Annotated in this window: 85 protein-coding genes, 1 tRNA gene and 5 pseudogenes; 49 read left to right on the top strand and 42 right to left on the bottom strand. The window is 73.3% G+C overall.

Annotated features, from left to right (window positions below; translation table 11 throughout):
* Nucleotides 1-378: 378 nt before the first annotated feature.
* A complete protein-coding gene (gene glmS, locus ABT112_RS17375; RefSeq protein WP_351510400.1) occupies nt 379-2,193 on the bottom strand; it encodes a glutamine--fructose-6-phosphate transaminase (isomerizing) in 1,815 nt (604 codons plus the stop codon).
* A gap of 180 nt (nt 2,194-2,373) precedes the next feature.
* On the bottom strand, nt 2,374-2,649 hold the full coding sequence (locus tag ABT112_RS17370; RefSeq protein WP_351510398.1) for a hypothetical protein: 276 nt from the start codon (nt 2,647-2,649) through the stop codon (nt 2,374-2,376).
* A 291-nt stretch (nt 2,650-2,940) separates the two neighbouring features.
* On the opposite strand from ABT112_RS17370, the gene ABT112_RS17365 reads away from it, so the two are divergent.
* The gene (locus tag ABT112_RS17365; protein WP_351510396.1) at nt 2,941-4,686 is read left to right on the top strand and encodes a beta-N-acetylhexosaminidase; all 1,746 of its coding nucleotides are present in this window, start codon (nt 2,941-2,943) and stop codon (nt 4,684-4,686) included.
* A gap of 237 nt (nt 4,687-4,923) precedes the next feature.
* On the opposite strand, the gene ABT112_RS17360 is transcribed toward ABT112_RS17365, so the two are convergent.
* From ABT112_RS17360 to ABT112_RS17345, 4 genes are read right to left on the bottom strand one after another with little or no spacing between them, the layout of a single operon-like run.
* Complete coding sequence (locus tag ABT112_RS17360; protein ID WP_351510393.1) at nt 4,924-6,090, bottom strand: acyl-CoA dehydrogenase family protein; 1,167 nt, start codon at nt 6,088-6,090, stop codon at nt 4,924-4,926.
* A 4-nt stretch (nt 6,091-6,094) separates the two neighbouring features.
* Nucleotides 6,095-7,045: a hydroxymethylglutaryl-CoA lyase gene (locus tag ABT112_RS17355; protein ID WP_351510391.1), complete on the bottom strand. Its 951-nt coding sequence runs from the start codon at nt 7,043-7,045 to the stop codon at nt 6,095-6,097.
* On the bottom strand, nt 7,042-9,183 hold the full coding sequence (locus ABT112_RS17350) for an acetyl/propionyl/methylcrotonyl-CoA carboxylase subunit alpha (RefSeq protein WP_351510415.1): 2,142 nt from the start codon (nt 9,181-9,183) through the stop codon (nt 7,042-7,044). Before ABT112_RS17350 ends, ABT112_RS17355 begins: the two co-directional genes overlap by 4 nt.
* 14 nt (nt 9,184-9,197) lie before the next feature.
* A complete protein-coding gene (locus ABT112_RS17345; protein WP_351510388.1) occupies nt 9,198-10,829 on the bottom strand; it encodes a carboxyl transferase domain-containing protein in 1,632 nt (543 codons plus the stop codon).
* A gap of 90 nt (nt 10,830-10,919) precedes the next feature.
* Here ABT112_RS17345 and ABT112_RS17340 point away from each other — a divergent pair, with 90 nt between their 5' ends.
* The 4 genes from ABT112_RS17340 to ABT112_RS17325 all read left to right on the top strand — a co-directional run bounded on the left by ABT112_RS17340 (nt 10,920) and on the right by ABT112_RS17325 (nt 15,180).
* Entirely contained in the window at nt 10,920-11,525 is a 606-nt protein-coding gene (locus ABT112_RS17340) for an SACE_7040 family transcriptional regulator (protein ID WP_351510386.1), read from the top strand.
* Nucleotides 11,526-11,752: 227 nt separating this feature from the next.
* A complete protein-coding gene (locus ABT112_RS17335) occupies nt 11,753-12,910 on the top strand; it encodes an acyl-CoA dehydrogenase family protein (protein WP_351510384.1) in 1,158 nt (385 codons plus the stop codon).
* 108 nt (nt 12,911-13,018) lie between these two features.
* Nucleotides 13,019-13,924, top strand: a complete 906-nt coding sequence (locus ABT112_RS17330) for an acyl-CoA thioesterase (protein WP_351510382.1) — start codon at nt 13,019-13,021, stop codon at nt 13,922-13,924.
* A 185-nt stretch (nt 13,925-14,109) separates the two neighbouring features.
* Nucleotides 14,110-15,180 (top strand): cation efflux transmembrane domain-containing protein, encoded by a 1,071-nt coding sequence (locus tag ABT112_RS17325; protein ID WP_351510381.1) that lies wholly within the window; start codon nt 14,110-14,112, stop codon nt 15,178-15,180.
* Between the two features lie 102 nt (nt 15,181-15,282).
* Here ABT112_RS17325 and ABT112_RS17320 read toward each other — a convergent pair whose 3' ends face one another.
* Complete coding sequence (locus tag ABT112_RS17320) at nt 15,283-16,071, bottom strand: phosphatase (RefSeq protein ID WP_351510378.1); 789 nt, start codon at nt 16,069-16,071, stop codon at nt 15,283-15,285.
* Nucleotides 16,072-16,223: 152 nt separating this feature from the next.
* On the opposite strand from ABT112_RS17320, the gene speB reads away from it, so the two are divergent.
* From speB to ABT112_RS17300, 4 genes are all read left to right on the top strand, one after another.
* Nucleotides 16,224-17,192, top strand: coding sequence for an agmatinase (gene speB / locus ABT112_RS17315; protein WP_351510376.1), 969 nt, complete (start codon nt 16,224-16,226; stop codon nt 17,190-17,192).
* A gap of 267 nt (nt 17,193-17,459) precedes the next feature.
* Nucleotides 17,460-21,368, top strand: coding sequence for an ABC transporter ATP-binding protein (locus ABT112_RS17310; RefSeq protein ID WP_351510374.1), 3,909 nt, complete (start codon nt 17,460-17,462; stop codon nt 21,366-21,368).
* Nucleotides 21,369-21,540: 172 nt separating this feature from the next.
* Nucleotides 21,541-21,927, top strand: a complete 387-nt coding sequence (locus tag ABT112_RS17305; protein ID WP_502975374.1) for a hypothetical protein — start codon at nt 21,541-21,543, stop codon at nt 21,925-21,927.
* A gap of 123 nt (nt 21,928-22,050) precedes the next feature.
* On the top strand, nt 22,051-23,475 hold the full coding sequence (locus ABT112_RS17300; RefSeq protein ID WP_351510372.1) for a S28 family serine protease: 1,425 nt from the start codon (nt 22,051-22,053) through the stop codon (nt 23,473-23,475).
* A gap of 18 nt (nt 23,476-23,493) precedes the next feature.
* On the opposite strand, the gene ABT112_RS17295 is transcribed toward ABT112_RS17300, so the two are convergent.
* Nucleotides 23,494-24,135, bottom strand: coding sequence for a hypothetical protein (locus tag ABT112_RS17295; protein ID WP_351510370.1), 642 nt, complete (start codon nt 24,133-24,135; stop codon nt 23,494-23,496).
* 224 nt (nt 24,136-24,359) lie between these two features.
* The gene (locus ABT112_RS17290; RefSeq protein ID WP_351510368.1) at nt 24,360-26,234 is read right to left on the bottom strand and encodes a glycoside hydrolase family 3 protein; all 1,875 of its coding nucleotides are present in this window, start codon (nt 26,232-26,234) and stop codon (nt 24,360-24,362) included.
* A 288-nt stretch (nt 26,235-26,522) separates the two neighbouring features.
* Here ABT112_RS17290 and ABT112_RS17285 point away from each other — a divergent pair, with 288 nt between their 5' ends.
* Nucleotides 26,523-26,945 carry an NUDIX domain-containing protein gene (locus tag ABT112_RS17285; RefSeq protein WP_351510410.1) on the top strand — a complete coding sequence of 141 codons (423 nt, stop codon included), beginning with the start codon at nt 26,523-26,525 and terminating at the stop codon, nt 26,943-26,945.
* An 18-nt stretch (nt 26,946-26,963) separates the two neighbouring features.
* On the opposite strand, the gene ABT112_RS17280 is transcribed toward ABT112_RS17285, so the two are convergent.
* Nucleotides 26,964-28,256: a helix-turn-helix domain-containing protein gene (locus ABT112_RS17280; protein ID WP_351510366.1), complete on the bottom strand. Its 1,293-nt coding sequence runs from the start codon at nt 28,254-28,256 to the stop codon at nt 26,964-26,966.
* 181 nt (nt 28,257-28,437) lie between these two features.
* Between ABT112_RS17280 and ABT112_RS17275 the strand changes: the two genes are divergently transcribed.
* The 5 genes from ABT112_RS17275 (at nt 28,438) to ABT112_RS17255 (ending at nt 33,402) form a co-directional block, all read left to right on the top strand.
* Nucleotides 28,438-28,992 (top strand): NUDIX hydrolase, encoded by a 555-nt coding sequence (locus tag ABT112_RS17275; protein WP_351510364.1) that lies wholly within the window; start codon nt 28,438-28,440, stop codon nt 28,990-28,992.
* Between the two features lie 18 nt (nt 28,993-29,010).
* Nucleotides 29,011-30,246: a hypothetical protein gene (locus ABT112_RS17270; RefSeq protein WP_351510362.1), complete on the top strand. Its 1,236-nt coding sequence runs from the start codon at nt 29,011-29,013 to the stop codon at nt 30,244-30,246.
* Between the two features lie 101 nt (nt 30,247-30,347).
* Nucleotides 30,348-31,685: a UDP-glucose dehydrogenase family protein gene (locus tag ABT112_RS17265; protein WP_351510360.1), complete on the top strand. Its 1,338-nt coding sequence runs from the start codon at nt 30,348-30,350 to the stop codon at nt 31,683-31,685.
* 56 nt (nt 31,686-31,741) lie between these two features.
* The gene (locus tag ABT112_RS17260) at nt 31,742-32,092 is read left to right on the top strand and encodes a hypothetical protein (RefSeq protein WP_351510358.1); all 351 of its coding nucleotides are present in this window, start codon (nt 31,742-31,744) and stop codon (nt 32,090-32,092) included.
* 266 nt (nt 32,093-32,358) lie between these two features.
* Nucleotides 32,359-33,402, top strand: a complete 1,044-nt coding sequence (locus ABT112_RS17255) for an FAD-dependent oxidoreductase (RefSeq protein WP_351510355.1) — start codon at nt 32,359-32,361, stop codon at nt 33,400-33,402.
* 119 nt (nt 33,403-33,521) lie between these two features.
* Here ABT112_RS17255 and ABT112_RS17250 read toward each other — a convergent pair whose 3' ends face one another.
* Entirely contained in the window at nt 33,522-34,142 is a 621-nt protein-coding gene (locus ABT112_RS17250; RefSeq protein ID WP_351510353.1) for a TetR/AcrR family transcriptional regulator, read from the bottom strand.
* Nucleotides 34,143-34,268: 126 nt separating this feature from the next.
* Here ABT112_RS17250 and ABT112_RS17245 point away from each other — a divergent pair, with 126 nt between their 5' ends.
* Both ABT112_RS17245 and ABT112_RS17240 read left to right on the top strand, forming a co-directional pair.
* On the top strand, nt 34,269-35,249 hold the full coding sequence (locus tag ABT112_RS17245; RefSeq protein ID WP_351510350.1) for a hypothetical protein: 981 nt from the start codon (nt 34,269-34,271) through the stop codon (nt 35,247-35,249).
* The gene (locus ABT112_RS17240) at nt 35,236-36,558 is read left to right on the top strand and encodes a methyltransferase family protein (RefSeq protein WP_351510348.1); all 1,323 of its coding nucleotides are present in this window, start codon (nt 35,236-35,238) and stop codon (nt 36,556-36,558) included. Before ABT112_RS17245 ends, ABT112_RS17240 begins: the two co-directional genes overlap by 14 nt.
* Here ABT112_RS17240 and ABT112_RS17235 read toward each other — a convergent pair.
* The gene (locus tag ABT112_RS17235; RefSeq protein WP_351510346.1) at nt 36,508-37,713 is read right to left on the bottom strand and encodes a methyltransferase domain-containing protein; all 1,206 of its coding nucleotides are present in this window, start codon (nt 37,711-37,713) and stop codon (nt 36,508-36,510) included. The two genes, ABT112_RS17240 and ABT112_RS17235, sit on opposite strands and share 51 nt — an antisense overlap.
* Nucleotides 37,714-38,359: 646 nt before the next feature.
* On the opposite strand from ABT112_RS17235, the gene ABT112_RS17230 reads away from it, so the two are divergent.
* The 4 genes and pseudogenes from ABT112_RS17230 to ABT112_RS17215 all read left to right on the top strand — a co-directional run bounded on the left by ABT112_RS17230 (nt 38,360) and on the right by ABT112_RS17215 (nt 40,626).
* On the top strand, nt 38,360-38,620 hold the full coding sequence (locus ABT112_RS17230; RefSeq protein WP_351510408.1) for a hypothetical protein: 261 nt from the start codon (nt 38,360-38,362) through the stop codon (nt 38,618-38,620).
* Nucleotides 38,592-39,119, top strand: coding sequence for a DUF6879 family protein (locus ABT112_RS17225; protein WP_351510344.1), 528 nt, complete (start codon nt 38,592-38,594; stop codon nt 39,117-39,119). Before ABT112_RS17230 ends, ABT112_RS17225 begins: the two co-directional genes overlap by 29 nt.
* 23 nt (nt 39,120-39,142) lie before the next feature.
* Nucleotides 39,143-39,994 (top strand): helix-turn-helix domain-containing protein, encoded by an 852-nt coding sequence (locus ABT112_RS17220; protein WP_351510342.1) that lies wholly within the window; start codon nt 39,143-39,145, stop codon nt 39,992-39,994.
* A gap of 115 nt (nt 39,995-40,109) precedes the next feature.
* Nucleotides 40,110-40,626 (top strand): annotated as a pseudogene (locus ABT112_RS17215) (DUF6879 family protein).
* A 110-nt stretch (nt 40,627-40,736) separates the two neighbouring features.
* Here the strand turns inward: ABT112_RS17215 and ABT112_RS17210 are convergent.
* A complete protein-coding gene (locus tag ABT112_RS17210; protein ID WP_351510340.1) occupies nt 40,737-41,642 on the bottom strand; it encodes a LysR family transcriptional regulator in 906 nt (301 codons plus the stop codon).
* Nucleotides 41,643-41,993: 351 nt separating this feature from the next.
* Here ABT112_RS17210 and ABT112_RS17205 point away from each other — a divergent pair, with 351 nt between their 5' ends.
* Nucleotides 41,994-42,998, top strand: coding sequence for an EamA family transporter (locus ABT112_RS17205; protein ID WP_502975373.1), 1,005 nt, complete (start codon nt 41,994-41,996; stop codon nt 42,996-42,998).
* Here ABT112_RS17205 and ABT112_RS17200 read toward each other — a convergent pair.
* The 3 genes and pseudogenes from ABT112_RS17200 to ABT112_RS17190 form a co-directional block, all read right to left on the bottom strand.
* Nucleotides 42,946-43,626 (bottom strand): annotated as a pseudogene (locus tag ABT112_RS17200) (sugar phosphate isomerase/epimerase family protein); the annotation flags it as partial. The gene ABT112_RS17205 and the pseudogene ABT112_RS17200 overlap by 53 nt on opposite strands.
* Nucleotides 43,627-43,850: 224 nt before the next feature.
* Nucleotides 43,851-44,330, bottom strand: a pseudogene (locus tag ABT112_RS17195) (GNAT family N-acetyltransferase); the annotation flags it as partial.
* Between the two features lie 433 nt (nt 44,331-44,763).
* The gene (locus tag ABT112_RS17190; RefSeq protein ID WP_351510335.1) at nt 44,764-45,858 is read right to left on the bottom strand and encodes a LacI family DNA-binding transcriptional regulator; all 1,095 of its coding nucleotides are present in this window, start codon (nt 45,856-45,858) and stop codon (nt 44,764-44,766) included.
* A gap of 211 nt (nt 45,859-46,069) precedes the next feature.
* Here ABT112_RS17190 and ABT112_RS17185 point away from each other — a divergent pair, with 211 nt between their 5' ends.
* From ABT112_RS17185 to ABT112_RS17160, 6 genes are all read left to right on the top strand, one after another.
* A complete protein-coding gene (locus ABT112_RS17185; protein WP_351510334.1) occupies nt 46,070-47,194 on the top strand; it encodes a Gfo/Idh/MocA family protein in 1,125 nt (374 codons plus the stop codon).
* 418 nt (nt 47,195-47,612) lie between these two features.
* The gene (locus ABT112_RS17180; protein WP_351510332.1) at nt 47,613-48,767 is read left to right on the top strand and encodes a dihydrodipicolinate synthase family protein; all 1,155 of its coding nucleotides are present in this window, start codon (nt 47,613-47,615) and stop codon (nt 48,765-48,767) included.
* A 117-nt stretch (nt 48,768-48,884) separates the two neighbouring features.
* Nucleotides 48,885-49,715 carry a sugar phosphate isomerase/epimerase family protein gene (locus ABT112_RS17175; protein WP_351510330.1) on the top strand — a complete coding sequence of 277 codons (831 nt, stop codon included), beginning with the start codon at nt 48,885-48,887 and terminating at the stop codon, nt 49,713-49,715.
* 193 nt (nt 49,716-49,908) lie between these two features.
* A complete protein-coding gene (locus ABT112_RS17170; RefSeq protein ID WP_351510327.1) occupies nt 49,909-50,229 on the top strand; it encodes a DMT family transporter in 321 nt (106 codons plus the stop codon).
* The gene (locus ABT112_RS17165) at nt 50,229-50,813 is read left to right on the top strand and encodes a TetR/AcrR family transcriptional regulator (protein WP_351510325.1); all 585 of its coding nucleotides are present in this window, start codon (nt 50,229-50,231) and stop codon (nt 50,811-50,813) included. Before ABT112_RS17170 ends, ABT112_RS17165 begins: the two co-directional genes overlap by 1 nt.
* Nucleotides 50,814-51,228: 415 nt before the next feature.
* A complete protein-coding gene (locus ABT112_RS17160; RefSeq protein ID WP_351510323.1) occupies nt 51,229-51,651 on the top strand; it encodes a hypothetical protein in 423 nt (140 codons plus the stop codon).
* 261 nt (nt 51,652-51,912) lie between these two features.
* Here ABT112_RS17160 and ABT112_RS17155 read toward each other — a convergent pair whose 3' ends face one another.
* The 6 genes and pseudogenes from ABT112_RS17155 to ABT112_RS17130 form a co-directional block, all read right to left on the bottom strand.
* Nucleotides 51,913-52,239 carry a DUF937 domain-containing protein gene (locus ABT112_RS17155; RefSeq protein WP_351510321.1) on the bottom strand — a complete coding sequence of 109 codons (327 nt, stop codon included), beginning with the start codon at nt 52,237-52,239 and terminating at the stop codon, nt 51,913-51,915.
* A 463-nt stretch (nt 52,240-52,702) separates the two neighbouring features.
* A complete protein-coding gene (gene rbsD / locus ABT112_RS17150; RefSeq protein WP_351510319.1) occupies nt 52,703-53,098 on the bottom strand; it encodes a D-ribose pyranase in 396 nt (131 codons plus the stop codon).
* Nucleotides 53,095-54,153 carry a ribokinase gene (locus tag ABT112_RS17145; protein WP_351510317.1) on the bottom strand — a complete coding sequence of 353 codons (1,059 nt, stop codon included), beginning with the start codon at nt 54,151-54,153 and terminating at the stop codon, nt 53,095-53,097. Before ABT112_RS17145 ends, rbsD begins: the two co-directional genes overlap by 4 nt.
* A 77-nt stretch (nt 54,154-54,230) precedes the next feature.
* A pseudogene (locus tag ABT112_RS17140) lies at nt 54,231-56,212 on the bottom strand (ABC transporter permease/substrate-binding protein).
* 481 nt (nt 56,213-56,693) lie between these two features.
* Nucleotides 56,694-58,169 (bottom strand): annotated as a pseudogene (locus ABT112_RS17135) (sugar ABC transporter ATP-binding protein); the annotation flags it as partial.
* 41 nt (nt 58,170-58,210) lie between these two features.
* Nucleotides 58,211-59,224 (bottom strand): LacI family DNA-binding transcriptional regulator, encoded by a 1,014-nt coding sequence (locus tag ABT112_RS17130; protein ID WP_351510315.1) that lies wholly within the window; start codon nt 59,222-59,224, stop codon nt 58,211-58,213.
* A 370-nt stretch (nt 59,225-59,594) separates the two neighbouring features.
* Here ABT112_RS17130 and recD2 point away from each other — a divergent pair, with 370 nt between their 5' ends.
* Nucleotides 59,595-61,835, top strand: coding sequence for an SF1B family DNA helicase RecD2 (gene recD2, locus ABT112_RS17125; protein ID WP_351510313.1), 2,241 nt, complete (start codon nt 59,595-59,597; stop codon nt 61,833-61,835).
* 159 nt (nt 61,836-61,994) lie between these two features.
* A complete protein-coding gene (locus ABT112_RS17120) occupies nt 61,995-63,284 on the top strand; it encodes a citrate synthase (protein ID WP_351510311.1) in 1,290 nt (429 codons plus the stop codon).
* Nucleotides 63,285-64,002: 718 nt separating this feature from the next.
* On the opposite strand, the gene ABT112_RS17115 is transcribed toward ABT112_RS17120, so the two are convergent.
* The 3 genes from ABT112_RS17115 to ABT112_RS17105 form a co-directional block, all read right to left on the bottom strand.
* Nucleotides 64,003-66,342 carry a heavy metal translocating P-type ATPase gene (locus ABT112_RS17115; protein WP_351510309.1) on the bottom strand — a complete coding sequence of 780 codons (2,340 nt, stop codon included), beginning with the start codon at nt 66,340-66,342 and terminating at the stop codon, nt 64,003-64,005.
* 302 nt (nt 66,343-66,644) lie between these two features.
* Nucleotides 66,645-66,881, bottom strand: a complete 237-nt coding sequence (locus tag ABT112_RS17110; protein WP_351510308.1) for a heavy-metal-associated domain-containing protein — start codon at nt 66,879-66,881, stop codon at nt 66,645-66,647.
* A 468-nt stretch (nt 66,882-67,349) separates the two neighbouring features.
* Entirely contained in the window at nt 67,350-67,517 is a 168-nt protein-coding gene (locus ABT112_RS17105) for a hypothetical protein (RefSeq protein ID WP_351510306.1), read from the bottom strand.
* 53 nt (nt 67,518-67,570) lie between these two features.
* Between ABT112_RS17105 and ABT112_RS17100 the strand changes: the two genes are divergently transcribed.
* Nucleotides 67,571-68,587 (top strand): DedA family protein, encoded by a 1,017-nt coding sequence (locus ABT112_RS17100; protein WP_351510303.1) that lies wholly within the window; start codon nt 67,571-67,573, stop codon nt 68,585-68,587.
* Nucleotides 68,588-68,630: 43 nt separating this feature from the next.
* Here the strand turns inward: ABT112_RS17100 and ABT112_RS17095 are convergent, their stop codons facing one another.
* From ABT112_RS17095 to ABT112_RS17080, 4 genes are all read right to left on the bottom strand, one after another.
* The gene (locus ABT112_RS17095; protein ID WP_351510301.1) at nt 68,631-68,828 is read right to left on the bottom strand and encodes a helix-turn-helix transcriptional regulator; all 198 of its coding nucleotides are present in this window, start codon (nt 68,826-68,828) and stop codon (nt 68,631-68,633) included.
* A 314-nt stretch (nt 68,829-69,142) separates the two neighbouring features.
* Entirely contained in the window at nt 69,143-70,162 is a 1,020-nt protein-coding gene (locus ABT112_RS17090) for a Gfo/Idh/MocA family protein (RefSeq protein ID WP_351510298.1), read from the bottom strand.
* A 115-nt stretch (nt 70,163-70,277) separates the two neighbouring features.
* Nucleotides 70,278-71,297 (bottom strand): Gfo/Idh/MocA family protein, encoded by a 1,020-nt coding sequence (locus tag ABT112_RS17085; RefSeq protein WP_351510296.1) that lies wholly within the window; start codon nt 71,295-71,297, stop codon nt 70,278-70,280.
* 251 nt (nt 71,298-71,548) lie between these two features.
* Nucleotides 71,549-72,475 carry a sugar phosphate isomerase/epimerase family protein gene (locus ABT112_RS17080; RefSeq protein ID WP_351510295.1) on the bottom strand — a complete coding sequence of 309 codons (927 nt, stop codon included), beginning with the start codon at nt 72,473-72,475 and terminating at the stop codon, nt 71,549-71,551.
* Between the two features lie 300 nt (nt 72,476-72,775).
* Here ABT112_RS17080 and iolC point away from each other — a divergent pair, with 300 nt between their 5' ends.
* The 9 genes from iolC to ABT112_RS17035 all read left to right on the top strand — a co-directional run bounded on the left by iolC (nt 72,776) and on the right by ABT112_RS17035 (nt 84,414).
* Nucleotides 72,776-73,705 (top strand): 5-dehydro-2-deoxygluconokinase, encoded by a 930-nt coding sequence (gene iolC / locus ABT112_RS17075; RefSeq protein WP_502975377.1) that lies wholly within the window; start codon nt 72,776-72,778, stop codon nt 73,703-73,705.
* Between the two features lie 37 nt (nt 73,706-73,742).
* Nucleotides 73,743-74,630, top strand: coding sequence for a Cgl0159 family (beta/alpha)8-fold protein (locus tag ABT112_RS17070; protein ID WP_351510291.1), 888 nt, complete (start codon nt 73,743-73,745; stop codon nt 74,628-74,630).
* Nucleotides 74,631-74,658: 28 nt separating this feature from the next.
* Nucleotides 74,659-75,567, top strand: a complete 909-nt coding sequence (iolB, locus tag ABT112_RS17065; protein WP_351510289.1) for a 5-deoxy-glucuronate isomerase — start codon at nt 74,659-74,661, stop codon at nt 75,565-75,567.
* Between the two features lie 79 nt (nt 75,568-75,646).
* The gene (gene iolD, locus ABT112_RS17060; RefSeq protein ID WP_351510287.1) at nt 75,647-77,533 is read left to right on the top strand and encodes a 3D-(3,5/4)-trihydroxycyclohexane-1,2-dione acylhydrolase (decyclizing); all 1,887 of its coding nucleotides are present in this window, start codon (nt 75,647-75,649) and stop codon (nt 77,531-77,533) included.
* A gap of 25 nt (nt 77,534-77,558) precedes the next feature.
* The gene (mmsA, locus tag ABT112_RS17055) at nt 77,559-79,052 is read left to right on the top strand and encodes a CoA-acylating methylmalonate-semialdehyde dehydrogenase (RefSeq protein ID WP_351510284.1); all 1,494 of its coding nucleotides are present in this window, start codon (nt 77,559-77,561) and stop codon (nt 79,050-79,052) included.
* 194 nt (nt 79,053-79,246) lie between these two features.
* Complete coding sequence (locus ABT112_RS17050) at nt 79,247-79,987, top strand: flavodoxin family protein (RefSeq protein ID WP_502975376.1); 741 nt, start codon at nt 79,247-79,249, stop codon at nt 79,985-79,987.
* Nucleotides 79,988-80,396: 409 nt separating this feature from the next.
* A complete protein-coding gene (locus tag ABT112_RS17045; protein WP_351510282.1) occupies nt 80,397-83,237 on the top strand; it encodes an alpha/beta fold hydrolase in 2,841 nt (946 codons plus the stop codon).
* Nucleotides 83,234-84,109: an ABC transporter permease gene (locus tag ABT112_RS17040; RefSeq protein WP_351510280.1), complete on the top strand. Its 876-nt coding sequence runs from the start codon at nt 83,234-83,236 to the stop codon at nt 84,107-84,109. The genes ABT112_RS17045 and ABT112_RS17040 overlap by 4 nt, the downstream gene beginning before the upstream one ends.
* A 98-nt stretch (nt 84,110-84,207) precedes the next feature.
* Complete coding sequence (locus tag ABT112_RS17035; protein WP_351510278.1) at nt 84,208-84,414, top strand: hypothetical protein; 207 nt, start codon at nt 84,208-84,210, stop codon at nt 84,412-84,414.
* Here the strand turns inward: ABT112_RS17035 and ABT112_RS17030 are convergent.
* Nucleotides 84,411-84,683 (bottom strand): GlsB/YeaQ/YmgE family stress response membrane protein, encoded by a 273-nt coding sequence (locus ABT112_RS17030; RefSeq protein ID WP_351510276.1) that lies wholly within the window; start codon nt 84,681-84,683, stop codon nt 84,411-84,413. The genes ABT112_RS17035 and ABT112_RS17030 overlap by 4 nt on opposite strands.
* A 293-nt stretch (nt 84,684-84,976) precedes the next feature.
* Here ABT112_RS17030 and ABT112_RS17025 point away from each other — a divergent pair, with 293 nt between their 5' ends.
* Entirely contained in the window at nt 84,977-85,405 is a 429-nt protein-coding gene (locus ABT112_RS17025; protein ID WP_351510274.1) for an ATP-binding protein, read from the top strand.
* Nucleotides 85,406-85,467: 62 nt separating this feature from the next.
* Here the strand turns inward: ABT112_RS17025 and ABT112_RS17020 are convergent, their stop codons facing one another.
* The gene (locus ABT112_RS17020; protein WP_351510272.1) at nt 85,468-86,109 is read right to left on the bottom strand and encodes an HAD family hydrolase; all 642 of its coding nucleotides are present in this window, start codon (nt 86,107-86,109) and stop codon (nt 85,468-85,470) included.
* 244 nt (nt 86,110-86,353) lie between these two features.
* Nucleotides 86,354-86,426, bottom strand: a tRNA-Arg gene (locus ABT112_RS17015).
* Between the two features lie 276 nt (nt 86,427-86,702).
* Here ABT112_RS17015 and ABT112_RS17010 point away from each other — a divergent pair.
* The 7 genes from ABT112_RS17010 (at nt 86,703) to ABT112_RS16980 (ending at nt 97,201) form a co-directional block, all read left to right on the top strand.
* Complete coding sequence (locus ABT112_RS17010) at nt 86,703-88,361, top strand: dynamin family protein (protein WP_351510270.1); 1,659 nt, start codon at nt 86,703-86,705, stop codon at nt 88,359-88,361.
* A 453-nt stretch (nt 88,362-88,814) separates the two neighbouring features.
* A complete protein-coding gene (locus ABT112_RS17005) occupies nt 88,815-90,992 on the top strand; it encodes a GTPase (RefSeq protein WP_351510269.1) in 2,178 nt (725 codons plus the stop codon).
* Between the two features lie 571 nt (nt 90,993-91,563).
* Nucleotides 91,564-91,974, top strand: coding sequence for a single-stranded DNA-binding protein (locus tag ABT112_RS17000; RefSeq protein WP_351510267.1), 411 nt, complete (start codon nt 91,564-91,566; stop codon nt 91,972-91,974).
* 378 nt (nt 91,975-92,352) lie between these two features.
* Nucleotides 92,353-93,762: a Cys-Gln thioester bond-forming surface protein gene (locus ABT112_RS16995; RefSeq protein WP_351510265.1), complete on the top strand. Its 1,410-nt coding sequence runs from the start codon at nt 92,353-92,355 to the stop codon at nt 93,760-93,762.
* Between the two features lie 387 nt (nt 93,763-94,149).
* Nucleotides 94,150-95,814 carry an energy-dependent translational throttle protein EttA gene (gene ettA, locus ABT112_RS16990; RefSeq protein ID WP_351510262.1) on the top strand — a complete coding sequence of 555 codons (1,665 nt, stop codon included), beginning with the start codon at nt 94,150-94,152 and terminating at the stop codon, nt 95,812-95,814.
* Between the two features lie 2 nt (nt 95,815-95,816).
* Entirely contained in the window at nt 95,817-96,245 is a 429-nt protein-coding gene (locus ABT112_RS16985; RefSeq protein ID WP_351510259.1) for an acyl-CoA thioesterase, read from the top strand.
* Complete coding sequence (locus tag ABT112_RS16980) at nt 96,242-97,201, top strand: DUF8185 domain-containing protein (protein ID WP_351510257.1); 960 nt, start codon at nt 96,242-96,244, stop codon at nt 97,199-97,201. Before ABT112_RS16985 ends, ABT112_RS16980 begins: the two co-directional genes overlap by 4 nt.
* Before the next feature lie 54 nt (nt 97,202-97,255).
* On the opposite strand, the gene ABT112_RS16975 is transcribed toward ABT112_RS16980, so the two are convergent.
* Both ABT112_RS16975 and ABT112_RS16970 read right to left on the bottom strand, forming a co-directional pair.
* Entirely contained in the window at nt 97,256-98,884 is a 1,629-nt protein-coding gene (locus ABT112_RS16975) for a cytochrome P450 family protein (RefSeq protein ID WP_351510254.1), read from the bottom strand.
* Nucleotides 98,881-99,285 (bottom strand): globin, encoded by a 405-nt coding sequence (locus ABT112_RS16970; RefSeq protein ID WP_351510252.1) that lies wholly within the window; start codon nt 99,283-99,285, stop codon nt 98,881-98,883. Before ABT112_RS16970 ends, ABT112_RS16975 begins: the two co-directional genes overlap by 4 nt.
* A gap of 125 nt (nt 99,286-99,410) precedes the next feature.
* Here ABT112_RS16970 and ABT112_RS16965 point away from each other — a divergent pair, with 125 nt between their 5' ends.
* Nucleotides 99,411-100,442: a methyltransferase domain-containing protein gene (locus ABT112_RS16965; protein ID WP_351510250.1), complete on the top strand. Its 1,032-nt coding sequence runs from the start codon at nt 99,411-99,413 to the stop codon at nt 100,440-100,442.
* 273 nt (nt 100,443-100,715) lie between these two features.
* Here the strand turns inward: ABT112_RS16965 and ABT112_RS16960 are convergent, their stop codons facing one another.
* The 8 genes from ABT112_RS16960 to ABT112_RS16925 all read right to left on the bottom strand — a co-directional run bounded on the left by ABT112_RS16960 (nt 100,716) and on the right by ABT112_RS16925 (nt 113,732).
* Entirely contained in the window at nt 100,716-102,098 is a 1,383-nt protein-coding gene (locus tag ABT112_RS16960) for an FHA domain-containing protein (RefSeq protein ID WP_351510247.1), read from the bottom strand.
* A 46-nt stretch (nt 102,099-102,144) separates the two neighbouring features.
* On the bottom strand, nt 102,145-103,476 hold the full coding sequence (locus tag ABT112_RS16955) for a vWA domain-containing protein (RefSeq protein WP_351510245.1): 1,332 nt from the start codon (nt 103,474-103,476) through the stop codon (nt 102,145-102,147).
* 231 nt (nt 103,477-103,707) lie between these two features.
* Nucleotides 103,708-105,501 (bottom strand): PP2C family protein-serine/threonine phosphatase, encoded by a 1,794-nt coding sequence (locus tag ABT112_RS16950; RefSeq protein ID WP_351510243.1) that lies wholly within the window; start codon nt 105,499-105,501, stop codon nt 103,708-103,710.
* Nucleotides 105,502-105,512: 11 nt separating this feature from the next.
* The gene (locus tag ABT112_RS16945; protein WP_351510241.1) at nt 105,513-108,293 is read right to left on the bottom strand and encodes a serine/threonine-protein kinase; all 2,781 of its coding nucleotides are present in this window, start codon (nt 108,291-108,293) and stop codon (nt 105,513-105,515) included.
* The gene (locus tag ABT112_RS16940) at nt 108,290-109,627 is read right to left on the bottom strand and encodes a hypothetical protein (RefSeq protein ID WP_351510239.1); all 1,338 of its coding nucleotides are present in this window, start codon (nt 109,625-109,627) and stop codon (nt 108,290-108,292) included. Before ABT112_RS16940 ends, ABT112_RS16945 begins: the two co-directional genes overlap by 4 nt.
* Nucleotides 109,628-109,674: 47 nt before the next feature.
* Nucleotides 109,675-110,610 carry a glutamate ABC transporter substrate-binding protein gene (locus tag ABT112_RS16935; RefSeq protein WP_351510404.1) on the bottom strand — a complete coding sequence of 312 codons (936 nt, stop codon included), beginning with the start codon at nt 110,608-110,610 and terminating at the stop codon, nt 109,675-109,677.
* 92 nt (nt 110,611-110,702) lie between these two features.
* Nucleotides 110,703-112,082 (bottom strand): GlnX family signal transduction membrane protein, encoded by a 1,380-nt coding sequence (locus ABT112_RS16930; protein WP_351510236.1) that lies wholly within the window; start codon nt 112,080-112,082, stop codon nt 110,703-110,705.
* A gap of 534 nt (nt 112,083-112,616) precedes the next feature.
* Nucleotides 112,617-113,732 (bottom strand): N-acetylglucosamine kinase, encoded by a 1,116-nt coding sequence (locus tag ABT112_RS16925; RefSeq protein WP_502975375.1) that lies wholly within the window; start codon nt 113,730-113,732, stop codon nt 112,617-112,619.
* Nucleotides 113,733-113,906: the final 174 nt, after the last annotated feature.

Below are 113,906 nucleotides of genomic sequence, written 5' to 3'. Positions count from 1 at the left end.
GGGGTTCCGGAAGCTTCCGTGTATTTGTGGCCCCCAGGGCCGTAAATATACGTTCCGGAACCCCCACCCCGGAGGCCCCGTCCCCGTACCCACGACGCACCCGGTACCGACCCACGCCGCCCCGCCCTGGCCCGTGTCTACGCGTCTGGGACGTAGCGACACGTCCCCCGCGCGGCCGGTCACGGAGGACGCACAGCGGGGCCCGGCTACGGCAGGCCGGGGAGACGCCGCTGCCGCCCCCGGGCGACGGGAAACCCCTCGGGCGTCCGCGTGCCGGGGAGCGGCGCGCCAGGGAGCGAAACGAAAAGCGGCCTCCGGAGCGTGCCGGACCGGCACATTCCGAAGGCCGCCATGGCCACTACTCGGCCATTCCGGCCGCTACTCGACCGTCACGGACTTGGCGAGGTTCCGCGGCTTGTCGATGTCCCGGCCCAGGGACAACGCCGTGTGGTAGGCGAGCAGTTGGAGCGGGATGCCCATGAGGATCGGGTCCAGCTCGGGCTCGTTCTTCGGCACCAGGATGGTGTGGTCGGCCTTCTCCTGCTCCTGGTGCGCGACGGCCAGGATCCGGCCGCTGCGGGCCTTGATCTCCTCCAGCGCGGCGCGGTTCTTCTCCAGCAGGTCGTCGTCCGGGACGATCGCCACGGTCGGCATCGCGGGCTCGATCAGCGCCAGCGGGCCGTGCTTGAGCTCGGACGCCGGGTAGGCCTCGGCGTGGATGTAGGAGACCTCCTTGAGCTTCAGCGAGGCCTCGCGCGCCACCGGGTAGCCGCGCACCCGGCCGATGAACATCATCGACCTGGCGTCCGCGTACTGCGCCGACAGCTCCTTGATCTGCTCCTCGCCCGCGAGGATCTCGTCGATCTGCGCCGGCAGCTTGCGCAGGCCCTCGATGATCCGCTTGCCGTCCGCGACCGAGAGGTCACGGATCCGGCCCAGGTGCAGGGCGAGCAGCGCGAAGGAGACCACCATGTTGGTGAAGCACTTGGTGGAGACCACGCACACCTCGGGGCCGGCGTGCACGTAGATGCCGCCGTCGGTCTCCCGGGCGATCGCCGAGCCGACCACGTTCACCAGGCCCAGCACCCGCGCGCCCTTGCGCTTGAGCTCCTGGACGGCGGCCAGCACGTCGTAGGTCTCACCGGACTGGGAGACCGCCACGTACAGGGTGTCGGGGTCCACCACGGGGTTGCGGTAGCGGAACTCCGACGCCGGCTCGGCGTCCGAGGGGATCCGGGCCAGCTCCTCGATCATCTGCGCGCCGATCTGGCCCGCGTGGTACGAGGTGCCGCAGCCCAGGATCTTCACCCGGCGCACCCCGCGCGCCTCACGGGCGTCGAGGTTCAGGCCGCCGAGGTGCACGGTGGAGAAGCGGTCGTCGATCCGGCCGCGCAGCGCGCGGTCCACCGCGTCCGCCTGCTCGGAGATCTCCTTGTGCATGTAGGTGTCGTGGCCGCCCAGGTCGTACGACTCGGCCGCGTACTCGACGGTCTCCGGGGCGGACGAGGTGCGCGAGCCCTCGGTGGTGTACGTCCGGTAGTCGTCGGCCTTGAGGGTGGCCATCTCGCCGTCGTCCAGGGTGACGACCTGGCGGGTGTGGCTGACCAGCGCGGCCACGTCGGAGGAGACGAACATCTCGTGCTCGCCGATGCCCAGCACCACCGGCGAGCCGTTGCGGGCGACGACGATCCGGTCGGCGAAGTCGGCGTGCAGCACGGCGATGCCGTAGGTGCCCTCGACCAGGCGCAGCGCCTGGCGGACCTTCTCCTCCAGGGTCTCGGCCTGGGAGCGGCCGATCAGGTGGGCGAGGACCTCGGAGTCGGTCTCCGAGGCGAACTCCACACCGTCGGCGACGAGCTTGGCGCGCAGCTCGGCGGCGTTGTCGATGATGCCGTTGTGGACGATCGCGACCTTGCCCTCGGCGTCGAGGTGCGGGTGGGCGTTCTCGTCGGTGGGGGCGCCGTGGGTGGCCCAGCGGGTGTGGGCGATGCCGGTGGTGCCGGTGAAGCGCTTGGGGAGCTTGGACTCGACCTCGCGGACCCGGCCCTTGGCCTTGGCGGTCTTCAGGGTGCCGTTCTTGCCGCTGACGGCGAGGCCGGCGGAGTCGTAGCCCCGGTACTCCAGCCGCTGCAGGCCCTCCAGCAGCAGCGGAGCCACATCGCGCTTGCCGATGTATCCGACGATCCCGCACATAGGACTGTCCCTCCCACGTTTCTGTGTTCCGGGGCCCGGTGGCCGGGTCGGCCGGTGGGCCCCGTCGGACCCTTCCGGGCCCGTCTGGTCATGTGTTCCTGTGCCGGCCGCGCGCGGGCGGTCCGGTGAGCCGGCCGTTCCCCCGGCCGGACCGGGGTGAGCCGGTGGCTCCGGCCCGCGTCAGCCGTAGACGATGCGACGCAACTGCCGCAGCGAGAGTTCCGGTGGCGCCACCGCGCGGTGCGGCAGCTCCGCCATGATCCGCTCGAAGATCTCCGTGTTGTTCTGCCCTCTGGCCTGGAGTTCGCGGTGGCGGCGGCGGACGAAGGCCTCGATCGTCTCGTCGAAGTACGCCAGCACGTCCAGCACCACCCGGGCGGCCTCGCCGCGCTGGAGCGGCGTGCTGCGGACCAGGTGGTCGACGAGGTCGTCATGGGACGCGGGGCGATCGAGCACCCGTTGATATTGCGGGTGCGGGGGGTTCCTTTGCAAGAAACCTGCCCGATATCGGGCAGAAATGGGGTTCGGTCGGCTCGGGAGGGGCGGGACCCGGTGGGGGAGGTCGGGTCGTGCGGGGTGGGGCCGTGCGGGTGGGGCGGCCGACGCCACGGTGTCTCAAGTGGTCTACACCTTGACCGGTTGTGAGGTGCACGGTACCCATGGTGACCGTTCGGTCACTCCAATCGTTCGGACAGCAGCTCTGATTCGTTCGGACCGCCTTGCCGAAGCCCGCCGAAGGGACCGCTCGTGAGACGACTGCCCACGCTGTTCTGTTCGCTCCTCCTCGTTGCGGCGGGGGTGTCCGCCACCGGGGCCGCCGCTCCGCCGCCCGATCCGGCCGCCGGGGCCGTGACACCGCTGGACCGGGTGCTGCCCGCGCCCGCCTCCGTACGGCCCGGTGGCGCGCCGTTCACGCTCCGGCCCGGGGCCCGGATCCGGGTGCCGGGCTACTCGCCCGCGGCGCGGAAGGCGGGGGAGTACCTGGCGGGTGTGCTCCGCCCGGCCACCGGTTACGCGCTGCCGGTCACCTCCGCCGGGGAGCGGGACGGGGACATCCTGCTGCGGCTGGGCGGCGAGAGCCGCGGCAGCGGCGGCCCGGCGCCCGGCTCCGGCGGCGCGGGCGCCGTCGGCTCCACCGCCGGGGCCGACGGCACCGCCGGCCCGCGCTCCGGCAGCTCCGCTTCCGGTTCCGCTTCCCATCCCGGGGGCGCGAGCGCGGCTGCGGCGGCCGCGCCCGCGGACCTCGGGGACGAGGGCTACCGCCTGGACTCCTCCCGCGCGGCCGTCGCCATCAGCGCCCATACCGCCACCGGCCTCTTCCACGGCATCCAGACCCTGCGGCAACTGCTGCCCGCCGCCGTCGAGCGTCAGGCGCGGCAGCCGGGCCCCTGGAAGGTCGCGGGCGGCACCATCACGGACGCCCCGCGGTTCGCCTACCGCGGCGCGATGCTCGACGTCTCCCGGCACTTCTTCACCGTCGAGCAGGTGAAGCGCTACATCGACCAGATGGCGCTCTACAAGCTCAACACGCTGCACCTCCACCTCTCGGACGACCAGGGCTGGCGGATCGCGATCGACTCCTGGCCGCGGCTGGCGACGTACGGCGGCAGCACCCAGGTGGGCGGGGGCCGGGGCGGCCACTACAGCAAGCGGGACTACCGGGAGATCGTGCGGCACGCCGCCGACCGTCACCTGGAGGTCGTGCCCGAGATCGACATGCCGGGGCACACCAACGCGGCCCTCGCCTCCTACGCCCGGCTGAACTGCGACGGAGTGGCCCCGCCGCTCTACACCGGCACGGAGGTCGGCTTCAGCTCGCTGTGCGTACCCAAGGCCGTCACCTACGACTTCGTGGACGACGTGGTGCGCGAGCTCGCCGCCATGACGCCCGGCCGGTATCTGCACATCGGGGGCGACGAGGCCCACTCGACACCCCACGAGGACTACGTCGCGTTCATGGACCGGGCGCAGCGGACCGTCGCCAAGTACGGCAAGACGGTCGTCGGCTGGCACCAGTTGACCGGGGCGAAGCCGGCCGACGGGGCGGTGGCCCAGTACTGGGGCACCACCGGGACCGAGAAGGAGGTCGTGGACGCGGCCAAGGCCGGCACCCGGATGGTGCTCTCGCCCGCCAACCGCGCCTACCTCGACATGAAGTACACCAAGGACACGCCGCTCGGGCTCAGCTGGGCCGGATACGTCGAGGTCCGGCAGTCCTGGGACTGGGATCCGGGCCGCTACCTGCAGGGCGTCCCGGAGTCGGCGGTGTTCGGGGTGGAGGCGCCGCTCTGGTCCGAGACCCTCACCACCAGCGACCACATCGAGTTCATGGCCTTCCCGCGGCTGCCGGGCATCGCGGAGCTGGGCTGGTCGCCCGCCGCCACGCACGACTGGGAGGCGTACCGGAAGCGGCTGGCCGCGCAGGCGCCGCGCTGGGCGGCGCTGGGCATCGACTACTACCGCTCGCCGCAGGTGCCGTGGCCTGCCGAGTGAACTACCGCCGTTGCGGGGGCTGTTGAGCAGTCCTCGATCCGTTCGCCCGCCGGAGGGTACGGAGCCCCGGCGCAACGCCTTCCGCCCCGGCCGCACGACGCGGCCGGGGCGGAAGCGTGTCTCTCCGGAAGCGTGTCTCTCCGGAAGCGTGTCTCCGGAAGACGTGGCCCTCCGGAAGACCTGGCCCTCCGGAAAAGCGCGGCCGCCGGGGAGGGCGCTCCCTCCGGGGGAGGCCCGTCAGCCGGTGAGCCCCAGCTCACGGGCGATCAGCATGCGCTGCACCTCGCTCGTGCCCTCGCCGATCTCCAGGATCTTGGAGTCCCGCCACATCCGGGCCACCGGGTACTCGTTCATGAAGCCGTAGCCGCCGTGGATCTGGGTCGCCTCGCGGGCGTTGGTCACCGCGATCTCGGAGGAGTAGAGCTTGGCCAGCGCCGCCTCCTTCTTGAACGGCTCGCCGTGCACCAGCCGGGAGGCCGCGTCCCGCCAGGAGATCCGCGCCGTGTGGGCCCGCATCTCCATGTCGGCCAGCTTGAACTGGATCGCCTGGTTCTCGCCGATCGGCTTCCCGAACGCCTGCCGCTCCTTGGCGTACTTCAGCGACTCGTCCACACAGCCCTGGGCGAGGCCTGTGGCCAGCGCGGAGATCGCGATCCGCCCCTCGTCCAGTATCCGCAGGAACTGGGCGTAGCCGCGTCCCTCCTCGCCGAGCAGGTTGGCGGCGGGCACCCGGCAGTCGCTGAAGGACAGTTCGCGGGTGTCCGAGGCGTTCCAGCCGACCTTGGAGTAGGGGGCGGCCACGGTGAAGCCCGGGGTGCCGGAGGGCACGATGATCGAGGAGATCTCGGGGCGGCCGTCGGGCTTGCGGCCGGTGACGGCGGTGACGGTGACCAGCCCGGTGATGTCCGTACCGGAGTTGGTGATGAAGCACTTGGTGCCGTTGATCACCCACTCGTTCGTCGCCTCGTCGAGCCGGGCCGTGGTGCGGGTGCCGCCGGCGTCCGAGCCGCACTCGGGCTCGGTCAGGCCGAACGCGCCCAGGATCTCGCCCGAGCACAGCCGCGGCAGCCACTCCCGCCTCTGCTCCTCGGTGCCGAACCGGAAGACCGGCATCGCGCCCAGGGAGACACCGGCCTCCAGGGTGATCGCCACGGAGGAGTCGACGCGGGCCAGCTCCTCCAGGGCCAGGCCGAGGGCGAGGTAGTCGCCGCCCATGCCGCCGTACTCCTCGGGGAACGGCAGGCCGAACAGGCCCATCCGGCCCATCTCGCGGACGATCTCGTACGGGAACTCGTGGTTCTCGTAGAACTCCCCGATCTTCGGCGCGATGACATCGTGCGCGAACGCCTCGACGGTGCGGCGGAGTTCCTCGTGCTCGGCGGAGAGACGGTGGTCGATCGTCATGACGTCACTGCTCCTGGGGGGAGGTGGTGCCCGACAGGGCACGGACGGTACGGGACGGGCTGGGCCGTCCCAGATGGGCAGCCATCCACACGCTGGTGGCCGTGAGAGCGCCGAGGTCGACCCCGGTCTCGATGCCGAGGCCGTTCAGCATCCAGACGAGGTCCTCGGTGGCGAGGTTTCCGGTGGCGCTCTTGGCGTACGGGCAGCCGCCGAGGCCGCCCGCGGAGGCGTCGACGGTGCTGACGCCGTGCTGCAGCGCCGCCAGGGTGTTGGTCAGGGCCTGGCCGTAGGTGTCGTGGAAGTGCACCGCGATCCGCTCGGTGCCGACGCCCGCCGCGTTGAGCGCGGTGAGCAGCGCCCCGACGTGGCCGGGGGTGGCGACGCCGATGGTGTCGCCGAGGCTCAGTTCGTCGCAGCCGATGTCGATCAGGCTGCGGCTGACCCGGACCACTTGGTCGATCTCCACAGCGCCCTCCCAGGGGTCGCCGAAGCACATCGACAGATAGCCGCGGACCCGCAGCCCGGCCTCCCGGGCCCGCGCGACGACCGGGGCGAACATCGCGATCGACTCGTCCACCGTGCGGTTGAGGTTGGCCTTGGCGAACGACTCGGTCGCGCTGCCGATGACCGCGATCTCCCGCACCCCGAGCGTCAGCGCCCGGTCGAGGCCGCGCTCGTTGGGGACGAGGACCGGCAGCCGGGCGGCGACCGCGTCGAGTCTGGGCATCAGCGCCTCGGCGTCGGCGAGCTGCGGCACCCACTTCGGGTGGACGAAGCTCGTCGCCTCGATCGTGTCCAGACCGGCGTCGGCCAGCCGGGCGATGAAGTCGGCCTTCACCTCGACGGGGACGACCATCTTCTCGTTCTGCAGGCCGTCCCGGGGCCCGACCTCGTGGATCCGGACCCGGGCCGGCAGGCCGGCCGCGGGCACGCTCATCGGCAGTGACGCGGTCATCGTGCGGCCTCCTCCTCGCGCGGCTCCTCGTGCGGGTCGACCACGGCCAGCACCTGGTCCATGGCGACGGTGCTGCCGGGGGTCACGTCGAGCTGGGCGACCGTGCCGGCGTGCGGCGCGGAGATGACGTGCTCCATCTTCATCGCCTCGACGACCAGCAGGCTCTGGCCGGCGACCACCTCGTCGCCCACGGCGGCCTTCACCACGGTGACGGTGCCGGGCATCGGGGCGGTCAGCGCGTCCATGCCGTGCGCGCCCGCCGCGCCGCTGAGGGCCGCGGCGACCGGGTCGTGGTCCTGCACCTGCCAGCCGTCGCCGTCCCGGCCCAGCCACTGGCCGGCGCCGCCGGACGGGGTGAGGAAGGTGTGGGTGACGCCGTCCCACTCCAGCCGGAGCCGCTCGGGCGCGCCGTCCGGACCGCCGAAGGACGGACTGCCGAAGGACGGACTGCCTACGGACGGACCGCCGGCGGACGGGCCGTCGGCAGCCGGACCGGAGGGGAGCAGCCGGGCCGGCACGGCCTCGCCGTCCCCGATCCGGACCTCGGCCGCGGCCGCGGTGCCGCGCACGTGGACGGCCACCGGGTCCTGCCCCGGCACCCGCAGATGGTGCGTGGTCCAGGCCGGTTCGCCACCGAGCCGCCAGCCGCTGCCCGCCGAGAACGGGTCCGTCCAGCCGGTGGCGGGGGCGTTCCGCAGGCCTTCCGGCTGCAGCGCGGCGTGCCGCAGCAGCGCCGCCGTCGCGTAGACCTCGTCCGGCACGCCCGTGGGCACCAGCGACGCCGCGGCGCGGTCGACCAGCCCGGTGTCCAGCGCGCCGGAGACCACGTCCGGGTGGTCCAGCAGCCGCCGCAGGAAACCGGTGTTGGTGTCCAGACCGAGGACGGCCGTCCCGGCCAGCGCGCCGCGCAGCCGGCGCAGCGCCGTCGCCCGGTCCGGGCCGTGGGCGATCACCTTGGCCAGCATCGGGTCGTAGGAGGTGCCCACCTCCGTCCCGGTGTTGAGACCGGAGTCCACCCGGACGCCCTCGCCCGCGGGCTCGTGCAGCGCCCGTACGGTGCCCGCGGAGGGGAGGAAGTCCACCCGGTCCCCGGCGGCCCGCGCGGTCTCCGCGCAGATCCGGGCCTCCACGGCGTGCCCGGTGAGCCGGATGTCCTGCTGTCCGTAGGCCAGGTGCTCGCCGGCCGCGACCCGCACCTGCCACTCCACCAGGTCCAGCCCGGTGACGAGTTCGGTGACCGGGTGCTCGACCTGGAGGCGGGTGTTCATCTCCATGAAGTAGTAGGCCGACGGGTCGTGGCCCGGGACGATGAACTCCACCGTGCCCGCGCCGGTGTAGCCGCAGGAGCGGGCGGCCTGCACCGCGGCGGCTCCCATGGCCTCCCGGGTGGCCGCGTCGAGCAGCGGGCTCGGCGCCTCCTCGATGATCTTCTGGTGGCGGCGCTGGAGGGAGCACTCGCGCTCGCCGAGGTGCACGACCTCACCGTGTCCGTCGGCCATCACCTGGATCTCGATGTGCCGCGGGCTGTCGATCCACCGCTCCACCAGCAGCGTGTCGTCGCCGAAGGAGCCGCGGGCCTCGCGCCGCGCCGCCGCGATCTCGTCGGCCAGCAGGGCTTCGTCACGGACCAGCCGCATGCCCTTGCCGCCGCCGCCCGCCGAGGGCTTGAGCAGCACCGGCATCCCGATCTCCCGGGCCGCCGCGGCCAGTTCGGCGTCGCTCAGGCCGCTGCCGGAGGAGCCGGGGACGACCGGGACGCCGGCCTTCCGCACCGTCTCCTTGGCCCGGATCTTGTCGCCCATCAGCTCGATGGCGGACGCGGGCGGGCCGATGAAGGCCAGGCCGGCGTCCGTGCAGGCGCGGGCGAACGCGGCGTTCTCCGCGAGGAAGCCGTACCCCGGGTGCACCGCCTGGGCGCCCGTCCGCTCCGCCGCGGCCAGCAGCCGCGGCACCGACAGATAGCTCTCCGACGCGGCGGCCGGGCCGATGCGCACCGCGGTGTCCGCCTCCCGGACGTGCCGGGCGTCCGCGTCGGCGTCGCTGAAGACCGCGACGGAGCGGATGCCCATCGCCCGGAGCGTGCGGATGACCCGGACCGCGATCTCGCCGCGGTTGGCCACCAGTACCGTCTCGAACATCGTCATGGTCCCCCTCACATCCGGAAGACGCCGTAGCCGGGTGCGGCAGGGTCCTTGTCGGGCAGCGGAGCGTTGGCGCAGGCGGTCAGGGCCAGCCCCAGCACCGTGCGGGTCTCCAGCGGGTCGATGACGCCGTCGTCCCACAGCCGGGCAGAGGCGTAGTAGGCGTTCCCCTGGGTCTCGTACTGCTCGCGGATCGGGGCGCGGAACGTCTCCTCGTCCTCCGCGCTCCACTCCTCGCCGCGGCCCTCCAGCTGGTCGCGCTTGACGGTCGCGAGGACCGAGGCGGCCTGCTCGCCGCCCATCACCGAGATCTTGGCGTTCGGCCACATCCACAGGAAGCGGGGGGAGTACGCCCGGCCGCACATCGAGTAGTTGCCCGCGCCGTACGAGCCGCCGACCACCACCGTCAGCTTCGGCACCCGGGTGCAGGCCACGGCCGTCACCATCTTCGCGCCGTGCTTGGCGATGCCGCCCGCCTCGTAGCTGCGGCCCACCATGAAGCCCGAGATGTTCTGCAGGAACAGCAGCGGGATGCCGCGCTGGTCGCACAGTTCGATGAAGTGCGCGCCCTTCTGGGCCGATTCGGAGAACAGGATGCCGTTGTTGGCGACGATCCCGACCGGGTGGCCGTGGATCCGGGCGAAGCCGGTGACCAGCGTCGTGCCGTACTCGGCCTTGAACTCGGCGAACCGGGAGCCGTCCACGACCCGGGAGATCACCTCCCGCACGTCGTACGGGGTGCGGGAGTCGACCGGGACCGCGCCGTACAGACCCGCCGGGTCCACCGCCGGCTCCTCGACCGGCTCCACCGGCCACGGCAGCGGCTGCCGGGAGGGCAGGGTGGAGACGATGTTCCGGACGATCCGCAGCGCGTGCGCGTCGTCCTCCGCGAGGTGGTCGGTCACGCCGGAGGTACGGGAGTGCACCTCGCCGCCGCCGAGCTCCTCCGCGGTCACCACCTCGCCGGTGGCCGCCTTCACCAGCGGCGGACCGCCCAGGAAGATCGTGCCCTGGTTGCGCACGATGACGGCCTCGTCGCTCATGGCCGGGACGTACGCGCCGCCCGCCGTGCAGGAGCCCAGCACCGCGGCGATCTGCGGGATGCCCGCGCCGGACATCCGGGCCTGGTTGTAGAAGATCCGGCCGAAGTGCTCGCGGTCCGGGAAGACCTCGTCCTGCATCGGCAGGAAGGCGCCGCCGGAGTCCACCAGGTACAGGCAGGGGAGCCGGTTCTCCAGCGCCACCTCCTGGGCCCGCAGGTGCTTCTTGACCGTCATCGGGTAGTAGGTGCCGCCCTTGACCGTGGCGTCGTTGGCGACGATCACCACCTCGCGGCCGGAGACCCGGCCGATCCCGGCGATCACACCCGCCGCGGGCGCCTGGCCGCCGTACATCCCGTCCGCCGCCAGCGGCGCCAGCTCCAGGAACGGGGAGCCCGGGTCGAGGAGGGCGTCCACCCGGTCCCGGGGGAGCAGCTTGCCGCGCGCGGTGTGCCGCGCCCGTGCCTTCTCGCCGCCGCCCAGCCGCGCTCCGGCGAGCTTCTCGCGCAAGTGCGCCGCGAGCTCCCGGTGCGCCGCCTCGTTGGCCCGCCAGGCGTCGGACGCCGGATCGGCGCCGGACGCCAGCGCTGGTGCCTGCTGCATCTCCTCGAGCCCCCTTGCCCGGTTAATGAGCGTTAACGCATGTGCCTTCAGGTTAACGATCGCTAACGCGGCTGTCTAGAATGAATGCCCATGAGCACCAACGCTGCCGCCGGGACCGCGGCCCCGTCCCGCCGTGACCAGATCCTCGGGGAGGCCGCCCGGCTCTTCGCCGAGCGCGGCTTCCACGGCGTGGGCGTCGACGAGATAGGTGCCGCCGTCGGCATCAGCGGCCCCGGGCTCTACCGGCACTTCGCGGGCAAGGACGCGATGCTGGCCGAGCTGCTGGTGGGCATCAGCGAGCGCCTCCTCACCGGCGGCAAGCGGCGGGTCGCGGAGACGGCCGGGCCGCCCGGGGCGGTGCTCGACGCGCTGATCGAGGGGCACATCGACTTCGCCCTCGACGACCGCCCGCTGATCGTCCTGCACGACCGGGAGCTGGACCGGCTGCGGGACAGCGACCGCAAGCTGGTGCGCCAGCTCCAGCGGCAGTACGTCGAGCTGTGGGTCGCGGTCGTCCGGGAGATCCACCCCGGCGCCCCGGAGGCCGAGGCGCGGTCGGCGGTGCACGCCGTCTTCGGCCTGCTGAACTCCACCCCGCACCTCAGCCGCCCCGCCACGCTCCCCGGCCGCGAGGCCACCGCCGCCCTGCTGCACCGGCTGGCGCTGGGGGCGCTGGCGGCGCTGTCGGCGGGCTGACGGCGCTCCATGGCAGGCGGCCCGGCGGGCCGCGGCCCTGTGGTCGCCATGGCCGGTTTCCGATGTCTGTGATGGCCGATTCTGTGCGGCCGCTGTGGCCTGCGCGACTCCGTCGGAGGGGGTGGAACCCCTGGACAGGCCGACTGACTCCCGGGTAACTTTCGCTGAGCAAGCGCTTAGACACTCAGGGATCGCTCGCGGTCCGGCCGGGAGAGGGAGGCACGCGGATGCGGCGCACGGTGTTCAACGAGGACCACGAGGCCTTCCGGGAGACCATCCGCGACTTCATCGCCGCCGAGGTGGCGCCCGTCTACCACGAGTGGGAGGCCGCCGGGCAGGCCCCGCGCGACTTCTACCGCAAGCTCGGCGAGCTCGGCGTGTTCGGCATCGAGGTGCCGGAGGAGTACGGCGGCGCGGGCGAGACCAGCTTCAAGTTCACCGCGGTCATCAGCGAGGAGTGCGCCCGGGCCGGGGTCAGCTTCGGCGGCAGCGGCGTGCACACCGCGCTCTGCCTGCCGTACCTGCTGGCCTACGCCAGTGAGGAGCAGAAGAAGCGCTGGCTGCCGGACTTCGTCTCCGGCGAGATGATGACCGCCATCGCCATGACCGAGCCCGGCACCGGCTCCGACCTGGCCGGGATGAAGACCACCGCCAAGCTCTCCGAGGACGGCACGCACTACATCCTCAACGGCGCCAAGACCTTCATCACCGGCGGCGTCCTCGCCGACCGGGTGCTGGTCTGCGCCCGCACCGCGGCCCCCACCCCCGAGGACCGGCGCGGCGGGATATCCATCCTGGTCGTCGACGCGAAGAGCGAGGGCTACGCGGTCGGCCGCAAGCTCGACAAGCTCGGGCTGAAGACCTCCGACACCGCGGAGCTGTCCTTCACCGACGTCGAGGTCCCGGTGGAGGACCTGCTCGGCGAGGAGGGCAAGGCCTTCTCCTACCTCACCCACAACCTCCCGCAGGAGCGGCTGAGCATCGCGGTCGGCGCGTACGCCCAGGCGTCGGCGGCCATCGCGTTCGCCACCGAGTACGTCCGGGACCGCACCGTCTTCGGCCAGTCGGTCGCCGCGTTCCAGAACACCAAGTTCGTGCTCGCCGACTGCCGGGCCGAGGTGGACGCCGCGCAGGCCGTCGTCGACCGGGCGCTGGACGCCCTCGACGCGGGCGAGCTCACCCCCGCCGACGCCGCGTCCGCCAAGCTGTTCTGCACCGATGTCGCCTCACGCGTCATCGACAAGTGCCTCCAGCTGCACGGCGGCTACGGCTACATGATGGAGTACCCGATCGCGCGCCTGTACGCGGACAACCGCGTCAACCGCATCTACGGCGGCACCAGCGAGGTCATGCGCTCGATCATCGCCAAGTCGATGGGCCTGTGAGCCCGGGTCCGGCTCCCCGGACCTCAGCCGTCGCGCCCCGTCCCCCGTCCCCCGTCCCCAGTGCCCCCGTCACCGGCACCCCGTCCCGTCCCCGAGTGAAACAACCTGATGAGCGAACCCCTGCAGAGCCTCCTCGACCTGCTCGACCTCGAGCGGATCGAGGAGAACATCTTCCGCGGCAACAGCCGCCCCGCCGTCGTGCCGCGGGTCTTCGGCGGCCAGGTGGCGGCCCAGGCGCTGGTCGCCGCGGGCCGCACTGTCCCCGCCGACCGCGCCGCGCACTCGCTGCACGCGTACTTCCTACGGATCGGTGACGCCGGAGCCCCGATCGTCTACACCGTCGACCGGATCCGCGACGGGCGGTCCTTCACCACCCGCCGGGTGGTCGCGGTCCAGCACGGGCAGCCGATCTTCCATCTCTCCGCGTCCTTCCAGGCGTTCGAGGAGGGGCTGGACCACCAGGCCCCGATGCCGCCCGCGCCGGACCCGGAGACACTGCCGACCGCCGAGGAGATGCTGCCCCGGCACGCCCACTTCTTCCGCGACCCGGGCATGGTGGACCGGCTGCTGGAGGCGCGGGCCGCCGTCGACCTGCGCTACGTCGAGGAACCGCCGTACGCCACCGCCGCCCAGGGGCCCCGCGACCCCAGCTCGCAGGTCTGGTTCCGGACCAACGGCAAGCTGGCGGACGACCCGCTGCTGCACGTCTGCCTCGCCACCTACGTCTCGGACATGACGCTGCTCGACTCGGTGCTGCTCGCCCACGGCCGCGGCGGCTGGACCGTCGGCGACGTGGTGGGCGCCAGCCTCGACCACGCCATGTGGTTCCACCGGCCGTTCCGGGCCGACGAGTGGCTGCTCTACGACCAGCACAGCCCGTCGGCGCACGGCGGCCGGGGCCTGGGCGAGGCCCGGATCTACACCGCCGACGGCCGGCTGGCGATCTCCGTCATCCAGGAGGGCGTGATCCGGGTGCCGCGCGACGAGACCCGGCCGGCGCCCGAGGGGCCGTAAGGGGCCTTGCCCGATGAGCGTCCGGTGAGGTCGCGTGGTCCGGTGCCGTGCATCGCCGCGGTTCCGCGAGGTGCGGTGCCGGACCACGCGACCCGGGCGGGCATGGCGCAAGGACTCCTGAGGACGAGCCGCCTCGCGGTGGGTGCCGTGGGCCGGGCCCGGCCGTTCGGGCATACTCGCGCACCATGGGCCGTGTCGAGCAGGACCACCGGACGCCGGACGGCGCCGGGCCGTCGCAGCGGGGCGGAAGCCTCGCCACCGTGATCGTCGCCGCGCTCGCCGGTCTCGGCATCGCGGTCGCCAAGGCGGTCGCCGGAGCCGTCAGCGGTTCCGGCGCCCTGCTGGCGGAGGCCGCGCACTCCGTCGCCGACGCGGTGACGGGGCTGTTGACGGCGTTCGAAGCCCGCCGGGAGCGCCCGGCCGAGGCCGCCCGCCCGGACGGGCACGATGACGAACGCCGCCACGGTGGCGAGCGCCGTCACGATGAAGAACACCGCCACGGTGGCGAGCGCGGTCATGGCGACGAACACCGCCACGGCAATGAGCCCCACATCCCGGCGGCCCTCGGCACCGTCGCGCTCTTCGTAGCCGCCGCGGTCTTCGCCCTCGACGAGGGCATCCGCACCCTCGCCGCGGGCGGGGAGCCGGGCGACCCGGCCGTGGCGTACGTGGTCCTCGCCGTCGCCCTGCTGCCGGCGGCCTGGTCCCTGCGGGCCGCGGTGCGGCAGGTGCGGGCGGGCGCCGCCCGCTTCCGCGTCCCGGTACGCGACTACCTGCGGCACACCCCGGACACCGCCGAGCGGTCCGCCGTCCTGCGGGACGCGGCGGCCGTGGCGGGACTGCTGCTCGCGGCCGCCGGGCTGCTCGGCGGCCGGCTCACCGGCTCCGCCGGCTGGGACGGCGCCGCGTCGGTCCTCATCGGCCTGCTTCTGCTGACCGTGGCGTGGGAGTCGGCCCGCGGCCGCCCGGCGACGCCCGCCGGAGGGTCGCTGCCGCCGGAGATGCGGGACGCGGTCCGGGACGAGCTGCTGGAGCTGTCGCACGTCCTCGGCGTCCTGGAGCTGGTCACCGTCGTGCAGGGGCCGGGCGAGGTGCTGGTCGCCGCGAAGGTCGACTTCACCGACTATGCGACGGCCGAGGAGATCGAATGGGCCTGCGAGGACGCGGAGCGGGCGCTGCGCACCCGGTTCCCGGCCATCGCCCGGGTCTTCCTCGACCCGACGCCGGGTCCGTACCAACGGCGGCCGGAGCGGTAGTCCGCCGTTGGCGCTCCCGAGGGGCCGCTGTGACGAGACCGTCCGACGTCAGCGGCTGAGGACGTCAGCGGCGTCCCAGGGGATCCACGGCCCGGCCGCCCGTCACGGCTGGGCCGTCAGCCCCGCGGCGTCGATCAGGTAGGCCGTGAGCGGGTCGTAGTAGCGCGGGTCCACCACGTGGTCGTCCAGCGGCACGGTGACCGCCAGCGTGCCCTCCGCCTCGCCCAGGAACAGCGCCGGGTCGTTGCAGTCGGCGAAGCCCACCGCGTCGATGCCCCGCTGTCCCGCGCAGCCCGCCCAGCCGTGGTCGGCCACGACCAGGTCCGGCAGCGGCCGGCCCTGGTGCGCCAGGCCGTCCAGGATCGCGGCCATCGGCATGGGGGAGTGGGTGTGCCAGAGCGTCGCGCCCCGCTCCAGCACGGCCACGTCGCAGAACTGGAAGACCGAGCCCTCGTCCGCCCGCAGCCCCGGCGGAATCACCATGATCTCGCAGCCGGCCGCCCGCAGCGCCGCCGCGACGCTGCGGTGCACGTCCAGCAGCCCGCCCGGGTGGCCCGTCGCGAACAGCACCCGCTGCCCGGCCTCGGCCGCCTTGCGCAGCACCGTCGCCGTCCGGTCCAGGGCGTCGACGGTCAGCGCCGGGTCGATGGTGTCCTGGCCGCTGCGGTGCCCCGGGTCGTCGACCACGCCGCAGCGCTCCGCCATCACCGCCAGCACGTCCTGCTCGTCGGTCCAGCGGTCGCCGAGCTCCAGCCCCAGCCAGTAGTGGCGGTCGCCGTTCGCGAGCTTGCGGTAGTGGTCGAGGTTGTTCTCCCGCGGGGTCGCCACATCGCCCGCGATCCGGGTGCGGACGAGGTGGGCGATCAGTTCGGCACGGCTGGGTATCGGCATGGAGTCCATTGTGGCGTGAACCGGGGTGCGATGGACGCCGTGTCCAAATAGCGTGGCCCGCCCATCGGGAACGTACATGTGCGAAATCCGCGGCTCTCCCTACGCTCGGACCCGTACCCAGTGATCCCGAACCGCCGAGAGGCAGCAGCTGTATGAGCACAGAGCCCCGTGGCCCCGTCGACTCGTCCCGCATCCCGCGCTACGCCGGACCGGCCACGTTCGCCCGGCTCCCCCGGCTCGACGAGGTGGGCGCCGCCGATGTGGCCGTGGTCGGTGTGCCCTTCGACACCGGTGTCTCCTACCGGCCCGGCGCCCGCTTCGGCGGCAACGCCATCCGGGAGGCCTCCCGGCTGCTGCGCCCCTACAACCCGGCGCAGGACGCCTCGCCCTTCGCGCTCGCCCAGGTCGCCGACGCCGGTGACATCGCGGCCAACCCGTTCAACATCGACGAGGCCGTGGAGACCGTCCAGGCCGCGGCCGACGACCTGCTCGACACGGGCGCCCGGCTGATGACCCTCGGCGGCGACCACACCATCGCCCTGCCGCTGCTGCGCTCCGTGGCCCGCAAGCACGGCCCGGTCGCGCTGCTGCACTTCGACGCGCACCTGGACACCTGGGACACCTACTTCGGTGCCGAGTACACCCACGGCACCCCGTTCCGGCGCGCCGTCGAGGAGGGCATCCTCGACACCTCCGCCCTCTCGCACGTCGGCACCCGCGGCCCGCTGTACGGCAAGAAGGACCTCGACGACGACGAGAAGATGGGCTTCGGCATCGTCACCTCCGCCGACGTCATGCGCCGCGGCGTGGACGAGGTGGCCGACCAGCTCCGCCAGCGCATCGGCGACCGGCCGCTGTACATCTCCATCGACATCGACGTGCTGGACCCGGCCCACGCGCCCGGCACCGGCACCCCCGAGGCGGGCGGCCTGACCTCCCGCGAGCTGCTGGAGATCCTGCGCGGGCTCTCCGACTGCCACCTGGTCTCGGCCGACCTGGTCGAGGTCGCCCCGGCCTACGACCACGCGGAGATCACCTCCGTGGCCGCCTCGCACACCGCGTACGAGCTGACGACGATCATGTCCCGGCAGATCGCGGCCGCTCGGGAGCCTCAGGCCTGACGCCTCCCCGACGCCCTGCGTCGGCGGCCGGTCCGGCACGGGCCCGGAGGCTCAGGTCTCCGGGCCCCAGCTCCGGACCGGACCCGGAGGCAGAGGCCTGCGGGCCCCAGCTCCGGACCGGACCCGGAGGCTTAGGTCTCCGGCCCCGTGCCGTGCGCGACATATTGCCTACGCACAGCTGAAACAAACCGGGCACCCCCGGTGTTCTTGATCGTGGCGCTGCGGGCACCGTGGCGCCACGACGGCTGGGACAACGGAGGGTGACCGGTGGTTTCGAGGGACGACGGCGGGCAACGGAGCGGCTGGGCGCGACGGCTGACCGGGTACGCCTGGCGGTACCGGCGCAATGTGCTGCTCGCCCTCGGCTCCTCCCTCGGGGGCATGGCGGTGATGGCCCTCGTGCCGCTGGTCACCCGGCTGATCATCGACGATGTGGTGATCGACCGGACCCGCGACATGGCCCCCTGGGCCGGGCTGCTGGTCGTGGCCGCGATCGGCGTCTACGCCCTCACCTACGTCCGCCGCTACTACGGCGGCCGGCTCGCCCTCGACGTGCAGCACGACCTGCGCACCGACATGTTCGGCGCGCTCACCCGGCTGGACGGCCGGCGCCAGGACGAGCTCAGCACCGGACAGGTCGTCGGCCGCGCCACCAGCGACCTCCAGCTGATCCAGGGCCTGCTCTTCATGCTGCCGATGATGATCGGCAACGTCCTGCTGTTCCTGATCTCGCTGGTCGTGATGGCCTGGCTCTCCCCGCTGCTCACCGGGGTGGCGCTGGCTGTCGCCCCCGCCCTCTGGTTCATCGCCAAGCGCAGCCGCCGCCGGCTGTTCCCGGCCACCTGGTACGCCCAGGGCCAGGCCGCCGCCGTCGCGGGCGTGGTGGACGGCGCCGTGACCGGCGTCCGCGTGGTCAAGGGCTTCGGCCAGGAGGAGCAGGAGGCCGGCAAGCTCCGCGAGGTGAGCCGCAAGTTGTTCGCCGGACGGCTGCGGACCGTCCGCCTCAACTCCCGCTACACCCCGGCCCTCCAGGCGGTCCCCGCGCTCGGCCAGGTCGCGATGCTCGCCCTCGGCGGCTGGATGGCCACCCGCGGCCAGATCACGCTGGGCACCTTCGTCGCGTTCTCCACCTATCTCGCGCAGCTCGTCGGCCCGGTCCGGATGCTCGCCATGGTCCTCACCGTCGGCCAGCAGGCGCGGGCCGGCGTCGAGCGGGTGCTGGAACTCATCGACACCGAACCGACGATCACCGAGCGCGCCGACGCGCACGAGCTCCCCGCCGACGCCGAGGCCACCGTCGAGTTCGACGGGGCCACCTTCGGCTACGACCCGGAGCGGCCGGTCCTCTCCGACTTCTCCCTGCGGATCGCCCCGGGCGAGACCGTCGCCGTCGTCGGCGCCTCCGGCAGCGGCAAGTCGACGGTCTCGCTGCTGCTGCCCCGCTTCTACGACGTCACCGACGGCGCGGTGCGCGTCGGCGGGCACGACGTGCGGGATCTGACCTTCGCCTCGCTGCGGTCCGCCATCGGACTGGTACCGGAGGACAGCTTCCTCTTCTCCGACACCGTGCGCGCCAACATCGCCTACGGCCGGCCGGACGCCACCGACGAACAGATCCGCACCGCCGCCCGGGCCGCCCAGGCCGACGGCTTCATCGCCGAGCTGCCCGACGGCTACGACACCACCGTCGGCGAGCAGGGCCTCACCCTCTCCGGCGGCCAGCGCCAGCGCGTCGCCCTGGCCCGCGCGATCCTCACCGACCCGCGACTCCTGCTGCTGGACGACGCCACCTCGGCGGTCGACGCCCGGGTCGAGCACGAGATCCACGAGGCGCTGCGCGGCGTCATGGACGGCCGGACGACCCTGCTGATCGCCCACCGCCGCTCCACGCTGGCCCTCGCGGACCGGATCGCCGTCCTCGACGGCGGCCGGCTCGCGGACGTCGGCACCCACGAGGAACTGGAGGCGCGGTCGGCCCTGTTCCGCCGGCTGCTCACCGACCCGGACGAGCTCGGCGACGTCGCGCGCGACCCGGTCGGCCTCCTCGCCGCCGAGGCGGACGCCGAGGACCTCGACGCCGAGCTGGACGCGGAGCGCCGGGAGTGCGAGGCCGGGCTGCGGCTCGATGTCGACCTGGAGGTCGAGGCCGAGATCGACTCCGAACCGGTCAACGCCCGGCGCCGGGTGGCCGACGGGGTGACCCCCGAGCTGTGGGGCCGTTCCCGCTCCGGTGAGGCTCCGCGGACCGGCTCCACCGCCTCCCGCGCGGCCGACGCCGCCGTCCCCGGCGGGCCCGTACCGGGCGCACCCGGCCCCGGCATGGCCGGCGCGCTCGCCGGGATGCCAGCCACCCCCGAACTCCTCGCCCAGGTCGCCGCGCTGCCGCCCGCCACCGACACCCCCGACGTGGACGAGGAGCGGGCCGCCCACCCCGAGACCGACTACGGACTGCGGCAACTGCTCCGCGGCTTCCGCACCCCGCTGCTGATCGCCCTGCTGCTGGTGGCGGTCGACGCCGTCGCGGGCCTGCTGCTGCCGATCCTCATTCGGAACGGCATCGACGACGGTGTGCAGCGGCTCGCCCTCGGCGCGGTCTGGACCGCGTCCGCGTTCGCGCTGGTCGTGGTCCTCGCCCAGTGGGGGGCGCAGATCGCCGAGACCCGGATGACCGGCCGGACCGGCGAACGGATCCTCTACGCGCTGCGGGTGAAGATCTTCGCCCAGCTCCAGCGGCTGGGACTGGCCTACTACGAGCGCGAGCTGACCGGCCGGATCATGACCCGGATGACCACCGACGTCGACGCGCTGAGCACCTTCCTGCAGACCGGTCTGGTCACCGCCGTCGTCTCCCTGCTGACCTTCTTCGGCATCCTCGTCGCGCTCGTCGTCCTCGACGCCGGGCTGGCCCTCGTCGTCCTCGGCACCCTGCCCCTGCTGGTCGTCGGCACGATCGTGTTCCGCCGCAAGAGCGTGAAGGCGTACGAACTCGCCCGGGAGCGCATCAGCGTGGTCAACGCCGACCTCCAGGAGAGCGTCGCCGGGCTGCGGATCGTGCAGGCCTTCCGCCGCGAGGGCACCGGGACCGAGCGCTTCGTGGCGCGGAGCGACAGCTACCGGCAGGCGCGGGTCCGCGGCCAGTTCCTGATCTCCGTCTACTTCCCGTTCGTGCAGCTGCTGTCGTCCGTGGCGGCGGCGCTGATCCTGGTCGTCGGCGCGGGCCGGGTGAGCGAGGGGACGCTGACCACCGGCGCGCTCGTCGCGTATCTGCTCTACATCGACCTGTTCTTCGCCCCGGTGCAGCAGCTCTCCCAGGTCTTCGACGGGTACCAGCAGGCGGCCGTGTCGCTCGGCCGCATCCAGGAGCTGCTGCGCGAGCCCACCACGGTGAAGCCCGCCGAGGAGCCGCGCCCGGCGGGCCCGCTCCGCGGTGAGATCACCTTCGAGGACGTGCATTTCCGGTACGGCGCCGAGGACGGCGAGGAGGCACTCTCCGGCGTGGACCTGCGCATCCCGGCCGGGCAGACCGTCGCCTTCGTGGGCGAGACCGGCGCGGGCAAGTCGACGCTGGTCAAGCTGGTCGCCCGGTTCTACGACCCGACCTCCGGCGCCGTCCGGGCCGACGGCACGGACCTGCGCGCCCTGGACCTCACCGGCTACCGGCGGCGGCTCGGCGTCGTCCCCCAGGAGTCCTACCTCTTCCCGGGCACGGTGCGCGACGCCATCGCCTACGGCCGCCCCGACGCCACCGAGGCCGAGGTGGAGGCCGCGGCCCGTGCGGTCGGCGCCCACGACATGGTCGCCTCGCTGGACGGCGGCTACCTCCACGAGGTCGCCGAGCGGGGCCGCAACCTCTCCGCCGGGCAGCGGCAGTTGATCGCCCTGGCCCGGGCCGAGCTCGTCGACCCCGATGTGCTGCTCCTCGACGAGGCCACGGCCGCCCTCGACCTGGCGACCGAGGGGCTGGTCAACCGGGCCACGGACCGGCTGGTGGGCAGGCGCACCACCCTGGTCGTCGCCCACCGGCTGACCACCGCGGCCCGCGCGGACCGGGTGGTGGTGATGGACCACGGCCGGGTCGTGGAGGACGGCACGCACGCCGAACTCCTCGCCGCGGACGGGCGCTACGCCCGGCTGTGGCGCACCTTCGCCGGCGAGCCGGAGACCGCGCCGGCCTGACCGGAGTGGCCTGACCGGGGCGGCCCCAGGTGCTTCCGGGCGCCCCGGGCCGCCCCCGCCCGCCCGGGGCACCACGGGCACCCCGGGAACCAGGGGCCCCACTCCACGCGTGTAGCTTGTCGGTCGCCCGTATGTCCGAACGACGGGCGCATGACCCCCTAGGGAGGCAGACGTGCGCGGTGCGGTTGCACGCCGTCGAACAGCTCTGGGGGTGGTGGTCCTCATGGTCGTCGGGCTGGCCGGACTGGCCGGTTCCGGCACGGCCGAGGCCACCGCGGCGCGCTGCGAGGGGCGGAAGGTGAAGACGCTGTCGCTGCCCGGCGGGCGGATCCACATCCACCGGACCAGGCTCTTCGCCTGCGCCTTCACGGTCGCCACGGATCCGGGCAAGAAGCGGAAGATGAGCGTCAGCATTCAGGCGCGCGGCACCCGGCCCCGCTGGGACACCGGTTACTACGCCCACCACGCCGGACCGGTCCGGGTGGCCGCCGGACAGCGCTGCGTCTTCGTCCGCGGTTCCGTGGGCCGCCGGTCGGTGAGCTCCGGCTGGCTCTGCTGAGCCGAACGCCCTTGCGGGCACGGCCGGTTGCCTTCTTCGGGCCGATTCTCCCTGCGGGTCTGGCGGCGGCACGAGCCGCGCCGGTAGGTTCACGGCGACCTTTGTGAACCCAGGGGAGGGCGAATGCGCAAGGCGCTCAGATGGCTGCTGGCGCTCGTGGTGCTCATAGGCGCCATCGGCGTCGGTGGGGCACCGGCCGGGGCGGCCACCGCCGACCGGCAGGACGCCACGGACATCAAGGACCGGATCCTCGCGATTCCCGGTATGAGTCTGATCGAGGAGAAGCCGGCCGACGGCTACCGGTACTTCGTCCTCAGCTACAAGCAGCCGGTCGACCACCGGCATCCGTCCAAGGGCACCTTCAAGCAGCGGATCACCCTGCTGCACAAGGCGACGGACCGTCCGACGGTCTTCTACACCTCGGGCTACAACGTCTCCACGAACCCGACCCGCAGCGAGCCGACCCGGATCGTCGACGGCAACCAGGTGTCGATGGAGTACCGCTTCTTCACGCCGTCCCGGCCCAAGCCGGCCGACTGGTCCAAGCTCGACATCTGGCAGGCCGCGAGCGACCAGCACCGGATCTTCAAGGCGCTGAAGAAGATCTACGGGAAGAACTGGCTCGCCACCGGCGGCAGCAAGGGCGGCATGACCGCCACCTACTTCCGCCGCTTCTACCCGCACGACATGGACGGCACGGTGGCCTACGTCGCCCCGAACGACGTCAACAACCGTGAGGACTCGGCCTACGACCGCTTCTTCCGCCGGGTCTCCACCACGGAGTGCCGCACCGCGCTCGACGCCGTCCAGCGCGAGGCCCTCGTCCGCCGCAAGGAGATGACCGACCGCTACCGCAAGTGGGCGAAGGAGAACGACAACACCTTCACCACCGTCGGCAGCGCCGACAAGGCGTACGAGAGCGTGGTCCTGGACCTGGTGTGGGCGTTCTGGCAGTACAGCTCCGAGAAGGACTGTGCCGACGTCCCGAAGCCGGACGCCTCGACCGACGACCTGTACGCGTTCGTCGACAAGATCTCCGGCTTCTCCGCCTACACCGACCAGGGGCTGGAGACCTACACGCCGTACTACTACCAGGCCGGCACCGAGCTGGGCGCGCCCACGCTCAAGTACCCGCACCTCAAGGGCCTGCTGCGGTACCCCGGGTACTTCACCCCCCGGGCGTACGTGCCGCGGGACATCCCCATGAAGTGGAGGAAGGGCGCCATGCGGGACGTCGACCGCTGGGTCCGGCACCACAGTGAGCGGATGCTCTTCGTCTACGGGCAGAACGACCCGTGGGGCGCCGAGCAGTTCCGCCCCGGCAAGGGCACCGAGGACGCCTACGTCTTCACCGCCCCCGGCGCCAACCACGGCGCCAACATCGCCGGGCTGACCGCCGACGAGAAGGCCAAGGCCACCGCCGAGGTCCTGCAGTGGGCGGGCGTCGCCCCGGCCGCCGTCGAGCAGGGCGAGGCCACGGCCAAGCCGCTGGCGAAGCCGGACAGCACGCTCGACAAGCAGTCCACGCAGCGCAGCCTGCGGCCGTAACCGCAAGCGGCGGACGGTTCAGAGGCGGCGGGCACACCCGACGGGTGTCCCGCCGCCCAGCCGTACCCGGAGCGCGGTCGCCGGCGGGCACGCGGAACCGTCCCGCACGGCCGCCGTCACCCGGTAGCGGGGCTCCGGCCCGGGCCCTTCGCACGCCGTCTCCACCACCCGCGACCGCCCGCCGCGCAGGTGCTGCTGCACGGTCACGCAGTCGCCGACCAGCGTCCGCGGGCCGCCGCCCCCGCCCGGATCCCCCGGGTGCGGGCCCGTCAGCCGCCGCATACAGGCGTAGCCCTGCGCCACCGAGCCGTCGCCGTTCTCGTCCCGGTCGGGCAGCCGCGCCGAGACGCGCAGCACGAAGTCGGTACGGGCCGGGCAGCGCGGACCGGCATCCGCCGGGCCGTCCGGACGCCGGGTCAGCACCCGCGCCACCGCCCGCGCACTGCCGCACGGCACCTCCCGCACGCCGGTACGGCCCCGGGCGCTGCACTCGCCCCGGTCCAGGAACGTCCCGCCGTGACCGGCCGGCACCGGAGCGGCGCTCCGCTCCTGCTCGCGTTCAGGCCCGCCGCCGGCCACCGGCAGCGGCCGGCACCCTGCCAGGGCCGGTGACGCCAGCCAGAACACCAGCGCCCACGCCAGAACCCGCACGCCGCCCATGCACACAACTCCCCTCCGACCCCCGCGAACCGCGTCCAGCGTGTCCCGCGGCAGCGGGCGCGTGCCAGGAGCGCCGGGATGTTCGGTCCCGAAGGAGGGGGTGCGCCGGGGGCGCGCCGTAGCGTCAGTACGACAGCCTCAGTAGGACGACCTCAGTACGACGGCCTCAGTACGACGGCCTCAGTAGGACAGCCGTCAGCACGACAACCGTCAGCACGACGGCCTCAGTACGACAGCCCGTGGCCCAGCGGGTACAGCACCTGGGCCGGGTCGTCCGCCCGCGGCACCGGCACCGGGAGCCGCCCCGAGGGGGACGCCCGACCCGCGATGACCCGGGCGGCGGCCCGCAGGTCGACATCGGTCCAGCAGTAGCCCGTCAGCGAGGCGCCCAGCCCCGTGCCGGTGAGCTGGGCGATGTCGTACGGGTTGCGCAGGGCCAGGTGCACTACCGGCACCCCGGTCCCCGCGAGCGCCGTCACCAGCGCACGCTGCGACGGCGCCCCGCTGTCCTTCGGCCGGGTGACGTTGTACGTCAGCACCACCACCGCGTCCCGCCCCCGCGCCGCCGCGACCGCCGCGTCGATCGCCGCCTGCGTCGGGTCGGGCTTGGTGCCGGTGCCGGTGGACAGCCCGGTCGCCGTGAACCCCAGCTCGGTCAGGGCCGTGGCGAGGACGGTGGTCGGCGGCCCGCCGGTGCCCGTGGGGGCGGCCGGGTCGACCCCGGTGACCAGCACGTTCCGCTGCCGGCGGCGGGAGAGCGGCAGCAGCTTCCGCTCGTTGACCAGCAGCGTGGTGGTCCGCTCGGCGATCCGCTCCGCGGTGGCCCGGTGCGCCCGCGTGCCGACCGTCCGGTCCACGTCCTGACGGGTGACGTACGGGTCGTCGAACAGCCCCCGGCGGTACTTGAGTTCCAGGATCCGCAGCAGGGACGCGTCGATCCGCTGCTCGCCGATCTCGCCGTCCCGGAGCGCCTTGAGCACGGCGTTCCAGGCCACGGGCAGGTCCGGCGGGTTGAGCAGCTGGTCCACGCCGGCCTTCAGCGCCAGCACCGGCACCCGGTCGTCGCCGTACTTCTGCCGGACGCCCGCCATGCCGAGGGAGTCGGTCACCACCACGCCGTCGTAGCCGAGCTTCTCCCGCAGGATGCCGGTGAGGATGGGCCGGGAGAGGGTCGCCGGGTCGTCGGCCGGGTCCAGCGCCGGGAAGAGGATGTGCGCGGTCATGATCGAGTCGATGCCGGCGGCGATGGCGGCCTTGAACGGCGGGGCGTCCAGCCGCTCCCACTCCTCGGCGCTGTGGGTGATCAGCGGCAGGCCGTAGTGGCTGTCGGTCGAGGTGTCGCCGTGGCCGGGGAAGTGCTTGGCGGTGGCCGCCACTCCCGCTCGCTGGTAGCCCTGCACCTGGGCGGCAACGAGCCGGGCGACGGCCTGCGGGTCGGAGCCGAAGGACCGGACGCCGATCACCGGGTTGGCGGGGTTCACGTTCACATCGGCGACCGGCGCGTAGTCCTGACGGATCCCCATCGCGGCCAGCTCCGCCCCGGCGACCCGCGCGGCGGCACGGGCGTCGGACCGCGAGGCGTGCGCGCCGAGGGCCATCGCCCCGGGCAGCAGTGTGGCGGGCGCGCCGATCCGGGCGACCGCGCCGTGCTCCTGGTCGGTGGAGATCAGCAGCGGCACCGGAGTGGCCCGGCCGAGCCCCGCCCGCTGGATGCCGTTGGACAGCTCGGCGATCTGGTACGGGTCGCGGGTGTTGTGCGCCCAGGCGAAGTAGATGATGCCGCCGACGTGGTACTTGGCGATCAGCTCGGCGGCGTTGGCGACGCCGATCTCCTTCTGGTTCAGCGCGACGTCGGCGGGGTCCGGGGCCGTGGCGGAGTGCCCGTAGACCCGCATGACGAACAGCTCGCCGACCTTCTGCTCCGGACTCATCCGGGCGATGAGCGCCCGCAGCCGCGCGCGGTCGACGGCGCGCGGGCGCACCGCGGCGTGGGCGGTGGAGCCTCCCGCGGCCAGCGACGCGGCGGCGGTGGCGGCCGTGGCACCGGCCAGGACGGCCCGCCGGGAGGGTCTCGGCCCGGCCGATTCTTCGTGATGCACGTGCACTCCTTCCGAGAGGAGGTGCGTGGCGAATGAAGGAAACTTCCAAGAAGAAACGCTTAGCCCGAAAGTTACCGTCAGTCAATGGGAAGCGCCGGGAAGCCCCGAGGCCGCCGGGGACACGCCGGGAGGGCGGGGGATCCTGGGGTGATCGCGGCCGCGCTGATCGGCGGTGCCGCAGGTGCCGCCACCGCGGGCCGCCTCGCCGACCGCATCGGCCGCATCCGCCTGTCGCGCCCTTGCGGGTGGCGGGGTGGGGAGGGCCGCAGAGCCCGGCATGCTTCGGGGATGAGGGACGATGAGATCAGAGGAACCGCCGCCCTGCTGGTCAACGACGAGGGCGAATACCTGCTGCATCTGCGCGATGACGTCCCCGGGATCTGTGACCCGGGCACCTGGTCGGTGATCGGCGGGAACCGCGAGGGCACGGAGACTTTGGAAGACACGATCCGCCGGGAGCTGAACGAAGAAGCCGGGTTGGCCGTCCCCGGCCTGCAGCGTTTCACCGTGGTGAGAAGCCTCGGCCCGGACCGCACGGTGAAGGGGTACGTCCAAGTCTTCTGCGGCCGGTGGAACGGGGACGCTCGCGAGCTCCGCCTCACCGAAGGCGTGATGCTTCATTGGTTCGGCCCCCAGGTGGTACCGCGTCTTCGCATGTGTGCCTGGACGGAAGAGGCCATCCAACTGCATCAGGCAGGATCGCGCGGGTGAGGTCAGCCGGGGCGGGGGTCAGCGTACGAGAGCCCGGGTGAGTTCGCGGACGCCTGTGGCGTGGGGGTGACGGGAGGACAGAGAGCTGACGATGGCCCGGATCGCGGGCCGGTCGCGCACCTCGCCCGGGCTGACGCGCATCGCGGCGAGCAGTTCTTGCGCGGTCTGCTCCGGCTTCCCCCACTGCCACCAGGCGCGGGCGAGGTCGGTGTGCATCCGGCTCTTGCGCTCGGCAGTGGGGAAAAGTTCCGGACGCAGGCTCCGTCCGGCTTCGAGCGCTGCTCCGGCATCGCCCAGGGCCCAGTGGACGCTGACCGCGTAGAGGTCGACGGCAGCCGGGGAGACACGGAAGAGGCGCCCTGCGGGAGGGGCGGCAGGCAGGCGCCGGGCGGCCTTCCGTGCTTCGGTGATCATCGCGAGGGCCTGCCCGCGGTCTCCCGCGCGTGCTGCGGTGTAGGAGGTGGTGGCCAGCATCTGGGCGTAGGCGGCGGCTTGGGCTTCGGTGGTGAGACCGGTGGCTTCAACGTGAGCGGCCGCGGCCACGATGAGGCGTTGTGCGGTGGCTGGCTGGTCCTGGTGGCGGAGGACGATGGCCAGTTCCCGGGCCGCGGCGGCGGCTGCGAGGGGTGAGCCGGACAGGGAGGCGTAGGTGGTGGCCCGGTCGGCTGTGATCCGGGCGCGGTCGTGCTTGCCGATCTTGACCAGTGCCTGGGTGGCCAGGGTGTAGCAGGCGGACAGTCGCGCGTGGTCGAGGTCGGCGCGGGAGCGGGCGGCTTGATGGGCATCGCCCAGGAGGCCGGGGAGAGCGGCAAGCAGCGCCGTGTGTTGCCCGGCGTCGAACTGGGTGCGTGCACGCGCCAGATGGATGTCGACCGGCGTGGGGTTGCCGGATGGCGCGGGGGTGCCGGCGAGCGCGTCGTCGACGGCGCCGAGCAGGGAGGCAGGAACGGCAGTCCCCGCGGCGGCCAGCAGAGTGCGTCGGCGCATGGGGTCCTCCTCGGCGTCAGGCGGAATGTCCACTCTAGTTCGAGTGGGCGCCGTGGTGGGGGTGAGACCGCAGGCCGCAGCCAGAAGGGTTGACGGGAGGTCAATCGCGGCGGCGGCGGCCCGGAGCAGGTTGATGTCGGTGACGCGCTTGCTCGCTTCCAGGCGGGAGACCGTGGAGGCCGAGACGCCGATGCGGGCCGCGAGGTCGGCTTGGCGCCAGCCCCGGTGCCTTCGGCCTAGGCGTACGAGGGCCCCTGGTTGATGCCGGTCGACCAGAGCACGGGCCTCGGACGAGGTCCAGATTCCTAACTCGATGGCGAGCATGAGTCGCCCTCCCACACGCCCAGAGAACCGAGGTCTCCCAGCGTACGGGCGTCCGCGCGGGCCCGTGTGCCACGCGTGCACGATCTGCACGCGGTGTGCGGGCCCTGACAGTCGATCACTCCTCCGGCCAGACCGGTGGTGCTCTGGTCCCCAGCAGGTCATCGAAACCAAGGAGGCGGCCATGTCCGACATTCGGGGACCAGACTGGTTCAAGAATCCGCCAGTGCGGCGAGTGGGAGCGCTCGCACTGATTGAGCGAGGTGCGGACGAGTTCGCGGTGATCCGCCGCACCTACTGGAGCCCGATCTCGCAATGGGGCCTTCCGGGCGGCTCCGTGGCGCCGGACGAGCGCCCGTGGACCGGGCTGACCCGGTGCCTTGAGGAGAAGCTCGGGAACGCCCGGCTCACCCCCGGCGCGTTCCTCGGCGTCGACCACGCGCCGGCGAAGCCCGGGCGGCATGCAGAGGGCATCAACTTCCTCTACCACCTGCGCGTCAGCGACGACATGTTGCTGACCCCTTCGGCCGACTCCGGCTATGTCGAGGTCCGCTGGGTCACCGCCAGGACCGTCCGGGAGCTGGCTGTCGACCACGAGCTGCTGCGTATCGAGCAGTGCCTGCGGGCCGCCCGCGAGGGGCGGGCCGACGAACTGCTCCTGGGCGTGCCTCAGCACAGCAGTCGCGCCCCTGTGGACCTGCCCGGGCCGTCCTGCCGGGCCGTTCCCACCTCACCCTGACCGTGAAGGGAATCCTCCATGTACCTGCCATTTTCCGTCATCGATCAGCTGTCCGATGACCAGGTGGAAACCTGGAAGCAGCACTTCGCCGGAGAGGGGCACGAGCGCCCCCGAAGCGTGGAAGAAGGTATCTGGCGCCGCACCCAGGACCCCGCCAACGCCGAGCAGTCCGGATGGAGGGAGGACTGCGCCGGGCGACGGCGCGTCGTTCACTACCGCTACGACTACGGCCTGGACTACACGCACCCGGTGCCGCGGCTGGTCCTGTCGGAGCTGTACCTGCACGTGTCGTTCACGGCGCCTTCCGAAGAGATCAGCACCTACACACAGCAGACGCGGGCATGGCTCGCAGAGGGCCGCTGGCGGGAGAACGTCGATGGCTGGCACCGCGGCGACCTGGTCGTTTCCTTCAGCGAGTACGACATCCACCCGCAGGACGATCGCGCCGACCGGCGCACCCCGGACGGCTTCCGCTCAATGGACGTCCTGTTCACTTCCGAGGGCTACCGCGCACCCTCCAGGACCCTGCGGAACCTGCCCTGGGACGTCCTGGCCGGCGGAATGCGTCTCAAGGAGCAGCGCGGCACGCCCGCCTTTGCCGAAGATCTCTCCGGCCTCCTGGACTACCTGCCCTTCCAGGTGGAGGTCGGGTGCGGTTCGTCCATCGAGGCCGGGATCCCGCCCCTGCACTATCTGCACGAGGTCTACCGGGTCACCGCCCGGAAGGACAACGCCCTCACGCAGTCTCATGCCTTCACCCTCAGTCCGCAGGCCGACACCCTCGTGCAGGAGATGCTCCTCGACGCCGCCGGCAAGGCCGAATCACTGACACGGATGTTCGCGGCCTGCTTCCTCGCCCAGCCCACCGCCGCCCACGATGCGCTCAAAGCGCTCCACGATGCCGGGTACATGGTCGGGCCGGTGATCACTCACAACTTCGACACGCTCTCGGCGCGCACAGGCCTCAAGGAGGTGTTCGTCCGCCGGTACGACCAGAAGATCCCGCCCGTGCCGCTCCTCGAGGAAGCCAAGGCCCTCCTGGTGATCGGGCTGCACGCCGACCGACGATCGGTCCAGGCCCGCGCCCGCGAGAAGGGCATGAAGATCTTCTACGTGGACCCGGAAGGGCTGATGGAGGACGGCGTCTTCAAGGAGTACCCGATCGAGGGGGCTCGGGAGGGCGACATCGTCGTACGGGCGGAAGCCACCCCTGCCCTGCAGCGCCTGTGCCGGCTCTTGCAGAGCACTCCGTGACGAGCCTCGGGCAAAGCCCAACTCGCCCGAAACATGGGCGATAGCGTCGTGGGGCGCACAAGAGGTGCGCCCCACCACATCAACCACGACAAGGACCAGCAATGCGCGTTTCGGTGATCGGCTGTGGCCACCTCGGTGCCCCGCACGCCGCCGCAATGGCCGAACTCGGCCACGAGGTCATCGGCGTCGAACTCAATCCGGAGACCTGCAAGATCCTTCAGACCGGCCGCGGAGCTTTCCACGAGAAGGGCCTGGATGAGCTGCTGGACAAGCACGTCCACACCGGCCGCCTGCGGTTCACCACCGATCTGCACGAAGCCGCCGCGACAGCCGACCTCCACTTCATCGGGGTGGGCACCCCCCTGCGGTCCGACGGCCGCGGCTACGACGTGGGCCAGGTTGTCGGAGCCGTCCGCTCCCTGGCACCGTTGCTGACCCGGCCGGCGACCATCGTCGGCAAGTCCACCGTCACGGTCGGCACGGTCGCCCGGCTCCAGGAAATCATCCGCGAGCATGCCGGATCGGAGGGCGTGGACCTCGTGTGGAACCCTGAGTTCCTCCGCGAGGGTCACGCTGTCGAGGACTCCCTCTACCCTGACCGGATCGTCGCCGGCCTGGCCTCGCCCGAGGCAGAGAACGCCATCCGGGAGGTGTACGCGCCGATCCTCGCCCGCGGAGACGCGGAGCTGATCGTCACCGACCCGGCGACCGCCGAAGTCCTCAAGAGCGCTGCCAACGCCTACCTCTCCACGAAGATCAGCTACATCAATGCCATGGCGGAGGTCTGCGAGATCACCGGGGCCGACGTCGCCACCGTGGCCCACGGCATCGGCATCGACCCCCGCATCGGGCACGGCGGCATGCGGCCCGGCATCGGATACGGAGGCGGATGTCTGCCCAAGGATGTGGCCGCCTTCACCCACCGCGTCGGCGAAATCGGCGCCACCGGCGCCGCTGCTCTCCTGAACGCCGTCGAACACATCAACCACGCCCGCCTGGACGCTGCCCGCGACCTTGTCGAAACAGCCCACGGCCGCCCGCTCGACACCGCAACGATCGCCGTCCTGGGCGCCTCCTTCAAAGCAGGGACAAGCGATGTCCGCAACTCCCCCGCCCTGCGCCTGGCCGGTCTCCTGCACTCCTCGGCCGCGCGCACGATCATCCACGACCCCGAGTCGGTACCCGCCGCCCGCCGCCTGCACCCCGAGTACACCTACGCCGACAACATCGGCACTGCGCTGCGGGACGCGGACGTCGTGGTCCTGGCCACTGAGTGGCCGCAGTACACCAGGGATGCCGACCTGCCGACCGCTGCTGCCCGAGCAGTCCGGCGCAAGGTCCTCGTCGACGTACGGACCGCCGTCGACATCGACGCCTGGGCCGCGGCCGGCTGGACTGTTCACCAACTCGGCCGTCCCGCCCAGCAGTCGACCGCGTGACCCTCGCCCGGAGTCGGCGACCGCCGGACGGGCACCCGAGAGCAACGGAGACGCACATGACCACCACTACGTCACCCCCCTGCCTGTGGGACCAGGTCCGTGAACTCCGCGGCCGGGACGAGCGCCGCAGCCAGGCCGATACCCCCGACCTCATGACGCTGCTCCTCCTGGCCAAAGTCTCCGAAGAGGCCAACGAGTCCCTGGAGCTGTTCCGGCGCTCTCGCGGCTGGGGCACCAACGGAGTCACCAACGCCGAACCCAACCAGGTACTCGATGAGGTGTGCTCCACCATCATGGCCGCCCTCGTCGCCCTCGACCGGCTCTGCCCCGAGGCCCGCACCTACTGGGACCAGTACCTGGCTTACGGGTTCCAACGGGCGGAGCGGGAAAATCATCAGGAGGCTTGACCCTTCTGTGAACCGAAGCGGCCCCGGAATCCGATCGGCTTCTGCGGGTGCGCCGTCCGGGGGAGGCCGCGGACGAAGCGATCGGGGGCGTCCAGGCCGGCGGCGACCACGGTGTCGGAGCCGTCGGCCGGTAGGTGCGGGATGCAGGCGTGCAGGGCGAGGGGGCAACGGCTACCCGTTGTGGGATGCCGGGTAGTCATGCCCCAGGCGTGGTACCACACATGTGGTGGCCGGGTGCGAGGCCCGGACGAGCCGGGGGAGGGCGCATGACCGGAACTGCGGTTGTCGTGGGAGCGGGAGTCGGTGGGCTGGCAACGGCGATCGGGCTGCGCCGTGCGGGGTGGGCGGTGTCCGTCCTCGAGCGGCGAACGGAGCTGGAGCGGTACGGCACCGCGTTCGGTCTCCACCCCACCGCGCAGGCCGCGCTCGACCGCCTCGGTGCGGGCGAGGCGCTCCGCGGCCGGGCGGTTCCCTACCGGGGCGCGCGGATCCGCACCCCGGCGGGGAAGGTGCTGGCGAGCCTGCCGCTGGAGCGGATCGAGCGCCGGGCCGGCCGGCCCGAGCTGTTGATCTCCCGGCCCTACCTGATCGATGCTCTGCTGGCCGAGCTGGACGCCTTCGGGGACGTGCCGGTCGAACTCGGAAGGAACGTCTCGGAGGTGGAGGCGCTGGTCGCCGCGCACGATCTGGTGGTCGGCGCCGACGGAATCGGCAGCACCGTGCGCGCCGTGTGCTTCGGCGAGCGCAGCCGCCCGCGGCACGTCGGAACGGTCGCCTGGATCGGGATCGCCGACTTCGAAAGCGGCATCTGCGGGGAGACCTGGGGCAGGGGCCGGTTCTTCGGGATGACGCCCATCGAGTCGGGCCGTACGAACTGGTACACCACCGTGCCCGAGGCCACCACGGCCGAAGAGCTGAGCGGGTACTTCGAGGGCTGGCACGACCCCATCCCGCGGATCCTCGCCGAGACCGACCCGTCCACCTGGATCCGCTACGAGATGCGGCATCTCTTCCCCGCCCTGCCGGCCTTTGTGCACGGCGGGAGCGTCGCACTGGTCGGTGACGCGGCGCACGCCATGACGCCCAACCTGGGCCAGGGCGCGTGCACGGCGGTCCTCGACACCGAGGCCCTGGCGCGCGTCGTCGCCGAACACGGCCCGGCCGGTCTGCCCTCCGCCCTGCGCGCCTACGACGCGCAACGCCGCCGCAGCGCGCAACGGACCGCCTTCGCCTCCCGGCACCTGCACCGCTTCATGACCAGCGGACACACCCGCCTGCGCAACTCACTCGTCCGCATGATGCCGGGCTGATAGAGGCGGCAGCGCCGGCCTGTGCGGCGAAGCGGGGGCGGTGCAACCGCACTCGCCGGCGCCCGCGTTCCGTCCCCCGGCCGTCCCCCGGTCGCCCCCCGGTCGTCGTGCCCCGCGGGTCACTGCGCCTTCGGGGCCCCCTTGCGCCGCACCGGCAGGCGCATCGTCAGCAGCTTCGCGCGCGGGGCCAGCCGGCGGACCATCGCGAACAGGGAGTCCGTGCGCGACCGGTCCTCGTCCAGCACGGTGAAGAGGTTCACCCCGAGGTAGAACGTGATGGCGGCGTTGGCCAGGTCCTTCGGCGGGGTGAGCCGGGCGAGCGGGGTGCCGCCGATCACCCGTTCCAGGGTCTCCTCGATGAACGCCAGCCAGGGCTCCGCCCGCCGTGACACCGGCTCCCGCAGCTCGGGCTTGGCCACCGCCGCCGCGACCAGCTCGGAGAAGAGCGTGATGTGCCCGCCGTCGAGGTCGTCGCGGTAGATGCGGGTGGCCGCCTCGGCCAGATCCTCCAGGGTCCGGACCTCGGCCACCGTCTCGGCGTGCAGCGCCATCCGCTCTGCGGACGACCGGTCGAGCGCGGCGAGCAGCAGCTCGTCGACCCCGCCGAAGTGGTAGAAGACCAGCGCCGAGTTGACCCCGGCCTCCTTCGCGATCGTCCGGGCGCTCGTGCCGCCGTACCCGTGCGCCGTGAGTACCGCCGTCGCCGCCTCGATCAGCCGGCCCTTGGTGTCCGCCGTCATTGACCATCCTCTCGCCTGGGTTTCATCATACGGTTTAATCGAGTGATTAAATCGGTTGGTGAAGAAGTCGGTGAAGAAGCCGCCGCCGTGTCGTGACGACCGGCGATGCCGAACAGGGGTGGACTGATGGACGAACAGAACGAACAACCCCGGATCACCCGGGCCCGCCGGCGGCTGGCCGGAGTGCTGGCCGCGCTCTTCGCGGCGATGCTGCTCTACAAGGTGCTCCACGCGGGCCACTTGGAGCAGACGGCACTCTTCTACGTCGGTCTGCCGGCCTTCATCGCGCTCGCCGTGGCGCTCGGCACCCGTCCCAAGAGCGCCACCGGCACGGCGCTCGCCTCCGTCACCATCGGACTGGCGCTGTCCGGGCCACTGCTCGGCGAAGGCGTCGTCTGCCTGGTCTTTGCGGCCCCGCTCTTCTACCTGCTGGCGGTGGCCATCGGGCTGACCGTCGACCGCGCACGTCGCCGGGGGAAGGGCGGGCGGGCCCATGCGTTCGCCGGCATACCGCTGCTGCTTCTGCTCGCCCTGGAGGGTACCGGTGCGTACGAACTCCCGCGCGACGGCTCCGCGTCCGTCACCCGCACCGTCGCCCTGAGCCCCCAGCAGTTCCAGACGGCCCTCGCCGAGCGGCCCCGCTACGCGGCGCCCCGGCCCACCTTCCTCAAGTTCGCCTTCCCCCGCCCGCTGAAGGCCGAGGGGACCGGGCTGAGCATCGGCGCGCACCGGACCGTCACCTTCACCCCGCGCAAGTCCCTGGGCATCGGCTCCCACCCCACCCCGCGTTCCATGCGGCTGGTCGTCGACGAGCGGGGGCCCGGCCGGGTGGTCTTCGGCGTCCGGCAGGACACCACCCTGGCCCGCTGGCTCGACCTCCGCTCCGCCGAGGTGACCTGGCGGCCCGCGCCCGGCAACCGCACCCGGGTCACCTGGAACCTGAACTACCGCCGCACCTATGACCCGGGCTGGTACTTCGGTCCCGTCCAGCAGTACGGCATGGAACAGGCCGCCGCCTACCTCTCGGACACCTTCGCCGCCGCTCCGGGGGCACATGCCGCAGGGACGCAGGCAGCCGCGGACCGGGGTCACGATGCGCGGCGGTGACCCGGCGCTCATCCGCGCGGCCTGCCTCTTCGGCCCGCTCCTCGCGACCGGCGCCGCGGCGGCCCTGCACCCGCCCGCCCGGCGCACCATCGGTGCCACGCTCCTGGCCGGACTCTGGAACGCCGTCTGGCTGCCCGTCGTCAACCTCCTCGCCGTGCGCGCCGGTTGGTGGACCTTCCACGCCGAGGGCGGCACCGCCGCCGGGCTCCCCCTCGACCTGCTCCTCGGCTGGGTCCTGCTCTGGGGTGTCCTGCCCGTCCTCGCGGGCGCCGACCGCCTGCCGCTGCCGCTGGTCGTGGCCGGACTGGCCTGGTTCGACCTCGTCGCGATGCCGCTCGCCGCCCCCGTCGTCCGGCTCGGCGACAACTGGCTGCTGGGCGAGGCGCTCTGCGTGGCCGCCGTCCTCGTCCCGGGCCTGCTGTTCGCCCGCTGGACGCTGCGACGCCGGCGGCTCGTCGCCCGTGCCGGCCTGCAGATGGTGCTGTGTGCCGCGCTGATGGTGGGGTTCCCGCTCGTCCTCGTCCGGCCCGAGCTGCCGGACACCGCCGCCGGGATCGGGCTCGCCCTGCAACTCCTCGCGCCGCCCGTGCTGCTGGGCGTCGTCGCGCTACGGGAGTTCGTCCAGCGCGGGGGCGGCACCCCGGTGCCGTACGACCCGCCGAACAGGATCGTCACCAGCGGCCCGTACGCGTACGTCCGCAACCCGATGCAGCTCGGCATCGTCCTCGTCCACACCGTGCTCGCCCTGGTCACCCGGGACTGGCGGTTCCTGGCCGCCGCGGTCACCGGCTTCGCCTACTCGGCGGGCCTCGCCGACTGGCACGAGAACGCCGGGCTGCGCGCCCTCCACGGCGAGGAGTGGACCCGTTACCGGGCGGCCGTTCGCCCCTGGCTGCCCCGCCTGCGGCCCTGGTCCGGCACCGCCCCGGCCCGGCTCTACGTGGCGCAGAGCTGCGGCCCGTGCAGCGGCTTCGGCCGCTGGGTCGCCGCCCGCCGCCCCGTCGCCCTGGACCTCGTCCCCGCCGAACACCACCCGCGCCGCCTGCGCCGCATGACCTACGAGTCGGCCGACGGCACGGTCCGGGCCGACGGCATCGCCGCACTCGGACGGCTCCTCGGCCATCTGCACCTGGGCTGGGCGCTGCTGGGCTGGCTCCTGATCGTGCCGGGCGTGCGCTGGTTCGCCCAACTGTGCGCGGACGCGCTGGGGGCGGGGCCTCGGGACATTCCGCAGGTGCCGACCGAGCGCCCCGCTGCCTCACGGACCCGGGGTGGAACGCCAGGCGCTCCTCAGCGGTCTGTCGGGTGAGTCCAGCCAGGGCAGTTGTCCGTCCGGGGTGACGGTGAGCCCGAACCTGCCGGGCCCCGGCTCCCCGGCATCCCGCCACCACCGGTACGCCGTCTCGGCCTCGTCCCACAGCCGGCGGGGACCGTACTGCCACACGGTGAATCGGTCGCTCCGCCTCCCGTCCCAGTCCACGGCCGCCCACGACCGTGCGTCGGTGGTGGCCAGCCAGAGCCGGGACCGGACACCCTCCACATCCGGCTCGTCCTGCCAGGCGTGCCAGACGTCACTGAGCCGGAGACCGACGGCGAACCCCAGCGCCCAGTCGTCGCCGGTGACGGTCCATGGGGAGAGGCCCGTGACCGACTCCCGCGGGCTGTGCTCGTCGCGGACCACATCACGGAAGATCCGCAGGTCGGTGCGCTGCTCGCGCATCAGCATGAACGCTGAATGGGGAGAGAACCGGCCGGATGCCGTGCCGTCGCCCCCGACATCGAGCCTCAGCAGGCCGTAACAGAGCCACGGTGTTTCCCACGGCGTCAGGATCACCCCACCGGGCCGGGTCTGTGTCACCCAGGGGTAGGGCACCGTGCGGACCGCGCAAGTGGCGATCACCCGGTCGTACGGAGCGCTGGGCGCGAACCCTTCGGTACCGTCCCTGGCGACGATGCGAGGTCGCAGCCCTGCTGCGCTGTCGAGGGTGTGTGCCGCCGTAGTGGCGAGTCCGAGGTCGACATCGACGCTGGTCACGTGTTCACTCCCGAGGCGAGCGGCCAGCAGCCCGGCGTTCCAGCCGGTGCCGGTGCCGACCTCCAGAACCCGCATGCCGATTCGGAGCTCGAGCATGTGGAGCATGCGGAAGACGATGGACGGTGCCGAGGCGGATGAGGACGGCCACGCCTCGTCGTCGCATTCCGGGGGCAGCCCGTCGTTCACCTGGGTGACGACCGGAGCGTCGGCATAGGCGGCGGTCAGCCAGCGTTCCGGCTCCCGCTCCCTGTCGCAACGGACGTATCCCCGGCCGGACTCCAGCCACACCAGGTCGGGAAGGAAGCGGTGCCTCGGTACCGCGTAGTACGCACTCTCCCACTCGGGGGAGACCGCCGTGCCCAGGTCCGCGGAGACGGCGCGGAGCAGGCCGCTCATGGCAGCCTGCTCCTTCTCGCTCAGGGTCTCCATGGTCACTTCTTGTGCTTCGGATCCGGCCGGGGGCCGGCCGAATCCGGGTTCGGCTTCGACTCGCTCGGATCCTTCTTCCCGGAGTGCTTCCCTTCGCCTCCGCTGCCACCCTGACCTGTTCCCCAGCCCATAAGGTCCTCATTGTTGTCGTGATCCTGCGCTTGCGCCGCTACCGTTCGGATCCGGCCGGGACCCCGAGGGGAATCGGCGACGGATCAGGACCCGGCCGCGGCCTCGGTGGCGGTTGCTTCGGTGGCGTCGTCATGGCTGCCTCCCCTGCCTGTTGTCTGGTCGGCCTGTCCGCCCCGGGGACGACGCACCGGGGGCATGCGCAGGGTGGAAACACGAAGCCCATGAGCGGGCTGCATTCCTCCGCCGTGACCGCCCTGACGGGCCCCCAACTGCGACCTCCGTCGTGTGACACACGGAGGGTCAGCAAGGGGCGTGGTGATGCCGACCCGTCATCAGGTCGCTTGCTCTCCATGACCGGAACGCTAGAGACATCGACGAGCGCGGAGCCAGGGTTGTGCACCAATGTGCAGAGAAGCATCTGGGGCGCTGAAATGGCCACAATATGCGCTTGACGGAGGTGCGGTCACCCACGATTCTCGTGCACATCAATGCACATCCTGCATGGGAGGCAGGCATGTCGTTACGGTTCATCGGGATCGATCCCAACACCGGTACAGGAGAGAGTCCGACCGTGTGGATTGATGAGGAGGCCCAGGAACTGGTCTTCCAAGGGTGGAAGGCAGGCCCGTCACTTGAAGCGCAGTGTGCGGCAACCACCCTGCCAGGACATGCCGTAGGCATCCCCGACCACGAGGCCGTGGTGCGGGTCCCGGCGCGAATGGTGCACATCATCAAGGAGGCGTGTGATGCGATCGAAGGTACCCAGCTTCGTTGAACTGCTGGATGGGGCACAGCACTCGGCAGTGCATCTTGAGATGCGTGATGCCTATGGGGTGGTGAACGAAGCCGAAGACTTCGCGCAGTGGAAGCGCACTGGGGAGCGCGATGTTGATCCGGCTTCCGCGTACTGGGCGCCATGGGTGGAGCTGATTCGTCGCACGGTGGGCCGGGGGGTGTCCGTTCGCCGGGCCCGGATCGTGTCGGAGCCGGTCAGCGACTACATCAGGTACGAGCACGCCGCCACCCGAGTCAACATCGCTGCCGGCGAGCAGGTGCGGTGGCTGCCACGTAGGCGCGCTTCGGACATCGCTCTACCCGGCAATGACTTCTGGCTCATCGACGACCGGGTGATCAGGTGGAATCATTTCACGGGTGAGGGAGCCTCGGGTGGCGGTGAGATGAACGAGGAACCGGCGGTCGCCAAGCTGTGTTCGCAGGCGTTCGAAGCCGCCTGGGCCAGGGCCGTCCCGCACCAGGAGTACGAGATCCACTGACATGAAGGATTGCGCGCCGGCTCATGCCCATATCACCATCCTCCTCCGCACAGGCCGCTCGGGAAGCCGTCGCGGCGCGGTTGAGAGAGATTCGTCAGGATGGTGGGCTCACCGGGAGTGAGCTGGCCGCGCGTTGTGGCTGGCACCACGCCAAGACGTCCCGCATCGAGAACGGGAGGACATCGCCCTCCGCGCAGGACATCCGGTTGTGGTGCGGTGCTTGCGGCGCCGAGGATCAGGCAGACGATGTCGTGGCTCAGTCCCGTACTGCCGAGTCCTTGTATGTGGAGTGGCGACGCAAAATACGTGCCGGGCTTCGACAACTTCAGAAGAGTTACGTGCCTCTCTTTCAATCGACACGGCTCTTCCGAGTTTATTCAGGCAGCCTGGTTCCCGGGTTGCTGCAGACCGAAGGATATGCATCGGCTCTGTTGTCATCCATCACGGGACTGTTGGGCATTCCCGATGAGGTTGAGGACGCCGTCGCGGCGCGCCTGGAACGCTCGCGCATCATCCATGAACCAGGACGCCGATTTGTGCTGCTTGTGGAAGAGGCGGTGCTGCGCTACCAAGTCGGTGACGCCGATGCCATGGCCGCCCAACTGGGGCATCTGCTCACGGTGGGAGCGCTTCCTTCGGTGTCGCTGGGGGTTATCCCCTTCGCTACGTCCTCCCGCCCGGTGTGCCCGCAGGAGACCTTCCACATGTATGACGACACGCTGGTGTCCGTGGAACTACTCTCCGCTCAGGTGAGAATCACCCAGCCCGCTGAGATCGCGCTCTATTCGAAGGCTTTCGAGCAGTTGCGAGGGCTGGCCGTGTATGGGCCGGAGGCGCGCTCGCTCATTGTCAAGGCGATTGAGGCACTGGACTGACCTGGAGCGGACTCCAGCTTGCGCATCTGATGGAAGGCGGAGTGACCGGTGCAGACCCGACCGGAGAGTGGTCCGACAACGCCCATGTGGCGCATCGTCGTGAGGAAGGCATGTGATGGAGTCGAGTATTCAGCCTTTCGCTGAGCTGATCTCCCGGTGTCACTTATTCGCGGTCCACCTGGAGGTGAGGGATGATTACGGCCCGAATCCGCGATTCGAGGCATGGCGGCAGGGCGTTCGAGTCGACTGGGCGGATCGTTCGTCGTGGTGGAATCCGTTTCATCAGGCGGTGGCCGATGCTGTCGCCCGGTGTTGCTGTCCGGCGCGCCCGTATCGTCTCCGAGCCCGTCAGTGACTTCATCCGTTGGGATCACTCCGTTATCCGCGCCAATGTGGAAGCAGGGGAGGAGATCCGTTGGCTGTCACGAGCACAAGCCGCACAACTCCGCCTTCCGGACAATGACTTCTGGCTCTTCGATGATCACTTGGCGCGCATCCATCACTTCTCGGATGACGGCACGGTAGTCCGCGACGAGCTTGTTGATGATTCGGATCTGATTCAGCGCTGCGCTGGCGCATTTGCCCGGGTCTGGGAGATCGCCATTCCGCATGAGGGGTATGTGATCCGCTGAATTCCCTGAGGGCGTTGGGGTCGGGCCGGTGGAACCGTTGCATTGTTCAGCGCTTCGGAGGCACGGGGCGATAGGGGTATGGCCCTCAACGGATCGCATGAATGGCCTCCTCACCCCGCCAACCGCCCATAGTGCTCCCGCAGCACCCGGACCGCCTCCGTGATGGCCGGGCGGCGGGCCGCGCCCGGGCGCCAGAGGGCGTAGAGGCGGCGGATCGGCGTCGGTTCGAGAGGGACGGCGACCACGCCGGCCGGGAGGGGGCCGCGGCCCAGGCGGGGGACGAGGGCGATGCCGAGGCCGGCCGCCACGAGTTCGAGCTGGGTCGCGTACTCGGCCACCTGGTAGGCGAGATCGGGCTCGTGGCCGGTGGTGCGCAGGGTGCGGACCAGCCAGTCGTGGCACACCGAGCCCGCGGGCTGGCAGATCCAGCGCCGGCCCACCAGGTCCGTGCGCTGCAAGGTGTCCCGCTCCGCCAGCGGGTGGCCGACCGGGACGATCACTTCCGACGGGTCGTCACCGATGACGGCCTGCTCGACACCGTCCGGGACGGGCCGCGGTGAGATGTCCCAGTCGTGCGTCACCGCCAGGTCGACGACGCCCTGGGCGACCAGTCCGGGGGAGATGTGCGGATCCAGTTCGGTGAGCCGGGTGTCCAGGGAGGCGTGGCGGGCGGCGAGTTCGGCCAGAACGCTCGGCAGCAGGCCGCGGCTGGCCGAGGCGAACGCGGCCACCAGCAGCCGGCCCGTGGGCTGTCCGCGGCGCTCCTCCAGGGTCGTCTCGGCCTGTTCCACGAGGGCCAGCAGCTGTTCGGCCGTGGCGGCCAGCTGCTGGGCCGCGTCGGTGAGGACGACGCCCCGGCCCTGCCGTTCCAGCAGCCGGGTCCGGGTCTCCCGCTCCAACTTGGCGACCTGCTGGGACACCGCGGACGGGGTGTAACCCAGCGCGATGGCGGCGGCGCCCACCGAGCCGTGCACCGACACCGCGTGGAGTGCCCGCAGCCGGGACAGATCCAGCATCGTTTTCCCCTGCCTCTCAGACAGCCCCGACGGCCCCGACAGCCCCAATGACCCCGACAGCCCCGACAGCCCCGACAGCCCCGACAGCCCCGATGGCCCCTCCGACCGTCCGGCGTGGCCGTCGTCCCTCCGGCGGCCCTGCGGCCGGCCGACCCGACCGACTGACCAACCGTCCTGCCTGACCAACCGGCCCGCCTGTCCGTCCGGTTCGGCCAGGCCAGCCGGCCGTCCGGCCTGTCCATCCCTCCGGACGAGCGGTCCACCCGTCCGGTCCCGATTCACGATTGCTTCATCCAATCATGAAGAGATCAGCGCTGGTGCTTCACGGTCGAGGGCCGCGATGCTCGCTGCATGCGACCGCAACACATAGCTCTCGCCGTTCTCGTCGCCGCCGTCTGGGGCGTCAACTTCGTTGTCATCGAGATCGGACTCGGCCACTTCCCGCCCCTGCTCTTCAGCGCCCTGCGCTTCCTCGCGGCAGCGCTGCCCGCCGTGTTCTTCGTCCGCCGCCCGAAGACCGGCTGGAAGTGGATCATTGCCGTCGGACTGGTGCTGGGCGTCGCCAAGTTCGGGCTGCTCTTCACCGGGATGCACCTGGGCATGCCGGCCGGGCTCTCCTCGCTCGTGCTGCAGATCCAGGCGGTGTTCACGGCCGTCGTCGCCGCCGTGGTGCTGGGGGAGCGGCCGGGCCGCGTGCGGGTGGCCGGGATGTGCGTGGCGCTCGCCGGTATCACCGTGGCCGGGATCGACGAGGGCACCTCGGGGCCGCTCCTGGCCTTCGCGCTGCTCATCGCGGCGGCGGCCTTCTGGGGGGTGTCGAACGTCCTCACCCGGATGGCCGCACCGGAGAACGCGATGGGCTTCATGGTCTGGACGAGCGTCGTCCCCATCCTGCCGCTGCTCGGACTCTCCCTGCTCGTGGAGGGGCCGCGGGCCGACCTCGAAGCGCTGCGTTCGCTGGACGGGAGCGGCGCCGCAACGGTGGTCTACGTCGCCTGGGTCACCACGCTCTTCGGCTTCGGTGCCTGGAGTTTCCTGCTCCGCAGCTACCCCGCCTCGTCCGTGGCGCCGTTCTCCCTGCTGGTGCCCGTCTTCGGGATGTCGGCCGCGGCGCTGGTGCTGGGCGAGGAGGTCGGTCCGCTGCGGTGGTGCGCCGCGGTGCTGCTGGTCACCGGCGTCGCCGTCACCTCGGTGGGCGGACCGGCCTCCGGGCGGGGCCGGATCAGGCGGACTGGGCGAGCAGCCAGGACAGATGGTCCCGGGCCGGTTCCAGCAGCCCCGGAAGCTCCGGTGCCTGCGGGAACCAGCGCTTCTCGTACTCCCACGACAGCCAGCCGTCCCAGCCTGCGCGGCTGAGCGCCTCCACGCACTCGGCGAGCGGCAGCACCCCCTCGCCGAGCGGCAGCGGGGCGGGCTCCTCGGCGGAGGCGATGTCCTTCACCTGGACGTAGCCGAGGTGCGGGGCGAGGACGGCGTGGGTGGCCACCGGCTCCTCGCCGCCCCGCCAGGGGTGCAGCACGTCCCAGACCGCGCCCACGGCGATATGGCCCACCAGGCCGAGGACCCGGGCCACGTCCACGCCCCGCGGATGCGAGTCATGTGTCTCCAGCAGCAGCCGTACGCCCAGGTCGGAGGCGTCCGGGGCGACGGCGGCGAGGCGGCGGGCGGCGACCGTGTCCGTCTCCTCCGCCGGCTGGTCGCCGCCGCCGGGGAAGACCCGCAGATACGGGGCGCCGAGGTCCCGGGCCAGTGTGAGCAGCTCGCGCAGCTCCGCCAGGACGGGCTCGTCGGCGCCGGGCGCGGCGGCCTCGGTGTACCCGGCGACCGCGAGGATCTCCACCCCCGCGTCCTTGAACTGCTCGGCGGCGTCGACCCGTTCGCTCAGCTCCATCCCCGGGTTGAGGGGCTCCTCGGGATGGGCGCGCAGCTCCACACCGTGGTAGCCGGTGCGGGCGGCGAGCCCGGCCACTTCGGCCAGGGGCATTCCGGGCACACCGAGGGTCGAGAAGGCGAGTTTCACGGCTGCTCCAGGTGGGCGGGGACGGGAACGGCGGGCGGGCGGCCGGGCCACGGCCGCACGGGTCAACCCTGCCGGGCCCCCGCGCCCGGCGCATCCCCGCCGCGCGCAGGAGTGCGGAACGGTGCGCGGCCGGGGGAGGGGAGGGACGCCGGGCGTCCGCCGGGACCCTGCGGACCGCAGCGAGCGGACTACAGCGTCAGCCGCCAGTCCTGGCCCACGAGGTCGGCGCCGTAGCTGTGGTGGGGTTCCTCGGCGACGAGGGCGAAGCCGGCCCGGAGGTAGAGCGTCCGGGCCGCGGCCAGGACGTCGTTGGTCCAGAGCACCAGCTCGCGGTAGCCCGCCTCGCGGGCGAACCGGACGCAGGCGGCGACGAGCCGTTCGCCGAGCCCGTGCCCCCGCGCCGACGGGTCGACGAGCAGCAGCCGCAGCCGGGCGGTCCCCGGTGCCGCGTCCCGGACGCACATCACGGAGCCCACCGGGCGGCCGTCCAGTTCGGCGATCCACACGCGTTCCAGCAGCGGGTCGTGGTCCTCGGCGAAGTCCGCGACGATCCGGGCGACCAGGCCCTCGAACGCCGAGTTCCAGCCGTACTCGGCGGCGTAGAGGGCGCCGTGCCGCTGCACGATCCAGCCGAGGTCACCCGGTTCGGGCCCGCGCAGCACGGCCTGCGGGGAGGCGCCGTCGCCGGGGGTGTCGGCGCCGGGGGTGCCGTGCGGGGGCGTGGGCTTCATGGGGGCTCCGTAGCGCGCCGGGACCGGCCGGGGATGTCCCCCCGGGGCCGGTCGGGGGTGTCCCCCTGGCCTCACGCTAGTACGGGCAGGGCCGCGGGCCCGCGTTCCGGACCGGCTTGCGTCCCGGCCTGGCCTGGCCCGCGTCCCGGTCAGGCCAGCGGTGCCGGTTCAGGCTCGCGTCCCGGTCGGGCTCGCTTCCCAGCACAGTCCCGCACCCCGGTCAGGCCAGCGGTCCCGGTTCAGGCCCGCGGATCCGGTTCAGGCTCGCGCCCCGGTCGGGCCCAGCGGATCCGGTCCGGCCGCCCGTCATCCGTCGTGCCGGTGCGATCCGGAGCGCCGCCGCGCGGTCGCTCAGCGGCGGTCGGCTCGCTCAGCCGCGGTCCGGCGGGGGCGCCGTGGACGCGCGGGCCATCAGATCGGCGCGGACCGTGGCCACGCCGCCCGGCGGCGGCTCCTCGCGGCCGATCGCCAGCCTCCCCGCCCGCGCCCCGGCCTCGTGCAGCGGCAGGCGCACCGTCGTGAGCGCGGGCACCGCGTCCGCGCTGAACGGCAGATCGTCGAACCCCGCGACCGAGACGTCCTGGGGGATGCGCAGGTCCTGGTCGCGCAGCGCGGCGCAGGCACCCAGCGCGATGGTGTCGTTGGCCGCCACGACCGCGGTCAGGTCCGGCTGTCTTCGCAGGAGTTCGAGCGTGGCGTCGTAGCCGGAGGCGCGGTCGTACGGGCCGTGGACGGTCAGCCGGTCCGCGCCCTCCGCGAGACCCGCGGCGCTGAGTGCGGCGCGGTGCCCCTCCAGCCGGTGCCGGGTGGTGCTGAGGTCCGCGGGCCCGGCGACGTAGCCGATGCGGCGGTGGCCGAGGGCCAGCAGGTGTTCGGTCAGCCGCCGGGCGCCGCCGCGGTTGTCGAAGGCGAGGGTGACGGCGGTGTCCGGCCCGGCCGGTGCGGGGCCGGCGCCGGGGAACCGCTCCGGCAGCGGCGGGCGGCCGCAGAGGACGATCCGGGTGCCGTTGGCGGCGAGCCGGCCGAGCTTCGCGGCGACGGCCGCGAGGTGGTCCGGCCGTTCGGCGGCCCCGCCGGTGATCACCACCGCGGCGGCGCGCTGGCGCTGGAGCAGGGTCAGATAGGTGAGTTCGCGCTCCGGGGAGCCGCCCGTGTTGCACACCACGGCCAGCTTCTCCGGGTCGCCCGGTCCGTGGAGTCCGCCGCCGATCTCGGACTGGGCGGCCCCGGCGATGATGCCGAAGAACGGGTCGGCGATGTCGTTGACGAGGATGCCGACGAGGTGCGAGGTGGCGCCGGCCAGGGAACTGGCGGGCCCGTTCAGCACGTAGTCGAGCTCGTCCACGGCGCGCAGCACCCGGGACCGCGTGGCGTCGGCGACCGGGTAGTTGCCGCTGAGCACCCGCGAGACCGTGGCCGAGGAGACCTTCGCGCGGGACGCCACATCCGCCAGGGTCACTGCCATCGCTGCTGCCTCCGGTTCACCGTTCCGTGTACCGGCCCGAGTCAGGGCCTCACTGAGGGTAAACGGTTCTTCCGTGGGGGACCTATTGAACGGTGCGGTCCGAGCCGTTAGCCTCCGGGCGGGGAAAGCGCTTTCCGCCGCTTGTTGTGGGGGTGTTGTGGGGCTCACCGTGGGGAGGGGCGGCGCGGGCCGGCGGACGGTGCGCATCGCCATGAACGGCGTGACCGGCCGGATGGGCCACCGCCAGCACCTCGTACGCTCCCTCCTCGCCCTCCGGGAGCAGGGCGGCCTCGACCTGGGTGACGGCACCGTGCTGTGGCCCGAACCGATCCTGGTGGGCCGCAGGTCACAGGCGTTGCAGGCGCTTACCGAGGCCTACGGGCTGGAGCACTGGTCCACCGACCTCGACACGGTGCTCGGCGACCCGGCGACCGACGTCTACTTCGACGCCCAGGTGACCTCCGCACGCGAGGCCGCGGTGCGCAAGGCCATCGCCGCCGGAGTCCACGTCTACTGCGAGAAGCCGACGGCCACGTCCCTGGCGGGGGCCGTGGAACTCGCGCGGCTCGCGCGGGCCGCGGGGATCCGGCACGGCGTCGTCCAGGACAAGCTGTTCCTCCCCGGTCTGCGGAAGCTGCGGCGGCTGGTCGACGGCGGCTTCTTCGGCCGGATCCTGTCGGTGCGCGGGGAGTTCGGCTACTGGGTCTTCGAGGGCGACTGGCAGCCGGCCCAGCGCCCGTCCTGGAACTACCGGGCCGAGGCGGGCGGCGGCATCGTGGCGGACATGTACCCGCACTGGGAGTACGTGCTGCGCGAGCTGTTCGGGCCGGTGCGCACCGTGCAGGCGCACGCCGTCACCCACGTACCGCACCGCTGGGACGAGCGGGGTCTGGCCTACGACGCGACGGCCGACGACGCCGCGTACGGCATCCTCGGGCTCGACGGCGGCGCGGTGGCGCAGATCAACTCCTCCTGGCAGGTCCGGGTGCACCGCGATGAGCTCGTCGAGTTCCAGGTGGACGGCACCGAGGGCTCGGCGGTCGCCGGGCTGCGCGGCTGCCGGGTCCAGCACCGGTCGGTGACGCCGCGCCCGGTCTGGGACCCGGACGGCCCGCCCGCCGACCGGTTCCGCGACCAGTGGCAGGAGGTCCCGGACAACGGGGACTTCGGCAACGCGTTCAAGGCGCAGTGGGAGCTGTTCCTCCGGCATGTGGCGCTGGGGGAACCGTGGAGCGCCGATCTGCTGGCGGGCGCCCGCGGGGTGCAGCTCGCGGAACTGGCGCTGCGCTCCTCCGCACAGGGGCGGCGGCTGGACGTACCGGAGCTGACGCTGTGACGGGCGGCCGTACGGCGCTCGACGCCGGGGGCTGCCGTGCTGCGTTCGGCGCCGGGGGTTGCCGTACTGCGTTCGGAGTTGGGGGCGGCGGTACTGCGTTCGGAGCCGAGGTCGGGCGAATCGCATGCGATACCGCGGGCGGGGGCCGTCGTTGCTGCTTACTCGGTGCACGGGGCGGCCGGTGCCCGCGCCGGGGCATCCCGCTGCTGGACGGCACCGAGGGCTCGTCGGTCGCCGGGCTACGCGGCTGCCGGGTCCAGCAGTGGTGCCCGCGCCGGGGCATCCCGTGCGGCGGTGTTCCGCGTGGCGGAGCTCCGGCGGGTGGCGTTCCGCGCGGCGGTGTTCTGCGCGGCGGTGTTCCGGTGGGTGGCGTTCCGCGGGGCGGCGTTCTCAGCGGCGGCGTTCCGGAGGGGGCGCGGTGATCCGGCTGCCCGAGGCCGGAGGCGGGCTGCGGAAGCACGTCCCGCGGCGGGACTGCGCGCTGCCCGGCCCGGGACGGCCGCCGGTCTCGCGCCGACTCCTGGCGGCCGCCCACGTCGTGGCCGACCCGTTCGCGGACACCACGCCCGACGGGCCCGCCGCCCTCGACTGGGACGCCACCCTCGCGTTCCGCCGTCATCTCTGGTCGCACGGCCTCGGGGTGGCCGAGGCCATGGACACCGCGCAGCGCGGCGCGGGACTGGACTGGGCCGCCGCGGCCGAGCTGATCCGGCGCTCCGCCGCCGAGGCGCGGGCCGCCGGCGGCCGGATCGTGTGCGGCGCCGGGACCGACCAGCTGAGCGGCGGCGGGCACGCCCCCGCCGCCGTGCGCGCCGCCTACGAGGAGCAGCTCGCGGTGGTGGAGGACGCCGGGGCGCAGGCCGTGCTGCTGGCGTCCCGGGCACTGGCCGCCGGCGCCCGCGGACCGGAGGACTATCTCGACGTCTACGGCGCACTGTTGCGACAGGTCTCCCGGCCCGTCGTCCTGCACTGGCTGGGCCCGGCGTTCGACCCGGCGCTCACCGGCTACTGGGGCAGCGACGATCTCGACACAGCCGCGGAGACCCTGCTCGGCCTCGTCCACGCCCACCCGGACCGGGTCGAGGGCATCAAGATCTCGCTGCTCGACGCGGATCGCGAGGCGGCCCTCCGCCGCCGGCTGCCCGACGGGGTGCGCTGCTACACCGGGGACGACTTCCACTACCCCCGCCTCATCGAGGGCGACGGGCAGGTGTTCAGCCATGCGCTGCTCGGCGTCCTCGACCCGCTCGGCCCGTTCGCCGCCGAGGCCGTGCGCCGGCTCGACACCGGTGACACCGCCGGGTTCCGCGCCCTGCTCGGCCCGACCGTCGCACTGGCCCGGCACCTTTTCCGGCCGCCCACCCGCCACTACCGGACCGGGATCGTCCTGCTCGCCTGGCTCGCCGGGCACCAGCGGCACTTCACCATGGTCGGCGGCGCCCAGTCGGCCCGCTCCCTGCCCCACCTCGCCCGCGCGTACGAACTGGCCGACGGGCTCGGCCTGTTCCCCGACCCCGCCCTCGCCGAGGCCCGGATGCGGGCGCTGCTCCGGGTGCACGGGGTGGACGGATGACGGGCGCACGGAAGACGGCGCACGAGGTGGACGGATGACGGGAGGACGGGTGACGGGCGTACGAGATGGACGGGGTGGGCGGATGACCGGCCCCGACCGCCCCGCCGGGAGCGGAGGATGACCGGCCTCGACCGGCTCAGCCTCAACCAGGAGACACTCCGGCAGTGGTCCCTCCCCGAGCTCGCGCGGGGATGCGCCGCGGCGGGCGTCCCCGGCGTCGGCCTGTGGCGGGCGCCGGTCCGCGCGTACGGAGTGGCGCGCACGGCCCGGTTGCTGCGGGCGGCCGGGTTGGCCGTCTCCAGCCTGTGCCGCGGCGGCTTCCTGACCGCCGTCGAACCGGCGGCCCGCGCCGAGGCCCTGGACGACAACCGCGCGGCCGTCGACGAGGCCGCCGCCCTCGGCACCGGCACGCTCGTCCTGGTCTCCGGCGGCCTGCCACCCGGCAGCCGGGACCTGGCCGGGGCACGGGAGCGCGTCGCCGACGCGCTCGGGGAGCTGGCGCCGTACGCCGCCGAGCGGGCGGTGCGGCTGGCGGTCGAACCGCTGCACCCGATGTACGCCGCCGACCGCTGTGTCGTCTCGACGCTCACCCAGGCCCTCGACCTCGCCGAACGCTTCCCGGCCGACCGGGTGGGCGTGGTGGTGGACACCTACCACCTGTGGTGGGACGACACTGTGGCCACGCAGATCGCCCGCGCCGGGGCCGGCGGCCGGATCGCCGCATTCCAACTGGCCGACTGGGTCACGCCACTGCCGGAGGGCACGCTGCTCGGCCGCGGCCTGCTGGGGGAGGGCTGTGTGGACCTGCGGTGGTTCCGCGAACGGGTCGACGCGGCGGGCTACCGCGGACCGATCGAGATCGAGATCTTCCACCCGGAACTCTGGGCCCGGGACGGGGCGGAGGCGCTGACGGAGATCGTGGCGGGGTACCGGGCGCATGTGCTGTAGACGAGGTGTTCGGTCCTGACCGGGGGCCGCGGTCCGGTCCTGACCTGCGGCGACCGTGGCCCGATCCTGACTGGTGGCCGTAGGGGACGCCTGGTGGGTCTCCCCGGTGGTGCCGCACGGCCGAGGCCCCGTCCGTGCAGGTGTTCCTCCAAGTTGCGTACGCCCGTACACAACGATGCGTACACTCGTACACATGGGATACGGGATGCTGGCCGCGGCCATTGCGGCGGAGGTGGCCGGGACGACGGCCATGAAGTACAGCGAGGGGTTCAGTAAGCTGTGGCCGTCCATCGGCACGGTGGCCGGGTATCTGCTCGCCTTCGCGCTGTTCGCCCAGACTCTGAAGGTGATGCAGGTCGGTGCCGCGTACGCGATCTGGGCCGGGGTGGGGACCGCGGCTGTCGCCGCGATCGGGATGCTCTTCCTGGATGAGTCGGCCGGGCCGGCCAAGCTCGCCGGGATCGCCTTCGTGATCGTCGGTGTCGTGCTGCTCAGTCTCGGGGGTGCGCACTGATGGCGGCGGCGCGGAGGTACGACCCCGAGCGGCGTCAGCGGATCATCGACGCGGCGATCCGGGTGGTGGGCCGGGCCGGAATCGCGGGGCTCAGCCATCGCAGCGTCGCGGCCGAGGCGGATGTGCCGCTCGGCTCCACCACCTATCACTTCAAGACCCTCGACGACCTCCTGGTGGCGGCGCTGCGGCAGACCAATGAGGGTTTCGCCAAGGTCGTGCGCGAACACCGCGACTGCCTCGCCGACCCCGGCTGCGACCTCGCCGCCGAACTGGCCCGGATGAACGGCGACTGGCTGGGCAGCGACCGCGCCGGCGTGGAGCTGGAGTACGAGCTCTACCTCGCCGCGCTGCGCCGGCCCGCCCTGCGCGCCGTGGCCGCCGAGTGGTGCGGGGAGGTCACCGAGCTGATCGCCCGGCGCACCGACCCGCGCACCGCACGCGCCCTGGTCGCACTGCTCGACGGGATCTGTCTGCAAGTGCTGCTGACGGGTGCGGAGTACGACGAGGAGTACGCGCGGGATGCGCTCGACCGGGTGATCGGCGCGAGCGGCCAGGGCCTGATCCGAACGACGGACCCCGGCTAGGTGTCGGCTGGGTGTGCTGTCCCGGGCGTTGGTGACGCGCGAGCCGGGTTCTCTTGTCCGGATCCCGCCCGACCGGCGCCACCCGCACCTTCCGGCGGAGTCGTGGAGCCCGCGCCCACCACGCGTCAGCCGGCTCTCAAGCCTGACCACACCCATCCTGAACAGCCGAAACGGCCCGTCGAACACCCGGCGGACCGTCATGCGATGCCGAGGTGACGCGCGCCCTGCGTAGTTCGAACTACGTGGTTTGGGTGATGTGTTCGGCCGTTGTCCTTCGAAAGAGTGTCGGCGTTCTGGGAGGCGGGGTGAATCCGGGGCTCTCGTGGTGTGACGGCGGAGCCGGAGATTTCACGTTTCCCGCGGAGACCGATTGCACATGGCGAGACTTCCCCAACCAGCTTTGTGGAGACGAATCATGCGCTTGCGTACCCTGTCTGTCACCGTCGGGCTCATGGCCGCGACGGTCGCGGGAGGAGCGGCTCCGGCCGCTGCCGGCCCCTTGGTCAGCACGGTCAATCTGGAGGCCGGTGCCGGTCTCCATCGCAGTTCCGCGACGGTGAACTACGAGCGCGTCGACGGCGCGGTGAACTCGGTCAAGATCCTCTCGCTGGAGGCCTTCTCCGGGCAGCGTGACTGCGTCTGGGTGGAGTGGAACGACCCGGAGAGCGCGAACGGCTGGAGCGCCCTCAACTCCGAGCCTCCGTGTTACGGCATGAGCATGGGGGAGGGGCTCAACCGGATCATCAAGGCGCCCAAGGGGTATCAGCTCAAGGTACGCCTGGCCGGTTACCACGACGGCGGGATGGTCGTGATGCACAAGGACATCGCGAAGCTCTAGGGGCGCCGTCCCGGTACGCGTGCTGATACGCGTGCCGGGTCCCTGAGCGGTTGAGGGCCTTCTGGGTCCGGCGGGGATTGCGACATCCGTCGCCGGAGTGAGGAGGCCCTCGTGTTCCTCCGTCCTGCTGCGCTGCCCCTGACCCCCCTGACCCGCAGGGTGCGGCCGTGCCCGGTGCGCCGTGGACGAGGGTCGGCCGCTGTGTCGGGCGGCCGAACGCGCCCAGGCCAGTCACGAGCCGGCTCCCCCGATCCGGGGAGCTCAGCCCCGGTGCGTGCTCGGTGAGGGGCTTCCGCGTCGTTTGGCTATCACCGACAGCACCACGGGAAGCAGCAGTTCCAGTGCCCGGGTGACGGAGGCGAGCGGCAGGCCGGTCTGCCGGGAGACGGTCTCCGCGGTGGGCTCGGTGAGCCGGCCGAGGACTCCGGCCAGCGTGCCGTCGCCCAGCGTGCTCGGCAGAGCGGCGACGGTGGTGCCGACCACCGTGCGGGCCCCCTCGGCATCCGTGCCGAGCTCGCCCGCGAGCTCCTGGATCCGGTCGTCACCCAGCTCGGCCAGCACTTCCCGTTGAAGTGATTCGTCGCTCATGCGTCAAACGCTACGACTCGCGGCACATGTCGGCACGTCGGGTAACGGATGGATAACTGCCGGAAATCGTGCAACCCTTCCGGCCCCCTGTGGGTCGTAGTCAGCATCAGGCCCTCTGTCGGGGGGAGCCCGGGGGGGATCCGGAAGGGCCTGGGGGCGGGGGACCACGAGGGGGCCCGGTTGCGACCGGGCCCCCTCGATGAGGTCACACGCCTGCCGACCGGAAGCCGGGCCGCCGCACCGCGGGCCGCCGTCGTGGACCGGAGTCGGCAGCGAACCGGAGTCGGCACGAACCGGAATCAGCAGTGAACCGGAATCAGCGGCGGGCCTGACACCGGCAAGGACCCCGAGCACACCGCGGCCCCGGACGGCCCGCGGACCGGAATGGCACGGGGGCCGGAATGGCACGCCTGCCGGAACACCCCGCGGCCGGAAACAGCCCCCGGATCAGAACACCCCCCGATCAGAACGGCACGCCGCAGCGCAGCAGCACGTTCGCGTACGGCCGGGACTCGCCCGTACGGACCACCAGCCGGGCCCCGCGGGTGCGGGCCTTGAACTCCTCGTGCGGCACCAGTTCCAGTCCCGGGGCCGGGAAGAAGCCGTCGAGCAGCGCGGACACCTCCGGATTGGCCTGCCGCACCTCGGCGGCCGCGGTCGCCGCCTCCACCACCAGCTCGTCGAGCAGCCCCTCCAGCACCGCGGCGAACGACGGCACCCCGGCCCGGAAGGCCAGGTCGACCACGACCGGGCCCTCGGGGATCGGCAGCCCGGCGTCGCAGACCGCCACCAGATCCGTGTGCCCCAGCAGGGCCAGCGCCCCGCTGAGATGGCGGTTGAGTATTCCGGCCTTCTTCACCGGCGCTCGCCTCCCGCCGGGCCGGATACGTCGTCCGGGTGCCCGGAGGGCTCGCAGGTGCCGCCCTCCGCGAGCGCCCGGACCACCTCCGCCACCTCGGACTCGGTGGGGAACGACTCCTGTGCCCCCGGCCGGGTGACGGCCGCCGCACCGACCCGTACGGCGAACCGCACGGCCGCCTCCAGGTCGTCGCCCGCCCCGAGCCGCCAGGCGAGCGCGCCGGTGAAGGCGTCGCCGGCGCCGGTGGTGTCCACCGGGTCGACGGAGAGGCTGGGCACCCGCACGGTGCCCTCCGGCCGGGCGACGAGCGCGCCCTCCGGGCCGAGGGTCACCACGACCGAGCGCGGGCCGCGGTCCAGCAGCGCCGCCGCCCAGTCTTCTGGAGTGGAGGCCTCGGGAGTGGAGGCCTCGGGAGTGGAGGCCTCGGGAGTGGAAGCCTCGGATGCCGACCCCTCGCCCGCCGCCGCGTGGCCCCGCAGCAGGAAGCGCGCCTCGTGCTCGTTGACCACCAGCGGGTCGCAGGCGGCCAGGACGTCGCCGGGCACCGGGGCGGGCGGCGACGGGTTGAGCACCACACGGGTGCCCGCCTCCGCCGCGGCGCGGACCGCCGCCGCGACCGTGGCCGGCGGGATCTCCAGCTGGAGGGAGACCACCCGGGCGGCGGCGAGCAGCTCACCGGCGTCCCGCACGTCGTCGGGGGTGAGCCGGGCGTTGGCCCCGGGGGAGACGACGATGCTGTTGTCGCCGGACGGGTCCACGGTGATGAGCGCGACCCCGGTCGGCGCGTCACCGGTCAGGACCCCGGCCGTGTCGACACCGGCCGACTCCAGCGAGCCGAGCAGCAGCCGGCCGTGCGGGTCGTCGCCGACCCGGGCCAGGAGCGCCGTACGGGCGCCGAGCCGGGCGGCGGCGACCGCCTGGTTGGCGCCCTTGCCGCCCGCGTGGACGGCCAGGTCCGAGCCGAGAACGGTCTCTCCCGGCTCCGGGCGGCGGTCGACCCCGACCACCAGATCGGCGTTGGCCGATCCCACGACCAGCAGGTCGCAGCCGTGCATCCGTTGTCCTTCTTTCTTCCGCCGGTGCTGCAGGACGTCCCCCGCGGGACGCGTTCCCGTCCCGCGGGGGTGAGGGGTCAGGAGAAGTCGGAGACGTTCTTCTCGGTGACGATCTTGACCGGCACCTTGACCGTACCGGCCACCTTCTTGCCCTGGGCGAGCTTGACGGCGTTGCGCACGGCCAGCTTGCCGAGTTCCTTCGGCTGCTGCGCGACGGTCGCGGCCAGCGTGCCGCCCTTGACCGCCTTCAGGCCGTCCGGCGTGCCGTCGAAGCCCACGACCTTCACGCTCTTGCCCGCCTTGCCGCCCAGCGCCTTGATCGCGCCGAGCGCCATCTCGTCGTTCTCCGCGAAGACTCCGGCGACCTTGGAGTGGGACTGGAGCAGGTTGGTCATGACGTCCAGGCCCTTGGCCCGGTCGAAGTCGGCCGGCTGCTTCGCCGCCACCTTGATGCCCGGGAACTTCTTGATGCCCTCCAGGAAGCCCTTGCCGCGCTCCCGGGAGGCCGAGGTGCCCGCGGTGCCCTGGAGGACGACGATCGTCCCCTTGCCGCCCAGCTGGTCGGCCAGCTGCTTGGCGGCGAGCCGGCCGCCGGCGACATTGTCGGAGGCGACGGTGGTGGCGATGTCGGCCTTGTTCACCCCGCGGTCGGCGGCCACCACCGGGATGTCGGCGTTGTTCGCGGCCTTCACGGACGGGCCCGCGGCGTCGGAGTCCACCGGGTTCACGATGATCGACTTCACGTTCTGGCTGGTGAAGTTCATCAGCTGGTTGGCCTGCTGGGAGGCGTCGTTCTGCGCGTCGGTGACATTGAGCTCGACGTCCGAGGACTTGGCCTCCGCCTGCGCGCCCTCCTTCAGCTGCACGAAGAAGGGGTTGTTGAGGGTGGAGACCGACAGGCCGACCTTGGTGCCGCCCGAGCCGCCGGAGGCGGGGTTGCAGGCGGTGGCCGTGAGGGCGAGCGCGGCGACGGCGGCGACGGTGAGGGACTTCCTGGTACCCATGGCGGCTTCCTTGCAGGGAGGGGGCGGGGGACTTTGAGTGGGGGAGATCAGGCGCCGCGGCGGCGCAGGGTGTCGAGGAGCACCGCCAGCGCGATGACGACACCGATGACCACCTGCTGCCAGAACGCGGACACCGACAGCAGGTTGAGACCGTTGCGGAGGACGGCGAGGATCAGCGCCCCGATGAACGTGCCGGAGGCCTTGCCGACACCGCCGGACAGGCTGGCGCCGCCGATGACGACCGCCGCGATCGCGTCCAGCTCGTAGCCGTACGCCGCCTGGGGCTGGGCGGAGGCCAGCCGGGACGCCAGCACGATGCCGGCCACGGCCGCGAAGCCGCCGGAGAGCGCGTAGATGACGAGCTTCTGCCGCTTGACCCGGATCCCGGAGAGCCGGGCGGCCTCCTCGTTGCCGCCGATCGCGTACATCGAACGGCCGATGTAGGTGCGGACCAGGATGACGGCGGTCAGCACGCCCATGACGATCATCACGAGCACCGGCACCGGCAGCCAGCCGCCGAGCGTCTCGCCGATCGCGGCCACCGGGTCCGGGAACGCGATGGGGCTGCCCTGCGAGATGACCAGGGCCAGACCGCGGCCGATCGACAGCATCGCCAGGGTGGCGATGAACGGCGGCAGCTTCCCGAAGGAGATCAGCGCGCCGTTGACCAGGCCGCAGGCGATGCCGGTGCCGACGGCCAGCAGCACGGCCGGCACCACCGGAACGCCCTGCTGCGTGGACGTCCAGGCCAGCACGGTGGCCGAGAGGGCGGCCACCGAGCCCACGGACAGGTCGATGCCCGCCGACACGATGACGAAGGTGACGCCGAAGGCCAGGATGGCGGTGACCGCGGCCTGCACGCCGACGTTGAGGAGGTTCTGGGTCGTCAGGAAGTCGCCGGACAGCAGCGACATCGCGACCACGAGGACCACCAGGGCGCTGAGCGCGCCGTTGTCCAGCAGCACCCGGCGGAGCACCGCCGTCGCACCGCCGTCCTTGCGCTTCAGGCCCGTGCCCGGGCCGTTGTCGCTGCCTCGAAGTGTCTCAGTGGCCACGGGATCCCTCCATGTCGTGCGAGTCGTCGTGCGGTGTGTGGTGCCGGTCGGCGGCGGTCGGGCCGGAAGCCTCCGGGTCCGCGGGGGCGGACGCGTCCGGACCGGGCGGGGACGGTTCGTCGTCCCGGGCGGAGGTGTCCGGGTCTTCCGGATCGGGTGAGCCCGGGGCGTGGGCGTCCGGGTCGGGAGCGTCGGAACCGGGGGCGTCCGGACCGGGAGCGTCCGAACCGGGGGCGTCCGGACTGGACGCGGGCGGCTCGTCGTCCCGGGCGGACGGCGTGGCGTCGGGCGTGGGGGTGTCGGACGAGGACGCCTCGGTCGAGGACGCCCCGGATGCGGTAGCCCCAGCCGAGGAAGCCCCGGCCGAGGAGGCAGCGGCCGAGGAAGCGCCGGGCGACGGGGCACCGGCCGACGACGCACCGGCCGACGAGGCCGCGGCCGACGCCGTCACCCCCGGCTCCGCCGCCTCGTCACCCGACTGCAGCGCCAGCGCCATCACGGCGTCCTGGGTCGCCTCCCGGTGGCTCAGTTCGCCCGCGAGCCGGCCCTGGGACATGACCAGGACCCGGTCGCTCATGCCCAGCACCTCGGGGAGGTCGCTGGAGATCATCAGCACCGCGTGGCCGGACGCCGTCAGCTCGTTGACGAGCTGGTAGATCTCGACCTTGGCGCCCACGTCGATCCCGCGGGTCGGCTCGTCGAGGATCAGCACCCGGCTCTCGGCCAGCAGCCACTTGCCGATGACGACCTTCTGCTGGTTGCCGCCGGAGAGAGTGCGCACCCGCTGGTCGAGCCCGGCCATCCGGACGGCCAGCTGCTCGGCGATCCGGGCCGCGGCGGCGCGCTGCCCGGACCGGTCCACCAGGCCCGCCCGGCTGGCGCGGCGCAGCGTGACCAGACCCAGGTTCTCCTGCACGGAGGCGTCCAGCACCAGGCCCTGGCCCTTGCGGTCCTCCGGCACCAGACCGATGCCGGCGGCCAGCGCGGCGTTCACATCGTGCCGCGGCAGGCGTTCGCCCAGCACCTCGACGCTGCCGGAGTCGTACGGGTCGGCGCCGAACACCGCCCGCGCCACCTCGGTGCGGCCCGCGCCGACCAGTCCGGCCAGCCCGACCACCTCACCGGCCCGCACCTCGAAGCCGACGTCCTGGAAGTGGCCGCGCCGGGTCAGCCCGGAGACCCGCAGCAGCGGGGCCGCCTCCGGAGCTTCGGACTGCTGAGCGGCATCCGCCCGCTCCCGCGGGTACTGCTGCTCGATGCTGCGGCCCACCATCAGCCGCACCAGCTCGTCCTCCGCCGTGTCCGCCGGGACCTGGGAGACGCTGCGGCCGTCCCGGAGCACGGTGACCCGGTCGCCGAGCGCGGCGATCTCCTCCAGATGGTGCGTGATGAAGACGATCCCCACGCCGTCCGCCCGCAGCGCGCGGACGATCCGGAAGAGCTTGTCGACCTCCTCGCTGGTGAGCACGGCGGTCGGCTCGTCCATGATCAGGACGCGGGCGTTCAGGCTGAGCGCCTTGGCGATCTCGACCATCTGGAGCCGGGCGATGCCCAGGTCCCGGACCCGGGCCTGCGGGGAGACGTCCACCCCCACCCGGGCCAGCAGCTCGGCGGCGTCCGCGTGCATCCGCCGGCGGTCGACGAACCCGAAGCGGCGCGGCTGCCGGCCCAGGAAGATGTTCTCGGCGACGCTCAGATCCGGGACGAGGTTGAACTCCTGGTGGATCGTGGCGATCCCGAACCGCTCGGCGTCCTGGGCGCCCTGGATCCGGACCGGGCGCCCGTCGACCAGAATGCGCCCGTCGTCCGGCCGGTGCGCCCCCGAGAGGGCCTTGATCAGGGTGCTCTTGCCCGCGCCGTTCTCCCCGAGGAGGACGTGCACCTCGCCGGCGCGCAGGTCGAAGTCGACGCCGTCCAGCGCCACCACCCCGGGGAACGTCTTGCGCACCCCCTCCATGCGCAGCAGTTCGGCCTGCGCCGCGGTCTTCTCGACGTCTGTCAACGGGTGCTCCCTTCGGGGGCGGACGCGCCGCAGGAGCGGCGGACCATGAGACGGGCGGACAGGGTGACGGACGGCGGGGTGCGTCCCTCGAGCCGTTCGACCAGGGCGCGGACGGCCCGGGTGCCGAGCTCTCCGGTGGGCTGGGCGATGGCGGTGATCGGCGGGTCGGTGTGTACGAACCACGCGATGTCGTCGAAGGCGGCCAGCGCCACGTCGTCCGGAACCCGCAGGCCACGGGCCCGGATCTCGTCCATCGCGCCCAGTGCCATCAGGTTGTCCGCGGCGAAGATCACCTCGGGCGGACGGGGCAGGGCGAGGAACCGGGCGGTGGCGCGGCGCCCGCTGTCCGCCTGGAAGTCGCCCTGCCCCACGTACTCCTCGGGCAGCTCCAGGCCGTGCTCGCTCAGCGCCTCGCGGAAGGCGTCGACCCGCTCGCTGCCCGTGGTGGTCGCGGCGGGCCCGGCGATGATGGCGAGCCGCCGGCGGCCGAGGGCGTACAGATGGGCGACCAGGTCCCGGACGGCGGTCCGGCCGTCGGTGCGGACGACGGGGACGTCCACACCGGGGATCCAGCGGTCCACGAAGACCATCGGGGTGCCGGAGCGGGCCGCGTCCAGCATCAGCGGGGAGCCGCCGTCGGTGGGGCTGACCAGCAGGCCGTCGATGCGGCGGTCCAGCAGGGTGCGCACATGGTGGTCCTGGAGGTCCGGCTGCTCGTCGGCGTTGCCGATGATGACGCTGTAGCCGAGGGCCCGTGCCTCGTCCTCCACGGAGCGCGCCAGCAGGGTGAAGAACGGGTTCAGCACATCGCTGATCACCAGCCCGAGGGTGCGGGTCTGGTCGGTGCGCAGGGAGCGGGCCAGGGTGTTGGGGCGGTAGCCCAGCTCGGCGACGGCGGCCAGCACCCGGGCGCGGGTGTCGGCCCGGACGGCCGGATGGTCGTTGAGGACCCGCGACACCGTCGCGACGGAGACCCCCGCACGGGAGGCCACATCCTTGATGCCCGCCATCGACGCACTCCTTCGTGGAATCGATTACAGCGCCCGATTGGAATCGATTACACGGAGCGCCCGCAAGACCCCGACACCGGATCGTGACCTCTCCCCACAGGTCGTCCACACCCGCGCCGCCCCGCCCGTCCGGCGCCGGGCGGCGGGTCTGGGCCCTGTCGTCAAACTCCCGCCTGCTCCGCGACGTCATGCACGCACTCTCGCCGCACCGGGCCCTGACCCGAGTACGTCCAGTACGAGGGCCAGGGCCCGGCACGCCGAGAGCACGCACCTGACGCCGCGGAGCCCGCCCTCCGGGCGGACGACGGGAGTTTGACGACAGGACCCAGGGGGCCTCCCCGGTGTCGGTGCCGGGCGGTACCGTCGCCGCATGGTGCAACTGGCGGTGCTCGACGGGGTCCTGGAGCGGATCACCTACGCCAACGAGGACAACGGCTACACGGTCGCCCGGGTCGACACCGGCCGCGGCGGCGGGGACCTGCTCACCGTCGTCGGCTCCCTGCTCGGCGCGCAGCCGGGGGAGTCGCTGCGCATGGAGGGCCGCTGGGGCTCCCACCCGCAGTACGGCAAGCAGTTCACCGTCGAGAACTACACGACCGTCCTGCCCGCCACGGTCCAGGGCATCCGCCGCTATCTCGGCTCCGGCCTGATCAAGGGCATCGGACCGCGCATCGCCGAGCGGATCGTGGACCACTTCGGCATCGACACCCTGGACGTCATCGAACAGGACACCGAGCGGCTCATCGAGGTCCCGGGCCTCGGCCCCAAGCGCACGCAGCTGATCGGCGCGGCGTGGGAGGAGCAGAAGGCCATCAAGGAGGTCATGGTCTTCCTCCAGGGGGTCGGGGTCTCCACCTCCATCGCCGTCCGCATCTACAAGAAGTACGGCGACGCCTCCATCGGGGTGGTGAAGAACGAGCCGTACCGGCTGGCCGCCGACGTCTGGGGCATCGGCTTCCTCACCGCCGACCGGATCGCCCAGGCCGTCGGCATCCCGCACGACAGCCCCGAGCGGGTCAAGGCGGGCCTGCAGTACGCCCTGTCGCAGTCCGCCGACAACGGCCACTGCTACCTCCCCGAGGAGCAGCTGATCGCCGACGCCGTGAAGCTCCTCCAGGTGGACACCGGGCTGGTCATCGACTGTCTGGGTGAACTGGCCGCCGAGGAGGAGGGCGTCGTCCGCGAGCCGGTGCCCGGCCCCGACGGCGGGGAGTCGGTCTCCGCGGTCTATCTGGTGCCGTTCCACCGCGCCGAGCTCTCGCTGACCGGCCGGCTGCAGCGGCTGCTGCGCACCGAGGAGGACCGGCTGCCCGCCTTCCGCGCCGTGGACTGGGACGCCGCGCTCGGCTGGCTCGCCGGCCGGACCGGCGCGGACCTGGCGCCCGAGCAGCAGCAGGCGGTGCGGCTGGCGCTGACCGAGAAGGTCGCGGTGCTGACCGGCGGCCCGGGCTGCGGCAAGTCCTTCACGGTGCGCTCCGTGGTGGAGCTGGCCCGCGCCAAGAAGGCGAAGGTGATCCTGGCGGCCCCGACCGGCCGGGCGGCGAAGCGGCTGTCCGAGCTGACCGGCGCGGAGGCCTCCACCGTCCACCGGCTGCTGGAGCTGAAGCCCGGCGGGGACGCGGCGTACGACGCGGACCGGCCGCTCGACGCCGATCTGGTCGTGGTCGACGAGGCCTCGATGCTCGATCTGCTGCTCGCCAACAAGCTGGTGAAGGCGGTACCGCCGGGCGCCCATCTGCTGCTGGTCGGCGATGTGGACCAACTCCCGTCCGTCGGCGCGGGGGAGGTGCTGCGGGATCTGCTGGCGCCCGACAGCCCGGTGCCGGCCGTGCGCCTCACCCGCATCTTCCGGCAGGCGCAGCAGTCCGGCGTGGTGACCAACGCCCACCGCATCAACTCCGGGGTACCGCCCATCACTCAGGGGCTGCCGGACTTCTTCCTCTTCGCCGAGGAGGACACCGAGGAGGCCGGGCGGCTGACGGTCGACGTCGTGGCCCGCCGCATCCCCGCGAAGTTCGGGCTCGACCCGCGCCGGGACGTCCAGGTGCTGACGCCGATGCACCGCGGTCCGGCCGGCGCGGGGACGCTCAACGGGCTGCTCCAGCAGGCCGTCACCCCGGCGCGCCCGGACCTTCCGGAGCGGCGCTTCGGCGGCCGGATCTTCCGGGTCGGCGATAAGGTCACACAGATCCGGAACAACTATGACAAAGGCGCCAACGGGGTCTTCAATGGCACCGTGGGCGTGGTGACCTCCCTGAACACCGTGGACCAGCGGCTCACCGTGCTCACGGACGAGGACGAGGAGGTGCCCTACGACTTCGACGAGCTGGACGAGCTCGCCCACGCCTACGCGGTGACGATCCACCGCTCGCAGGGCAGCGAGTATCCGGCCGTGGTGATACCCGTCACCACCGGAGCCTGGATGATGCTCCAGCGGAATCTGCTCTACACGGCCGTCACCCGAGCAAAACGGCTGGTCGTGCTGGTGGGCTCGCGCCGGGCGCTCGGCCAGGCGGTGCGGACGGTCTCCGCGGGGCGGCGTTTCACGGCGCTGGACCACCGGCTCGGCGGGGCCGTCGGGGCAGGTTCTCGTGTCGCCCGCGTTTCCTAATCGGGGCGAAGGGGAGCAGGATGTCACCGCACGCGCGGCACTGCGTGCCATCAACAGGCTTCGTGGCCGACCCCGAGTGCACGCTCTCGCACCAAATGGGGGAAGCTGGAGACAGTCAGGGCACCTCGTAGAAGAGGCACAACGTCGGTGAGGGATGACGTGAGCGACAACTCTGTAGTACTGCGGTACGGGGACGGCGAATACAGCTACCCGGTCGTCGACAGCACGGTCGGCGACAAGGGCTTCGACATCGGGAAGCTCCGAGCCCAGACCGGTCTGGTGACCCTGGACAGCGGCTACGGCAACACCGCCGCGTACAAATCGGGGATCACCTACCTCGACGGCGAGAAGGGCATCCTCCGGTACCGCGGTTACCCGATCGAGCAGCTCGCCGAGCGGAGCACCTTCCTCGAGACCGCGTTCCTGCTGATCAACGGTGAGCTGCCGACCGTCGACGAGCTGGCGGCGTTCCGCACCGAGATCACCCAGCACACGCTGCTGCACGAGGACGTCAAGCGCTTCTACGACGGCTTCCCGCGGGACGCGCACCCGATGGCGATGCTGTCCTCCGTGGTCAGCGCGCTGTCCACGTTCTACCAGGACAGCCACAACCCGTTCGACGAGCAGCAGCGCCACCTGTCGACCGTCCGGCTGCTGGCCAAGCTCCCGACGATCGCGGCGTACGCGTTCAAGAAGTCGGTCGGCCACCCGATCGTCTACCCGCGCAACGACCTGGGCTACGTCGAGAACTTCCTGCGCATGACGTTCTCCGTGCCCGCGGCCGAGTACGACCTGGACCCGGTCGTGGTCAGCGCCCTGGACAAGCTCCTCATCCTGCACGCCGACCACGAGCAGAACTGCTCCACCTCGACCGTGCGGCTCGTCGGCTCCTCGCAGGCGAACATGTTCGCCTCGATCTCCGCGGGCATCAGCGCGCTGTGGGGCCCCCTGCACGGCGGCGCCAACCAGTCGGTGCTGGAGATGCTCGAGGGCATCAAGAACGCCGGCGGCGACGTCGACACCTTCATCCGCAAGGTGAAGAACAAGGAAGACGGCGTGAAGCTCATGGGCTTCGGGCACCGCGTCTACAAGAACTTCGACCCCCGGGCGAAGATCATCAAGGCGGCGGCGCACGACGTCCTCTCGGCCCTCGGCAAGTCCGACGAGCTGCTCGACATCGCGCTGAAGCTCGAGGAGCACGCCCTCGCCGACGACTACTTCGTGGAGCGCAAGCTCTACCCGAACGTCGACTTCTACACCGGCCTGATCTACCGGGCCATGGGCTTCCCGACCGAGATGTTCACCGTGCTGTTCGCGCTCGGCCGGCTCCCCGGCTGGATCGCCCAGTGGCACGAGATGATCAAGGAGCCGGGCTCCCGCATCGGCCGCCCGCGCCAGATCTACACCGGCGTCGTCGAACGGGACTTCGTCCCCGTCGAGGAGCGCTGAGCCGCCTCCGGCGCGTCACTTATCCGCGCTCCGGCCTCGTAAGGGGCCGGGGCGCGGACGTTTGTGCGGGGGCGGGTGGAAGCGCAAAGGCGGAAGTGAGAACGCGGCGCGGAGAACGAAGAGGCGGCGCGGGGAGCGAAGAGGCGGCGCGGGGAACGGAAGCGCGCCGCAGGAACGAAGAAGTGCCGCAGGAACGAAGAAGCGGCGCGGAAACGAAGAAGCGCCCCGCGATCGATCCCCCCACGGGTCGATCGGCGGAGCGCTTCCCCTTCCCCGGATCGGATTCCCCCCACGGGATCCGGCCGGGCGTCTGCTGGCCGCAGTGGTGCTCTCTGCGGGCCCGTGCGATCTGCCGGGACGCGTACGTTCGGGAGGGCCGCTCAAAGCTCCCCGGGCACGGGTCCCGGCCACGCACAACCCGGTCCGTCCCCCAAGACGCACCCGGTCTGGCCGATGCCGTCACTCCGCCGGGAGTACTGGCATCGCACGGTTAGACTCACGACCCCCTGGAATGGTTACGTTCCAACCCCTGTGATCTAGGTCTCTTGCCATATGCGCACCAACACGGGCAAGAGCCTCGATTGGGAGATCGAGACCCTCGCGTAGACGTGTTGTGGGCCATGTGGGGATTATGTAAAAGTCCTGGCCTGATGGGAAGGGCTTCGGTCGTTGTGATCGTGTCCAGATCGGTTGGGCGGCGGGTGCGGTCCTGTCGGGATCAGTTGAAACGCCTCAGGCGGAGGCTGTTGGTCACCACGAAGACCGAGGAGAACGCCATCGCCGCCCCCGCGATCATCGGGTTGAGCAGCCCGGCCGCGGCCAGCGGCAGGGCCGCCAGGTTGTAGCCGAAGGCCCAGCCCAGATTGCCCTTGATGGTGGCCAGCGTCCGGCGGGCGAGCCGGATGGCGTCCGCCGCCACCCGGAGGTCCCCCCGGACCAGCGTCAGGTCGCCCGCCTCGATCGCGGCGTCCGTGCCCGTGCCCATGGCCAGGCCCAGATCGGCGGTGGCCAGCGCGGCGGCGTCATTGACGCCGTCGCCCACCATCGCGACCGTCCGGCCCTCGCCCTGGAGCCGGCGCACCGCGTCCACCTTGTCCTCCGGCAGCACCTCGGCCACCACCTCGTCGATGCCGACGGCGCGGGCCACCGCATCGGCCACGGCCCGGTTGTCGCCGGTGAGCAGCACCGGCGTCAGCCCCAGCCGGCGCAGCTCCGCCACGGCCGCGGCACTCGACTCCTTGACGGTGTCCGCGACGGTCAGCACCCCGCGCGCCGCGCCGTCCCAGGCGACCAGGACCGTGGTCCGGCCCTCGGCCTCCGCCGCGGCCTTCGCCTCGGCCAGCCGCTCCGGCACGGTCACGGAGTGCTCCGCCAGCAGCTTCGCGCGGCCGACGACGACCTCATGGCCGTCCACGACGCCCCGCACGCCCAGGCCGGGGACGTTCTCGAAGCTCTCCGGCACGAGCAGCGGACCGGTGCGCTCGACCGCTCCGGCGGCGATCGCGCGGGCCACCGGATGCTCGGAGGCGTGCTCCAGCGGGCCGGCGAGCCGCAGCAGCTCCGCCTCCGTCGTCCCCTCGGCGGTGATCACGCCCTGGAAGGTCATCCGCCCGGTGGTCACCGTGCCCGTCTTGTCCAGGAGGACGGTGTCCACCCGCCGGGTCGACTCCAGCACCTCGGGGCCCTTGATGAGGATGCCGAGCTGCGCGCCGCGTCCGGTGCCGACCATGAGCGCGGTCGGGGTGGCCAGCCCCAGGGCGCAGGGGCAGGCGATGATCAGCACGGCCACCGCGGCGGTGAAGGCCGCGGTGATGTCGTCGGTCACCAGCAGCCAGGTCACGAGGGTGTCGACGGCGATCACCAGTACCACGGGCACGAAGATGCCGGAGATCCGGTCGGCGAGCCGCTGCACCTCGGCCTTGCCGTTCTGCGCGTCCTCGACGAGCTTCGCCATCCGGGCCAGCTGGGTGTCCGTGCCGACCCGGGTGGCCTCCACGACCAGCCGCCCGCCGGCGTTCACCGTCGCGCCGGTCACCGCGTCGCCCACGGTCACGTCCGCCGGTACGGACTCCCCGGTCAGCAGGGCGGCGTCCACGGCGGAGCTGCCCTCCACCACCGTGCCGTCCGTGGCGATCTTCTCGCCGGGACGGACCACGAACCGGTCGCCGACGGCGAGCCGGGCGGCGGGGATGCGCTCCTCCCGGCCGTCGGGGCGCAGCACGGCCACGTCCTTGGCGCCCAGCTCCAGCAGGGCCCGCAGCGCGGCGCCCGCCCGGCGCTTGGCCTTCGCCTCCAGATAGCGGCCGAGCAGGATGAACGTCGTCACCCCGGCGGCGACCTCCAGATAGATCGTCGACGCGGCGTCCGCGCGGGAGCCGGTCACCTCGAAGCCGTGCCGCATGCCCGGCATCCCCGCGTCGCCGAGGAACAGCGCCCACAGGGACCAGCCGAAGGCGGCCAGCGTGCCCACCGAGACCAGGGTGTCCATGGTGGCCGCGCCGTGCCGGGCGTTGGTCCAGGCGGCCCGGTGGAACGGCAGCGCGCCCCACACCACGACGGGGGCGGCCAGCGTCAGCGAGAGCCACTGCCAGTTGTCGAACTGCAGCGTCGGCACCATCGCCAGGAGCACCACCGGCACGGACAGGACGAGCGAGACCAGCAGCCGCTGCCGGAGCGCGGCGAGCTCGGCGTCCTGCGGGGGGCCCCCGCCGCTCGCGCCGCTGTCCTCGGCCGTGGCGGCGTCCGCCGCAGCCTGCTGCGGCTCCTCGGGCTCCGGGGGCGGGGGCTGCTCGGCCGTGTATCCGGTGCGCTCCACCGTGGCGACGAGGTCGGCGATCGTGACCCCGGGCCCGTACGCGACCTTGGCCTTCTCGGTGGCGAAGTTGACGGTGGCGGTGACGCCCTCCATCCGGTTGAGCTTCTTCTCGACGCGCGCGGCGCAGGACGCGCACGTCATGCCGCCGATGGTCAGGTCGACGTGCGAGACGTCCGAGGCGTCCGAGGCGTCCGGGGCTGCCGAGCCGTCCGTGACGGGGGTCTCCGGTGCCGTGCTGGTCATGCGGGTCTCCTCAGGAGGAGGGCCGGACCCTGCGGCCGGTGGGCGCGGGCCGGGCCGTGCAGTCGCTGGATGGTGCGGAGCGGGGTGCGGCCGAGCGCTGCCGGGCGGGGCTCCGCCGGGCGGGTGCTCTGCGGCCGAGCGAGGTGCGGCCGAGCGAGGTGCGGCCGAGTGGGGCGCGGCCGCGCGGCGCGGGCCGTGAGGCGGGGCGGCGAGGCGGGGGCGGCCGGTGCGGGGCGGGCCGGAGCCGGTGCTTCCGGAAGGCCCGTCCCCGCAGGGCCCGTTCCGGGCGGGCCGCCCCCGGGTCAGGCCTGCCCGGCGAGCTCGAAGCCGGCCTCGTCCACCGCGGCCCGTACGGCCGCCTCGTCCAGCGCGGCCGCGGAGGTGACCGTGACGAGCCCGGTGGCGGCCACGGCCTCGACGGAGTGGACCCCGTCGAGCGCGGAGACCTCCTCGGTCACCGCGCCCTCGCAGTGGCCGCAGGTCATTCCGGTGACCCGGTAGGTGGTGGTGACGGTGCCGGTCGCGGTCTCGGCGGTCATGGTGCTTCTCCTGTCCGGTACTACGAGGTCGTTGTCCACCAGGGTGCCTCGGGATGCCCCCGGTGCGCTCTGGACGCTGTCCACTATACCCCCAGGGGGTATTTCTCCTCCGGGGTCGCGGTCCGGGGTCGACGGTGGTCGATCAGCGGCGGATCGGTGGCGGATCGGCGGCCGCTCGGGAAGCTGCGGGTCTGCTGGGCTCGGGGTCTGCTGGGCTGTGGAGTCTGCGGGGCCGCGGGGCCGCAGGGGGCGGCTGCGGGGCTGCTCGGGGTCTCTCGGGGGCGGTCGGGGCGGTCGGGTGGTGGTGCGTGGGGCTCTCCGTGCGGGGTGCGGCATTCCGGCCCCCGGTGGTTCGTCGGTCCGTCGGTGGGGTCCGGTCGGCCGCCCCCACCGTGGCGGCTGCCTGTCTCAGGGGTCGCCCGCAGGTCCCGCCGGGTTCCCGCGGGTACGCTGGTGTCTCAATAGCCGCTATTCGTGCGCTTTGCCCGAGATGCGCGTTTCGAGGGTGCCGGGGCCGGCTTCCGTTCGGCTCCGAGGCAGGCCCGAAGCAGGCCGGGAGCCGGCATCGTCATCGGCGTCGACGTCGATGACGATGACGATGACGAGGCCGGTGACGGCCGTCGGTACGCGATCCACGCGCCGGTGCGAGGCGGGGCGGACGGCGGCGGTCCGGGCGAGGGGCGGTCGGCATGGACGTGCTGTGGGCGTACGCGCTGCTGGCGCTGACGACGCTCCCGCCCCTGGTGCCGAACTCCGGGCTGCTGGTGGCCGCGGGCGTGCTGGCGTCGCAGGGCAGCCTGAACCTCGCACTGGTCCTGCTGGTCGTCGCCGGCAGCGCACTCCTCGGGGATCTGCTGATGAATCTGGCGGGCCGCCGCTTCAGCGGTCCGGTGCAGCGCTGGGCGGGGCGCAGCCGCCGGCGCCAGGCGCTCCTGGACTGGACCACGCTGCAGATTCAGCGGCACGGTGTGCCGTTCGTCATCGGCGCCCGCTTCCTGCCGAGCGGGCGGCTGATCGGCGCGCTGGCCGCCGGCGTCGTCCGGTACCCCGTCCGCCGCTATCTCCTCGGGGCGGGGATCGCCGAGGTGGTCTGGGCGACGTATTCCGTGGGCCTGGGCTACGTGGGCAGCGCGGCGGCGGGGGACCCGCTCTACGCCGCCCTCCTCGGGATCGGGCTGTCCGCGCTGGTGGCCGGGGTGGGCGCGCTGGTGCAGTCGGCCGGCAGCCGGGGGTACCTCCGGCGGGGCGGGTCCCGCCGCGGTGAGGGGCCGGTCGCGGAGGCGGCCGATGGGCCGATCGCCGGTCCCCGAGCCGGGTCGGCTGACGGCCCGGCTGACGGCCCGTCCGGTGGGGCGGCCGGTGGGGCGGCCGCGGACGAGCCGGTCGCGGGTGGCGCGGCCGCCGACGGTCCGGTTCCGGGATCCGAGGCGGTCTCGGGCGGTCCGGTGGCGGGTGCCGCTGGGTACGGGGGATTGCGCGGCGCGGCGGGGCGCTCCCCGGGGAGCGGTGGGAAGGATCGTTCGGCCGACGGCCCGGATCCCGGCCCCGGGGCGATGTGCGGTGGCGGCGTGGTGGCGGCCGGGGCGTGCGTCTGCGCCTCGCTCACCGCTCCTCGGGGGCGGGAACAGCCGGCCGGGGGCCGCCGGGACCGGCACCGTCGTCAACCGGACGGTACGGGCTCCCGCCGGGGCGTCCGCCGGAGGTGAGGTGCCGGGCGTCGCAGGCCCGGCCCGATCCGCACGGCAGGCCCTAATCCCGTGAGCGCCGGTTGCTCGGCCGTCTGCTGACCCAGCCGCGGATCGTGTCCGCGTACCAGTAGGGCTTGCCGCCCTCCACATGGTCCGGTGGCGGCAGCAGTCCGTGCTTCCGGTACGAGCGGACGGTGTCGGTCTGCACGCTGATGTGTGCGGCGATCTCCTTGTAGGACCACAGCCTGCGGTCGGTCATGCAACGCACCTTCCTCGCGGGGCCGCAGCACGGGCCCGGGGGAGAGCCGTCGGGGGACTGCGGCGCACCGCTGATGATCAGTTCGCCTGTGTCCGGTCAACGACACCCCGTGACCGGGGTGGAGCTCTGTCGACCGGCTGTGACACGACATCAGCGAACCGGTGACAACTGTCGCGAGAGCCGGACAGCCCGGACGGAACCATGTCCGGCGGTGTGGTTTCACCGTCCCCGGAGCCCGGAGCCCGGAGCCCGGAGCCCGGAGCCCGCAGCCCGTGGTCCGCGGCTCTCAGCCCTCAGCCTGCGGCTCTCCGCCCTCAGGCCGGACCGGCGATCCGTTCCGCCAGCTCCGCGGGCCGTACCGGCCGGTGCTCGGTGCGGGAGAGTTCGCACGCCTCGGCGACCAGCAGCGCGTGCAGCGCCTCCTCGCCGGAGCAGGGGTTCGGGGCCTCCCCGCGCGCCGCGCGGACGAAGGCCGCCAGCTCGGCGCGGTAGGCGGGGGCGAAGCGCTCCAGGAAGCCCGTCCAGGGGCGCTCGGGGGCGGGCGGTCCGCCCGGCTCGGCGGAGGTGAACGGTGTCCGGTCGTCCAGGCCGACCACGAACTGGTCCCGCTCGCCGGAGAGTTCCATCCGCACGTCGTAACCGGCGCCGTTGTAGCGGGTGGCGGTCGCGGTGACCAGCGTGCCGTCGTCCAGGGTGAGCAGCGCGGCGGCCGTGTCGACGTCGCCGGCCTCGCGGAAGAAGGCGGCCCCGCCGTTCGCCCCGGTCGCGAACGCCTCGACCACCTCACGGCCCGTCAGCCACCGCACGGCGTCGAAGTCGTGCACCAGACAGTCCCGGATCAGCCCGCCGGAGAGCGGGAGGAAGGCGCGGGGAGGCGGTGCGGGGTCGGAGGTGACGGCCCGTACGGTGTGCAGCCGTCCGAGTCGGCCGGTGCGCAGCGCCTCGCGGGCCGCCAGGTAGCCGGCGTCGAACCGCCGCTGGAACCCCATCTGGAGCAGGGTGCCGGCGCGTTCGACCTCCCGCAGGGCGGTCACGGTGCCGGCCAGGTCCGTGGCGACGGGCTTCTCGCAGTACGCGGGCAGTCCGGCCCGGGCGGCGCGGGTGATCAGCGCGGCGTGCGAGGCGGTCGCGGTGGCGATCACGACCGCGTCGACGCCGGCGGCGAAGACGGCGTCCACCGACTCGGCCACCCTCGCCCCGATCCGCCCGGCCAGCGCGGCGGCCCGGCCGCGGTCCACGTCACCGATGACGAGTTCGTCGACACCGGGTGTGGCGAGCAGGGCCTCCGCGTGGAAGGCGCCGATCCGGCCGGCGCCGAGAAAGCCGATGCGCATGGGTTCCCCTTCTTCTGTCGGTTCCCCGTCCGGCTCGTGTCGTTCCCCGTCCGGTTCCGGTTCCGGTTCCGCGGCGCGGTCCGTCGCGGGCCCGGGGTACCCGGCCGCCGACCCGTCAGCGGTAGAACGCCGGCCGTTCCACCAGGCCGGTCGGCGTCCGTTCGCCGGTGGCCTGCGCCCGTACGCCCGCCTCACAGACCGCGGCCGCCGCGTAGCCGTCCCAGGCGCTCGGGCCCTCGGTCTCGCCGCGGCGGGTCGCGTCCACCCAGCGCTGCACCTCGCGGTCGTACGCCTCCTCGAAGCGGGTGACGAAGTCCTGGTCGATCTCGCCGCCCCAGCGCCCGCCGGAGTGGGTGACCATGGCGTGGCCGTCGCCGATCCGCGCACTGCCGGACTCGCCCACCGCCTCGCACTGCACCTGGTAGCCGAAGCCGCAGTTGACGAAGATCTCCACATCCACGACCGAGCCGCCGGAGGTCTCGAAGAGGACCAGCTGCGGGTCGCTGAGCGCGTCCGGGGCGGCGGCGGACGGGGTGGGCCGGAGCACCGTCACGGCCGTGATCTCCTGGTCCAGCAGCCAGCGGGTGGTGTCGATCTCGTGCACCACCGAGTCGTTGATCATCATCTGGTTGGTGAAACCGGGCGGGGTGGCGACGTTCCGGTGCTTGCAGTGCAGCATCAGCGTCCGGCCGAACCGCCCGCTGTCCAGCAGCTCCTTGAGCTTCAGATACTCCGCGTCGTAGCGGCGCATGAAGCCGACCGAGACCCGCCGGTGGCCCAGCCGCTGTTCGGCCTCCAGCACCCGCAGCGCCGAGGCGGCGTCCGGGGTGAGCGGCTTCTCGCAGAGCACCGGCAGATCGTGGGCGAACGCCTGGAGCAGCGCCGCCTCGTGGGCCGGGCCGGGCGAGGCGATCAGCACCGCGTCGACATCGGGGTCGGCCATCGCGGCGGCGGTGTCGCTGTAGGCGGTGCAGCCGTCGATCCGGCCGGCGAGCTGCTTGGCCCGCTCGGCGTCGATGTCGACGACGGCCGCGACCCGGGCGCCGCTGGTCACCTCGGTGATCCGGCGGACGTGGTCCGCGCCCATCCGGCCGGTGCCGATGACCGCTACGCCGAGTGTTCCGTGCTTCGTCATGGTGTCCCTCGTGAGTCGTGTCTGCATGATCGGCCGGGCCGGCGTCCGGCTGAAGCGGACGGGCCCCGGGACGGCCGGTTCACCCGGACGTCCCCCGGGCCTCGGGACGGCCGGTGCACCCGGTCGCGGGCGCGCCGCACCGAGGGCGCATCCGGTACCGGCGCGAGGCGCCCGCACCTCCCATGCCTACCCGGTGCGCGCCGCGGTGTCCGGTCCGGCCGGGGGCGCGCACCGCCCGGGAATGTGCTGGCCTAGGCGCCGCAGCCGCGGAGGAAGCGGCGGGTCCGTTCGGCGATGGGAAAGGGCCGGTCCGGCGGGCACGGGTACATGTCCTGCTCGACGATGGCGAAGAGGCCGATGCCCAGGCCCTGCGCGGCCGTCAGCACCGGCTCCAGCTCGGGCACTCCGCCCGGCGGTTCGCACATCACGCCCCGCTGGACGGCCGGCCCGAACGGCACCCCGTCCCGGACCACGTCGGCGAGGATCTCCGGGTCCACCTGCTTGAGGTGGAGGTAGCCGATCCGCTCGCCGTAGGTCTCGATGAGCTTGACGCTGTCGCCGCCGCAGTAGGCGTAGTGCCCGGTGTCCAGGCAGAGCCCGACCGCGTCGGGGTCGGTCGCGTCGAGGAAGCGGGCGACGTTCTCCTCGCCGTCGATATGGGTGTCGGCGTGCGGGTGGACCACGATCTCCAGCCCGAACTCCTCCCGCACCCGCCGCCCCAGCCGCTCCATGCCACCGGCCAGATCGCGCCACTGTTCCGGCGTCAGGACCGGGCTCTCCAGCACTTCGGCGGTCTTGTCGTCGCGCCAGAAGGCCGGGATGACGACGAGATGACGGGCGCCCATCGCCTGCGTCAGCCGGGCGACCTGCGCGACGTGGTCCCAGGTGGCGTCCCAGACGGCGGGGCCGCGGTGCAGGGCGGTGAAGACGGTGCCCGCCGACACCTTCAGCGCGCGCCGGGTGATCTCCTCGGTGAGGCGTGCGGGGTCGGTGGGGAGGTAGCCGTACGGTCCCAGCTCGATCCAGGAGTAGCCCGCCTGCGCGACCTCGTCGAGGAAGCGCTGCCAGGGCACCTGCTGAGGGTCGTCCGGGAACCACACCCCCCACGAGTCGGGGGCGGAGCCGACCCGGATCCGGTCGAGGACAGGGGTGCCGGCCAAGGGCTGGGTGGCTGTCATGCCGCGTAGCCTCCACCTCGCTCCGGCGAGTGTCAAGACTTCGTCCTGACATAAGGACTTAACGTCAATGCAGGGCAACGCCCCTGTTCCGCGGGGGTGTCACCCGGCCTGCACTCCACCACGTCCGAATGTCAGGACAAACTATTGACAGCGTGCGAGGGGCACGGTTACACCTGTGACCGGGAACCGGCCCGGCCGAGCGACAACGAAGGGGCGCACATGCCGCACTCTCCCGGGAGGGAGCCCTCCGCACCACCCCCCTCCTCCACCCATGCCGACCACCCCCATGACCTGATCACCATGGGCAGGATCGGGGTGGACATCTATCCGCTGCAGACCGGGATGTCGCTCGCGGAGGTCGAGACGTTCGGCAAGTTCCTCGGCGGCTCGCCCACCAATGTCGCCGTCGCCGCCGCCCGGCTGGGCCGGCGCGCCGCCGTCGTCAGCCGCACCGGCGCGGACCCCTTCGGCGAGTACATCCACCGGGCGCTGCGGGAGTTCGGGGTGGACGACCGCTGGGTGACGCCGGTGGACGCCTACCCCACCCCGGTCACCTTCTGCGAGATCTTCCCGCCCGACGACTTCCCCCTCTACTTCTACCGACGGCCCAAGGCCCCCGATCTGGAGATCGACGCCGGGGAGCTGGACCTGACCGCGATCCGGGACGCCCGGATCTTCTGGATGACCGGCACCGGGCTCTGCGAGGAGCCCAGCCGCGGGGCGACCCTCGCCGCGCTCGCCACCCGCGCGAAATCCGGTACCACCGTCTTCGACCTCGACTGGCGGCCCATGTTCTGGCCGGACGAGGACCCCATGACCGCCGCCCGTCCCGTCTACGCCGAGGCCCTCACCCACGCCACCGTCGCCGTCGGCAATCTCGACGAGTGCCAGGTCGCCACCGGCGTCCGGGAGCCCGAGGCGTGCGCCCTGGCCCTGCTCGACGCGGGCGTGGAGCTCGCCGTCGTCAAACAGGGCCCCAAGGGCGTCCTCGCCCTGCACCGCGACGGCAGCCGCGCCGAGGTGCCGCCCGTCCCCGTCGAGGTGGTCAACGGGCTCGGCGCGGGCGACGCGTTCGGCGGGGCGCTGTGCCACGGGCTGCTGGCCGGCTGGGACCTGGAGCGGACCATGCGGCACGCCAACGCCGCCGGCGCCATCGTCGCCTCCCGCCTCGCCTGCTCCTCCGCCATGCCCACCGAGGCCGAGGTCGTGGAACTCCTCGGCCGCGGCTGACCGCCGCGGCCCATCCCATCCGAGAGAGAGCGCTCCTGTGACCCTCCGTATCTCCGACATCGTCAAGGTGCGGACCCGCCACCCCGAGGCCATCGCGGAGGCCGCCGCCCGCCGGCCCCGCCGGCCCCTGATCGGCGACAGCGGCCGACTGATGATCATCGCGGCCGACCACCCGGCGCGGGGCGCCCTCGCCGTGGGCGACCGCGAACTGGCCATGGCCAACCGCGCCGACCTCCTCGAACGGCTCTGCCTGGCGCTGTCCCGGCCCGGCGTCGACGGCGTCCTGGCCACCGCCGACATCCTCGACGACCTGCTGCTGCTCGGCGCCCTGGACCACAAGGTCGTCATCGGCTCGATGAACCGCGGCGGACTCGCCGGCGCCGCCTTCGAGATGGACGACCGCTTCACCGGCCACCGCGCCGAGGACCTGGCCCGCTCCGGCTTCGACGCGGGCAAGCTGCTGCTGCGCATCGACTACGACGACCCCGGCTCGCTCACCACCCTGCTCTCCACCGCCCGCGCCATCGACGCCATGGCCGCGCACCGGCTGCCCGTCTTCGTCGAACCCTTCCTCTCCCGCCGGGTCGCGGGCCGCGTGCGGAACGACCTGAGCGCCGCGGCGGTGACCAAGTCCATCGCCATAGCCTCCGGACTCGCCGGCACCTCCGCGTACACCTGGCTGAAGGTGCCGGTCACCGAGAATCCCGACGACATGGCCGCCGCGCTGGAGGCCTCCACCCTCCCGGTGGTACTGCTCGGCGGCGAGGCGGGCGGCACCGAGGAGGAACAGGCCGGGAGGTACGAGACGTGGCGCAAGGCGCTGCGGCTGCCGACCGTGCAGGGCCTGGTCGTCGGCCGCTCGCTGCTCTACCCGGCCGACGGCGACGTCACCGCCGCCGTCGACACCGCCGTCGGACTGCTCTGAACCGGCCCCTCCCGCAGGAGACCCCCTCATGACCTTCCCCGATTCCCGCACCGGCGACCGCCACCACCTCCGGGCCGGCAGCACGGCCGACGGGCCGTACACCCTGCACATCGACCCGGAGCGGGCCGGCTGGGACCACTCCGCCCTGCGGATCCTCGAACTGCCGCCCGGCGGCGGCCACTCCTTCGCCACCGGCAACAGCGAGTGGATCGTGCTGCCGCTCGGCGGCGGCTGCACGGTCCGCGCCGACGGCGAGACCTTCGAACTCCACGGCCGGGCCGACGTCTTCAGCGGCGTCACCGACTTCGCCTACCTGCCGCGCGACGCCGAGGCGGAGATCGTCTCCGCCGCGGGCGGCCGCTTCGCCCTCACCGGCGCCCGCTGCGACCGCCGGCTGCCCGCCCGCTATGGCCCCGCCTCCGGCGTCCCCGTCGAACTGCGCGGCGCCGGAACCTGCTCCCGCCAGGTCAACAACTTCGCCGCGGCCGGGGTCTTCGAGGCCGACCGGCTCATCGCGGTCGAGGTGCTCACCCCCGGCGGCAACTGGTCCTCCTACCCGCCGCACAAGCACGACGAGTGCCGCCCCGGCGTGGAGTCCGAACTCGAGGAGATCTACTACTTCGAGATCGCCCCCGCCCACGGCACCGAAGGGCTCGGCTACCAGCGCGTGACGCCCTCGGGGCCGGGGAAGGACACCGACGTCCTCGCCGAGGTGCGCACCGGTGACGCGGTCGTCATCCCGGACGGCTGGCACGGCCCGTCCATGGCCGCGCCCGGCCACGACATGTACTACCTGAACGTGATGGCGGGCCCCGGTGCCGAGCGGGCGTGGCTCATCTGCGACCACCCCGACCACACCTGGATCCGCGGAACCTGGCCCGAACAGCCCATCGACCCGCGGCTGCCGCTCTACGAAGCACCGGAGGAGAACCGATGAGCCGGCCGACCGCCCGCGCGGTGCCGGAGGAGACCCGCGCAGTGCCCCAGGGAAGCCCGTCAGCGCCGGAGGAGAACCGATGACCCCCTCGCCCACCCGCCGACTCACCGTCGCCCAGGCCCTGGTGGAGTTCCTCGGCCGCCAGTACACCGAGCGGGACGGGCGGCGGCAGCGGCTGATCGGCGCCTGCTGGGGCATCTTCGGCCACGGCAACGTCGCGGGACTCGGCCAGGCGCTGCTGGAGTCCGGACCGGACCGGATGCCGTACCTCCAGGGCCGCAACGAACAGGCCATGGTCCACGCCGCCGTCGGCTACGCCCGGCAGTCCGGCCGGCTGTCCGCCCAGGCCGTCACCACCTCGATCGGCCCCGGCGCCACCAACCTCGTCACCGGCGCCGCCCTGGCCACCGTCAACCGGCTCCCGGTGCTGCTGCTCCCCGGCGACACCTTCGCCACCCGCCCCGCCGACCCCGTCCTCCAGCAGCTCGAAGTCCCCTCCGCGGGCGATGTGTCGGTCAACGACTGCCTGCGGCCGGTCTCGAAGTACTTCGACCGGGTCACCCGGCCCGAGGCGCTGATCCCGGCCGCCCTCCAGGCCGTGCGGGTGCTGGCCGACCCGGTCGACACCGGGGCCGTCACCCTCGCCCTGCCGCAGGACGTACAGGCCGAGGCGCAGGACTGGCCCGAGGAGTTCTTCGCCGAGCGGGTCTGGCACATCCGCCGCCCCGCGCCCGACGCCGACGCCGTCGCCGAGGCCGCCCGCGCCGTCCGGAATGCCGCCCGCCCCCTGATCGTCGCGGGCGGCGGCATCCACCACAGCGAGGCCGAGGACGCCCTGCGGGCCCTGGCCGACGCCACCGGCATCCCCGTCGCCTCCACCCAGGCGGGCAAGGGCTCGCTGCGCCACGACCACCCCGCCGACCTCGGCGGCATCGGCCACACCGGCACGGCAGTCGCCGACGACCTGGCCCGCACCGCCGATCTGGTCATCGGGGTCGGCACCCGCTACAGCGACTTCACCACCGCCTCCAACACCCTCTTCGCCGCGCCCGGCGTCCGCTTCGTCAACCTCAACATCGCGCCCTTCGACGCCCACAAGATGGCCGCAGCCACCCTGGTCGGCGACGCCCGGGCCGGCCTGGAGGCGCTCACCGGGGCCCTCGCCGGCCACCGGGTCGACGCGGCGTACGAGGCGGAGTACCGCACCGGACGGGACCGCTGGGAGCGGTGTGTCGAGCGGGCCTTCGCCGCGGAGGACGACGGGGCCCGCCCCACCCAGCCCCAGGTCCTGGGCGCCCTGGACGGCGTCGTCGGCGACGAGGACGTGATCGTCAACGCGGCCGGCTCGCTCCCCGGCGACCTCCACAAGCTCTGGCGGGCCCGCTCCCCGCGCCAGTACCACCTGGAGTACGGCTACTCCTGCATGGGCTACGAGATCCCCGGCGCCATCGGCGTCCGGCTGGCCGCCCCCGACCGCCCGGTGTGGGCCCTGGTCGGCGACGGTACATACCTGATGATGCCCACCGAAATCGTCACCGCCGTGCAGGAGGGGATCAACATCAACGTGGTGCTGATCCAGAACCACGGCTATGCGTCCATCGGCGGACTCTCCGAGCAGACCGGCGGCGAGCGCTTCGGCACCGCCTACCGCTTCCGGGCCGCGGACGGCAGCTACACCGGCGACCCGCTGCCGGTCGATCTGGCCGCCAACGCCGCCAGCCTCGGCATGGCCGTGATCCGGGCCCGCACCGTCCGTGAGCTGCGTGAAGCCCTGGCCAAGGCCCGTGCGTCGGACCTCCCCACATGTGTCTATGTGGAGACCGAAACAGCCGACACAGTGTCCGGCGCGCCGGGCGCACAGGCGTGGTGGGATGTGCCGGTAGCCCAGACCGCCACCCGCCCGGCAGCCGTCAGAGCCCGGGAGGAGTACGAGCGCCACACGGCCGACCGGCGCCGTCATCTGTGAACCCCGAGGGAAAGGTCCCGATCTCATGAAGACCATCGACCACTGGATCGGCGGTAAGAGCGTCGAGGGTGCGTCCGGGAACTACGGTCCGGTCACCGACCCCGCGACGGGCGTACAGACCACCCGGGTCGCCCTCGCCTCCGTCGACGAGGTCGACGCCGCCGTCGCCGCTGCCTCCGCCGCGTACGGGACCTGGGGCACCTCCTCGCTCGCCGCGCGCACCGCCGTGCTGTTCAAGTACCGCGAGCTGCTGGACGCGCACCGCGACGAGATCGCCGAGCTGATCACCGCCGAGCACGGCAAGGTCCACTCCGACGCGCTCGGCGAGGTCGCCCGCGGCCTGGAGATCGTCGAGCTGGCCTGCGGGATCACCACCCAGCTCAAGGGCGAGCTGTCCACCCAGGTCTCCAGCCGGGTGGACGTCTCCTCGATCCGGCAGCCGCTGGGGGTCGTCGCGGGCATCACCCCGTTCAACTTCCCGGCCATGGTGCCGATGTGGATGTTCCCGCTGGCCATCGCCTGCGGCAACACCTTCGTCCTCAAGCCGAGCGAGAAGGACCCCTCGGCCGCGCTGCGGCTCGCCGAGCTGGCAGCCGAGGCCGGGCTGCCGGACGGTGTCCTCAACGTCGTCAACGGTGACAAGGTCGCCGTCGACCGGCTGCTGGAGCACCCGGACGTGGCCGCCGTCTCCTTCGTCGGCTCCACCCCCATCGCCCGCCACATCCACACCACCGCCACCGCCAACGGCAAGCGGGTGCAGGCGCTGGGCGGCGCCAAGAACCACATGCTGGTCCTCCCCGACGCCGACCTGGACGCCGCCGCCGACGCCGCCGTCTCCGCCGCGTACGGCTCGGCGGGCGAGCGCTGCATGGCGATCTCCGCGGTCGTCGCGGTCGGCGCCACCGGCGACGAGCTGGTGGCCAAGATCCGGGACCGCGCCGAGAAGATCAAGATCGGCCCCGGCAACGACCCGGCCTCCGAGATGGGCCCGCTGATCACCAAGGCCCACCGCGACAAGGTCGCCACGTACGTCACCGGGGCCGCCGCCCAGGGCGCCGAGGTGGTGCTCGACGGCACCGGCTTCACCGTCGAGGGCTTCGAGGACGGCCACTGGATCGGCCTCTCGCTCCTCGACAAGGTCTCCACCGACTCGGACGCCTACCGGGACGAGATCTTCGGCCCGGTGCTCTGCGTGCTGCGCGCCGAGACCTACGAGGAGGGCATCGCCCTCATCAACGCCTCGCCGTTCGGCAACGGCACCGCCGTCTTCACCCGCGACGGCGGCGCGGCCCGCCGCTTCCAGCTGGAGGTGCAGGCGGGCATGGTCGGCGTGAACGTGCCGATCCCGGTCCCCGTCGGCTACCACTCCTTCGGCGGCTGGAAGGACTCGATCTTCGGCGACCACCACATCTACGGCAACGACGGCGTGCACTTCTACACCCGCGGCAAGGTCGTCACCACCCGCTGGCCGGACCCCTCCGACGGCGGCGTGGACCTCGGTTTCCCGAAGAACCACTGACCCTCCCGCACCACCGACGCACACGCCGCGCGGGCCCCGGCCGCGCCGCGCCCCGGAACACCGGGCGCGGCGCGGCCACCCGAACGGCACAGCGGCACCACGGCCCGGCGCCATGCCGGGCCGTGTCGCGTTCCGGGCGCGGGCGTTCCGTGGTGGGCTTCTCGCCGGGGGCCGTCGAGAAGGAGGAGGAGACCGTGACCGGAGCCGTCGACCCCGGACCGACCAAGAGGCCGCGGATCTACGACGACCTGCACGCCCTGTTCATCAACGGCACGCTGAAGCCGTCACCGCAGGTGAGCAACACTCAGGGGCTGATCGACACCAGCCGTTCGATCATGGAGCGGGAGGGCGTCCGGGTCGACGAGATCCGGGCGGTCGACCATGACATCGCCACCGGCACCTGGCCGGACATGACCGAGCACGGGGCGGCGAGCGACGCGTGGCCCCAGCTCTTCGAGCGGGTGCTCACCGCGGACATCCTGGTCCTGGCCGGCCCCATCTGGCTCGGCGACAACAGCTCCGTCACCAAGCGGGTCGTGGAACGCCTCTACAGCTGCTCCTCACTGCTCAACGAGGCCGGTCAGTACGCCTACTACGGGCGCGTCGGCGGCTGTCTGATCACCGGCAACGAGGACGGCCTCAAGCACTGTGCGATGAATCTCCTCTACAGCCTCCAGCACATCGGCTACGCCATCCCGCCGCAGGCCGACGCGGGCTGGATCGGCGAGGCCGGGCCCGGCCCGTCCTACCTGGACACCGGGTCGGGTGGCCCGGAGAACGAGTTCACCAACCGCAACACCACCTTCATGACCTGGAACCTCCTCCACCTCGCCCGCTTCCTCAAGGACGCCGGCGGCTTCCCGGCCCACGGCAACCAGCGCTCGGAGTGGGACGCGGGCTGCCGCTTCGACTCCGAGAACCCCGAGCACCGCTGACGGGGCGGCCGGGGCGGGAGCGAGGCCGGTCCAGAAGCGGGGCCGGGGACGGACGGCGCCGAGCGGCGGACGGACAGTTACGGATGTCAGGACGGCGCCGGGGATGGACGGCGCCGGGGAGGACCGCGCCGGGGCGTGCCGCGTGCCCCGGACCGCCCCCGGCCGCAGGCCCCTCCACCCCAGCGTCCCGGGCTCTCCGCCGCACTCCCGGGCCCCGCGACGGCCCGGCCGACGGCCCCGCGACAGCCCCCGCCGACGGCTCCGCGACGCCCGGGAACGGGCGGGTGAGTACCGTCCGGCCCTACCGCGGTCGCGGTATGCCCCCAGCTTTCGTACTACCGGGGGAGACGTCCGGATTCCCTCCGGGGGACCGCCGGAGCAGCCCGCGGACGTACGTAGGATCCGGGGCATGGATCTCGTCAAGCTCCGGCCCAGGGTGCCCCGGCGACGCGGACGGCTGGTCGCCGGCGTCGCCGCCGTGGCCGTCCTCGCCGGGGGCGGCACCTGGTCCGCCGTCGCGGGCGAGGGCAAGCCCGCCGTGCACCGCCAGGACCGCATCCTCACCCAGCCGGTGACCCCGGGCAGCAAGGAGGAGGTGCGGATCGACACCTCCTACTTCACCTCCGGGCCCGCCTCGGAGCGCCGCCCCGCCGTGCTCCTCGGCCACGGCTTCGGCGGCAGCAAGTACGACCTCCAGCGGCAGGCCGAACAGCTGGCCCGCGACGGCTACGCCGTCATGACCTGGTCGGCCCGCGGCTTCGGCCGGTCCACCGGCCGGATCGGCATCAACGACCCGGAGCGCGAGGTCGCCGACGTCCGGCACCTCATCGACTGGCTGGCGAAGCGCCCCGAGGTGCGGCTCGACGGGGACGGCGACCCGCGCGTGGGCGTCGCCGGCGCCTCGTACGGCGGCGCGATCTCGCTGCTCGCCGCCGGGCACGACCGGCGGGTCGACGCCATCGCCCCGCAGAACACCTACTGGAACCTCTCCGAGGCGCTCTTCCCGAACGGCGTCTTCAAGAAGCTGTGGGCCGGGATCTTCTTCACCACCGGCTCCTTCCCGGCCGGCGCCGGGCTCGCCGGAGGCGGCGAGGCGGCCGCCGGCACGGGCTCCGCGATGGGCGCCTCCCCCGCCGGCGGCGACCCGGCGGGCGACGCCGCCGCGGGCGGTGACGCTGCCGCGGGCGCCCCCTCCCGGGTGCCCACCGGCCCCGCACCCGCCGCCCGCGAGCCGGGCTGCGGCCGCTTCGAGAAGCCGCTGTGCGACATGTACGAGCGCGTGGCGGTCGCCGGGAAGCCCGACGCCGACGCGCGCCGGATGCTCACCGGACGCAGCCCCTCGGCCGTCGGCGACCGCATCAAGGTGCCCACCCTGATCCTCCAGGGCCAGTCCGACTCCCTCTTCCCGCTCGGCCACGCCGACGCCATGGCCCAGCGGATCCGGGGGAACGGCGCCCCGGTCTCCGTCGACTGGCTCGCGGGCGGCCACGACGGCGGCGACCAGGAGACCGAACGGGTCCGGAAGCGCGTCACCGGCTGGTTCGACCGCTACCTCAAGGGCGACAAGGGCGCCGACACCGGCCCCGCCTTCCGCGTCAGCCGCACCGGCGGTGTCGACTCCACCGACGGGCAGGCCCGGCTGAGCGGCGCCACCGGCACCCGCTATCCGGGGCTGGACGGCACCGACCCGCGCCGGATCCCGCTCATGGGCCGCGACCAGCGGTTCGCCAACCCCGCCGGGGCCGGCCCGCCCGCCATCTCCAACGTCCCGGGCCTGTCCGGCCTCTCCCAGCTCTCCGGCTTCGGCACCGGGGTCTCCATCGACTTCCCCGGTCAGTACGCCCGGTTCGACTCCGCCCCGCTGCGCTCCGGGACCCGCGTCACCGGCTCCCCGACCGTCGAGCTCAAGGTGCGGTCCGACTCCGACGACGCGGTGCTCTTCGCCAAGGTCTACGACGTCAGCAGCAGCGGCAGCCAGCTGCTGCCCTCGCAGCTGGTCGCGCCCGTCCGCGTCGAGGACGCCAAGAAGGGCAGAACCGTGAAGGTGCGGCTCCCCGCGGTCGACCACAACTTCGAGGCCGGGCACCGGATGCGGCTGGTCCTGGCCGCGACCGACCTCTCCTTCGCCTCCCCGGTGAAGCCCGCCGCCTACACCGTCTCGCTGGCCGGGAACGGGCTGACCGTCCCGACCACCCCGGCCGTGCACACCGCCTCGGGCTCCCTCCCCTGGTGGGTCTGGGGCCTGCCCGCCGGCGGCGCCGCCGTGGCCGCCGCGCTGCTGCTGACCGGCCGCCGCCGCACCACCGCACCGGCCCCGGACCCGGAGCTGGCGGACGTCCCCCTGCAGATCACGGACCTCAGCAAGCGCTACGCCAAGTCCGCGGAGCGGTACGCCGTCCGCGACCTCTCCTTCCGCGTCGAACGCGGCCAGGTGCTGGGACTGCTCGGCCCCAACGGCGCCGGCAAGACCACCACCCTCCGCATGCTCATGGGTCTCATCCGCCCCGACGGCGGCGAGATCCGCATCTTCGGCCACGCCGTGCGGCCCGGCGCCCCCGTGCTGTCCCGGGTGGGCGCGTTCGTCGAGGGCGCGGGCTTCCTGCCGCACCTCACCGGCCGGGCCAACCTCGATCTGTACTGGCAGGCCACCGGCCGGCCCGCCGAGGACGCCCACGTCGCGGAGGCCCTGGAGATCGCCGGCCTCGGCGACGCCCTGGACCGCGCCGTCCGGACGTACTCCCAGGGCATGCGCCAGCGGCTCGCCATCGCCCAGGCCATGCTCGGCCTGCCGGACCTGCTCATCCTGGACGAGCCGACCAACGGCCTCGACCCGCCACAGATCCGCGAGATGCGCGAGGTGCTGATCCGCTACGCGGCCGGCGGACGCACCGTCATCGTCTCCAGCCACCTGCTGGCCGAGGTCGAGCAGAGCTGCACCCATCTGGTCGTGATGGACCACGGCCTGCTGGTCAGCGCGGGCCCCGTGGCCGAGATCACCGGCAGCGGCGACACCCTGCTGGTCGGCGTGGAGGGCGGCGCGCCCTCCGACGTCGTGGCCGACAAGGTCGCCGCGCTGCCGGGCGTCGGCTCGGCCGTCGGCACTCCCGAGGGCCTGCTGGTGCGGCTGGACGGCGCCACCCCCGCCGAACTCCTGGCGGAGCTGGTCCGGCTGGAGATCCCGGTCGAGCGCATGGGCCCGCACCGCCGCCTGGAGGACGCCTTCCTCACCCTGATCGGAGGCACGTCGTGACCGCGCCCGTGACCGCTCCCCCGAACGACGCCCCCTCGGCACCGGGCTTCCGGGCCCGCCGCACCCTGCCGCTGCGGGTGGAGGCCATGCGGCAACTGCGCCGCCGCCGGACCCTGGTGATGGGCGGTGTGCTGGCCGCGCTGCCCTTCGTCCTGATCGCGGCGTTCGCCATCGGCGGCGAACCGGGCCGGGACAACGGCCGGGTGTCGCTCATCGACACGGCCACCACCTCCGGCGCCAACTTCGCCGCCACCTGCCTCTTCGTCTCCGCGGGCTTCCTGCTGGTGGTGCCGGTGGCGCTGTTCTGCGGCGACACCGTCGCCTCCGAGGCCGGCTGGTCCTCACTGCGCTATCTGCTGGCCGCCCCGGTGCCCCGCACCCGGCTGCTGCTCAGCAAACTGACGGTGGGCCTGGCCTTCAGCGCCGCCGCGATGCTGCTGCTCCCGGTGGTCGCGCTGGCCGCGGGCACGGCCGCCTACGGCTGGGGCGACCTGCAACTCCCGACCGGCGGCGCGCTGCCGACGAGCACCGCCCTGCCGCGGCTCGGCCTCGTCGTCGCGTACATCTTCGTCGGCCAACTGGTCACCGCGGCCCTGGCCTTCTGGCTCTCCACGGTGACCGACGCCCCGCTGGGCGCGGTGGGCGGCGCGGTCGGCCTGACCATCGTCGGCAATGTGCTGGACGCGGTCACCGCCCTCGGCTCCTGGCGCGACTTCCTGCCCGCGCACTGGCAGTTCGCCTGGATCGACGCGCTCCAGCCCCATCTGGAGACCGGCGGCATGACCAAGGGCGCGGCGGTCTCGGTGGCCTACGCCCTGGTGCTGTTCGCCCTGGCGTTCCGCGGCTTCCGCACCAAGGACATCGTGTCCTGAGCAGCCCGCGGGGCCCGTTCCCGGGCGGTCCTCCACCGTCTCGACCGACGCCCCCGGGCCCGGCGCGCCGCCGGGCCCGCCGGGGTGGGGGCGGTCGGGTGGAACCGGCCGGGGCCCTCGGGCCGGGCCGGGAAGGCCGCTCCCTGGCCTGGCACCGGGAAGGCCGCTCCCTGGCCTGGCACCGGGAAGGCCGCTCCCTGGCCTGGCACCGGGAAGGCCGCTCCCTGGCCCGGCACCAGGAAGCCCGCTCCCTGGCCCGGACCGGGAAGGTGCTCCGCTCCCTGGCCCGGACCGGCGGCCCCTAACGGCGCTCGCGCGAGTGCCCGAACAGCAGCCGGTAGGCGATGAGCAGCACCAGTGACCCCCCGATCGCGGCGACCCACATCGCCGGGTCGTAGAAGTCCTGGACGACCGGACGGTCGAGGTACTCCGCCGAGAGCCAGCCACCGACGAACGCCCCGGCCACCCCGATGAGGGTGGTGACGATCAGCCCGCCGGGGTCGCGGCCCGGCAGCAGGAACTTGGCGAGTGCTCCGGCGATGAGGCCGAGGATGATCCAGCTCACGATGCTCATGTCGGGGTCCTCCCCAGGATTGCGTGGGCCACGCTCGTGCTGGTGGCCCGGATATCAGGTCCGGTCACCACTCAGACGCTTGTGATCGCCTTTTTGGTTCTTTCGATCAACTTCTCGACGCGGTGGCGCAATTCTGGTGACGCGTGGTGTTCGGTCATGACGGGGAGTAGCTTCGACGCCCGGATCGGGTTCCCTGTGCTGCGCTGCACGGCTACCGGACGCCACTCGGGCCCGTGCAGGCGGAGCCGAGTCCGCCCGGCAGCCGGCCTGACGGAGGTCGAGGTGACGAAGCCATGGACGCGAACGTGGCGGATCTGCCGCGGAAGCGGTTGCCGCAGGAGCGTTTGCTGGAGCTGCTGTTCGGAGGCGAGGACCTGCCCGGCCTCCGGCTCCGCGTGACGCAGTGCGCGGCCCTCGCGGGCCTGGACGAGCCGCGCCTGGGCGACTTCGTCCTCGCCGTCCACGAGGTCGCCTGCAACGCCGTCGAGCACGGCGGCGGCCGGGGCCGCCTGCTGCTGCACCACCACGACGGTGCCCTGCGCTGCCGGGTGACGGACGACGGACCGGGCTTCACCGAGGAGGTCATCCCGCCCGACCCGCCGGGCATCCTCAGCGGCGAGGGCGGCCGAGGCCTCTGGCTCACCCGCCAGCTGACGGACCGCCTGGAGATCGCCGCAGGCGCGGTGGGCGCCGTCGTCACCCTGGTGATCGCCCTGCGCTGACGTGGGGGCGGCCCGGTGCCCGGTATGCCGGGCACCGGCGGGTGGGGCCGTTTGCTGCCGGGTCACTGCCCGGCGAGTGGAATCAGGTCCGTGAGGGAGTCGATCCGGTGGTCGGCCGCCTCGATGACCGTGGGGTCGTCGGCCCAGAGGCAGCCCCACGGGCCGCGCCGCACATGGGCCGTCCGCAGCCCGGCTGCCTGCGCGGGGAGGATGTCGTTCTGCGGATGGTCGCCTACGTAGAGGATCTCGTCGGCGGGCACGTCGGCCTGGGCGACGAGCCGCTCGAAGAACGCCGGCGACGGCTTGGCTACGCCCCACTCGCCGGACGTGGCAATCAGGTCGGCGGGTAGGTCGAGCGCGCGGAGCAACGCGCCTGCCTTCACGGTCTGGTTCCCGGCGATGATGACGCGGGCTCCGGCCTCCCGGAGCGCGGACAGCGCCGGTCTGACGTCTTCGTACACGTCCGTCTCGTCGAGGTGCTCGCCGCGGCCGGCCTCCTCGCGGGCCTGGTAGGCGGCGCTCGGGTCGATGCCGGGTTGGATCAGCCGCAGCGCCTCGGCGTTGTCCTGTCCGCGGGCGACGACCGCGCCGACGAGCGCCGACACGGTGTGGCGGGGAACGTGCAGCCAGTCGGCCCACGACGCCCAGTAGCGGTCATCCCGTACGAGAGTCTCGCCCACATCGAATGCGAAGGTGCGGATCATCCCGGGACCCTACCGACACGCGTTTCCCCTGCCGCCGGGAACGACGAAAGCGCCCCTGCCCGGCCGTGAGGCCAGAGGCCGACCGCGCGTACTGACCTGCTAGCCCTCCACAGCGCTGACCCGAGCCCACAGGATTGGCTCCGAGCCCGCGGTCGTAGGCAGTCAAAAGCTCTTGGCCCATGTCCGATGCGCTTCCGCACGGATGAGAGCCTCACCGGCGTTTGTGCAGGTGAGGAAGGATCTGCGCCCCCGGCAGGACTCGAACCTGCGGCCAAGTGCTTAGAAGGCACCTGCTCTATCCACTGAGCTACGGGGGCCGGGTGGTGGCCGCGGCGACCGGGACAAGGATAGGGCTCAGCGAGACCGGCCCCGGTGGCTTCACCTCCGTGACACCTTGTGGAGGTTCCGTGAAGCGATCCTGATAATCGCAGGCAGGCGCGGATCATGCACCGATTTTTGCGCCTCGGGCGTCGGCTGTTGTGCACTCGTTATGCCTGAGGCTCAGTTGTCGCAAGGGTGCCGGGTTGCTCCGCTCGGCGCGCAGAGACCGCCATACGCTTCAAAAGAGCTCTAAAATTGGGCATTCTTCGCATGTGGCGACCTTGGACGTACGGCCCCAACTGCTCGATGCACTGTCCGCACTGCGCGACCGCGTCGCCTCCGCGCGGTTTCCGCTGGCGCTGCCGGGGGCGGACCGTGCGCGCCGCAACCGCTCCGAACTCCTCGCGCAGCTCGACGACTATCTCGTCCCCCGGCTCCGTTCACCGGACGCTCCACTCCTCGCCGTGATCGGCGGCTCCACCGGTTCCGGAAAGTCCACGCTGGTCAATTCGCTCGCCGGCCGCCAGGTCAGCGCCGCGGGCGTGCTGCGCCCCACTACGCGTACGCCGGTCCTCGTCTGCCACCCCGACGACCACCACTGGTTCTCCGGCCACCGGGTGCTGCCGGACCTCACCCGGGTCTGGATGCCGTGGCAGCACGACGCGCACTACCGGATCGGCCGGCGGTTCACCGGTGCCGCGTACGACCCGTTGGACTACGAGGACGACGAGCGGGACGACGAGCCGCCCACGCTGCGCGTCGAGACCGTCGACAGCCTCACGCCCGGCCTCGCCCTCCTCGACGCCCCCGACATCGACTCCCTGGTCTCCCGCAACCGCGACCTCGCCGCCCAGCTGATCTGCGCCGCCGACATCTGGGTCCTGGTCACCACCGCCACCCGCTACGCCGACGCCGTCCCCTGGCATCTGCTGCGCACGGCCAAGGAGTACAACGCCACCCTGGTCACCGTCCTCGACCGGGTGCCGCACCAGGTCGTGCTCGACGTCTCCCGGCAGTACGGGGCGCTGCTGGACAAGGCCGGGTTCCGGCATGTGCCCCGGTTCACCATCCCCGAACTCCCCGAGTCCACCGGCGCGGGCAGCGGTCTGCTGCCCGCCAGCGCGGTCGCCGGACTGCGCGACTGGCTCGTCCACCACGCGCAGGATCCCGCGGCCCGCACCGACGCCGTCGCCCGGACGGCGAGCGGGGCGCTCGCCTCGCTGAACTCCCGGATGCCCGCACTGGCCGCCGCCGCCGCGGCCCAGCACGCCGCCACGCTCCGGCTGGCGAACTGTGTCGAGCACGCCTACACCGCCGCCGCCCACCGGGTCCGTGAGGAGATCGCCTCCGGCGGGGTGCTCGCGGGCAACGCCCTGACCCGGTGGCGCGGCTATCCGCACGACAGCGGGTCCGGGGAGTTCCTCGACGCGCTGGTCGACAGCCTGACCGCGCTGCTGTGCTGCGCGGTCGCGGACGCCGACGAGCGCACCGAGGCCGACTGGCGCCTGGACCGAGCCGCCTCGGCCGCGTACGTGCCCGGCAGCGTGCCGGGGGCGGCCTGCGCCGTGGACCGGGTCGGGATCGCCGTACGCCGGTGGCGCCGCTGCGTCGAGGAACTGGCGGACGACGCGGTGATCGGCCGCGACCGGTCGTCCGGCGCGGACGCCGACCGCCTAGCCGCCCAGCTGGCCGCGGTCCTGCTCGGCGGGCCCAAGGGGCGGACGGCGGGCGAGGCGCTCGCCGAGACGCTGGGCGCCCAGGCGGCCGTACGCCTCCGGGACCGCGGGGCGCAACTGCTCACCGAGTGCCTGGAGCGGGTGCTGAGAGGCGAACGCGACCGGCGCCTCGCCCCGCTGGACGGCCTCGGCGTCACCCCGGAGCTCCAGGCCGAGCTGATTTCCGCGCTGTCCGTACTGCAGAAGGAGAGGTGACCGGCGGTGACATCGGCCGACACACACCGGCCCGGCGAGTCCGGACACGCCGAGGACGGGCCCGGGGGCCGGCCCGCCGGCCGGCCCGGTGACGGGGTCACTGCGCGAACCGGTGACGGAGTCACGGCGCGAACACGTGACGGGGACGGCGGCGGAGCCACTCAGGGAGCCGCCGGTTCCGGGTGGCCGGAGCACTGGCTGGACGAGTTCGCGCGGACGGGGGAGGTGTCCCGTGGCCCGGACGGGCCGGGCAGGGCAGGCCCGGGACGGCCGCCGGGCGGTCCGCATCCGGCGCGGGCGGGCACGGCCGGGCGGCCGGGCGGTGCGGCCCGGGCGGACGCGGGACGGGCGGACGCGGTGCGGCGGGACCCGCTGCGAGGGGACGCCGTACCGGGGGACGCCGCGGCGCGGACCGATCGGGAAGCGTCCGGGGCGGGCCCGTCCGGGGCAGGGATGTCCGAGGCAGGGACGTCCGGTGCGGTGCGCGACGGTGCGGTGCGGGACGGCGCGGTGGCCGGGAACGCGGGAGCCGAGGCATCCGCGGCGGTGCGGCGCGCTCCCGCGGCGCACACCGACGGCTCCGCACCCCAGACGTCCCACGACGCGGCCAGTCGCCAGGTCGAGGGCAGTCCCCGGGGCGCGGGTACTCCCCACGACGCGGCCAGTCCCCGGGACACGGGTACTCCCCACGAGACAGGCACCCTCCACGACACAGGCACCCCCCGGGTCTGGGACGACGGTCTGATCGCCCGGCGCGCCACCGGGAGCGGCGGCGCGCCCGACAGCGGACGGGCCGCGGCGCACCGCCGTACCGCGGGAGACCGGTCCGAGGCCGTGCCGCCCCACACCGCGGACCGGCCCGGCACCCCCGGGCACAGCGCCGAGCCCTCCGCCCGGGCCGGCTCCGACGCGTCGCGCCGCCGGAGTTACAGCCGCGGGCTGCGCGTCCGGCTGGAGGCCATGCGCGAGCTCGTCGGGCTGTCACGCACCCGGCTGGACACCGAGACGCTCGCCGGCGCCGGGCGGGTCCTGGACGAGGCGGCGGCCCGGCACCGGCTCTCCCTCGACCACACCGTCATCGCCCTGGCGGGGGCTTCCGGAAGCGGAAAGTCCACCCTGTTCAACGCCCTCGCGGGAGCCCAGCTCTCGGAGGCCGGAGTGCGCCGTCCGACCACCTCGGCCCCGGTCGCCTGCACCTGGTCCGAGGGCGCGGACGGGCTGCTGGACCGGATCGGCGTCCTGCCCCGGCACCGCCGCCGGCCGCACCGGCTGCACGACGTGGCACTGCGCGGCCTCGTCCTCCTCGACCTGCCCGACCACGACTCGGCCGTCGCGGGGCGGCGGGAGCAGGTCGACCGGCTGCTCGGACTCGTGGACGCGGTGGTGTGGGTGGTGGATCCGGAGAAATACGCGGACGCCGTGCTGCACGAGCGCTACCTGCGTCCGCTGGCCGACTACGCCGAGGTGACCTACGTCGTGCTCAACCAGACCGACCGGCTGCCGGGCGACGCCACCGACCAGGTGCTGGACGACCTGCGGCGGCTGCTGGACGAGGACGGGCTCGCGCTGGGCGAGCACGGCGAGCCCGGCGCCACGGTGCTCTCCCTGTCGGCCCTCACCGGCGAGGGGGTGCCCGAACTCCGGCGCAGGCTGGGCCGGTTCTGCCAGGAGGGCAGGGCCGCGGAGCGGCGGCTGGCGGCCGACATGGACGGCGCGACGGAGCGGCTGCGCCCCGCCTGCCTGGCGGAGGGCCGGACCGGGCTGACCGAACACGCCCGCGCCTCCTTCGAGGACCGGCTGGCGGACGCCGTGGGCGCGGTGGCCGCGGGGCAGGCGGCCGAGCGGGAGTGGCTCCGGTACGCGGAACTGGCCTGCGGCGCGCCGTGGGTCCGGCTGCGCCGGCGGCCGGGCAAGGGCCCGTCGGCCCGTTCGGCCCGGGAGCCCCGCGGAACCGGAACGGCCCCGGCCGGGAGTGCGGCCCCGGCCGCCGCCGTTGTGGCCGCCACGGCGCCCCGTGCCGGGCGAACGGGTGCGACAGCGGAGCCGGGTGGTCAGGCAGGGCCGGGAATGGGGGAGCACCTGCCCGGCACCGCCCGGGCGATCGTCGAGCAGGCCGTACGGGCGGTGGTCGAGGACGCGTCGGCGGGCCTGCCGAACGCCTGGGCCCAGGCCGTGCGGGACGTCGCGGCCCGCGGTGCGGAGGAACTGCCCGAGGCGCTGGACGAGACCGTCGCTCTGCAGGCGGCCGACAGCGCGCGGCCGACGGGGCCGGGATGGTGGTCGGTGGCGTCCGCCCTGCAGGGGCTGCTGTTCGTGGTGCAGGTCATCGGCGCGCTCTGGCTGGCCTGGACGGTGGTCCGCGGGCCCGGTGACGCGTGGCTGCTGCCGGCGCTGCTGATGGCGTTCGGGGTCGCGGGCTGTCCCGTTCTGGCGTGGGGCTGCCGGGCGGCGGCGAGCGGCCCGGCGAGGCGCTACGGGCAGGAAACGGAATGGCGGCTGCGGAGCGCCGCGGCGGCGTGCGGCCGGGCCCGGGTGCTGGAGCCGGTCGCCGCGGAACTGCTGCGCTACCGGGAGGTGCGGGACCAGTACCTGGTCGCGGCCGGCGGCCCCAGCCACACCACGCTGCTGTAGGGGCCTGAGGGACTGAGGGGTCTGATCGGGGCGGCACTTCACTGGGCTGCCGGCGCGGGGCCCGCCTACGTGGGGCCTACCCGCGCCGGGGCCGACGTGGGCCTGCCCGCGCGGAGCCGACGTGGGGCCTGCCGGTGCGGGGCCTGCCGACGTGGGGCCTGCCGGCGCGGGCCTGCGGACGTGGGGCTTGCCGATGCGGGCCCTGTGGGGCGGAACGTCGTGCGGAGCCCGGTCGCCGGGGTGGTGAGAGGCGGCCGGGCAGGGCGCGGTGGCTCGTCAGGGTGGCCGAGTTCTCCACAACCGGTGGGTTGTCCACAGGGCTCAGCGGCCGTCGGCGTTCCGGTGCAGCATGAGGTCACAGCACGGCGCACACCGTGCCGGGGCCGTCCGGGCCATGTGCTCGGAGGTTCGGGAAGGTACGGGTGCGCCGGGACAGCCGCGCACGTTCGGAACGGCTGGAGAAGCCGGAGAAGTCCGGGACAGCCGGAGCGGTCCGGGGACAGCCGGGGAAGTCCGGGGCCCGCAAGGGAAGCCCAGGTAACGCAGGGGAAGTTCGGGGGAGGCAGCGCAGATGAGCGAGACCACGGTGACGGTGGTGGGCAACGCCGCGACTCAGGTGCAGTACCGGGAGACGGGGGAGGGCGTACCGGTGGCGCGGTTCCGGCTGGCGGTCACCGCCAGGCGCCGGGAACGGCACGGAGAGGGCTGGACCGACGGGCCCACCAGCTTCTACACGGTATGGGCCCGGCGGTCCTTGGCCACGAACATCGCGGCGTCGGTGTCCGTGGGCGAGCCGCTCCTCGTGCACGGCCGGTTGCGGGTGCGGGAAGAGGTCCGGGACGGCGAGCCACCGCGCTTTTCGGCGGATATCGACGCGATGGCCGTGGGGCATGACCTGGCGCGCGGCACCGCCGCGTTCCGGCGCGTGGCGCGGGCCAACCCGGCGCTGACGGCACCGAGTTCCGGCGGGCGGCCTCCCTGAGCGGGATCGATGCAGGCATTGACCCCCGGCGCGAAGCCTGTTCCTGGTGCGGCGCGGGGGCGGGAACCGGGACCGGGCCGGGGGCTCCGGTGCCCGCGCAGCGCCCCGCCGCCCGGTTCGCCGCTTCTGGTGCGCTCCGACCTCAATGGGTGCGTTGCTGTTCTGTCGCCCAAACGAGGTGGTTTGAGCTGGGTATTTGTCAGTCGCTCCAGGTCAGGCGTCAACTCAGCGATAACGATTCCGATTCGGATCGGTTGTCGACTGTGAATCATGGGGACCCTGTTGAGCTTTCTTCCTAAGATCCGTGCGTACTCACGGGGGCTCTTGAGATTTCATGCGGGGCGTCTCACCACGACTGCCTCGCCCGGAGGGAAGTCCATGATTTCTGTACGCAGGCGGGGCGCTGCCCGCTTGGCCGTCGCGGTGCTGGCCTCCGGCCTCGTCGCGGCGGGTGCGATAGCCGGTGCGGGTCCGGCTGTTGCCGATGACGCCGTTCCGAACCAGGGCGGGGCGACCGCCACGCTCGGTGGCCTGAAGACCGCCGACCAGGCGGTCATCCACCAGGAGGACGGCGAGGACCAGCAGGTCGGCGCCGGCCTGTTCGAGATGACCGTCGACGGCGGCGGCACGCTCCAGACGTACTGCATCGACATCCACAACCCGACGCAGCGTCAGGCGCAGTACCAGGAAGTGCCGTGGAGCGCCTCGTCGCTGCACGACAACGCCGACGCGGGCAAGATCCGCTGGATCCTGCAGAACTCCTACCCGCAGGTGAACGACCTGAGCAAGCTGGCTCAGGCCGCCGACACCGGGACCCTGACCGAGAAGACCGCCGCCGCGGGCACCCAGGTCGCGATCTGGCGCTACTCCGACCACGCCGAGGTCGACGCGGTGGACCCCGAGGCGGAGAAGCTCGCCGACTACCTCGAGAAGAACGCGAAGGACCTCGAGGAGCCCCGGGCCTCCCTGACGCTGGACCCGTCCGCCGTCTCCGGCAAGTCCGGTGACCGGCTGGGCCCGATCGGGGTCAACACCGACGCCGAGAAGGTCACCGTGACCCCGTCCCCGGCGGCCGCGGCCAGCGGTGTCAAGGTCGTCGGCAAGGACGGCCGGCCCGTCACCAGCGCCACGAACGGCAGCGAGCTGTTCTTCGACGTGCCCAGCGGCACCCCCGACGGCTCGACCTCGCTGACCGTCCAGGCCACCACCACGGTGCCGGTCGGCCGCGCGTTTTCCAGCCAGACCAAGAGCCAGACCCAGATCCTGGCCGGCTCCAGCGAGAGCACCGTCTCCGCGACCGCCACCGCCAACTGGGCGAAGAAGGGCGCGATCCCGGCCCTGTCCGCGGAGAAGAACTGCGCCAAGGGCGGTGTGGACATCACGGCCGCCAACCAGGGCGACGAGCCGTTCACCTTCGAGCTGGCGGGCGCGAAACACACCGTCGAGGCGGGCAAGTCCGAGACCGTCACGATCCCGGTGAAGGAGGACCAGGCGTACGACTTCACCATCAAGGGGCCGAACGGCTTCGAGAAGACCTTCTCCGGGGTCCTCGACTGCAAGACCGCCGGACCCACCCCCGGTGACGACACCGACAAGCCCTCCTCGGAGCCCAGCCCGGCCACGGCCGGCGGCACCACGGGCGGCTCCACCGGTGGCGGCGACCTCGCCGAGACCGGCAGCAGCGACGCCACCCCGATGATCGCCGGCATCGCGATCGCGCTCGTCGCCGTCGGCGGCGGCACCGTCTTCTTCCTCCGCAAGAAGAAGACCTCCGGCGCCGCGGAGTAGCCCACGGTGACGTGTCGATCATGACCCCTCCGGGTCGCGGTGGCCCCGGTGCGCCCAGGCGTACCGGGGCCTCCGCACGTCAAGGCCCCTCGCGGACAGAGGCGGAGCTCCGGCGCGCGTAGCCGCACGAACACCACGCGCGACGCCGGACCTGCACCCCGACCGGCACCCCGACCGGCACCGGACCGGCACCCTGACCGGCACCGGACCGGCCGGGGCGGAGGCAGGCACCACCTGCGGTCGGACGCGTAGGAGGCAGAGGAGAGACAGGGGAAGGGAAAGCGGCGGAGGTCGGGGCGTGCCCTGGGCTACTCGTTTCCGTCACGTGCCGGGCGTACGGCAAGATGGAATGCATCTGCCCACCCATCGATCGCCGGACGGTTTCTCTTGGCTGAGTTCATCTACACCATGCGCAAGGCGCGTAAGGCGCACGGCGACAAGGTGATCCTCGACGATGTGACGACGAGCTTCTACCCCGGAGCCAAGATCGGTGTCGTCGGTCCGAACGGCGCCGGCAAGTCGACCATCCTGAAGATCATGGCGGGGCTGGAGCAGCCGTCGAACGGTGACGCCTTCCTCACGCCCGGTTACACCGTCGGCATCCTCCTCCAGGAGCCGCCGCTCGACGAGTCCAAGACCGTGCTGGAGAACGTCCAGGACGGCGCGGCCGACACGATGGTCAAGCTCAAGCGGTTCAACGAGATCGCCGAGCAGATGGCCACCGACTACTCGGACGCCCTGCTCGAGGAGATGGGCAAGCTCCAGGAGGCGCTCGACCACAGCAACGCCTGGGACCTCGACGCCCAGCTCGAGCAGGCCATGGACGCCCTCGGCTGCCCGCCCGGCGACTGGCCCGTCACCAACCTCTCCGGTGGTGAGAAGCGCCGCGTCGCGCTCTGCAAGCTGCTGCTCGAGGCCCCCGACCTGCTCCTCCTCGACGAGCCCACCAACCACCTGGACGCCGAGTCCGTCCAGTGGCTGGAGCAGCACCTGGAGAAGTACGCCGGCACCGTCGTCGCCGTCACCCACGACCGGTACTTCCTCGACAACGTCGCCCAGTGGATCTGCGAGGTCGACCGCGGTCGCCTCTACCCGTACGAGGGCAACTACTCCAAGTACCTGGAGACCAAGCAGACCCGTCTCAAGGTCGAGGGGCAGAAGGACGCCAAGCGCGCCAAGCGCCTCAAGGACGAGCTGGACTGGGTCCGCTCCAACGCCAAGGGCCGGCAGGCCAAGTCCAAGGCCCGTCTGACCCGCTACGAGGAGATGGCCGCCGAGGCGGAGAAGACCCGGAAGCTGGACTTCGAGGAGATCCAGATCCCGCCGGGCCCGCGCCTGGGCAACATCGTCGTCGAGGTGGAGAACCTCTCCAAGGCGTTCGGCGAGAAGGTCCTCATCGACGACCTCTCCTTCACCCTGCCGCGCAACGGCATCGTCGGCGTGATCGGCCCCAACGGCGCCGGCAAGACGACGCTGTTCAAGATGATCCAGGGCCTGGAGACCCCCGACTCGGGCAAGATCAAGGTCGGCGAGACCGTCAAGATCTCCTACGTCGACCAGTCCCGCGCCAACATCGACGCCAAGAAGACGCTGTGGGCGGTCGTCTCCGACGAGCTGGACTACATCAACGTCGGCCAGGTCGAGATGCCGTCCCGGGCGTACGTCTCCGCGTTCGGCTTCAAGGGCCCGGACCAGCAGAAGCCGGCCGGTGTGCTCTCCGGTGGCGAGCGCAACCGCCTCAACCTCGCGCTCACCCTCAAGCAGGGCGGCAACCTGCTCCTCCTCGACGAGCCGACCAACGACCTCGACGTCGAGACCCTGTCCTCGCTGGAGAACGCGCTGCTGGACTTCCCCGGCTGCGCCGTGGTGGTCTCCCACGACCGCTGGTTCCTGGACCGCGTCGCGACCCACATCCTCGCCTACGAGGGCGAGTCCAAGTGGTTCTGGTTCGAGGGCAACTTCGAGTCGTACGAGAAGAACAAGGTCGAGCGGCTCGGCGCGGACGCGGCCCGCCCGCACCGTGCCACGTACAAGAAGCTGACCCGGGGCTGAGCGTGCGGCACACCTATTCCTGCCCGCTGCGCTGGTCGGACATGGATGCGTTCGGTCATGTCAACAACGCGGTCTTCCTCCGCTATCTGGAGGAGGCCCGGATCGACTTCATGCACCAGCTGGCGACCGCGGACGGCAAGGGCTCCTTCACCGGGGGCTCGGTCGTCGCCCGGCACGAGATCGACTACCTGCGCCCCCTGGTGCACCGGCACGAGCCGGTCACCGTGGAGACCTGGGTGACGAAGATCGGTGCCGCATCGATGACCGTCTCCTACGAGGTGAAGGACGCCGAGCAGGTGTATGTGCGGGCGTCGACGACCGTCGTGCCGTTCGACTTCGCCGCGGGCCGTCCGCGGCGGATCACCGCCGAGGAACGCGCCGTCCTCGAGCGGTACCTGATCGATGCCGCTGAGGAGGCCGTCGCCGCATGACGGCGCTGCGTCTCGCCGACGCCGGGGAGGCGGCGGATCTCGCCGCCTTCCTGGCCCGGCTGATCCACTACGACCGCCGGGCGGCGGTCCGTCTCCAGGCGGAGCCGGGAGCGGCCGCCCCGGAGTCCGGAGGAGTGCTGGCCGTCTTCGGCCGTCCCGCCTCCTTCGAGGTACTGGCCATCCGCACCGCCCGGCTGGCCGCGTCCCCGGTCCCGCACGGCGCGACCGGGGCCCCGGAGACCGTTGCGGCCTTGGACGCGACCGTCTCGGCGGGCATGCTCGCCGACGCCCTCGACACCGCGACCGGCGGTGGGGAGCGCACCACGGGCGAACTGACGGTCCCGGTGCCCGAGCCCGTCACCGGCCCCCCGTGGGCCGGTGTGCTGCCGCCGCGGGGCGGCTGGCGGCGCGTCGAGGGCTTCCCCGGGGCGGACGAGGTCCGGGCGGCCGTCGCGGCGGCCGTCAGGGAGTTCCGCACCCGGATCGAGGCGCTTCCGGAGGACGGCCGGACCCGTACGGAGTTCGACCGGATCGGCGGCGAGATCTGGTCGCGCACCTTGGGGGACACCCGCCTCCCGCTGCGCGCGGTGCACGCCGCCCAGTCGCTCGGCTTCCTCCGCCCGGCACAGGCGCGGGTACCCGCCACCGGGGTACGGCCGTCCGGCGCTGCTGCGACGGGTGCTTCCGCGTCCGGCGCTGCCACCATCGGTGCCTCCACCATCGGGGCTTCCACAACCGGTGTTCCCGCGAACGGGGTCTCCGCGGCCGACGGACCGGGGACCGCGCGGCACGGCCACGGCACGGCCACGGCTCTCGCTCCGGAACCGGCGGTGCCGGAACGGCTCGCCCTGTTCGCCGCGGGCAGCTGGCTGCGGCTGAGCACCCCGTACGGCTCGGTGGCCGTACGCCGGACGGACCTTCCGGGCCTGTCCGGCCTGAGCGTCACCCCGCGCTGACCGGCCGCCCGGGGTGCCCGACCGGCTCCCCGGGCCGACCGTTCGCTGGGGGCCTTACCGGCTGACGGCGTCACTCCGCTCGTCGTCTCCGGGGGTGACCGGCAGCCGGCGCGGGCCGCGTACCAACAGCCCCGGGCGGTAGGGCAGTTCGCCGGGGTCGGCCGCGAGGCGCAGTCCCGGTAGGGCGTCGAAGAGGAGCGGGAGCGCCACCGCCGCCTCCAGCCGCGCCAGCCGCGACCCGACGCAGAAGTGCGGGCCGTGCCCGAAGGCGGCGTGCGCCGCGGCCCGTGTCCCGGTGCGGCGACCGGCGGGGCCCGGGTTCGAGCCGGCGTCGGCCGGACACGCCGGGCCGACCGCGCTCTCCGGATTCACCGGGCCTTCCGGACCCACCCCGTCCGGGCCTTGGACCGGGCCCACCGCGCTCGCCCCGTCGCCCGAGCTCCCTGGGCCGACCGCGCCCACCGGGCCCGTCGCACCGTCCGCATAGCGGTCCGGCCGGAAGGCGTCCGGGGCAGGGAAGACCGCCGGGTCGCGGTTGGCGGCGGCGAGCACCGCCAGGACCGAGGAACCCGCCGGTATGACGACCCCGTCGCCGAGATCCACCTGCTCCGTCGTGCGTCGCCACGTCGTGCCCTCCAGCGGGCTGGCGTGCCGCAGCGCCTCCTCCACGACCGCGGGCCAGCGGCCCGGGTCCCCCTGCGCCGCCGCGAGCTCCTCCGGGTGGGTGAGCAGCAGCAACGATGCGGAGGCCAGGAGATTCATGGTCGTCTCGTAGCCCGCGAAGAGCAGCAGGAAGGCCATGGCGAGCAGCTCGCCGTCGTCGAGCCCGCCCTCCGACGAGTCGTGCACCAGCGCGCTGAACAGGTCCTCGCCCGGCGCTCGCCGCTTCTCCGCGATGAGCGAGGTGAAGTAGCCGTGCAGCCGGGTCCAGGCCTCGTCGACCTCGCCCTGAGCCAGGGCGTCCGCCGGGGAGCCCACCCGGTAGGTCCACTCCCGCAGATCGGCGCGGTCGGCCTCCGGCACGCCCAGGACCTCGCCGATCACCAGGACCGGAAGCGGGAAGGCGAAGACGTCGACCAGGTCCGCGGACCCGTCCCGCTCCAGCCGGTCGACCAGCTCGCCGACGAGCCCGGCCGTCAGCTCCTCGATCCGCGGCCGCAGCGCGTCGACCCGGCGCGGGGTGAAGGCGGCGGCGGTCAGCCGGCGCAGCCGGGTGTGGTCGGGGGCGTCGGAGTTGAGCATGTGGCGCGCGAGGCAGGCGCGGGCGCGCTGGGCGGGGGAGTCGGGCTTGGGCCGGCCCGCGCCCTGCGGCGGCACATTGGAGAACCGGGGGTCGGAGAGCACCGCCCGCGTCTGCTCGTAGCCGGTGACCAGCCAGGCGCTGGAGCCGTTGGCCAGCTCGACGCGCGCCGCGGGCCCCCGGGTGCGCAGGGCCGCGTAGTACGGGAAGGGGTCGCGGGCGAAGGCGCCTTCCGCCGGGTCGAGCACACCCGGGTCGACCACGGCCGGATCCGGTACCGCCGGGTCCGCCACCGCCGCACCGGAGGCCGGTTCCCGCACGGCGTCCCTCGGGCCGGGCAGCGGCGCCCGTCCGGTGTCCGTGGTTCCCGGGTGTGCGGCGGTTCCGGGGTGTGCGGCGCCGGGCCCGGCCGGGGACCGGAGTTCCTGGTCGGTCGGTCTCATTCGGCGCTGTTGACCATGGAAGCGGCCGCGTAGGTGAGGTACTTCCACAGCTCGGCCTCGTGCTCCGGCGCCAGCTCCAGCTCGTCGACCGCCACGCGCATATGACGCAGCCAGGCGTCGTGCGCGGCCTGGTTCACCGTGAACGGAGCGTGCCGCATCCGCAGCCGCGGGTGTCCGCGGTTGTCGCTGTAGGTGCGCGGACCGCCCCAGTACTGGATGAGGAAGAGGGCGAGCCGTTCCTCGGCCGGTCCCAGGTCCTCCTCCGGGTACATCGGCCGCAGCAGCGGGTCTTCGGCGACTCCCTCATAGAAGCGGTGCACCAGCCGTCGGAAGGTCGGCTCACCACCGACCTGCTCGTAGAAGGTCTGCTCCTGCAGCGTGCCGCGCGGAATCTCATTCACGCTCCCCATGGTCTCAGACGGCCCAGCCGAGGACCGGCGGCGTAGGACCGGCAGGACAACTGGCGCAAAAGCCGCGACGGGCCTACGGTGTCGCGTCGCCGGGCCGTGCGCAGCACAGTGGAGGCATGGGCAGGCAGGGCGGCAGGGGCGACGCGGCCGGGGACGGCGCCCGCACGGAGGCCGCCGCGGCCGCCGCCCGGGCGGCGCTCGTCCGCGTGATCGTCGCGGACGGCGGGCTCACCGACCCGGCCTGGCGGGCGGCGTTCGTCGGGGTGCCGCGCCATCTCTTCGTGCCGTACTACTACGTGGCCGTCGAGGACGGCTTCGAGCAGGTCGGCCGCGACCATCCGGATCCCCGCGTCCGGGCCCGCTGGCTGTCCGGCGCCTACGCCGACACCCCGCTCGCCACGCGGGTCCGGGACGGCCGGCTCATCTCCTCCAGCAGCCAGCCGTCGCTGATGGCGCGGATGCTGGAGGTCCTCGGGGTGCACGACGGCGACCGGGTCCTGGAGATCGGCGCGGGCACCGGTTACAACGCCGGGCTGCTGTCCCACCGGCTCGGCGAGGAGCGGGTGACGACCGTGGACCTCGACCCGGAGATCGCCTCCTCCGCCCGCGACCACCTCGCCGCGGCCGGGCACCGTCCGGAGGTCGTCACCGGCGACGGGGCGGGCGGCTGGGCCGCGGGCGCCCCCTACGACCGGATCCTCGCCACCTGCTCCCTGGCCGCCGTGCCGCCCGCCTGGATCGCCCAGTGCCGTCCGGGCGGGCTCGTCCTGGCCCCGCTGGCGACCGGCCTGATCGCGCTGCGGGTCCGGGACGCCCGGCACGCGGAGGGCCGCTTTCTGCACACCTCCGCCTACTTCGTGCCGCTCCGGGGCGGGCCGGAGCCGCAGCCGGTGGACACCCGCTCCCTTCCGCCGGGGGTTCTCGACGAGGAGCCGTTCCCCTTCCTGCTCGCGCTGACCGCCGGCCGGCAGGCGCCGGAGTCGGTGTACGAGCTCTGGGAGGACGCGCACCGGCCGGGGCGCGAGCGGTTCGGGGTCACGGTCCGCGGGGACCGCCAGTGGGCCTGGCTGGACCGCCCGGACGGCCCGCACGCCTGGCCGCTGGGCGACGGCGCGGCGGTCGGGACGGCCGGCCCGGGGGGACACTGACCGGGACGCGGAACGCGGGATGAGGGACCGGGACCGGCCGCGGAAGGCAGGCGCCCGGCGCCGGTGAACGCCGGAACCGTGGCCACGGCACGGCGCGACATCGCACGGCATGACACGACGTGACACGGCCCCGGTCCCCGGCTCCTCACCTGCTCAGGAGCCGCGAACCGGGGCCGGAGAACACCCGTCCCGCCGGGAACACCGGGAACGCCGAGAACATCTGGAACGCCGGGAACGCCGGGCCGGTATCCGCTCGCTCGGCTGCCGGTCCCGTCAGCCGCGGCGGACGGTGATCGTGGTCCAGGCGCCCACGTGCACCCGGTCCCCGTCCTGCAGCGGAACCGGGATGAACGGCTGGATCGACTCCTCGCCGCCATTGATCGTCGTGCCGTTGGTGGAGTCCTGGTCGACGACCGCCCAGTTCCCGTCCGGCTGCTGCACCAGCAGCGCGTGCTGGTGCGAGACGCCGGGGTCCTCCGGCGGGCGGGACAGGTCGATGTCGGGCGACTCGCCGGTGCTGTTGCGGCGGCGGCCGATGGTGACCTGGCCGGCGGAGAGTTCGAGCTGCTGCTCCGGGGAGTACGCCGGGAGGTTGAGGCCCGACGCCTCGGGGCCGCTGCGCCGCATCATCGCCATGAAGTACTCACGGTCCGGAGCGACGACCGCGACCCAGGTCCCGGACGGCTCCGGGTGCGCGGGAGGGGCCGGCGGGCCGGCGGGAGCGCCCTGCGGAGGGTAGGGCTGCTGCCCCGCGGGGCCGAAGTCCGGGGCCTGCGGCTGTCCGAAGTCCGGGGCGTGCGACTGCCCGCCCAGCTGTCCGAAGTCCGGAGCCTGCGGCTGCCCGCCCTGCTGTCCGAAGTCCGGTGCCTGCGGCTGCCCGCCCTGCTGTCCGAAGTCCGGTGCCTGCGGCTGCCCGCCCTGCTGTCCGAAGTCCGGTGCCTGCGGCGGGCCCTGGGGCTGCGCCGGCGGGGGCAGCGTCCAGTCGTCGTTCGACCCGAAGCCGGGCTGCGGCGCCTGGTACGGGGCCTGCTGCGGCGCGCCGTGCGGCGCCTGCTGCTGCGGCTCGGGGGAGAGCGGCTCGGCCGGCCGGTTCATCTGGGAGGGCCGCGACGCCTGGTAGTCGAACCCCTGCGGCGGCCCCTGGAGGCCCTGGGACTGCTGCGGCGACTGCCCGAACCCGTGCGACTGCTGCGGTCCGCCCGGCTGCTGCTGGTGCGACTGCTGCGGCTGATGCGACGGCGGCGGGAACGCGGTGGGGGAGTGCGTCAGGAAGTTGTAGCGGCACTCCTCGCAGAACGGCGCCTGCGCCTCGCGCGGCGTACGGCACTGCGGGCAGAGCTCGGCCTGCGCGGTGGCGTGCGGGTCGTACATCCCCGGGGGCCGGTTGGGGTGGCCGCCCGGATTCGGGTAGCCGTAACCGCCGGAGCCGCCCATCGGCGCCCCCGGACCGGTGGCCCCGGCCGCCGGGCTGGGGTATCCGTAGCCGCCCGGACCGCCGCCCATCGGGGCATTCGGACCATGGGCGCCGGGCATCGGCGGGGGCGGGGGAGGTGGTGGGACGGCTCCGGCCGGAGCCCCGGCACCGGCCATGCGGTGTCCGCAGACCTCGCACCAGTCGTCGGAACCCGACTGGTGTCCGTTCGGGCAAGTCGGCATGTCGGTGCCTCCCCCTTTCACCTCGGCCCCTCCGGACCGCTTTTGGTCACTTCTTGACGCGAACCGTCTTGGTGGAGCGCGTCTCGAGAGTCATCTCGTCGGCTTCCGCGACCTTCGCTTTCAGTCGCACAGTACCTGTCGCCGCATCGACGACGTCCACCACCTTCGCCAGGAGTTTCGCCGTACCGTCATTTCCCGACACACTCGCCAGTTGTACGGCCCGGCCCAGCTTCGCCGTCGCTTCGGCGACATGGCCCGACTTGCGGGCATCCAGTCCCTGTTGGATGACCTGTGACAGTTCCGCCTGCCCTGTGTAGTGCGCGACCTGCGGATCGATGGAGGTCGAGGCGGCCAGGTCGTCGGTCCACACCGCCCGGACGAGGCCCTGCGCCAGGGCTTCGGGCACCCCGCCGTCCGGCCGCGGGAGGACCAGCGAGGCCCGCGCCGCCAGCATCTCCCGGCCCACCTCCGCCGCCGGGACCCGGACGCACAGGTGGTAGTCCCGGGACTCCGCGCCCCAGGACCCCGTCGGATAGTCGCCGGCCCGGGGCCCGGCCGCAGTCCGCCGGCCGGTCAGGTCCTCCACCGTCGGCGCCACCTGCTTCACGAAGACGATCTCCGCGTCCACCGGGGTCCACACCCGCAGCGCGACATCGGCGACCGCCTTGCCCATCGCGTCCTCCATCATCCGCGTGAAGTCCGCGGCCAGCCCGGCCGGATCGGCCACGATGTCGGCGCTGCCGAGCAGGGCCGAGGCGATCCCGGTGACCTCCTTGACCTCCCAGTCCGTGCCCACGCCCCGCGCGTCACAGGTGAACCGGCCCGCGCAGGCGTCGAGGGCGGCGCGGAGCTCCTCCGGCGACTCGTGCTCGTTGCGTCCGTCGGTCAGCAGGATGCCGTGGCGCAGGGAGACGTCCGCCGCGTCGAGCAGCCGGTCGGCGAGCCGCAGCCAGCTGCCGATGGCGGTGCCGCCGTCCGCCCGCAGGCCGTTCAGCGCCCGCTTGGCCTGCTTCCGGGTGTCCGGCCCGGCCGTGGCCAGACCGCCCGCCGCGGGAAACACCGGACGGGCCGTGTGGGTACCGGCGATCACCGCGAAGCGGACACCGTCGCGCAGGGCGTCGATCGCGGCCGCCGTCGCCTCCCGGGCGCCGCGCAGCTTCCCCGGCGCATGCCCCATGGAGCCGGAGCAGTCCACCATGACGACCACCGCCGCGTCCGGTCCCGCGCCCTGCGGCGGCGCTCCCGCGGACGCTCCGCCGTCGCCGGCCGAGGTCACGGTGACGACGGCGTGCACCTCGCGCCCGCCCTCGGGGAGGTGTTCGTTCTGGTACACCTCGACGGAGAACCGCGGCCCGCTGTGCTGGGGGAAGTCGGCCATCTGATCCGCTCCTCGACACTCCGTCCGGACCTGGGCAGAAGGGGCGGGCGCGGTCCGGACGGGCGCTGCCCCCGTGCGGGCCCGCCGGCCGGTCCGGCCGGCGGGCCCTCGACGGTACTGATGCTCTCCGGGGCCGTTCGGTTGTTCAGCGGCGGCTTTTCGGGCCGGTGCCGCCGGTGCCGCTCAGGCCGACACCGCTCAGGCCGGCGGCGCTCCTGGTGCGAGGACCTCTCAGGCCGTTCCCGCTTCCGTGCCGGGGAGCGGGAACGGCACCACCGCCACCGTGACGTTGTCGTGCCCCCCGCCGTCGAGCGCGTAACCGACCAGCGTCCGGGCGCCGTGCAGTGGCCGGGACCGGGCGTCCGTCGGCACGGCCAGGGCCATGTCCGCGGCGCCCTCGGCGTAGTTCCACAGCCCGTCGGTGCAGACCACCACGACACCGGGCCGGTCCGGCTTGAACGAGGCGGTGTGCGGGTCGAGTTCGTACGCGTCCGCGCCGAGCCAGCCGGTGATGGCGTGCGCGCGGGCGTCGGCGTACGCCTCCGCCTCCGACATCAGGCCCGTGGCCACCATCTGCGCGGCCCACGAGTCGTCCTCGGTCAGCCGCGCGGGCGGGGCCGTCCGGTCCTCGGGGACCCAGTAGGCCCGGCTGTCGCCGATCCAGCCGACCGTGAGGATGCCCGCGGCGACGACCGCGCTCACGATGGTGCAGGCGGGGGCGTTCCGGTTCCGGTGCGACTCCCGCTCGTCCTCCGCCCCGCTCTGCGCCAGGGAGTTGACGGCCTGCGCGGCGGCGAGGATCGCCTCGTGCATGGCCTGCTGCGGGTGGGTGCCGCGGGGCAGCGCGGCGAGCAGCGAGGCGCTCGCCGCCTCCGAGGCCGCCTGGGAGGCCTCGTCCGGCCGGGTGGCCGAGGAGACCCCGTCGCAGACGACCGCCACGACGGCCGGAGCGCCGTCCGGCAGCGCGGCGGAGGAGAGTGCGAACGCGTCCTCGTTGCGGTGGTGGCGCAGCCCGCGGTCGCTGACCGCCGCCACGCCGTCCAGCGCCTCCTCCAGGTGGTCCCGCTCGCGGGGCTGGGCGTGGCCGCAGTTCTCGCAGTAGCCGTCCCGGTCGATCACCCCCATGCGGCAGGCGACGCACGTCCGGCCCTTGCCCTCCGGTCCGCCGGGGGCGTCGGTCGCCGTCCGCGCGGACTCGGCCGTTCCGTAGGCCGCCGCGGTCCGCGGATCCTCGGGAGCGGAAGCGGCCTCGGGGACGGAACCGCTCTCGGGGACGGAAGCGGCCTCCGGGACGGAACCGCTCTCCGGACCCGCCGCCGGAACGGAACCGGGCTGCGGGCCCGCACCGGCGTGCGGGCCGTCGGCGCCGGCCGGCTCGCCCGCCGGCCGGGCTCCCGGCTCCCGCGGGGGCTCCACGGTGGGGGCGGCCAGCGCGTAGTCGTCCGGCTCGGCGGCGAGTCCCGCCTGCGGGGCCCCGGCCGGGGCGGGCGCCTGGAGGGAGTAGTCCCCGCCCGCCGCCTCGGGAAGCGGAACCCCGCCCGCGGCCGTGTCCGGAGCCGCGGCCGGCCCCCGGCCGCCCGGTACGCCGTGAGCCGCGTCCGGACCGTGGCCCTGGTGACGCTGTGCCGGAGCCGGAGCCGGAGCCGGAGCCGGGGCCGGAGCCGGAGCCGGGGGCGCCGCGGGCGGTGCCGGTACGGGCTCCGGGGCCACGGCCGGCGGATACGGGGGCGGTGGCGGAACGGCCGCGCCCCCCGGTCCGGCTCCCGGCCGCGCCGAGGGCCCGTCACCGGCAGCGGGCCCGTCACCGGCAGTGGGCCCGTCATCGGCGGCGGGCCGGGCCGACGGCCGGGGGACGGTACCCTCCGCGGCCTCGGTCCGGGCCTGCCCGTTGCGGGCAGCCGTGGGCCGGCCCGTGTGCGGCGCCGCGGCCGACAGGTCGGCCCCGCACGCGCCGCAGAAGTTGTCCCCCGGCTCCAGCGGCTCTTCGCAGCTTGGGCAGGCGGACAGCTGGGGTGGCTGGGGCATTTGAGACATCGTTACACCCACGTCCTGGGGCGGAGACGGTTGGCCCGCTCCACCAGTTCGATCCTTTCCTCACCGCGCTGGGCCAGCCGCGCGAGGACCCGGTACGAGCGCTCCAGTCCGAAGCGCAGGCCCCGTTCGTCCAGGCTGCTGCCGAGCAGCGAGCCGTACTCTCCGGGGACGGCGCCCTCCGGGGGAGCGCCGTGTCTCCCGGAGAGTACCCAGTCCAGCGCGGCGCCCAGAACTTCGGTGGCCAGCCGCTCCCGGCGGACCGCGTCCAGACCGAAGTCCCGGAGCCGCTCCACCTGACCTGCGGCCGCGGTGAGATCGTCGAGCAGCGGCTCCCTGGCCGAGCGCTGCCGCAGCCGGGCGCGTATCGCCGCGACCCGGGCCGCCGTGTAGTGGATGGATGCCTCCGGAACCGACTCCAGGGACGCCACCGCTCCCGGCCGGTCCCCGGCGGCGAGCCGCACCCGGGCGAGCCCGAAGGCGGCGCTCACATAGCTGGGGTCGGTCACCCAGACGAGGTGGTAGTACTCGGCGGCGTTGTCCAACTGGCCCAGCACCTCGGCACAGACGCCCAGCGCCAGCTTGGGGGCGGGCTCGCCGGGGAACGCGTCGTAGACGGCGTCGAACGACAGGGCCGCCGACTCCTCGTCGCCGGTCACCAGGGACGCCACCCCGCGGTACCAGATCACCCGCCAGTCGTCGGGATGCCGGCTCTCCAGCTCCGCCAGCACCTCGGCCGTGGCGCCGAGGTCACCCATCTCCAGCCGGGCCCGCAGCTCCCTGAGCCGCAGCTCCACCGAGCCGGTGGGCGCGCCCCGGAGCGCGGCGAGCAGTTCGGCGGGCGCGGAGGCCAGCAGCCCCGCGAGGAACCCGGCGTTGGGGTCGGTGGGGTCGACCAGCGGCACCGGCAGGGCGAGCACGGCCGACCGGGTGTCCAGCGGTTCGAGCCCCGGGTGCTCACTGTCGCCGGCCAGGGCCGCGAAGGGGGCCGTCCCAGTTCCGGAGGAGAGCGTTCCGGGGTGGTGCGCAGCCGCCGCTCCCGGGAGAGCCGTTCCCGGCGCCGCGGACCCCGCGGCTCCGTGCCCGGCCGCACTGGCTGCACTGGCCGAACCGGCCGCACCGGAGGCGCCGTGCCCGGCCCCGCCGTTCGCCCCGGCCACCGCGTGCCCGCCTCCGTGTCCCGCCCCGTGCCCCGCCGCGGCGGGCACCGGCCGTTCGCTACCGGCCGCCTGCCGGGGGAGAGCCACGGCCGCGGCGGCCGGTCCGTCCGGACCCGCAGGCCCGCGTCGTGGCCGGGCGATGGAGCGCACCCGGGGCGAGCGGACGCCCAGCACCGACACCGCGCCGGACTGCTCCGCGAACAACCGGGTGTCCGTGACCCGCAGTTCCGGCCCGAACAGGGTGGAGAGCGCCGGCCGGGGCCGGCCCGTGCCGAGCGCCACGACCTCCCGCAGGACGCCGGTCAGCTGCTCGGCCATCTCCTCGGCGGAGCCGAACCGGCGCGCCGGATCGGGGTCCGTGGCCCGGACCAGGAACCGGTAGAAGGACTCGTAGCGGCGGAAGACCTCGATGTGGCCGGGGTCGGGCAGGCTGTCCACGAAGACGTTCGTGTAGCCCTGGAAGTCGAAGGTCAGCACCGCGAGGGTGCGTGCCACCGTGTAGAGGTCCGAGGCGACGGACGGGCCGGAGTCCGCGACCTCCGGCGCCTGGTAGCCGATCGTGCCGTAGATCGCGCTCTCGTGGTCGTCCATCCTGCGCACCGCGCCCATGTCGATGAGCTTGAGCCGGTCCTGCTGCTGAATGGCGTTGTCCACCTTGAAGTCGCAGTACAGCAGGTTGCGGCTGTGCAGGTGGCCGAGGGCGTCCAGCGCCTCCAGCCCGTAGGCGCAGGCCTGTTCCACGGGCAGCGGGTCGCGGCGGCCGTCCGGCCCCCGCCGCTCGTTGGCGATCTCCTTCAGCGACTTGCCGCCGACGTACTCCATGACGATGTAGCCGTCGAGGCTGCCGGTCCGCTGGTCGAGGTGTTCGACGAAGTTGTAGATCCGGACGATGGTGGAGTGCTCGATCTCGGCGAGGAAGCGCCGCTCGGAGACGGCCGCGGCGAGCGCGTCCTCGTCACCGGTGTCCAGCAGACCCTTGAGGACCACCCAGCGGTCGGAGACCGCCCGGTCGACGGCCAGGTAGATCCAGCCCAGCCCGCCGTGTGCGAGGCAGCCCGCCACTTCGTACTGGCCGTGCACCACGTCCCCGGCCCGCAGCTTGGGCACGAACGAGTACGGGTGGCCGCACTTGGTGCAGAACCCCTCAGTCCGGCCCGGCCGCTCCCCGCGCGCCCGGCCCACCGCGGCACCGCAGTCGCCCCGGCTGCAGAATCGCTTCCTCTCGGGAACCTCGGCGCGCTCCAGCACCGCGGTCCGCGGATCCGGACGGGGCACCTCCGGCACCGTGACCAGCCCCGCGCCCAGCTTGTTGCGCCCCGACGGGCCGGTGGCGGAGCGGGCGGAGCTGCGCACCGACACCGAGCGGACCGTCCGTGCGCCGGACAGCGCGCGCGACAGCCGCCCCGACACCGAACGCCGGGAGGACGAGGAGCGCGACGAGGCGCGGGAGGCACGCGAGGAGGACGACGAACTGCCCCGGTGCCCGCCCACGGCGCCGGTCGCCGGCGAGGCCACCGTGCCGTCCCCGGACACCACGGGAGCCAGCCCGCAGGTGTCGCAGTACAGCTCCCCGCCCCCGAAGTCCTCGTACGCGCCCGGGCAGCCCGGCCGCTGGCAGTTCTTCATCCGTCCCCCTCACGGTCCTCGGGACCGGCCTGTCTCGGCACGAGAACCTCCGCGGCGGCCCGTTGGTAACGCAGGACCGCCTGTTCGGCGGCGCGCAGATCGCACGGCGCACTCCACAGCATCCGCCGCGCCGCGTCGTACCGCTCGGTGAGCATCGGGTCCTCCGCCATGCCGTGCCGGGCCACCTTCGCCCGGTACGCGTCGAGCCGGCCGCGGAGTTCGGCCCGCACGGCCAGCGGCGCGGTCACCGCCGTCAGCGACTCCCGGGCGCGCATCAGCTCGTCCTCGGCCCGTACCTCCAGGGTGTCCAGCAGCGGGGAGAGCCGGTGCCACTGGGAGCGGCGCCGGTAGTCCGCCGCGGCCGCCAGCTGTTCGTGCAGCGCCGTCGCCGGGCCGCTCACCGCCGGCACCTCGGACGCGGCGATCTTCGCCAGGACCTCGCCGCGCGCCTCCCGCGCCTCGGTGAGCGTCCGGTCGGCCCGGGACAGCACATCGCGGAGCTGGAACAGCCGCTGTTCGGCGTCCTGCCGGACGGCCAGCACCGCCTCGATCTCGCGCCGCACCTCCTCCAGGGCCCGCGCCGCCCGGTCGTAGCGCCCGGTGTCCGGCCGGCCGCCGCCCGGCGCCGCACTGGCGGAGCGGGCCGGGACCCAGAACGCCAGCGGATCGGAGACCACTTCGCCGCGCAGCGCGGTCAGTTCCCGGGTGATCTCCTCCAGGTCGTCGCCCGACGGGTGTTCACCGGGGCGCACCCCGACGGAGTGCGCGAGGGAACGGGTGCGCCGGAGTTCGGCGGCGAGCAGATCGATCCGGGCGGGCAGCGCGGACCAGACGGCGTCGGCCGCCACCACCACGTCCAGGGCCCGGGCGTACCCGTCGTTCATCCGCCCGACCAGTTCCTCCAGGCTCAGCCGCTCGCCGGTCCGGGCGGGCGGCCCGGTGATGTCGGGCGACAGCCCGGCATCCGGCGTCCCCGCCGCGGCGGCGGCGTCCGGGAGCGTGACGGCGGGACCGCTCAGCAGCCCGGTCAGCTCGGCCAGGTCCTCCCGGGACGGCCAGCGCCGCCGGGAACGCACCTCACGGGCCTCCCGCAGCGCCGCGGTGTAGGCGTCGAAGGACGTCCAGAGCAGGGTGATGAGCGCTTCGGCGGCGGCCCAGCGGCTCCTGGTGGTGCCGGTCAGCCCGGCGCCCTCGAGGAGTCTGCGGCCCGCGTGGTCCTGCAACGCCAGCAGCGATGTCTCGATCGCCTCGTGCTCCGCGCCCAGCCGGGCCAGTGCACGGTCCGCGTCGTCCCGGTCCATGACCGGGTCTCCGGCGGCTCCCGGGCCCCCCATCGATCACCTCTCCTCTGCTCGCGGCCGCTGTGGGCGGGTGCGCACGGTCAGTCCTTCTTGTACGTGGGCTCGGGCGGGCCGTCGATGCCGTCCAGGTCGTCCTCGAGCCAGCGCTTGTACGCCTTCATCCAGCCGCTGTCGTCCCCGCCCTTGCGATACTTCTCCAGGACCTTGTTGACCCGGCGTACCAGGTCTTCGTCGCCGAGGTTCATCGCCACGCCGTACGGCTCCCGGGTGAACGGCTCACCGACCAGTTCGACGGACGGGTCCTGGGCCGCCTGACCGGCCGCGAGGGCGTTGTCGGTGATCACCGCGTCGGCCCGGCCGAGCTGCAGCCGTACCAGGCAGTCGAGTTGGTTGGGCACGGTGGTGACCTTCGCGCCGTGCGAGGTCCTCCGCAGCTCGGCCTCGCCCGTGGAACCGGCCGCGGTGCACACCCGGCGGCCGCGCAGGGTGCCGTTGAACGCGGTGACCGGCGAGCCCTTCGGCACCAGCACCTGCTGTCCGGCCTCGAAGTAGGCCGTGGAGAAGGCGACCTGCTTGATGCGATCGCAGTTGATCGTCATCGTCCGCACGATGACGTCCACCTTGCGCTGCTCCAGGGCGGGGATGCGCTGGTCGGTGGGGATGGCCCGGAACACCACCCGGCCGTCGGGGCCCAGCAGGTCCTTCGCTATGGCCCGGGCCAGGTCGATGTCGAAGCCCTCGAGGTCCTTGGTGGCCGGGTTCCGGTAGCCCCAGCGGAAGCTGTTCTGGTCGACGCCCGCGATCAGATAGCCGCGGTCCTTGATGCGGTCGACGGCGGGCCCGCTCCTGCCGGACGGCTTCAGACTCGCCTCCGGGTTCCTGCAGTCGCCGGCCACCGACTTCGGCGCCGCGGGCACATCGGCCGAGGCGACCGAGCCGGCCCGGCCGTCCCGGGGATCCGCCCGCTCCAGGGCCTGCGGCAGCAGACCCGCGGCCACCGCACACGCCACGGCCATGCCGGCGACGCCTCCCCAGCCGCGCAGCCGCCGCGGCGTTCTCCTGGGCTCGTGTCGCACTCGGCGCTCCCTCACCGGGGGTTCCCCTCCCATCACCGGTACTCCGACAGCCTGCGGCCGATCCCCAGCAGCGCGGCGGCGCCGCCCAGCAGCGCCAGGACCGCGGCGCCCGCCGGCAGTCCGGTGAACGCGCCCCGTCCGCTGTCCGCCGCCCGCCGGAACTCCCGCTGCTCGTGGGCCACGGCGGACGCCAGCGCGGCGTCCACCCGGTCGAACGAGGCCCCGGTGGTGTCACCGTCGCCGATGACCCGCTGCACCGCGTCCTCGTAGGCGCCGCCCTCGTCCGTCCTCCGGGCCTCGGCGTGCCGCCGCTGCCAGACCCGGACCTCCGCCACCGCCTTGCGGACCGGGTCGCGGCCTTCCGCGTCGTCGGCCAGCCGCTGGGCCCGGTCCAGCAGCGAGCCGCGGCGCGCCGCGCCCGTGCCGCGGCCGGCCAGTTCGGCCATCCGCGTCCCGTAGCCCGTCTCGTAGAAGTCCCGCCCGTCGGGCGTGAGCACCGCCCCGCGGGCCACCAGCGTCAGGCTCTCGTCCCCGCGGGCCTGCAGTGAGCCGGTCCGCGCCTCGTTGAGCACCTGGAGCGACCGCGCGCCGCTGTCCCGGGACTCGTGCAGCCCGGCCGCCGCCAGGGCGTGCCCCGCTCCCAGCCACAGCAGGGCGACCGCCGTGGCGCCGGTCGCCGCGAGCAGGCCCTGGCTGAACACCCGGTTCGTCCGGAGGAATTCGCGCCGCTGCGCCCAGCCGAGCGCGCCCAGGGCGGCGGCGCCGGTGCCCAGCGCGGCCCACGGCCACGCCGTGGCCGCCGTGTAGTCCGCCTCCAGCCGGGCGGTCTCCGCCTCGTACAGCGCGCGGGCGGCGGGGAGCAGCCGCGTCCGCATCCGCTCGTTCGCGTACCGCAGATAGGCGCCGCCGAGCGGCAGGCCCTGCCGGTTGTTGGCGCGCGCCTGCTCGATCAGGCCGGTGTAGACGGGGAGTTCCTTGTTGAGCGTCGCGATCCGGCGGCGGGCCGAGCCCGAACCCTCGCTGTTGGCCGCGGCCTTCACCAGGAGCGCCGACGCGGTGTCGATGTCCCGTTCGTACCGCTGCCGCACCTCGGGCGGCCACTGGCCGCCCGCCAGGAAGCCCGCCGCGGCACTGGTGTCGGCGTCCGCGAGGGAGCGGTGGATGCTGGCGGCGTCGGCGCTCAGCGGCTGGCTCCGCCGCACCACGTCGTCGGCCGCGGCCTCCCGCCCGGAGGTCTGCCAGGCCGTCACCCCGCCGAACGCGACGACGAGGACGGCCAGCAGGGCTCCGATGATCCGCAGCCGTCCGGGCTCCGTGGCCGATCCGGCCCGCAGCCGGTCCAGCCCCTCGGCCCAGGCGGTCGGGCGTGCGGGGGCCGGTGGTGCCGCCGTCCCTGTCGGCGGGTGCGTCACTGGACCTCCCCCTTGGTCGCTGACCGTGGCCCGTCGCCCCCGTGGCGCAGGACAGGTACCCGGCCTGAAGTATGGCCGCGGTGACCGGTATCCACACCGGGATTGACTGGATCTTGTTCGGATCGCTACCGAACACGCGGGCCGGCGGTGCACGGGAGACCGGCCCCCGGTGTTCATGACGCGTACCGTAGCCGTTCGGTTCCCATGTGTGGTCGGCCCAGGGGGGCGGCCGGTGCGGGGAGGGGGTGGGAGGCGCGCGGGCACTCGCGCGCGCCGGGCAGGTGGGCCGCCGGGACGGGGAGCTCCCCGGTGGTGTGCCGAGGCGGGTGGCTGCGGTCGGGCGCCCGGTCGGGCCCGGATGCGCCGGTGGCGCCCGGATGAACTCCTGCACTCCCGCACGCCGGTGACGATGCGTGCCCCTGTCGATACGTTCGGTCGCGGGCGGTCTCCCAGCCGTCCCGCCCGTCTCCCTCTGAGGGGGCAGCGTGTACGTCACCTGAGTGCGGGTCACCGCACCGCCGCGGGCCGTCCCCTCTACCGGAGGAGGGGGCGGCCCGCGGCGTTCCCGTCCCCTGGGCCGTCCGCCGGGCCGTCCGTCAGGTCGTCCACCCGGCCGTCTGCCGGGGCGTCCGCCAGGTCGTCACCCAGGTCGTCACCCGTGCCGTCCGCCGGAGCATCGGCCGGGGCGAAGTGTGCCCGCAGCCGTGCCGCCGCCTCCGGTCCCGCCCCCATCCGGTCCAGGCCGAGCAACGCCGCGCCCAGCACCGGGGGTTCGGTCACCACCCGGGGCACCGCCCTCGGGGCGCGCGCGGCCAGGGCGGCCGTGATCCTGTCCAGCAGCAGCGGGTGGCGCGCGGCGAGCACACTGCCGCCGAGCACGACCGGCACCTCCTCGCCGAGCAGCCCGAGCCGGGACAGGGCGACCACCGCCAGCGCGACGATCTCCTCCGCCTGCCGCCGCACCAGGGCGCGGGCGGCGGGGTCGCCGGCCGCCGCCGTCGCGAACAGCAGCGGCGGGATCTCCCGGCGGCGCGCCCGCGGCACCCGCCCCAGGTGCAGCGCCTCGATCAGCGCGCCCATGTCCGGCAGTCCGAAGTGGGCGGGCAGGGCCGTGGCGAGAGCGGTCGGCCCGCCCCGGCCGTCCGCCGCCCGCGCCGCGCACCACAGGGCCTCCTCGGCGAGCTCCGCGCCGCCGCCCCAGTCGCCGGAGAGCCGCCCCAGCGCGGCGAACCGGGCGGTGCGCCCGTCCGGCAGCAGGCCGACGCAGTTGATGCCGGTGCCGCACACCACGGCGACGCCCCGCGGCTCGTCCACACCCGAACGGAGCACGGCGAACGTGTCGTTGACGACCTCCGTCGTGCCGCCCCAGCCCCGCCCGTGCAGGGCCTCCCGCAACTGCCGCTCCTCGACCGGGAGATCGGCGTTGGCCAGGCAGGCGGCGACCTGCACGGCGTACGGCAGGGCGCCGCTGCCGAGCCCGGCCGCCCGGGCGGCCCGCCGGACCGTCCGCTCCAGGGCGTCCACGGCGGCGGCGATGCCGACCGCGGGAGGGCGGAAGCCGCCGCCGCGCGCGGTGCCCAGCACGCTGCCGTCCGCGCCGACCAGCGCCACATCGGTCTTGCTGTTGCCCGCGTCGATCGCCAGGACCAGCGCGTCGGGGGCGGTCGCCGGGACCAGGACGCTGGGGGCGGTCGCCGGGATGAGGACGCTGGGGGCGGTCGCCGGGATGAGGTCGTCGGCGGCCTGCGGGACCGGCCGGCCGGGGACGGTCGCCGGCACCGGCCCGCCGGGGCCGGTCGCCGGGACCCGGGCGCCGGGCGCCAC

It is taken from the genome of Streptomyces sp. NPDC002055 (assembly GCF_040296705.1).
Lineage (GTDB): Bacteria > Actinomycetota > Actinomycetes > Streptomycetales > Streptomycetaceae > Streptomyces.
Note: the sequence above shows the minus strand (reverse complement) of the source record. Positions and strands in the feature narration are given on the sequence as shown.

What these genes read in the sequence shown, in the direction of transcription:
- glmS (WP_351510400.1), bottom strand. Translation starts at nt 2,193, where the DNA reads ATGTGCGGGATCGTCGGATACATCGGCAAGCGCGATGTGGCTCCGCTG.
- ABT112_RS17360 (WP_351510393.1), bottom strand. Translation starts at nt 6,090, where the DNA reads ATGACGATCGACCACCGTCTCTCCGCCGAGCACGAGGAACTCCGCCGC.
- ABT112_RS17355 (WP_351510391.1), bottom strand. Translation starts at nt 7,045, where the DNA reads ATGACCGCGTCACTGCCGATGAGCGTGCCCGCGGCCGGCCTGCCGGCC.
- ABT112_RS17350 (WP_351510415.1), bottom strand. Translation starts at nt 9,183, where the DNA reads ATGTTCGAGACGGTACTGGTGGCCAACCGCGGCGAGATCGCGGTCCGG.
- ABT112_RS17345 (WP_351510388.1), bottom strand. Translation starts at nt 10,829, where the DNA reads ATGCAGCAGGCACCAGCGCTGGCGTCCGGCGCCGATCCGGCGTCCGAC.
- ABT112_RS17340 (WP_351510386.1), top strand. Translation starts at nt 10,920, where the DNA reads ATGAGCACCAACGCTGCCGCCGGGACCGCGGCCCCGTCCCGCCGTGAC.
- ABT112_RS17335 (WP_351510384.1), top strand. Translation starts at nt 11,753, where the DNA reads ATGCGGCGCACGGTGTTCAACGAGGACCACGAGGCCTTCCGGGAGACC.
- ABT112_RS17330 (WP_351510382.1), top strand. Translation starts at nt 13,019, where the DNA reads ATGAGCGAACCCCTGCAGAGCCTCCTCGACCTGCTCGACCTCGAGCGG.
- ABT112_RS17325 (WP_351510381.1), top strand. Translation starts at nt 14,110, where the DNA reads ATGGGCCGTGTCGAGCAGGACCACCGGACGCCGGACGGCGCCGGGCCG.
- ABT112_RS17320 (WP_351510378.1), bottom strand. Translation starts at nt 16,071, where the DNA reads ATGCCGATACCCAGCCGTGCCGAACTGATCGCCCACCTCGTCCGCACC.
- speB (WP_351510376.1), top strand. Translation starts at nt 16,224, where the DNA reads ATGAGCACAGAGCCCCGTGGCCCCGTCGACTCGTCCCGCATCCCGCGC.
- ABT112_RS17300 (WP_351510372.1), top strand. Translation starts at nt 22,051, where the DNA reads ATGCGCAAGGCGCTCAGATGGCTGCTGGCGCTCGTGGTGCTCATAGGC.
- ABT112_RS17295 (WP_351510370.1), bottom strand. Translation starts at nt 24,135, where the DNA reads ATGGGCGGCGTGCGGGTTCTGGCGTGGGCGCTGGTGTTCTGGCTGGCG.
- ABT112_RS17285 (WP_351510410.1), top strand. Translation starts at nt 26,523, where the DNA reads ATGAGGGACGATGAGATCAGAGGAACCGCCGCCCTGCTGGTCAACGAC.
- ABT112_RS17280 (WP_351510366.1), bottom strand. Translation starts at nt 28,256, where the DNA reads ATGCTCGCCATCGAGTTAGGAATCTGGACCTCGTCCGAGGCCCGTGCT.
- ABT112_RS17275 (WP_351510364.1), top strand. Translation starts at nt 28,438, where the DNA reads ATGTCCGACATTCGGGGACCAGACTGGTTCAAGAATCCGCCAGTGCGG.
- ABT112_RS17270 (WP_351510362.1), top strand. Translation starts at nt 29,011, where the DNA reads ATGTACCTGCCATTTTCCGTCATCGATCAGCTGTCCGATGACCAGGTG.
- ABT112_RS17265 (WP_351510360.1), top strand. Translation starts at nt 30,348, where the DNA reads ATGCGCGTTTCGGTGATCGGCTGTGGCCACCTCGGTGCCCCGCACGCC.
- ABT112_RS17260 (WP_351510358.1), top strand. Translation starts at nt 31,742, where the DNA reads ATGACCACCACTACGTCACCCCCCTGCCTGTGGGACCAGGTCCGTGAA.
- ABT112_RS17255 (WP_351510355.1), top strand. Translation starts at nt 32,359, where the DNA reads ATGACCGGAACTGCGGTTGTCGTGGGAGCGGGAGTCGGTGGGCTGGCA.
- ABT112_RS17250 (WP_351510353.1), bottom strand. Translation starts at nt 34,142, where the DNA reads ATGACGGCGGACACCAAGGGCCGGCTGATCGAGGCGGCGACGGCGGTA.
- ABT112_RS17245 (WP_351510350.1), top strand. Translation starts at nt 34,269, where the DNA reads ATGGACGAACAGAACGAACAACCCCGGATCACCCGGGCCCGCCGGCGG.
- ABT112_RS17240 (WP_351510348.1), top strand. Translation starts at nt 35,236, where the DNA reads ATGCGCGGCGGTGACCCGGCGCTCATCCGCGCGGCCTGCCTCTTCGGC.
- ABT112_RS17235 (WP_351510346.1), bottom strand. Translation starts at nt 37,713, where the DNA reads ATGGAGACCCTGAGCGAGAAGGAGCAGGCTGCCATGAGCGGCCTGCTC.
- ABT112_RS17230 (WP_351510408.1), top strand. Translation starts at nt 38,360, where the DNA reads ATGTCGTTACGGTTCATCGGGATCGATCCCAACACCGGTACAGGAGAG.
- ABT112_RS17225 (WP_351510344.1), top strand. Translation starts at nt 38,592, where the DNA reads ATGCGATCGAAGGTACCCAGCTTCGTTGAACTGCTGGATGGGGCACAG.
- ABT112_RS17220 (WP_351510342.1), top strand. Translation starts at nt 39,143, where the DNA reads ATGCCCATATCACCATCCTCCTCCGCACAGGCCGCTCGGGAAGCCGTC.
- ABT112_RS17210 (WP_351510340.1), bottom strand. Translation starts at nt 41,642, where the DNA reads ATGCTGGATCTGTCCCGGCTGCGGGCACTCCACGCGGTGTCGGTGCAC.
- ABT112_RS17205 (WP_502975373.1), top strand. Translation starts at nt 41,994, where the DNA reads ATGCGACCGCAACACATAGCTCTCGCCGTTCTCGTCGCCGCCGTCTGG.
- ABT112_RS17190 (WP_351510335.1), bottom strand. Translation starts at nt 45,858, where the DNA reads ATGGCAGTGACCCTGGCGGATGTGGCGTCCCGCGCGAAGGTCTCCTCG.
- ABT112_RS17185 (WP_351510334.1), top strand. Translation starts at nt 46,070, where the DNA reads ATGAACGGCGTGACCGGCCGGATGGGCCACCGCCAGCACCTCGTACGC.
- ABT112_RS17175 (WP_351510330.1), top strand. Translation starts at nt 48,885, where the DNA reads ATGACCGGCCTCGACCGGCTCAGCCTCAACCAGGAGACACTCCGGCAG.
- ABT112_RS17170 (WP_351510327.1), top strand. Translation starts at nt 49,909, where the DNA reads ATGGGATACGGGATGCTGGCCGCGGCCATTGCGGCGGAGGTGGCCGGG.
- ABT112_RS17165 (WP_351510325.1), top strand. Translation starts at nt 50,229, where the DNA reads ATGGCGGCGGCGCGGAGGTACGACCCCGAGCGGCGTCAGCGGATCATC.
- ABT112_RS17160 (WP_351510323.1), top strand. Translation starts at nt 51,229, where the DNA reads ATGCGCTTGCGTACCCTGTCTGTCACCGTCGGGCTCATGGCCGCGACG.
- ABT112_RS17155 (WP_351510321.1), bottom strand. Translation starts at nt 52,239, where the DNA reads ATGAGCGACGAATCACTTCAACGGGAAGTGCTGGCCGAGCTGGGTGAC.
- ABT112_RS17145 (WP_351510317.1), bottom strand. Translation starts at nt 54,153, where the DNA reads ATGCACGGCTGCGACCTGCTGGTCGTGGGATCGGCCAACGCCGATCTG.
- ABT112_RS17130 (WP_351510315.1), bottom strand. Translation starts at nt 59,224, where the DNA reads ATGGCGGGCATCAAGGATGTGGCCTCCCGTGCGGGGGTCTCCGTCGCG.
- recD2 (WP_351510313.1), top strand. Translation starts at nt 59,595, where the DNA reads ATGGTGCAACTGGCGGTGCTCGACGGGGTCCTGGAGCGGATCACCTAC.
- ABT112_RS17115 (WP_351510309.1), bottom strand. Translation starts at nt 66,342, where the DNA reads ATGACCAGCACGGCACCGGAGACCCCCGTCACGGACGGCTCGGCAGCC.
- ABT112_RS17110 (WP_351510308.1), bottom strand. Translation starts at nt 66,881, where the DNA reads ATGACCGCCGAGACCGCGACCGGCACCGTCACCACCACCTACCGGGTC.
- ABT112_RS17100 (WP_351510303.1), top strand. Translation starts at nt 67,571, where the DNA reads ATGGACGTGCTGTGGGCGTACGCGCTGCTGGCGCTGACGACGCTCCCG.
- ABT112_RS17095 (WP_351510301.1), bottom strand. Translation starts at nt 68,828, where the DNA reads ATGACCGACCGCAGGCTGTGGTCCTACAAGGAGATCGCCGCACACATC.
- ABT112_RS17090 (WP_351510298.1), bottom strand. Translation starts at nt 70,162, where the DNA reads ATGCGCATCGGCTTTCTCGGCGCCGGCCGGATCGGCGCCTTCCACGCG.
- ABT112_RS17085 (WP_351510296.1), bottom strand. Translation starts at nt 71,297, where the DNA reads ATGACGAAGCACGGAACACTCGGCGTAGCGGTCATCGGCACCGGCCGG.
- ABT112_RS17080 (WP_351510295.1), bottom strand. Translation starts at nt 72,475, where the DNA reads ATGACAGCCACCCAGCCCTTGGCCGGCACCCCTGTCCTCGACCGGATC.
- iolC (WP_502975377.1), top strand. Translation starts at nt 72,776, where the DNA reads ATGGGCAGGATCGGGGTGGACATCTATCCGCTGCAGACCGGGATGTCG.
- iolB (WP_351510289.1), top strand. Translation starts at nt 74,659, where the DNA reads ATGACCTTCCCCGATTCCCGCACCGGCGACCGCCACCACCTCCGGGCC.
- iolD (WP_351510287.1), top strand. Translation starts at nt 75,647, where the DNA reads ATGACCCCCTCGCCCACCCGCCGACTCACCGTCGCCCAGGCCCTGGTG.
- mmsA (WP_351510284.1), top strand. Translation starts at nt 77,559, where the DNA reads ATGAAGACCATCGACCACTGGATCGGCGGTAAGAGCGTCGAGGGTGCG.
- ABT112_RS17045 (WP_351510282.1), top strand. Translation starts at nt 80,397, where the DNA reads ATGGATCTCGTCAAGCTCCGGCCCAGGGTGCCCCGGCGACGCGGACGG.
- ABT112_RS17030 (WP_351510276.1), bottom strand. Translation starts at nt 84,683, where the DNA reads ATGAGCATCGTGAGCTGGATCATCCTCGGCCTCATCGCCGGAGCACTC.
- ABT112_RS17025 (WP_351510274.1), top strand. Translation starts at nt 84,977, where the DNA reads ATGGACGCGAACGTGGCGGATCTGCCGCGGAAGCGGTTGCCGCAGGAG.
- ABT112_RS17020 (WP_351510272.1), bottom strand. Translation starts at nt 86,109, where the DNA reads ATGATCCGCACCTTCGCATTCGATGTGGGCGAGACTCTCGTACGGGAT.
- ABT112_RS17005 (WP_351510269.1), top strand. Translation starts at nt 88,815, where the DNA reads ATGTCCGAGGCAGGGACGTCCGGTGCGGTGCGCGACGGTGCGGTGCGG.
- ABT112_RS17000 (WP_351510267.1), top strand. Translation starts at nt 91,564, where the DNA reads ATGAGCGAGACCACGGTGACGGTGGTGGGCAACGCCGCGACTCAGGTG.
- ABT112_RS16995 (WP_351510265.1), top strand. Translation starts at nt 92,353, where the DNA reads ATGATTTCTGTACGCAGGCGGGGCGCTGCCCGCTTGGCCGTCGCGGTG.
- ABT112_RS16980 (WP_351510257.1), top strand. Translation starts at nt 96,242, where the DNA reads ATGACGGCGCTGCGTCTCGCCGACGCCGGGGAGGCGGCGGATCTCGCC.
- ABT112_RS16975 (WP_351510254.1), bottom strand. Translation starts at nt 98,884, where the DNA reads ATGAGACCGACCGACCAGGAACTCCGGTCCCCGGCCGGGCCCGGCGCC.
- ABT112_RS16965 (WP_351510250.1), top strand. Translation starts at nt 99,411, where the DNA reads ATGGGCAGGCAGGGCGGCAGGGGCGACGCGGCCGGGGACGGCGCCCGC.
- ABT112_RS16960 (WP_351510247.1), bottom strand. Translation starts at nt 102,098, where the DNA reads ATGCCGACTTGCCCGAACGGACACCAGTCGGGTTCCGACGACTGGTGC.
- ABT112_RS16955 (WP_351510245.1), bottom strand. Translation starts at nt 103,476, where the DNA reads ATGGCCGACTTCCCCCAGCACAGCGGGCCGCGGTTCTCCGTCGAGGTG.
- ABT112_RS16950 (WP_351510243.1), bottom strand. Translation starts at nt 105,501, where the DNA reads ATGCCCCAGCCACCCCAGCTGTCCGCCTGCCCAAGCTGCGAAGAGCCG.
- ABT112_RS16945 (WP_351510241.1), bottom strand. Translation starts at nt 108,293, where the DNA reads ATGAAGAACTGCCAGCGGCCGGGCTGCCCGGGCGCGTACGAGGACTTC.
- ABT112_RS16940 (WP_351510239.1), bottom strand. Translation starts at nt 109,627, where the DNA reads ATGGGGGGCCCGGGAGCCGCCGGAGACCCGGTCATGGACCGGGACGAC.
- ABT112_RS16935 (WP_351510404.1), bottom strand. Translation starts at nt 110,610, where the DNA reads ATGGCCGTGGCGTGTGCGGTGGCCGCGGGTCTGCTGCCGCAGGCCCTG.